The sequence below is a fragment of the Thiocystis violacea genome, from assembly GCF_016583575.1.
GTDB lineage: Bacteria > Pseudomonadota > Gammaproteobacteria > Chromatiales > Chromatiaceae > Thiocystis > Thiocystis violacea.
The window spans coordinates 1-96,593 of record NZ_NRRG01000012.1 but is presented as its reverse complement, the minus strand read 5'-3'; the positions used below and the strand labels follow the sequence as shown (position 1 = coordinate 96,593).

Annotated in this window: 83 protein-coding genes, 2 tRNA genes and 2 pseudogenes; 49 read left to right on the top strand and 38 right to left on the bottom strand. The window is 65.1% G+C overall.

Going from position 1 to position 96,593, the window contains the following annotated elements; translation table 11 throughout:
- From CKO27_RS08665 to CKO27_RS08655, 3 genes are all read left to right on the top strand, one after another.
- Positions 1-302 (top strand): EF-hand domain-containing protein (locus CKO27_RS08665; protein WP_200374480.1); only part of this gene is annotated, 302 nt, incomplete at its 5' end.
- 6 nt (positions 303-308) lie between these two features.
- The gene (locus CKO27_RS08660; protein WP_200374479.1) at positions 309-1,229 is read left to right on the top strand and encodes a cation diffusion facilitator family transporter; all 921 of its coding nucleotides are present in this window, start codon (positions 309-311) and stop codon (positions 1,227-1,229) included.
- A 244-nt stretch (positions 1,230-1,473) separates the two neighbouring features.
- Positions 1,474-1,788: a hypothetical protein gene (locus CKO27_RS08655; RefSeq protein ID WP_200374478.1), complete on the top strand. Its 315-nt coding sequence runs from the start codon at positions 1,474-1,476 to the stop codon at positions 1,786-1,788.
- An 84-nt stretch (positions 1,789-1,872) separates the two neighbouring features.
- Here the strand turns inward: CKO27_RS08655 and CKO27_RS08650 are convergent, their stop codons facing one another.
- The 8 genes from CKO27_RS08650 to CKO27_RS08615 all read right to left on the bottom strand — a co-directional run bounded on the left by CKO27_RS08650 (position 1,873) and on the right by CKO27_RS08615 (position 9,836).
- A complete protein-coding gene (locus CKO27_RS08650; RefSeq protein ID WP_200374477.1) occupies positions 1,873-3,960 on the bottom strand; it encodes a CHASE domain-containing protein in 2,088 nt (695 codons plus the stop codon).
- A gap of 192 nt (positions 3,961-4,152) precedes the next feature.
- Positions 4,153-4,764, bottom strand: coding sequence for a pseudouridine synthase (locus CKO27_RS08645; RefSeq protein WP_200374476.1), 612 nt, complete (start codon positions 4,762-4,764; stop codon positions 4,153-4,155).
- Between the two features lie 22 nt (positions 4,765-4,786).
- Complete coding sequence (locus tag CKO27_RS08640; RefSeq protein ID WP_200374475.1) at positions 4,787-5,692, bottom strand: hypothetical protein; 906 nt, start codon at positions 5,690-5,692, stop codon at positions 4,787-4,789.
- Entirely contained in the window at positions 5,689-6,831 is a 1,143-nt protein-coding gene (gene tgt, locus CKO27_RS08635) for a tRNA guanosine(34) transglycosylase Tgt (RefSeq protein WP_200374474.1), read from the bottom strand. The genes CKO27_RS08640 and tgt overlap by 4 nt, the downstream gene beginning before the upstream one ends.
- 13 nt (positions 6,832-6,844) lie before the next feature.
- On the bottom strand, positions 6,845-7,540 hold the full coding sequence (locus CKO27_RS08630) for an HAD family hydrolase (protein ID WP_200374473.1): 696 nt from the start codon (positions 7,538-7,540) through the stop codon (positions 6,845-6,847).
- A 231-nt stretch (positions 7,541-7,771) separates the two neighbouring features.
- Positions 7,772-8,473 carry a hypothetical protein gene (locus tag CKO27_RS08625; RefSeq protein WP_200374472.1) on the bottom strand — a complete coding sequence of 234 codons (702 nt, stop codon included), beginning with the start codon at positions 8,471-8,473 and terminating at the stop codon, positions 7,772-7,774.
- A 25-nt stretch (positions 8,474-8,498) separates the two neighbouring features.
- Positions 8,499-8,945 carry a hypothetical protein gene (locus CKO27_RS08620; RefSeq protein ID WP_200374471.1) on the bottom strand — a complete coding sequence of 149 codons (447 nt, stop codon included), beginning with the start codon at positions 8,943-8,945 and terminating at the stop codon, positions 8,499-8,501.
- Positions 8,946-9,047: 102 nt separating this feature from the next.
- Complete coding sequence (locus CKO27_RS08615; RefSeq protein WP_200374470.1) at positions 9,048-9,836, bottom strand: lytic transglycosylase domain-containing protein; 789 nt, start codon at positions 9,834-9,836, stop codon at positions 9,048-9,050.
- 142 nt (positions 9,837-9,978) lie between these two features.
- On the opposite strand from CKO27_RS08615, the gene nth reads away from it, so the two are divergent.
- The 9 genes from nth (at position 9,979) to siaD (ending at position 18,435) form a co-directional block, all read left to right on the top strand.
- Positions 9,979-10,623: an endonuclease III gene (nth, locus tag CKO27_RS08610; RefSeq protein ID WP_200374486.1), complete on the top strand. Its 645-nt coding sequence runs from the start codon at positions 9,979-9,981 to the stop codon at positions 10,621-10,623.
- Positions 10,620-11,111, top strand: coding sequence for a DUF1841 family protein (locus tag CKO27_RS08605; RefSeq protein WP_338115943.1), 492 nt, complete (start codon positions 10,620-10,622; stop codon positions 11,109-11,111). The genes nth and CKO27_RS08605 overlap by 4 nt, the downstream gene beginning before the upstream one ends.
- 174 nt (positions 11,112-11,285) lie before the next feature.
- Complete coding sequence (locus tag CKO27_RS08600; RefSeq protein ID WP_200374469.1) at positions 11,286-11,717, top strand: host attachment protein; 432 nt, start codon at positions 11,286-11,288, stop codon at positions 11,715-11,717.
- Between the two features lie 142 nt (positions 11,718-11,859).
- Positions 11,860-13,257, top strand: a complete 1,398-nt coding sequence (gene sthA, locus CKO27_RS08595; protein WP_200374468.1) for a Si-specific NAD(P)(+) transhydrogenase — start codon at positions 11,860-11,862, stop codon at positions 13,255-13,257.
- Positions 13,258-13,623: 366 nt separating this feature from the next.
- Positions 13,624-14,268: a hypothetical protein gene (locus CKO27_RS08590; RefSeq protein WP_200374467.1), complete on the top strand. Its 645-nt coding sequence runs from the start codon at positions 13,624-13,626 to the stop codon at positions 14,266-14,268.
- 353 nt (positions 14,269-14,621) lie between these two features.
- Positions 14,622-16,640, top strand: coding sequence for a biofilm regulation protein phosphatase SiaA (gene siaA / locus CKO27_RS08585; protein ID WP_200374466.1), 2,019 nt, complete (start codon positions 14,622-14,624; stop codon positions 16,638-16,640).
- A 27-nt stretch (positions 16,641-16,667) separates the two neighbouring features.
- On the top strand, positions 16,668-17,213 hold the full coding sequence (siaB, locus tag CKO27_RS08580; protein ID WP_200374465.1) for a biofilm regulation protein kinase SiaB: 546 nt from the start codon (positions 16,668-16,670) through the stop codon (positions 17,211-17,213).
- 30 nt (positions 17,214-17,243) lie between these two features.
- A complete protein-coding gene (siaC, locus tag CKO27_RS08575) occupies positions 17,244-17,639 on the top strand; it encodes a biofilm regulation phosphoprotein SiaC (protein ID WP_207280684.1) in 396 nt (131 codons plus the stop codon).
- Positions 17,632-18,435, top strand: a complete 804-nt coding sequence (gene siaD / locus CKO27_RS08570; protein ID WP_207280683.1) for a biofilm regulation diguanylate cyclase SiaD — start codon at positions 17,632-17,634, stop codon at positions 18,433-18,435. The genes siaC and siaD overlap by 8 nt, the downstream gene beginning before the upstream one ends.
- 83 nt (positions 18,436-18,518) lie before the next feature.
- Here the strand turns inward: siaD and CKO27_RS08565 are convergent, their stop codons facing one another.
- Positions 18,519-19,376 carry an NAD(+)--dinitrogen-reductase ADP-D-ribosyltransferase gene (locus CKO27_RS08565; RefSeq protein WP_200374464.1) on the bottom strand — a complete coding sequence of 286 codons (858 nt, stop codon included), beginning with the start codon at positions 19,374-19,376 and terminating at the stop codon, positions 18,519-18,521.
- Between the two features lie 180 nt (positions 19,377-19,556).
- Between CKO27_RS08565 and nifH the strand changes: the two genes are divergently transcribed.
- The 9 genes from nifH to CKO27_RS08520 all read left to right on the top strand — a co-directional run bounded on the left by nifH (position 19,557) and on the right by CKO27_RS08520 (position 27,341).
- Positions 19,557-20,438, top strand: a complete 882-nt coding sequence (gene nifH, locus CKO27_RS08560) for a nitrogenase iron protein (RefSeq protein WP_200374463.1) — start codon at positions 19,557-19,559, stop codon at positions 20,436-20,438.
- Between the two features lie 139 nt (positions 20,439-20,577).
- Positions 20,578-22,062, top strand: coding sequence for a nitrogenase molybdenum-iron protein alpha chain (gene nifD, locus CKO27_RS08555; protein WP_200374462.1), 1,485 nt, complete (start codon positions 20,578-20,580; stop codon positions 22,060-22,062).
- Between the two features lie 132 nt (positions 22,063-22,194).
- Positions 22,195-23,766: a nitrogenase molybdenum-iron protein subunit beta gene (gene nifK / locus CKO27_RS08550; protein ID WP_200374461.1), complete on the top strand. Its 1,572-nt coding sequence runs from the start codon at positions 22,195-22,197 to the stop codon at positions 23,764-23,766.
- A gap of 101 nt (positions 23,767-23,867) precedes the next feature.
- Complete coding sequence (nifT, locus tag CKO27_RS08545) at positions 23,868-24,086, top strand: putative nitrogen fixation protein NifT (protein ID WP_200374460.1); 219 nt, start codon at positions 23,868-23,870, stop codon at positions 24,084-24,086.
- A gap of 55 nt (positions 24,087-24,141) precedes the next feature.
- Entirely contained in the window at positions 24,142-24,342 is a 201-nt protein-coding gene (locus CKO27_RS08540) for a 4Fe-4S binding protein (protein WP_200374459.1), read from the top strand.
- A gap of 215 nt (positions 24,343-24,557) precedes the next feature.
- Positions 24,558-25,265: a dinitrogenase iron-molybdenum cofactor biosynthesis protein gene (locus CKO27_RS08535; protein ID WP_200374458.1), complete on the top strand. Its 708-nt coding sequence runs from the start codon at positions 24,558-24,560 to the stop codon at positions 25,263-25,265.
- Positions 25,262-25,531, top strand: coding sequence for a DUF6129 family protein (locus CKO27_RS08530; protein ID WP_200374457.1), 270 nt, complete (start codon positions 25,262-25,264; stop codon positions 25,529-25,531). The genes CKO27_RS08535 and CKO27_RS08530 overlap by 4 nt, the downstream gene beginning before the upstream one ends.
- A 20-nt stretch (positions 25,532-25,551) precedes the next feature.
- Entirely contained in the window at positions 25,552-26,316 is a 765-nt protein-coding gene (locus CKO27_RS08525; protein WP_200374456.1) for a 4Fe4S-binding leucine-rich repeat protein, read from the top strand.
- Between the two features lie 59 nt (positions 26,317-26,375).
- Positions 26,376-27,341: a hypothetical protein gene (locus CKO27_RS08520; protein ID WP_200374455.1), complete on the top strand. Its 966-nt coding sequence runs from the start codon at positions 26,376-26,378 to the stop codon at positions 27,339-27,341.
- Positions 27,342-27,519: 178 nt separating this feature from the next.
- On the opposite strand, the gene CKO27_RS08515 is transcribed toward CKO27_RS08520, so the two are convergent.
- The 15 genes from CKO27_RS08515 to cysG all read right to left on the bottom strand — a co-directional run bounded on the left by CKO27_RS08515 (position 27,520) and on the right by cysG (position 40,506).
- On the bottom strand, positions 27,520-28,389 hold the full coding sequence (locus tag CKO27_RS08515; RefSeq protein ID WP_200374454.1) for an HpcH/HpaI aldolase/citrate lyase family protein: 870 nt from the start codon (positions 28,387-28,389) through the stop codon (positions 27,520-27,522).
- Positions 28,382-29,500: a cysteine protease StiP family protein gene (locus CKO27_RS08510; RefSeq protein ID WP_200374453.1), complete on the bottom strand. Its 1,119-nt coding sequence runs from the start codon at positions 29,498-29,500 to the stop codon at positions 28,382-28,384. Before CKO27_RS08510 ends, CKO27_RS08515 begins: the two co-directional genes overlap by 8 nt.
- A 142-nt stretch (positions 29,501-29,642) precedes the next feature.
- The gene (locus CKO27_RS08505) at positions 29,643-30,401 is read right to left on the bottom strand and encodes an HAD family hydrolase (protein WP_200374452.1); all 759 of its coding nucleotides are present in this window, start codon (positions 30,399-30,401) and stop codon (positions 29,643-29,645) included.
- A gap of 2 nt (positions 30,402-30,403) precedes the next feature.
- Positions 30,404-30,859, bottom strand: coding sequence for a tellurite resistance TerB family protein (locus tag CKO27_RS08500; protein ID WP_200374451.1), 456 nt, complete (start codon positions 30,857-30,859; stop codon positions 30,404-30,406).
- 12 nt (positions 30,860-30,871) lie between these two features.
- Entirely contained in the window at positions 30,872-31,174 is a 303-nt protein-coding gene (locus CKO27_RS08495) for a VWA domain-containing protein (RefSeq protein WP_200374450.1), read from the bottom strand.
- Positions 31,175-31,251: 77 nt separating this feature from the next.
- Positions 31,252-32,445: a TerD family protein gene (locus tag CKO27_RS08490; protein WP_200374449.1), complete on the bottom strand. Its 1,194-nt coding sequence runs from the start codon at positions 32,443-32,445 to the stop codon at positions 31,252-31,254.
- Between the two features lie 35 nt (positions 32,446-32,480).
- A complete protein-coding gene (locus tag CKO27_RS08485; protein WP_200374448.1) occupies positions 32,481-33,167 on the bottom strand; it encodes a DUF3782 domain-containing protein in 687 nt (228 codons plus the stop codon).
- Positions 33,168-33,290: 123 nt separating this feature from the next.
- Entirely contained in the window at positions 33,291-33,869 is a 579-nt protein-coding gene (locus CKO27_RS08480) for a TerD family protein (protein WP_200374447.1), read from the bottom strand.
- A 67-nt stretch (positions 33,870-33,936) separates the two neighbouring features.
- Complete coding sequence (locus tag CKO27_RS08475; protein ID WP_200374446.1) at positions 33,937-35,103, bottom strand: phosphoribosyltransferase domain-containing protein; 1,167 nt, start codon at positions 35,101-35,103, stop codon at positions 33,937-33,939.
- Positions 35,100-36,131 (bottom strand): ATP-grasp domain-containing protein, encoded by a 1,032-nt coding sequence (locus tag CKO27_RS08470; protein WP_200374445.1) that lies wholly within the window; start codon positions 36,129-36,131, stop codon positions 35,100-35,102. Before CKO27_RS08470 ends, CKO27_RS08475 begins: the two co-directional genes overlap by 4 nt.
- 21 nt (positions 36,132-36,152) lie before the next feature.
- Positions 36,153-36,752: a TerD family protein gene (locus CKO27_RS08465; RefSeq protein WP_200374444.1), complete on the bottom strand. Its 600-nt coding sequence runs from the start codon at positions 36,750-36,752 to the stop codon at positions 36,153-36,155.
- A 63-nt stretch (positions 36,753-36,815) separates the two neighbouring features.
- Positions 36,816-37,499, bottom strand: a complete 684-nt coding sequence (locus CKO27_RS08460) for a TIGR00266 family protein (protein ID WP_200374443.1) — start codon at positions 37,497-37,499, stop codon at positions 36,816-36,818.
- Between the two features lie 74 nt (positions 37,500-37,573).
- Positions 37,574-38,152 carry a TerD family protein gene (locus CKO27_RS08455; RefSeq protein ID WP_200374442.1) on the bottom strand — a complete coding sequence of 193 codons (579 nt, stop codon included), beginning with the start codon at positions 38,150-38,152 and terminating at the stop codon, positions 37,574-37,576.
- Positions 38,153-38,441: 289 nt separating this feature from the next.
- Positions 38,442-39,017, bottom strand: coding sequence for a Uma2 family endonuclease (locus CKO27_RS08450; RefSeq protein WP_200374441.1), 576 nt, complete (start codon positions 39,015-39,017; stop codon positions 38,442-38,444).
- Between the two features lie 67 nt (positions 39,018-39,084).
- A complete protein-coding gene (gene cysG / locus CKO27_RS08445) occupies positions 39,085-40,506 on the bottom strand; it encodes a siroheme synthase CysG (protein ID WP_200374440.1) in 1,422 nt (473 codons plus the stop codon).
- A gap of 96 nt (positions 40,507-40,602) precedes the next feature.
- On the opposite strand from cysG, the gene CKO27_RS08440 reads away from it, so the two are divergent.
- From CKO27_RS08440 to CKO27_RS08390, 10 genes are all read left to right on the top strand, one after another.
- Positions 40,603-40,926: a rhd_2599 family sulfurtransferase gene (locus tag CKO27_RS08440; RefSeq protein ID WP_200374439.1), complete on the top strand. Its 324-nt coding sequence runs from the start codon at positions 40,603-40,605 to the stop codon at positions 40,924-40,926.
- Between the two features lie 126 nt (positions 40,927-41,052).
- Entirely contained in the window at positions 41,053-41,283 is a 231-nt protein-coding gene (locus CKO27_RS08435) for a sulfurtransferase TusA family protein (RefSeq protein ID WP_200374438.1), read from the top strand.
- A gap of 88 nt (positions 41,284-41,371) precedes the next feature.
- A complete protein-coding gene (gene dsrE2, locus CKO27_RS08430) occupies positions 41,372-41,851 on the top strand; it encodes a sulfur carrier protein DsrE2 (RefSeq protein WP_200374437.1) in 480 nt (159 codons plus the stop codon).
- Positions 41,852-42,037: 186 nt separating this feature from the next.
- Complete coding sequence (ilvB, locus tag CKO27_RS08425; protein WP_200374436.1) at positions 42,038-43,771, top strand: biosynthetic-type acetolactate synthase large subunit; 1,734 nt, start codon at positions 42,038-42,040, stop codon at positions 43,769-43,771.
- 193 nt (positions 43,772-43,964) lie between these two features.
- Complete coding sequence (locus CKO27_RS08420; protein WP_242470803.1) at positions 43,965-45,362, top strand: sensor histidine kinase; 1,398 nt, start codon at positions 43,965-43,967, stop codon at positions 45,360-45,362.
- 52 nt (positions 45,363-45,414) lie between these two features.
- On the top strand, positions 45,415-45,855 hold the full coding sequence (locus CKO27_RS08415; RefSeq protein WP_200374482.1) for a response regulator: 441 nt from the start codon (positions 45,415-45,417) through the stop codon (positions 45,853-45,855).
- A complete protein-coding gene (locus tag CKO27_RS08405) occupies positions 45,855-50,225 on the top strand; it encodes a PAS domain S-box protein (RefSeq protein ID WP_242470802.1) in 4,371 nt (1,456 codons plus the stop codon). The genes CKO27_RS08415 and CKO27_RS08405 overlap by 1 nt, the downstream gene beginning before the upstream one ends.
- Before the next feature lie 292 nt (positions 50,226-50,517).
- Complete coding sequence (locus CKO27_RS08400; protein WP_200374434.1) at positions 50,518-52,692, top strand: malate synthase G; 2,175 nt, start codon at positions 50,518-50,520, stop codon at positions 52,690-52,692.
- A 245-nt stretch (positions 52,693-52,937) separates the two neighbouring features.
- A complete protein-coding gene (locus CKO27_RS08395; protein WP_200374433.1) occupies positions 52,938-53,279 on the top strand; it encodes a TusE/DsrC/DsvC family sulfur relay protein in 342 nt (113 codons plus the stop codon).
- 155 nt (positions 53,280-53,434) lie between these two features.
- Positions 53,435-53,692, top strand: a complete 258-nt coding sequence (locus CKO27_RS08390; RefSeq protein WP_200374432.1) for an FmdB family zinc ribbon protein — start codon at positions 53,435-53,437, stop codon at positions 53,690-53,692.
- A gap of 91 nt (positions 53,693-53,783) precedes the next feature.
- On the opposite strand, the gene argH is transcribed toward CKO27_RS08390, so the two are convergent.
- On the bottom strand, positions 53,784-55,214 hold the full coding sequence (gene argH / locus CKO27_RS08385; RefSeq protein WP_200374431.1) for an argininosuccinate lyase: 1,431 nt from the start codon (positions 55,212-55,214) through the stop codon (positions 53,784-53,786).
- A gap of 422 nt (positions 55,215-55,636) precedes the next feature.
- On the opposite strand from argH, the gene CKO27_RS08380 reads away from it, so the two are divergent.
- Positions 55,637-56,437, top strand: a complete 801-nt coding sequence (locus CKO27_RS08380) for a LytR/AlgR family response regulator transcription factor (protein WP_200374430.1) — start codon at positions 55,637-55,639, stop codon at positions 56,435-56,437.
- A gap of 169 nt (positions 56,438-56,606) precedes the next feature.
- Positions 56,607-57,786 (top strand): annotated as a pseudogene (locus tag CKO27_RS08375) (IS3 family transposase).
- 290 nt (positions 57,787-58,076) lie between these two features.
- On the opposite strand, the gene CKO27_RS08370 reads toward CKO27_RS08375, so the two are convergent.
- Both CKO27_RS08370 and CKO27_RS08365 read right to left on the bottom strand, forming a co-directional pair.
- A tRNA-Met gene (locus CKO27_RS08370) sits at positions 58,077-58,153 on the bottom strand.
- A 94-nt stretch (positions 58,154-58,247) separates the two neighbouring features.
- A pseudogene (locus CKO27_RS08365) lies at positions 58,248-58,514 on the bottom strand (ISKra4-like element ISTvi1 family transposase); the annotation flags it as partial.
- 131 nt (positions 58,515-58,645) lie between these two features.
- Between CKO27_RS08365 and CKO27_RS08360 the strand changes: the two are divergent.
- Both CKO27_RS08360 and CKO27_RS08355 read left to right on the top strand, forming a co-directional pair.
- Complete coding sequence (locus CKO27_RS08360) at positions 58,646-58,963, top strand: YebG family protein (RefSeq protein ID WP_200374428.1); 318 nt, start codon at positions 58,646-58,648, stop codon at positions 58,961-58,963.
- 526 nt (positions 58,964-59,489) lie between these two features.
- Positions 59,490-61,487 carry a methyl-accepting chemotaxis protein gene (locus CKO27_RS08355; protein ID WP_200374427.1) on the top strand — a complete coding sequence of 666 codons (1,998 nt, stop codon included), beginning with the start codon at positions 59,490-59,492 and terminating at the stop codon, positions 61,485-61,487.
- A 198-nt stretch (positions 61,488-61,685) separates the two neighbouring features.
- Here the strand turns inward: CKO27_RS08355 and CKO27_RS08350 are convergent, their stop codons facing one another.
- Positions 61,686-61,871, bottom strand: a complete 186-nt coding sequence (locus CKO27_RS08350) for a putative motility protein (RefSeq protein ID WP_200374426.1) — start codon at positions 61,869-61,871, stop codon at positions 61,686-61,688.
- 201 nt (positions 61,872-62,072) lie between these two features.
- Between CKO27_RS08350 and CKO27_RS08345 the strand changes: the two genes are divergently transcribed.
- Both CKO27_RS08345 and CKO27_RS08340 read left to right on the top strand, forming a co-directional pair.
- Positions 62,073-62,345 (top strand): SGNH/GDSL hydrolase family protein, encoded by a 273-nt coding sequence (locus CKO27_RS08345; protein ID WP_200374425.1) that lies wholly within the window; start codon positions 62,073-62,075, stop codon positions 62,343-62,345.
- A 641-nt stretch (positions 62,346-62,986) separates the two neighbouring features.
- Positions 62,987-63,445: a bacteriohemerythrin gene (locus CKO27_RS08340; protein ID WP_200374424.1), complete on the top strand. Its 459-nt coding sequence runs from the start codon at positions 62,987-62,989 to the stop codon at positions 63,443-63,445.
- A 26-nt stretch (positions 63,446-63,471) separates the two neighbouring features.
- On the opposite strand, the gene CKO27_RS08335 is transcribed toward CKO27_RS08340, so the two are convergent.
- The 4 genes from CKO27_RS08335 to CKO27_RS08320 all read right to left on the bottom strand — a co-directional run bounded on the left by CKO27_RS08335 (position 63,472) and on the right by CKO27_RS08320 (position 67,118).
- A complete protein-coding gene (locus CKO27_RS08335) occupies positions 63,472-64,023 on the bottom strand; it encodes a MerR family transcriptional regulator (protein WP_200374423.1) in 552 nt (183 codons plus the stop codon).
- Between the two features lie 69 nt (positions 64,024-64,092).
- A complete protein-coding gene (locus CKO27_RS08330) occupies positions 64,093-64,275 on the bottom strand; it encodes a MerR family transcriptional regulator (protein ID WP_200374422.1) in 183 nt (60 codons plus the stop codon).
- A 175-nt stretch (positions 64,276-64,450) separates the two neighbouring features.
- Entirely contained in the window at positions 64,451-65,542 is a 1,092-nt protein-coding gene (ychF, locus tag CKO27_RS08325) for a redox-regulated ATPase YchF (protein WP_200374421.1), read from the bottom strand.
- Positions 65,543-65,615: 73 nt separating this feature from the next.
- Complete coding sequence (locus CKO27_RS08320) at positions 65,616-67,118, bottom strand: mannose-1-phosphate guanylyltransferase/mannose-6-phosphate isomerase (protein ID WP_200374420.1); 1,503 nt, start codon at positions 67,116-67,118, stop codon at positions 65,616-65,618.
- A 108-nt stretch (positions 67,119-67,226) separates the two neighbouring features.
- Here CKO27_RS08320 and CKO27_RS08315 point away from each other — a divergent pair, with 108 nt between their 5' ends.
- From CKO27_RS08315 to CKO27_RS08305, 3 genes are all read left to right on the top strand, one after another.
- On the top strand, positions 67,227-68,039 hold the full coding sequence (locus CKO27_RS08315; protein ID WP_200374419.1) for an inositol monophosphatase family protein: 813 nt from the start codon (positions 67,227-67,229) through the stop codon (positions 68,037-68,039).
- A 101-nt stretch (positions 68,040-68,140) separates the two neighbouring features.
- Positions 68,141-68,584: a tetratricopeptide repeat protein gene (locus CKO27_RS08310; RefSeq protein ID WP_200374418.1), complete on the top strand. Its 444-nt coding sequence runs from the start codon at positions 68,141-68,143 to the stop codon at positions 68,582-68,584.
- Positions 68,585-68,707: 123 nt separating this feature from the next.
- Positions 68,708-68,794: transfer RNA gene (locus tag CKO27_RS08305), tRNA-Leu, on the top strand.
- A gap of 163 nt (positions 68,795-68,957) precedes the next feature.
- On the opposite strand, the gene CKO27_RS08300 is transcribed toward CKO27_RS08305, so the two are convergent.
- The gene (locus CKO27_RS08300) at positions 68,958-70,388 is read right to left on the bottom strand and encodes a pyridoxal phosphate-dependent decarboxylase family protein (protein ID WP_200374417.1); all 1,431 of its coding nucleotides are present in this window, start codon (positions 70,386-70,388) and stop codon (positions 68,958-68,960) included.
- A 274-nt stretch (positions 70,389-70,662) separates the two neighbouring features.
- On the opposite strand from CKO27_RS08300, the gene CKO27_RS08295 reads away from it, so the two are divergent.
- From CKO27_RS08295 to CKO27_RS08275, 5 genes are all read left to right on the top strand, one after another.
- Positions 70,663-72,279 carry a c-type cytochrome gene (locus CKO27_RS08295; RefSeq protein WP_200374416.1) on the top strand — a complete coding sequence of 539 codons (1,617 nt, stop codon included), beginning with the start codon at positions 70,663-70,665 and terminating at the stop codon, positions 72,277-72,279.
- Positions 72,280-72,488: 209 nt separating this feature from the next.
- Entirely contained in the window at positions 72,489-73,988 is a 1,500-nt protein-coding gene (locus tag CKO27_RS08290; RefSeq protein ID WP_200374415.1) for a PAS domain-containing hybrid sensor histidine kinase/response regulator, read from the top strand.
- Entirely contained in the window at positions 73,973-74,794 is an 822-nt protein-coding gene (locus CKO27_RS08285) for a response regulator (RefSeq protein WP_200374414.1), read from the top strand. The genes CKO27_RS08290 and CKO27_RS08285 overlap by 16 nt, the downstream gene beginning before the upstream one ends.
- 4 nt (positions 74,795-74,798) lie before the next feature.
- Positions 74,799-78,140 carry an EAL domain-containing protein gene (locus CKO27_RS08280; RefSeq protein ID WP_200374413.1) on the top strand — a complete coding sequence of 1,114 codons (3,342 nt, stop codon included), beginning with the start codon at positions 74,799-74,801 and terminating at the stop codon, positions 78,138-78,140.
- Between the two features lie 190 nt (positions 78,141-78,330).
- Positions 78,331-79,122 carry a dienelactone hydrolase family protein gene (locus CKO27_RS08275; protein ID WP_200374412.1) on the top strand — a complete coding sequence of 264 codons (792 nt, stop codon included), beginning with the start codon at positions 78,331-78,333 and terminating at the stop codon, positions 79,120-79,122.
- 241 nt (positions 79,123-79,363) lie between these two features.
- Here the strand turns inward: CKO27_RS08275 and CKO27_RS08270 are convergent, their stop codons facing one another.
- Positions 79,364-82,996, bottom strand: coding sequence for a PAS domain-containing hybrid sensor histidine kinase/response regulator (locus CKO27_RS08270; protein ID WP_200374411.1), 3,633 nt, complete (start codon positions 82,994-82,996; stop codon positions 79,364-79,366).
- A gap of 612 nt (positions 82,997-83,608) precedes the next feature.
- Complete coding sequence (locus tag CKO27_RS08265; protein WP_200374410.1) at positions 83,609-84,883, bottom strand: CNNM domain-containing protein; 1,275 nt, start codon at positions 84,881-84,883, stop codon at positions 83,609-83,611.
- Between the two features lie 342 nt (positions 84,884-85,225).
- Here CKO27_RS08265 and CKO27_RS08260 point away from each other — a divergent pair, with 342 nt between their 5' ends.
- From CKO27_RS08260 to CKO27_RS08250, 3 genes are all read left to right on the top strand, one after another.
- Entirely contained in the window at positions 85,226-87,058 is a 1,833-nt protein-coding gene (locus CKO27_RS08260) for a PAS domain-containing protein (protein ID WP_200374409.1), read from the top strand.
- Between the two features lie 17 nt (positions 87,059-87,075).
- Positions 87,076-90,195, top strand: coding sequence for an ATP-binding protein (locus CKO27_RS08255; protein ID WP_200374408.1), 3,120 nt, complete (start codon positions 87,076-87,078; stop codon positions 90,193-90,195).
- A gap of 250 nt (positions 90,196-90,445) precedes the next feature.
- Positions 90,446-91,360: a recombination-associated protein RdgC gene (locus CKO27_RS08250; RefSeq protein ID WP_200374407.1), complete on the top strand. Its 915-nt coding sequence runs from the start codon at positions 90,446-90,448 to the stop codon at positions 91,358-91,360.
- 240 nt (positions 91,361-91,600) lie between these two features.
- On the opposite strand, the gene CKO27_RS08245 is transcribed toward CKO27_RS08250, so the two are convergent.
- Positions 91,601-92,041: a hypothetical protein gene (locus tag CKO27_RS08245; RefSeq protein WP_200374406.1), complete on the bottom strand. Its 441-nt coding sequence runs from the start codon at positions 92,039-92,041 to the stop codon at positions 91,601-91,603.
- A gap of 364 nt (positions 92,042-92,405) precedes the next feature.
- Between CKO27_RS08245 and CKO27_RS08240 the strand changes: the two genes are divergently transcribed.
- On the top strand, positions 92,406-93,428 hold the full coding sequence (locus tag CKO27_RS08240; RefSeq protein WP_200374405.1) for an HDOD domain-containing protein: 1,023 nt from the start codon (positions 92,406-92,408) through the stop codon (positions 93,426-93,428).
- A gap of 481 nt (positions 93,429-93,909) precedes the next feature.
- On the opposite strand, the gene CKO27_RS08235 is transcribed toward CKO27_RS08240, so the two are convergent.
- Together CKO27_RS08235 and tviB are read right to left on the bottom strand one after the other, a co-directional pair.
- On the bottom strand, positions 93,910-94,917 hold the full coding sequence (locus CKO27_RS08235) for an NAD-dependent epimerase (RefSeq protein WP_200374404.1): 1,008 nt from the start codon (positions 94,915-94,917) through the stop codon (positions 93,910-93,912).
- A 44-nt stretch (positions 94,918-94,961) separates the two neighbouring features.
- Complete coding sequence (gene tviB / locus CKO27_RS08230) at positions 94,962-96,254, bottom strand: Vi polysaccharide biosynthesis UDP-N-acetylglucosamine C-6 dehydrogenase TviB (RefSeq protein WP_200374403.1); 1,293 nt, start codon at positions 96,252-96,254, stop codon at positions 94,962-94,964.
- Between the last annotated feature and the right edge of the window lie 339 nt (positions 96,255-96,593).

Genomic DNA, 96,593 nt, shown 5'->3' with positions numbered 1-96,593 from the left:
GCGGGGGCATGGGACGCGGCATGGGCATGAACAGGCCCGCCTTCGGCGACTTCGATTTGGATGGGAGCGGCACCCTGACCGAACAGGAATTCTATGAGGCGCGGGCCAAACGCATCGCCGAGCGCTCACAACAGGGATATGCGATGCGGGGTCTGGCGAACGCCCCCGTCTTCGGCGCGATCGATCTGGATGGCAACGGCCTGGTCGACCCGAGAGAATTCACCGCGGCGCAGACCCAGCACCAGCAACAAGGCTTCCAGACCCAACCACCGGCGGGACAAACCGCCGCGCCTCGGCCCTAGGTCCTCATGTCCAAGCGCGAAACGGTCTCGAATGCCGGCGCGGCCGAGACCGCGCGTCTCCTGCGCCTGGCCACCCATGCGTCGGTCGCCACGGCCAGCCTCTTGATCCTGGTCAAGCTGGTGGCCTGGCTGCTGACGGGGTCGGTCAGCGTACTCGCCTCGCTGGTCGACTCGGCGATGGACGCGGGCGCCTCGCTGGTGAATCTGTTCGCGGTGCGCTGGTCGCTGCTGCCCCCGGACGAACATCACCGCTTCGGCCATGGCAAGGCTCAGGCGCTGGCCGCTCTGGCTCAGGCGACCTTTATCGCTGGCTCGGCGTTGTTCCTGGGAGTCCAGGCCGTCGACCGGATGATCCACCCTCGGCCGGTCGTCGAGATTGGTGTTGGGTTCGGTGTCATCGGCTTTGCGATCCTCGTTACCCTAGGACTGCTGGCGATCCAGCATCATGTGATCCGCCGCACCGGCTCGGCGGCGATTCGGGCCGATGCGCTCCACTACGCCACCGACCTGGCGACCAACACCGCCACTCTCGCGGCGCTTGGGCTAACCGCCATGGGTTGGCCTGGCTCCGATCCGCTATTCGGACTGGGCATCGGTCTCTATATCCTCTACGGCGCCTCGCGCATCGGGATCGAGGCCGTGCAACTGCTGATGGACCAGGAACTGCCCGAGGACCAGCGCCAACGGATCGCGACGCTCGCGCTCGCGGGACCCATGGTGCGCGGCATGCATGGACTGCGTACTCGCCAGTCCGGGCAATCACCGATCATCCAGCTCCATCTGGAGCTCGATGACGAACTGCCGCTGAAGACCGCCCACGGCCTCGCGCTGGAGGCCGAGGCGCGGATCAGGAAGCAGTATCCGGATTCGGACATCCTCATCCACCTGGATCCGGCGAGCCTCGGGAAGGAGGTGGCGGAGCCCTGAGGGCCACCACGAACCCTGGCCGTCCCCGAGACAGGCCGGGGCCATCCATGACCGCGCGCGCCGATCCTCGGCCAACCACTCGCACACCCTCGTCCGCATTCAGCGGCCGTTCATCTTCCCCGTCGTAACCTAGGCTCGTGAAACCGGATCCGGGCGCGTCTGAATTCCGGTGGTTCCGGAAACCGGGCGACGCGCCAGACCGGGACAAGAACTCCTTGGATTCTCGATGGGTAGGGTGATGGTCATGAAACAGACAATAGTCGCGCTAACAACGCTCGCGGTACTTTCGGCCGGTCTGACAACGACCGACGCACGCGCCGATGACTCGGGTGCCGCGGCCGCCGGCTTCCTCGGCGGTCTCTTCACTGGACTGGTGCTCGGCGGGCCGCCACCGCGTCATGGACCGCCGCCACGTCACGGACCGCCGTCGTATGTGGTGATCGAGCGGCATCCCGGTCCGCCGCGCCACGGCCACCACTACCGCCCGCGCTACAGGGACCACTACGACCGGCGTTGGCGTGACGACGATCGGCGCCCGCCACGCTATTGGCGTGACTGAACGGAGGGACGAGCACCTCCCTGCGCCTCCCGGCCAGGAGCCGCGGAGTCGAGCCCCGGCCGGGTTGAATCGTTTCACGACCTCTCAACCCGTCGCGCTCGCCTCGGGGCTTGGTCCCCCAAAGACCGGAGCCTGATCTTGGTCCGAGACGGCGGCGTTCGGGGCGGCGAAGCGCACGCGCGAAGGACCGTCACGCTTGGCTTGATACATGGCCGCGTCCGCGCTGTGCAGCAGTTCATCGACGGTCAGGCCATGGTCCGGATAAACCGCTAGGCCAATGCTGACGGTGAGCGAGAGCGACACGCCCATGATCTCATAGGGTCGATCGATCACGGTCGCGAGTGTTCGCGCCAGATGTTCGAGGTGGTCCGGGCTGGGCAGCTCCGGCACCAGAATCACGAATTCGTCGCCGCCCTGCCGGCACACCGTGTCCGAGGCGCGGATATGCCCGCGCAGACGCTTGGCCACTTCCCGCAGCACCTTGTCGCCGGCCTGATGGCCGTGGCGATCGTTGATCGGCTTGAAGCCATTCAGATCCAGAAAGAGTATCCCCAACTGCCGCTGATTGCGCTGGGCCAGAACCAGGGCTTGCCCCACCCGTTCGACGAAGAGGGCTCGATTGGGCAGCCCGGTCAGGTAATCGTGATGGGCCAGATATTGGATCTTCGCCTCGGCCTTCTTGCGCTGCGTGGTGTCGGCGATCACGCCTACCAGCCCCAATGGATGGCCGTCGGCGTCCTGGATCAAACGCCCGCCCAACTGGCCCCAGAATTCACTCTCATCGGCGCGCCAGTAGCGTCGCTCCAGCTTGACCTCCGTCGTCTGGCGGGCCAGCAGTTCCCGCATGCGCTGGCGGCCGATCTCGCGCTCGGCGGGATGGATGTGGTCCACATAGTCGCTGCCGATCAACGTCCCCAAGGGGCAGCGGAACATCTCGGCCATGCGCGCGTTCGCCTGGAGGATGCGCCCCTCCAGGTCGGTCAGGAAAATGGCCACATCGGAGGTGTCGAAGATGAGTTGAAGCCGCTGTTGGGCCTCCAGCAAGGCGCGGTGCGTCCGGGCCTGCTCATGCAGCGCCTCGGTGACGCGCCGGTGGGTGCGGATCAGGATCCAGGCCAGCAGCGCCAAACTGACACTCAGGCCACCGCCGGCCCCGAGGAGGATCCAGTCCGCGTCGGTCAGCCGCTGGGCTTGACGGTCGAAGGCCGGCAGGCTGTAGAGGCGCAGCGTCCAGGGATGACCGCCCTGTGTCAGTAGACCGGTTTGCTGAAAGCTCTGCGCGCGGGGTTCGGTGCCTGGCGCCGAGGTGAACATCCGGGTGGCGGGGGTGACCAGGCGGCCGTCGTGGATCTCGATCGCCAGGCGCTCGGTCAGTTCTGGAAAGTTGCGTTGCAGAAAGCTCTGCATCAGATCCGTCATGCGCAGCGGCGAGTAGGCCCATCCGAGGAGATTGGCGCGGCGTTGCGCCAGCGTCTCATTGGGCTGGCCGGCGCGATAGACGGGGGAATAGATCAGGAAACCCGCCTGGACATCCCGCGCGGTCTCCTGGCGCAGTTGGACCCGGCCCGAGAGCGCCGCCCGGTCCTCCTCCCAGGCGCGCGTCATGGCCTCGCGCCGCACGGGCTCGGAGAACATGTCATAGCCGAAGGCGCGCCGGTTGCGCCAGTCGAAGGGTTCGAGGTAGACGATGGCGGTATAGATCGCGCGTTCGCCGGCTGGGGAGACCGCGAAGTCTGAAAAGCCCTCGGCCTGGATCGCCGCCACCTGAGCCGCGAGGTCCGCCGGATCGATCCGGCGCGCGAAGCCGACGCCGCGAATGCCCGGATAGTGCTCGGCGAGTCGCAGGGACGTGACATAGGCGCGAAACTGGTCGCGGGTGACCTGGCCGTTGGCGGCGAAGAGCCCGGCCACGCCTCGCAGGATCTGCTCATTGGCCTGAAGGCGGGTCTCAAGGCCGGCGTGGACCTTGGCCACCTGCATGCGGAAGTCCGCGCGCAGCATTTCACGCTGTTGGTGGCGCCCGTTCACCCACAGCAACGCCGTGATGGCCAGCCCGAACCCGAGAATGATCCAGGGCAACCGCGAGAACCAGGGTGTCAGCGAACCGCGCCGTGAACGGGAGGCGGCCGTCGGGCGGCCAGGCGGCGAAGCGGTCTGATCGGAATTGGTCATCGCCTGATTCGGCACGGGAGCGTGCATGCGTTCAACCTGTTGGAGGTCGGTCGAGGAGACGTGGATCTTGTCCGCGACTCACGGGCCTGATCAGGATACGTATGGATTCTAGTTCTGAATCGATGGCGGATACAGCGGGCGCTTGGTCGAATGGGTCGCCAACCGCTGCGAGTGCTTAGCGGCGCCTCCCGGCTAGGATCCGCGGGGCGGCCTAGAGCCGCGCGGAACCGGAATCGCCCGGCGTGGGATCGACGGGGACTCCAGGCTCAGCACCCGATGCTCGCCAGGCCGCAGCCTCTCCAGCCGCCAATCGCCGATCGCGACCCGGACCAGCCGCAGGGTCGGCAGACCGACCTCGGCGGTCATGCGGCGCACCTGGCGGTTGCGGCCCTCGTGGATCGCGATCTCGATCCAGGCGGTCGGGATGCTCTGGCGAAAACGGATCGGTGGATCGCGCGGCCAGAGATCCGGTTCGGGCAAGGCCCGGACCCGCGCCGGTAGGGTTGGTCCGTCCTTCAGGAGCACACCCTGACTCAGGCGGGCAAGCTGGGACGCCTGCGGCTCGCCCTCGACCTGCACCCAGTAGGTCTTCCAGGCCTTGTGCCTGGGATGGCTGATGCGATGCTGGAGCTGGCCGTCGTCGGTCAGGAGCAGCAGACCCTCGCTGTCCTTGTCCAGGCGCCCGGCCGGATAGACGTCGGGCCAGGGGATGAAGTCACGCAGCGTCTCGCCCGAACCGGCCGGGGCGCCGCTGAACTGGCTCAGAACGCCATGGGGTTTGTTGAAGAGAATGAGACGGGGCATTCTTGAGAAGGGGCGGAGGGCTTCAGTCCGCGATGACCTGCTCCAGACGGGTGGCGGCCAGGACGCGGGTCGACCAGAGGAGCAGGGTATCGGCGTCCGCGTCCTCGATAGCCGACAGGGCCGAGGCGGGTAGATCGCCGAATTTGAGCCGCAAGAGCGCCAGCAGAACCTTCGCCTCGCCCTTGCGCAGGCCCTGGCTCTCGCCCTGCTGGATGCCCTGTTGGATGCCCTGTTGGATATATCGCTCGGAAAAGCTGCCCATGATCTCGGCCTCCTGGGGATAGTCGCGCTCGTATCGGACGCGTTCATTCTCGTCCAGATCCGCGTAGATGTCGATGAAGTCGATGTATTTCAATTGTTTTTCCGGATCCACCTCAAGCGTCACCAAGCCGCGCACGGCCTGGGCGTAGACGTCGACACGGTGCTCCTGGGCGTGCCGCATGTTGGGGAGGTTGAGCCGGGCGACGATGTTGTCGCTGTCGCGAAACCCTTCGTAGGCGATTCGGGCCAACTCGCAGGCGAGAAAACGGAAGTTCAGATAGGTGTAGTGCTCGCTCCCCTGGATCAGTTCGCGCCGGGGCGCCTCTCCGCGCAGAAAGATGACGACCGGCACGACGCGGTCGGTTCCCAACAGTTCGCCCAGATCCAGGCAATAATGCGCCAGACGGTGGATGGAGAAGCGCCGTGGGTCGCTCTCCTCCTCAAGCACGAACAGCAGGGCCTCGCGACGACCGTCCGGCCATTGCGCCAGCAGCGGAACATCGAGCTCGCGGAAGCGATCGCCGAGCCGTTCCTTGAGCTGCTCCTGGCGGACGGGAAGGATCTCGGCGCCGATCAGATGATCGGCGGCCTCCTCCGCCGCGAAGAAGGCCAGGGCTTGACGAGGATAATCCAGAATCAGGTTCTTGAAGTTCTGATCATGGCTCATGGGGCACTGTCGTCCATTCCATCGACGGGATGGCCAACCCGCCCCGCTCCACGCATGGCCTGGAACTCCGCCACGAAGGCCTCAAGCCGTCCAGCCGCGATCGCCTCGCGCAGTCCGCGCATGAGTATCTGGTAGTACCTGAGGTTGTGGATGGTCCCGAGACGCGCGCCCAGGATCTCCTTGCACTTGTCCAGATGGTGCAGGTAGGCACGGCTGTAATGGCGACAGGTATAGCAATCGCATAGCGGATCCACGGGGCCTTCATGGGTCCGATTAGCGGCGTTGCGAATCTTGACGATGCCCTGGTGGGTGAAGAGATAGCCGTTGCGGGCGTTGCGGGTCGGCATGACGCAGTCGAACATGTCGATGCCACGCAGGACGGCGGCGACGATGTCCTCGGGCGTGCCGACGCCCATCAGATAGCGCGGACGCTCGCTCGGGAGTTTGTCGGCGAGGAAATCCAGCACCCGCAGCCGATCCGCCTCCGGCTCGCCGACCGAGAGGCCGCCGATCGCGTAGCCGTCGAAGCCGATCCGGGTCAGACCTTCCAGCGATTCGGCGCGCGGGCGCTCATGCATCCCGCCCTGGACGATGCCGAACAGGGCCGATGGATTGTCGCCGTGGGCCTCGCGCGAGCGCGCGGCCCAGCGCAGCGACAGCTCCATGGAGGCGCGCGCCTGGTCCTCGTCCGCCGGATAGGGGGTGCATTCGTCGAAGATCATAACGATGTCCGAACCCAGTTCGCGCTGAACCCGCATCGAGACCTCGGGGTTGAGAAACACCGGGCTACCGTCGACCGGCGACTGGAAATGCACACCCTCCTCCGTGATCTTGCGCAGATCGCCCAGGCTGAAGACCTGGAAGCCGCCGGAATCCGTGAGGATGGGCTTTTCCCAGTGCATGAAGTCGTGCAGATCGCCGAGTCGGCGGATGATCTCGGTGCCGGGGCGCAGCATCAGATGGAAGGTGTTGCCGAGCACGATTTCCGCGCCGACCTCCAGCAACTCCTCCGGCGTCATCGCCTTGACCGTGCCGTAGGTGCCGACCGGCATGAAGGACGGCGTCTCGACCGCGCCGCGCGCGAAATTCAGGCGACCACGGCGCGCGAGGCCGTCCCGTTCAAGCAGTTCAAAATCCATGGGTGTTTCCAGTCTAGGCGCGATCCAGCCAGTCGGCGAATTCGCGCAGGTTGGCGACGGCCAGGACCGGCGGCGGCAGCGCGTCCGGCCAGTCGCGGGCATGGCGATTCACCCAGACGGCGGCGATGCCGAGGGCGCGCGCGGCCTCGACGTCCAGCCAGGGATCATCGCCCAGATGCAGGGTTTTGGCGGGCCGACAGCCCGTGAGTTCCAAGGCACGAATGAAGACGGCCGGATCCGGCTTGGCGGCGCCGGCCTCGGCGGCGGTGATGCTGTGCCGGAACAGCCCGCGCAGCGCCGTGACCTCGACGTTCGAGTTACCGTTGGTGACCGAGACCAGTTGATAGCGCTCCGACAGGGCGCGCAGGACCGGCAGGACATCGGCATAGGGCTCGACACGATTGCGATGATCGAGGAAGCACTCCATGGCCGCGTCGGCGAGTTGGACCGAATAGCCGAAGTCATCCAGCAGGGCGCTCAAGGAGCGGTGCCGAACCAGTCCCAGATCATGCGCGATCCGCGGCTCCTCCTCCATGAGCTGGCGACGCCGCCGGCGCAGGCTGGCGACATCGTGCGCCTCCGCCAGGCGTGGCGCGTGAATGCGCAGCCAGCGATGGAGCGCCTCTTCCGCCGCCTGGATGACCGGCGCGCAGGGCCAGAGGGTATCGTCCAGATCGAAGGTTAGGAGACGGATTGGCGGTTGGGGCATTGTCTAGGGGGACAGTTGTCAGTTGTCAGTTGTCAGTTGTCAGTTGTCAGTTGTCAGTTGTCAGTTGTCAGTTGTCGGAAATTGTGGGGGATTGGTGAAGGCACAGCACCAGAAAAATCCTGTTAATCCTGCAAAATCTTGTTAATCCTGTCTATTTCCCGACGGAACGCGCTGGACTCGGAGCGTGCGGACAAGGATCTCCTGGCATCCGACGGGGAGTCCCCGGCTTGGTCAGGCGGGATCCCGCGCGAGTGTCGATGGACGCCCCGAGGCATCCGTCGGACGTCGCCAGAGGAGGTAGGCGGCGAGGGCGAAACAGCCGGTGCCCAGACTGGTCAATGACTGCTCGAACCAGTGCATGGCGAGCGTGTCCGGCAGGCTCATGGCGATCGGCTGGAGCGCGAGGATCATCGCCAGGTTGACCATGAAGAGCATCGCGATCGAGCGGCGGCGAAGGTGGAAGGCGAGACCGATCAACTGGATGCTGGTCACCAGATTGCCGAGGCTGACCAGTACCAGGAGCGGGAGGAACCAGCCGCGCGGGATGTCGAGCAACCAGTGGCGGATCGCGGCGACCGCGAACGCCAGGGTCACCATCAGCAGGGCCAGCCGCCATCCGGCGAGCGGTCGGCGACCGCGAATCCGGCGGGCGCTGCCCCAGATGGCGACGGCGAGCAGGGCGAAGCCAGGGGCCATGAGCGGAAACAGGGCGGTGGCCAACCAGCCGATGTCGACGCCGGTCGCGGCGACGAGCAGCTTCCAGGTCGCCTTGGAAAGACCGCCGGCCACGATGAGCAGGCCGCCGAGCCAGGCCAGACGATGGAGTGGCGCCTCGATCGCCTGGACGAGGCGGGCCAGATACCAGAGGGCCACGCCCATGAGCAGGACGGGAAGGAAGTCGAAGAGCGCGAGCGAGACCGGGAAATCGAGCATCGGGATGGCGTTCGGGGCTCGCTGTTCAGAGCTCGACCAGGTCCGCGATGGACTTATAGAAAAATTCCAGCCAATCCTCGCCGTTGGCGAAATCCATCATCGAGGGCCGCTGACCGTGGGTGTCCCTGGTGCAACTGAACACGGCGGAGCCATCGGTCTTGAGCGCGACCTCGAACCGCAGCGAGCCATGCGGTACGGCCAACGCCAGGCCGTAGGGAGCGCCTTCCGGCCCGATCATCTGGATCAGCAGTCCAGCCACGCGATCGTCGCGACGGTCGTAGTCATGGGGCCAGATCTGTCTGAGGACGGAGATTCGCACGAACTCCCGCTCGACATCCTTGAACGCACGAATCAGCGGCTCGGCCAACTCGGAACAGGAAGCAATGATCTCCTGCTTCCGGCTGATATTGTCCTCCGCGACCAGGACACTCTCCTGCGCCAGCTCCCGCAGTTTCTGAAGCGTTTGATTCATAGTTCCTATACCGTAACCCGGACTGACCGCTTACTTTTGCCCGTTCATCTTCAATAGCCTAGCTTACCGCGCTGGAGTCCGCGTTGATTCAGGTCGCACCTTTCAGCGGATCGCCCTGGAATCGAGCTCGAACATCGGCTTGCTCTCGGGTCCGATGTCGTGCAGGGAGGGGTTCAGGTATCGAACATCCAGGGTGGGTTTGACCTTCAGCGACAGCAGGGATGGGTCGAGATATTTTTTCAACAGCCGCCGGGCCTGCCCCCTGTTCTTGACGCCCCGCAGGGAATGGACCTGCGACAGCGCCGACTGGGTGGGGGCCTTTCCACCATTGCGGCGGTAGTTTTGAATGACCGCCTCGGTGTAGTTCAGGGTCTCCAGATAGGTGACCTGGCTATTGGTGCGATCGACCACGCCCTCGCCCGCGTTGTAGGCCATGATCACACGGCCATAGTCGTTGCCGTATTTGCGCAGGAGCCGCTTGAGGTGCCGGGTGCCGGCGTTCAGATTCGTTTCCGGATCGAACAGGGCCTGCACCGAGGTCACACCATAGTCGGCGGCCGTCGGAGGCATGAGCTGCATGAGTCCGACGGCGCCGGCATGGGAGACGGCATGCGCATTGTAGTTCGACTCGGCCGCCACTACGGCACGCACCAGGGATTCCTCGACCCCATGGCGGGCCGCCACGGCCGGGATCATGGCCTGCACCTGGGCGCGACTGGGCCGGGGACGGCCTGGCGCCGCCGGCAACGCCGGACGCGACCGGGCGGGCGCGACCGCCTTGGCCCCGGCGCTGGGCGCGACATCGGGGGCGGGGGCCGCGGGCTCGCCCCGGGTGGTCAGCGGAATCAGGGCCAACAGCAGGCACAGCCGAAACAGGGGTCGCATGGTCATCCGTTCGGGAATCCGGGGGTGGTCCAGGCTGAATTCGGTGACGGGTCTTTCGATCAAAGCGGGTTCGGGGGCGAAGCTCCAGCCAGGAAAGACGGCGCAATCCAAGGCGCATCAGACGATAGTCTCAAATACAATGCAAGTGATGAATGCCGAAAAACGTCGCCAAATCTTCTCCCGACTGCGAGCCGCCAATCCGTCCCCAACGACGGAACTGGTCTACCACACGCCCTTCGAACTGCTGGTGGCGGTGATGCTCTCGGCGCAGGCCACCGACAAGAGCGTCAACCAGGCCACGGCGAAACTCTTCCCCGTCGCCAACACACCGCAAGGGATCCTGAATCTCGGCGAGGAAGGACTCAAGAGCCATATCCGTACCATCGGCCTGTTCAACGGCAAGGCCAGTAACATCATCAAGACCTGCGCCATCCTGCTCGCCGAGCACGCGGGCGAGGTGCCTCGCGATCGGTCATCGCTGGAGGCCCTGCCGGGGGTTGGCCGCAAGACGGCGAACGTGGTGCTGAACACCGCCTTCGGAGAACCGACCATCGCGGTCGACACCCACATCTTCCGCGTCGCCAATCGCACCCGCCTCGCGCGTGGAACGACGCCCCTGGCGGTCGAGCTGAAGCTCGCGCGCCTGGTGCCGGGTGAATTCCTGCTGGACGCCCATCACTGGCTGATCCTGCACGGACGCTATGTCTGCGTCGCGCGCAAGCCGCGCTGCCCGGCCTGCGCCATCGCCGACCTCTGCGAATCCCCCGACAAGACCACCGACCCCTCACCTTGAGTCCGCGCGCCTCCGGGCACCAGGCACGGCTCACCAGCCAGGAGACCAGCAACGTCATGTTTTCCGCCGATCGACAGACGCACCGCCGCATCTTTCTCGAAGCCTGGCGGAAGGCCACCAACCAGGAGCCACTGGAACCACTGGAGGCCCGGATCGTCGAGATCATGCGCCAGCATCCGGAGTACCAAGCCTTCATCGAGGGTGGAGAGGCCGCCCTGGAGCGGGATTTCCTTCCCGACCGGGGGCAGGCGAATCCCTTCCTGCATTTGGGACTGCATCTGGCCATCCTTGAGCAATTGAGCATCGATCAGCCGCGCGGCATTCGCCAGCTCTATCAGGATCTGATCGGGCGGATCGGCGACCCCCATCGGCTGGAGCACGCCATCATGGACTGCCTGATGGAAGCACTCTGGCGTGTTCAACAGCACCAGGAGGCGTTCGACGAACGCGCCTATCTCGATTGCGTCAAGCGTCTTGGCGAACGCTGAACGGCCGAGCCCACTTTCGCGAACCGCCTGTTACACTCACAGGAGTAGGGAACCGACCGGTCAACGACAATTCGGGGCGATGTCTGGATCCCTGTCGATCCGTGACGACGCCTCCGTTCGGGCCACGCCCCGACCTGCTCATGGCCGGGCTCAACGCAAGAGGAAGGTGAACCCATGCCGACTTGGATCCTGGTCGCGGACAACAGCCGCGCACGTATCTTCGCCGTGGAAAAGACGGCCGGCTCCATGACCGAAATCAGCACCCTGACCTTTCCCGAAGGCCGGCTCCACGAAGGCGACCTGACCACCGACAAGGCTGGTCGCGGCCAGGCCCCAGGCGCCGGCGCCCATGGCGTCAACGGCGAGGAAGGACACAAACAGGAGAATTCAGAGCGCTTCGCCAGCCTGATCTGCGAAGACCTGGAAGCGGCCCGCAACCAGGGCCGCTTCGGCAAACTCTACATCGTCGCCTCGCCAGCCATGCTCGGGTTATTGCGCAAGCATCAGTCCGCGCCGCTACGCCAACTGGTCACCGGGGAACTGGACAAGAATCTGACGACCCAGACACCGGAAATCATCCGTAAACACCTGCCGGATTTCCTCTGATCGCCGCCCCGGAACCGGGGCACACCAACCCATCGAGTCCCCCGCCCGCGCCGGCCAAGAGACCGGGACGCGCGGCGGGATGCGTGCCGAAAATTCATGCTACGCTAGCCAACCATTGAAATCGCAACGAGAGCCTGGATCGATGGCCACCCGTGAATTCGACAGTATCGTGATCGGAACCGGGCCTGGCGGCGAAGGGGCCGCCATGAAGCTCGCCAAGGCCGGTCAAAAGGTCGCGGTGATCGAGGCCCACGACGCCGTCGGCGGTGGCTGCACCCATTGGGGCACCATCCCCAGCAAGGCGCTGCGCCACTCCATCCAGATGCTCGCGGACTATCGCCGCAATCCGCTGTTTCAGCACACCCAGCATCAGATCGAGGTCGAGTTCCCGGATCTGCTACGCGCGGCCGATGGCGTGATCAACGACCAGGTACGCACCCGCTATCGCTACTATCAACGCAACCGGGTCGAGGTGATCTTCGGTCGCGCCCGCTTCGTGGCCTCCGATCGGATCGAGGTTCAGCGCCCGGGCGGCACGATCGCCAGGCTGCGCGCGACCAACATCGTGATCGCGACCGGCTCCAGTCCCTATCACCCGCCGGAAGTCGACTTCACCCACCCCCGCGTGCGCGACAGCGACTCGGTACTCGCCCTGAAGCACACCCCGCGTTCCATCACCATTTATGGCGCCGGCGTCATCGGCTGCGAGTACGCCTCCATCCTGGCCGCGCTCAATGTGAAGGTGAATCTGGTCAACACCCGCGACCGGCTCCTGTCCTATCTGGACGACGAGATCACGGACGCCCTGAGCTACCACCTGCGCCAGCAAGGCGTCGTGATCCGCAACAACGAGACCCATGATCGGGTCGTGACGGCGGACGACGGCGTCGTGCTGCACTGCCGATCGGGCAAGCAATTCAAGACCGACATCCTGCTCTGGGCCAACGGCCGGACCGGCAACACCCATGACCTGGGACTCGAAGACATCGGCCTCGCCCCCAACGCGCGCGGTCAGATCGATGTGAACGCCAGCTATCAGACCGCCCTCCCCCACATCTATGCCGTGGGCGACGTGGTGGGCGCGCCGGCGCTCGCCAGCGCCAGCTATGATCAGGGCCGCTTCGTCGGCGCCCATATCGCCGACGGCGCCTGCGACTGGTCGCTGATCGAGGAATTCCCGACCGGCATCTACACGGTTCCCGAGATCAGTTCCATCGGCCGCACCGAGCGCGAACTTACCGCCAGCCAGATCCCCTATGAAGTGGCCCAGGCCGACTTCAAGAGCATCGCCCGCGCCCAGATCACCGGCCACACGGTCGGCATGCTGAAGCTGCTGTTTCATCGCGAAACCCTGGAGATCCTCGGGATCCACTGCTTCGGCGAGCAGGCGGCCGAGATCGTACATATCGGGCAGGCGATCATGGCGCAGCCTGGCGAGGCCAACAGCCTGCGCTATTTCACCGAGACCACCTTCAACTACCCGACCATGGCGGAAGCCTACCGGGTCGCCGCGCTCAACGGACTCAACCGTCTGTTCTGATCCGCCACGCCCCACCGAGGGACTCCACGGCCTCCCCCGACCGATCCGGATCACGCGCCAGGCTTGGCGCCTGAACAGCGAACCTGGTCAGACCAGGGCCGCGAACCCCAGCCACGCGGCGAATCGATCCGGGCCAACCCCTTCTATTCGGACCTGTTGCTATTTCAGAATTTTCTTATATACTGATCCCCTAATTGGCGCCGAGAATCATGCGATAAGAAGGCAAGGAACCCACGCGACCGAGCCAATCGACCTTCGGGTCCGTGCGTCGCGGAGAATTCGGAAAACCGAAACGACACTGGAAGTCGCCTGGCTGCTTGCTCGTTTCCGACAATCCTTTCAAATAACATCACTAAGGTGTGTCCCATGCCAAAGCTCATCCAAGCCGCTTCCGCCATTGCCCTCGCCGCCGCCACCAGTGCGGCCCTCGCCTGGAATGCCGCGCCCTATCAGCCGCCCGTCCCGAACCAGGACCAGCATCAGGCGATGGTCGAGCAGCAACAAGCCATGATGGAGCAACACGACAAGGCGATGCGTGAAGAGATGGCCGAGCGCCAGAAGTTCGCCGATCAACAGATGGCCCAGATGCGTGAAATGCAGACGCGCCAGCCCGCCCCCTTCGCGGATCATCCGTTCGCCGCGGCGCCAGCCTTCCCCGAAATGCCGGCGGTACCGGAATTCGGTCAGTACCCCAACCCGCCCGAGAGGCCCAGCCTGCCCGAGTTTGGCCAGTACCCGGCCATGCCCGAAATGCCGGCCATGCCCAGCTTCGAGCGCCCCGCGATGCCGGAGTCCATGCAGGCCCGCATGAAGGAGATGGACGACCACCGCGCGCAGGCCCGCCAGCAATCCGAGGAGCGCCGCGCCGCCATGAAGCAGCGGAGCGAGCAGCGTCGTGCGATGAATGCCCAGCGTCATCCAGGATATCCGCTGGCCCCCGGCATGACGAGCATGCCGGCTCCTCAGCAGCAAGCCGCGGCCCCGGTCGAGAAGGCGGCCGTCACCCAATAACCCTAACCGACGGACGGGCGCGGGATCGACCCCGCCCGTCCTCGCAGGCAACGCGAACGTCCCCGTCGCCTCGGCGCCGGGGACGTTCGCGTTTGTGGCGGACGACGAATCCCATTCCCCATCATAGACAGGATTAACAGGATTTAAAGCTCTGTTTTTAATCAAGTTAATCTTGAAGAATCCGGTTAATCCTGTCCCGTTCCGGAGCTTTGGGTCGGGTACGGACTTCTCCGGAAATCACCTTGGTGTATTGTGCCCTCTAAACAACGGAGGCCGACGCGCCTGGCGACCAACCCCGCGATCCAGGTAGCATCCGGCGGTAGGCCGCCGATCCCGCGGATTCGGAGACAAAGATGCCGAGCAACACCCTCGGACTGCGCGCCAAGTCCGCCCTGGCCCTGGCGCTGGCCTGCCTGGTGGCCCTGGTGCCGGCCGGCCTCCTGGGCTGGAAGCTGCTGGAAACCGTCCGATACTCTTTCGGCGAGGCCTTCGCCGAGAATTACACCCGTCTGAACCGCGAGCGGATCCGCGCGCCCATCTCACGCGATCTGGCCCTCTCGATGCGTCTGGCCGGCTCGGAGTTCACGCGCCAATGGCTGCTGGACGAGGAGAATCCGGACAAGTGGGCGCTCTTCTTCCGGGAGGCGGAGGGCTATCGCCAGGATTTCAGGGATACCTCCTATTTCATGGCCAGCGCGCTCAGCGGCCATTACTATTTCAACGGCGCCGACCGGGATCCCGGCGACCAGCCCCGCTACACCCTGGATCCCGAGGCCCCCAAGGATGCCTGGTTCTTCAACACGCTCAAGCAGGCGGCCCCCTACAACATCAACGTGAATCCGGATGTGAAGCTGGGCACCACGCGGGTCTGGCTCAATGTCCTGGTCATGGCGGATGGTCGTCGCATCGGGCTGGCCGGCACGGGGCTCGATCTGAGCGACTTCCTGAAACGCTTCATCCAGACCCGCCCGGCCGGCGTCACACCCATGATCCTGGATCGCAACGGCGCCATCCAGGCCCATCCGGACCCCGACCTCATCAGTTTTGGGTCCACCACCCTCGGTGGGATCGCCGCGCATACACTGGCGGAACAACTGCCGGACAACCGGCAGCACGAGCGTCTGGCGCAAGCCATGGAGACGGCCAGCGGCGCGCCGGACAGCGTCCCCCGGCTCACGGCGAACCTGGATGGCCGGGAGCAACTCCTGGCCCTGGCCTACATCCCCGAGCTTCGGTGGTACCTGGTCACCGCCGTGGATCTGAGCGTCGCCTCGCTGATCCGGCCCGCCTGGCTGTGGGGCGGGCTGCTGGCCGTGGCGCTGGTGCTGCTCGTCATGCTGATGGGGTTCGCCCTGGCGGTCGAGCGGATCCTGCTGCGTCCGCTGCGCGATCTGCGACAATCGGCCACGGCCATGTCCGAGGGACGCTACGACCTACGGCTGCCCAGTCACGGCCGGGACGAGATCGGCGATCTGACCCGCGCCTTCGAGCGCATGGCCGAGCAGGTGAAAAGCCATACGGGTCAATTGGAGGCACGGGTCGAGGAACGCACAGCCAAGCTCCAGCGGGCCAATCGGGAGATGGCCCAGGCCCAGCGCCAGATCCAGGATTCGATCGACTACGCCAGTCTGATCCAGCGGGCTATCCTGCCGGATCAGCGCATGGCCGAGCGGCTCGGTCTCGACTATTTCGTGCTCTGGCGGCCCAGGGACGTGGTGGGCGGCGACTTCTACCTCTTTCGACAGGATGGCGAAGGCTGTCTGCTCGGCGTGGTGGACTGCGCCGGTCATGGTGTTCCCGGCGCGCTCATGACCATGCTGGCCCATGCCGCCCTGGACCAGGCCATCAACAGCCTGGGCATCGAAGCCCCCGCCGCCCTGCTATCGCGGGCGGACACCATCCTGCGCGAGCGCCTTCAGGGAACCGAGGCCGCCCAAGCCATCGCCACCCACATGGACGCGGGGCTGGTCTTCGTGGACCAACGGCGGGGCCTTCTGCGCTATGCGGGCGCCCGGATCAGCCTCTACCATAGCGACGGCCGCGACGTGAACGCGATCAAGGGCGGACGCCGTGCCCTGGGCGACCGGCGCCTGGGACGCTACGAAGACAGTGAGCGGCCCCTGGACAGTTCCAGCACCTACTATCTGGTGACCGACGGCTATCTGGACCAATCCGGCGGCGAGCTGGGTTTCGGGCTGGGCCAGAGCCGCTTCCAGGATCTGATCCGGACGCAGGCCCAGCGCCCCATGGCCGAACAGTCCGCCGCGCTGGAGCGGGCGCTGGATGATTACCGGGGAGACCACGACCAGCGCGACGACATCACCGTTCTCGCGTTTCGCCTTGACCGGACCGAGTCCGCCAACACCGACTGAAACCTGCGCCACGGGGTAAGCCTTGCCATGTCCGAGATCGACCTGTTTGGCCTGCGTCGCCAGTTCAACGAGGATCGGATCCTCCTCTGCTTCAACGGCCCCATCTCCCGTAGCCTGATCGAGGAGATCGGCAACGCCCTGAGAAACTATCTGCAAGCGGACGACGCCCTGCCTGGAGCGGCCATGGACGTCTTCGGGATCTATATCGAATTGACCCAGAACATTCGACACTACGTCGCCCGCATGGGCTATAACGAACGCGACGGCTCCGCCACCGTGGTGGTGGCCCGCGACACCCAGGGGCGTTATGTCATCATGGCCGGCAATCTGGTGGAACGCGACGACGGCGAACGCCTGCGACAACGGGTGGTGGAACTGGCCGCCATGGACAAGGCCGAACTCAAGGCCGCCTACAAGGCGCAACTGCGCCAACCCCGCGACGCGGACGCGCTCAGCGGGGCCGGGCTGGGTCTGGTGGACGTCGCCCGCAAGTCGGTGGAACCCCTGCGCGCGCGGATCTCCCCGACCGACGGGGAGGAGCGGGTCTTCTTCAGCCTGAGCGCCGTCATCTGAACCGAACCCTCACAACAAGATTCGCGAATCATGCCCTCAACCATCCCAGATCTCGCCATCCCCGCTACCCAGTCCACCCCCGCCATCGCCACCGATTGGGAAGCGGGCCGGCTGAGCCTGGAGGGCAATTCCTACCCGGAGAATTCCTTCGAGTTCTTCGGTCGGATCTTCGCCTGGATCCAGGGTTATCTGGCGCAGAGCGATGGGCCACTGCGCCTGGAGTTGAAGCTGATCTACATGAACACCAGCAGCGTCAAGGCCATGATGGATGTCTTCGACCTGCTGGAAGAGGCCCATGCCGGGTCCAGGGCCGTGGAGGTCAATTGGTACTACGATCCGCGCAACGAACGGGTCATGGAGATGGCCGAGGAGTTTCGCGAGGATTACGGTTTCCCGTTCAACATACTCCCCATCGCGAATGACTAAACGCACTGGATCGATCAACGACGGCCAAGCGCTCCTGGAAAGGATCGAATCCCTGCTTGAGGATACCGGTCACGCCGACAATCCACTGCGGCCCGTCCTGACCGAGGTGCTGGAGCACATCCACACCCAGAACCAGCGCATGGAACGCCTGCTTAAAATCTCCGACGGCTATCAGCTCCTGGAGCGCAACCAGACCCTCAGCCTGGCCGAACGCTGCGACAAGCAGATCAAGCGCATGGAAAAGCTGGCCCGGATCTCGGACCAGTACCAGCGCAACCTCCTGGAAGTCGCCGAAAGCCTGCGGCAGGCGGCCAATCAGGACGCCCTGACCGGGCTCGCCAACCGCCGCCATCTCATGGAACGACTCAAGGACGAGAGCCAGCGGGCGACGCGCAAGGGCAGCCAACTGGCCGTCGCCATGATGGACGTGGATTATTTCAAGCAGATCAACGACCGCTTCGGCCACGAAGTGGGAGACCAGGCCCTGCGCGAAATCGCCGATGCCGTCCGCCAGGGTGTGCGTCGCTACGACATCCACGGCCGCTGGGGCGGCGAGGAATTCCTGCTCATGCTCCCGGAGACCGACCAGCCGGAGGCCGTCGCCGTCCTGGAGCGTATCCGCGAACGGATCGGCGCCATCCATGTGGGCGAACAGGCACCCGTGCGGCTCTCCGCCAGCTTCGGCGTCACCCTGCTGCGTCACGGCGAAGACACGGACGACACCCTCAAGCGCGCCGACGACGCCCTGTTCGAGGCCAAGCGCAACGGCCGCGACCGCGTCGAGGTCGCCTGCTGAGTCCGCGACTGGAGACGCAAGGCACCACCTTCCATCGCATCCAGGACGCCTCCCTCCGCCCCGAACCCTTCCGCCAGCGCGCCTCAGATCGTACTGATGCCGACCTCGTAAACCCCGCCGATCACCACGTACTCGTCCTCGCCCTTGAGCATTCCGGGCAGCAGCCGGTTGTAGAAAAAGACCTTGGGCCAGGGGACGCTGGTTTCCAGGATGTAATCCCCGAACTCGTCCGCGCGCTCGCGGTTGCTGGTGAAACTGTTGAGGTTGTTGAGCAGGACCCGGTAGCGCGCGCCTTCGAGGGTCTCCAGAACCTCATGCTCGTCCATGCGATTGATGCCGCGATAGAGCCTGATGTGGCTCTGCGTCGGATGCTCGCGCGCCAGCTCGTACTGACAATAGGTGTAGAGCAGGTCGAGCTGCGCCTCCAGCGCGTTGGTGGCGTAGAGCCCCCGCGTACCCTGGGCGAGATACCAATGGTAGCTGTCGCTATCGCGATCGAGCAGGGAACCGGCGTGATGTCGGGCCAGCAGGCCGAAGCGACTCTCCGCCCAGCGTTTCAGCACCGCGCCCTCGCGTCCGTCCGAGTCGAACGACCAGCCCCGCACCATGCGTAGATAGTTGGCGTTGATCCGCGACTTGCGCTTGCGACCGGGCGTCAGTCCAGCCTCCTCAAGCTCTTCCAGCAGAAAGCGCACCGTCATGTAGTCCATGAAGCGTTGCGCCCGCTCGACTGGCTCCGCGAGTGTTTCGAGGGTTCGGAACAGACTGGCATGAAAGTCCCGGATGCCGTCGATCTCGAGGACGACCGGATGCTGCTGGAAGGTGAGGCTGCCGAGGATCACGGCCGGAAGGTTACAACGGTTGATCGACTGGCGGGCGCTCGCGGGCAGGCTTGGGGACGCCCGTGGGCGATCCTGTGAGTTTTGTCTGTCGTTCTCCATACAGCCCCTGCGGCTTTGTCGGGGATGCGACCACATCAAACGCCCTTGCAAGCTTGACGCAATCCCTTTCCGTACAATGCATTAAGACCAATATTCTAATTTGGCACGGGGGTTGCTCAATGGCTGACAAGTGAAGATTCGTTCAACGCTTGCAACAGCGAGCCCACAGGAGACCTACCCATGGCAATGCGTCAATGCGCCATCTACGGCAAAGGCGGTATCGGCAAGTCCACCACCACCCAGAACCTCGTGGCCGGTTTGGCCGAGCTGGGCAAGAAGGTCATGATCGTTGGCTGTGATCCGAAGGCCGACTCGACTCGCTTGATCCTGCATGCCAAGGCACAGAATACCATCATGGAGATGGCTGCCGAAGCGGGTTCCGTGGAAGACCTCGAACTCGAAGACGTGTTGAAGGTCGGTTACGGCAACATCAAGTGCGTCGAGTCCGGCGGCCCGGAGCCGGGTGTCGGCTGCGCCGGTCGCGGCGTTATCACCGCCATCAACTTCCTGGAAGAAGAAGGCGCCTACGAGGCCGATCTGGACTTCGTTTTCTATGACGTGCTCGGCGACGTGGTGTGCGGCGGGTTCGCCATGCCGATCCGCGAGAACAAGGCGCAGGAGATCTACATCGTCTGCTCCGGCGAGATGATGGCCATGTACGCGGCCAACAACATCTCCAAGGGCATCGTGAAGTACGCCAGCTCCGGCAGCGTGCGTCTCGCCGGTCTGATCTGCAACAGCCGCAACACCGCCCGCGAGGACGAGCTGATCATGGAGCTGGCCCGTCAGTTGGGCACCCAGATGATCCACTTCGTGCCGCGCGACAACGTGGTGCAGCGCGCCGAGATCCGCCGCATGACGGTCATCGAGTATGACCCCAAGGCCAAGCAGGCCGATGAGTACCGCACCCTGGCCAAGAAGATCGTCGACAACAAGAACTTCGTCATCCCGACGCCGATCACCATGGAAGCGCTCGAAGACCTGCTGATGGAATTCGGCCTCATGGACGAAGAAGACGAGAGCGTTATCGGCAAGACGGCGGCGGAAGAAGCGGTCGCCTAAGCGCGCAAAGAAGTGGGCAGTGAACAGTTAGCAGTGGACAGCCAAGACATCGCTGACCACTGACGACTGATCACTGACAACTGAATACTGACGTTCATGCCGGATGTCCGCGGATTGGCGGCACGGTAGGAGACAAGACATGACAGCATTGACTCGCGAAGAGACCCAGGCCCTCATCCAGGAGGTCCTTGAGGTCTACCCGGATAAGGCCAAGAAGGATCGCGCCAAGCATTTGGCCGTCAACGATCAGTCGATCGAGCAGTCCAAGAAGTGCATCACCTCCAACCGCAAGTCACTGCCCGGCGTCATGACCGTGCGCGGCTGCGCCTACGCCGGCTCCAAGGGCGTGGTTTGGGGTCCGATCAAGGATATGGTTCACATCTCCCACGGCCCGGTCGGCTGCGGTCAGTATTCGCGCGCCGGCCGCCGCAACTACTACGTCGGTCACACCGGCGTGAACACCTTCGGCACCATGAACTTCACCTCGGACTTCCAGGAGAAGGACATCGTGTTCGGCGGCGACAAGAAGCTGGCCAAGCTGATCGACGAGATCGAGCAGCTCTTCCCGCTGGTCAAGGGCATCAGCGTCCAGTCCGAGTGTCCGATCGGTCTGATCGGCGACGACATTGAGGCGGTCTCCAAGAAAAAGGCCAAGGAGCTGGAGAAGCCGATCGTGCCGGTGCGCTGCGAGGGTTTCCGTGGTGTGTCCCAGTCGCTGGGTCACCACATCGCCAACGATGCCATCCGTGACTGGGTCATCGGCAACCGCGATGGTGACGAGTCCTTCGCGACCACCCCCTATGACGTGGCGGTGATCGGCGACTACAACATCGGCGGCGACGCCTGGGCCTCGCGCATCCTGCTGGAAGAGATGGGTCTGCGCGTGGTGGCACAGTGGTCCGGCGACGGCACCCTGTCCGAGATGGAGCTGACCCCCAAGGTCAAGCTCAACCTCATCCACTGCTATCGCTCCATGAACTACATCAGCCGCTTCATGGAAGAGAAGTACGGGGTGCCATGGATGGAGTACAACTTCTTCGGCCCGACCAAGATCGCCGAGTCGTTGCGCAAGATCGCCGCCTTCTTCGACGAGACCATCCAGGCCAACGCCGAGAAGGTCATCGCCAAGTACGAGGCCGAGTATCAGGCGATCGTCGCCAAGTACCGTCCGCGTCTGGAAGGCAAGCGGGTCATGCTGTATGTCGGCGGTCTGCGTCCGCGTCACGTCATCGGCGCCTATGAAGACCTCGGCATGGAAGTGGTCGGCACCGGTTACGAGTTCGCGCACAACGACGACTACGACCGCACCATCAAGGAAATGGGCAACGCGACCCTGCTCTACGATGACGTCACCGGCTATGAATTCGAGGAATTCGTCAAGAAGGTCAAGCCCGACCTGATCGGCTCCGGCATCAAGGAAAAGTACATCTTCCAGAAGATGGGCGTGCCCTTCCGCCAGATGCACTCCTGGGATTACTCCGGTCCTTATCACGGCTACGACGGCTTCGCCATCTTCGCCCGCGACATGGACATGACTATCAACAATCCCTGCTGGAAGAGCATGCAGGCGCCCTGGCAGAAGCCCGCCGAGGGCGAGGCCGAGAAGATCGCCGCCAGCGCCTGATTTGTCCGCCGCCAGCTTCTAGCCGACAGCCGCCAGCACCTCGTGCTGACGGCCGGAGGCTGGCGGCTGGAAGCCCAGACTTCCCTTTTCATGTCTGCGTCCGCCAATTCGCGGCGCGGCAGGAGCACACGCATGAGCCAGACCGTCGACAAGATCAAACCCTGCTACCCGCTGTTCCGTGACGAGGACTACAAGGAAAACCTCGGCGCCAAGCGGGCGCTGGTGGAAGAAACCCCCTCGATCGACAAGATCGAAGAGGTCTTCAAGTGGACCACGACCCAGGAATACCAGGAGCTGAACTTCAAGCGCGAGGCCCTGACCATCAACCCGGCCAAGGCTTGCCAGCCGCTCGGCGCCGTGCTCTGCGCACTGGGCTTCGAGAAGACCCTACCCTATGTGCATGGTTCGCAGGGCTGCGTCGCCTACTTCCGTTCCTACTTCAACCGTCACTTCAAGGAGCCGATCGCCTGCGTGTCCGACTCCATGACCGAGGACGCGGCGGTCTTCGGCGGCCAGAAGAACATGTTCGACGGTCTGGAGAACGCCCGCGCGCTCTACAAGCCGGACATGATCGCGGTCAGCACCACCTGCATGGCCGAGGTCATCGGTGACGACCTCAACGCCTTCATCGGCAACTCCAGGAAGGAAGGCTATATCCCGGAGAATTTCCCGGTCCCCTTCGCCCACACCCCGAGCTTCGTCGGCAGCCACACCACCGGCTGGGACAACATGTTCGAGGGCATTCAGCGTCATCTGACGCTGAACTATATGGACGGCAAGAAGGTCGGCTCCAACGGCAAGATCAACATCGTGCCGGGCTTCGAGACCTATCTGGGTAACTACCGCGTCCTGCATCGCATGATGAAGGAGATGGGCGTCGGCTACAGCCTGCTGTGCGATCCGACCGAGGTGCTGGATACCCCGGCCGACGGCGAGTTCCGCATGTACGCGGGTGGCACCACGCTCGACGAGATGCGCGACGCCCCCAATGCCATCGACACCCTCTGTCTCCAGCACTGGCAGTTGCCCAAGACCAAGAAATTCGCCGAGATCACCTGGAACCACAAGACCCCGACCATCAACATCCCGATGGGTCTGGAGTGGACCGACGAGTTCCTGATGAAGGTCGCCGAGCTTTCCGGCAAGGAAATCCCGGAGTCGCTGGCGAAGGAGCGCGGCCGTCTGGTCGATATGATGACCGACAGCCACACCTGGCTGCACGGCAAGAAGTTCGCGCTCTACGGTGACGCCGACTACCTCCTGGGCATGGTCAAGTTCCTGCTGGAGCTGGGCGCCGAGCCGACCCACATCCTCTGCAACCACGCCAACAAGCGCTGGAAGAAGGAAGTGGAAAAGGTGCTGGCCTCCTCGCCCTTCGGCGCCAGCGGTCAGGTCCACATCGGCTGCGACCTCTGGCATCTGCGCTCGCTGTGCTTCACCGACAAGCCGGACTTCCTGATCGGCAACAGCTACGGCAAGTTCATCCAGCGCGACACCCTGCACAAGGGTAAGGAGTTCGAGGTGCCGTTGATCCGCATCGGCTTCCCGATCTTCGACCGTCATCACCTGCATCGCATGACCACCCTGGGCTACGAGGGTGCCATGTACATCCTCACCACCCTGGTGAACGCGGTGCTGGAGCGTCTGGACGAAGAGACCCGCGAGATGGGCGTGACCGACTACAACTACGACCTGGTTCGCTAGGCTTGGATCGCGGCGCCCCGGCGCCGCGTCCACTTCGCCGAATAACCCGTCTCTTTGTATTGATAGGCCCTCGGCCAGCCCAATCCGGAAGCGAGATCCCTATGCCCAACGTGATGATTCGCAAAAACGACGCCGGAGCCCTGCTCTTCTACGTCGCCAAGAAGGACATGGAGGAGACCATCGCCTCCGTGGAAATGGATACCGCCGAGACCTGGGGCGGGGAAGTGGAGCTGACCGACGGATCGCGCTGGTACATTGATCCCATCAGCCCACCGCCCGCGTTTCCGACCACCCTGCGCTTCAAGCGCGGGGATGAATGAATGATGGCTCGCGGCCACGCCGCCGCGAGACGCAAGCGAACACTGGAGAATCCCAATGGCACTGAAAATCGTTCGAGACCTTTGCACGGCCTGTGGCGACTGCGAGCCGGTCTGCCCGACCCAGTCCATCACACCCTTCAAGGGCGTCTACAAGATCGACGCCAACACCTGTAGCGAATGCGAGGGTGACGGCGAGCCCGGCAGCCCGCAATGCCTGGAAGCCTGCATGGAAGACGACTGCATCGTACCGGTCTGAGGCGACCGGGGGCGAGGGAACGCCCGACTTGTCAGTTGTCAGTTGTCAGTTGTCAGCTGAGTATCGTGATTTCCGGTTTCTCCTTTCGAGGATAGCGGTCCAAGCCGAGACTCGCGGGAAAGAGCGGCTGACGACCATGCCGATCCGCCATGACGGCGATCAAGCGTATCCGGCGCAGGGTCGCGCATTCACCAACACGCCTGGGGAAATCCAACATGGCCAACGGCTCTCTCTCCGAAGACATCGCCCTGCGCATCGGCCTGGCCGCGCGCACCCTACCGGATACCGAGCCCGCGCGTCTGATCCGGGTGCTGGCGGACGCCGTGGGGCTTCCGCCCACCGCCGAGAGCCTCGCCGGTCTCAAGGTCAAGGATCTGAAGCAGGCCGCCGATGGCGAATTCGCCCATCTCGACCCGTCCGAGCTGAAAGCGGCGCTCGCCATCCTCAAGGGCGAGGGACTGGACGCGCCGGACGTGCCTCCGGCGATCGAGCCTTACGCCGATGGCGACATGCCGGACTCCATCCGGGTCGCCTGCGCCTCCGATCATGGCGAGGATCTCGATGGACATTTCGGCGCCGCGCGCCGCTTTCTCGTCTATCAGGTCTCGGCCGCCGAGCATCGCCTGATCGACGTTCGCGAGGTGGACGAATCGCAGGCGGGAGACGACAAGAACGCCTACCGAGCCGGACTCATCGCCGATTGCCAGGTGCTCTATGTCGCCTCCATCGGCGGACCGGCCGCAGCCAAGGTGGTCAAGAAGGACATCCATCCCATCAAGGACGCCAACGGCGGCGGCGCGCGCGAGCGCATGACCGCGCTCCAGACGATCCTCGCCGGCAAGGCCCCGCCCTGGCTGGCCAAGGCGATGGGGCATGCGCCCGAGGAACGGATCCGCTTCGAACGCGACGAGACCGAGGCATGATCGAGGCCGTCCGCATCCAGCAGGTCGCGGAAATCGTGCGGCGCGCCGGTCTCAACGAGCAGACCCTCGCCGCCCTGCGCGAGCACTTCGCGGATCTGCATTTTACCCACTGTCTGGACGATGACGTCGGCGCGGCCGAGCCCTTCCAGGCCACCGACGGCTTCAACATCTATCTGGTGGATGGCCGCGACCATTGTCTCAAGCTCACGACCGACCCCGAGGCGGCGACCGGTCTGCTGCTCGCCCAGGTCGAGGACGCGGCCTGACCGCCCCCAATGACGCGGCCATGACTTCGTCCGAGGACATCAAGCCAGCCCGCGCCTCGCTCGGCGATTGCAACCTCTGTCCCCATCGGCGCGATCTGCTGACCGAGGGACGCTGCACGCCGGGCGATGTCTGCGTGCGCGCCATGAGCGGTCGGCAGATTGAACGCTTCTTCCGTGTCAATCCGTCGCTCGCCGACGATTACGCGGGGGATGCCTTTTGGGAGCGACGCGCCATCGCGGCCCGTTATCTCTCCCAGAAAAAGCTCCTGCCGCTGATCCAGGATCCAGACGAGGTGGTGCGGCGCGTACTCGCCTACCGCCTGCCGATCGAGGCCCTGGACGCCCTGATCGGCGATCCCGACCGCGAGGTGCGCGTCACCATCGCCGACCGGCTGCCGCCGGATCGGGTCGAGCGACTCGCGACCGATCCCGATTATCTGGTCCGTCAGTATGTCGCGCGACGGCTCGCCCCCGGCCGGCTGTTCCGCATGATTCGTGACCCGGACCGTCAGGTGCGGGTCACGGTCGCCGAGCGTCTGCCGGTCGAGAGTCTCGGCCTGATGCGCGACGACCCCGAGCCCGAGGTTCGCCTCAAGGTCGCCGAGCGCATCGGCCTCGGCGAGGTCGGGCTCTTGATCAGCGACCCGGACTGGCGGGTGCGTGCGCGTCTGGCTGAGCGCCTGCCGCCGGAGGCGCTCGCTCCACTGCTCGATGATCCCGACCCGGACGTGCGGGCGATCGCCGAGGAGCGGACCGCCCGAAATCCGGCCAAGGGGACACCTTGACCCGCGCGCGAGCCCCGAGCCGCGAGCCCCCGTACAACGAACTTGTCGAGTCGAAGCACATGGTGAAGACAGCGAGCACTCTGGCCCCTGGACCCACGGCCGATCTGGAAACGCGCATGGCGCGCACCTGCCAGACGATGGAAGCCGCCGACGGGATCGAGGCCCTGGTGGGGGCCATCCAATCCCTCATGCCCGACCTGGAGGTGGCGCACGCCATGACCCGATCGGGCTGGCATCGGCTGGGCGGGGTGGTGGATCTCGACGGCCGGCGCATAGCCCACAACATCACGGAGTGGGCCGAGGCGGAATCCGGCGGCGATATCGACGAACTCATGTTCAAGCTCTCGGACGCGCGCTATTTCGCCACCCGTCTCAACGGCCAGACGCACTATCTGGTGGCCCGGACCGGCCCACTGGCGCGCGATTTCATCCAGATCGAGATCGAGCAGCTGCAGGAGGTGCTGGACCGGACCATTTCGGATCCCGACTGGTTTCCGGACAGCATCGCCGATTTTGTCGATCCGCTCGACTTCCCCCGTCTGGAGCCCGAGCCGGTCGGTCAGCCACGCTGGCTGTTCCGACGTCTGCTGCGCGTCCCGGACCTGATCGCCTCGCGCGATGCCAGCCCCCGGCTGGCGCGCTTCCTCGACGACTGGGACCGCAGCTCCGCCGTCGAATCCGAGGGCTTCTGCCACCACTGGGTGCTGGCCATCCGCGAGTATCAGGATCGCGACGGCGACGGACATCTGAGCGCCAAGCCCGTGGCCGCGCTCCAGGAGCGTCGCCCCCCCGCCCTACCGGATGCCGAGGTCGCGCGGGGCGCCGGTCTGGCGAACCAGATCCACGGCTTCGACCGAGAACTCGGCTACCCCTTCGCCTGGTATTTCCACATGCTGACCAACCGCCAGGTCTCGCACAAACTGGCCGAGGCGGTACACGCGGACCTGATGGGCGCCTACGCCTATCTGCCCGCCCGCGACCTCAAGATCCTGCGGGATTGGTATCAGGATCCCTACGGGCTCTGACGCTGGCTTCAGCCCAGGCTGGAACACACGGCCATTAAGGTGATTTCCGGGAAACCTGGCACCCCTGATCCGCGGGCGCGACCATGACGGATGCCTGGTTGGGGCGAGCGGAAGCGAACCCCAGCGCACCGCTCGACCGAACCGCGAGATGGCCGCGATCCAACCTTCCGCGTCCCGCTCAGGAGTCGAGCGCTGTGCGCTCCAGGATGTGTCGCGCCCAACTGCTGTGCGTGGCCGGTTCGCACATGGAGCCCTCGAACTTGAAAACGGCCCGATCCTCGACCAGGATGCGGCGGGCCGCTTCAAGGTCGTTCGGCGAGATGCGAAAACCCGCCTCGATCGCGGGTAGCTGACTGGGGTGGATCGCGGTCTTGCCGCAGAGTCCGTGGGCGATGTCGTCGTTGAGTTCCTCGCGCAGAATTTCCGGACAGTCGATGTGCTCGAAGACCGGCGCGGTGAGCTGAAATCCATGCGGTTTGAAGACCGTCACCAGGTTGGCGATGGTTTGACCCAGCGGCGTGCGGTAAATGGTCCGGTCGCGCGGTCGGCGGATGCCGAGCAGGGCGAGCAGGTCGTTGCCGCCGATGCGCAGCGCGAGGATCCGGTTCTGATAGCCGCGCTCGATGAGATGATCACGCAGCGCGATCATGCGCGCGGGTTCGAATACGTCGTGGGTTTCGAGCGTCGGCATGCAGAGATGCCGGGAGCCCTCGAGCCGTTCCATGTACTGGTCGGCGTTCTGGCGGTCGAATTTCGGGAAGACGAAACCATCCAGCTTCTCGATGCCGGGCAATTCCAGCAACCAGGCCAGGATATCGGGATTGCGCACACGCACGAACCGCAGAAGCGAATGACGGGGCTCCATGCCTTCGAGGCAGCGCCGCAGATTGTCGAGCCCGAATTCGAGCGCGCTCGGCGCGACCGAGTCCTCGGTACAGAAAATGACCGAACGCAACTCGGGCCATTTGGCCCCGTTGGCGATGCGCGAGACGTCCCGATGGGTGACGGGCACGTAGAGTGAGCCGCCAAGACGGTAGGCGCTAAGCATCTGAAATACCCTTGATGAGCGAAACGGCATGGTAGGGCAAGGAGGGATCGACTTGCCACCGGACCCCTTTCTCGCGCGCCAACTGCAAGAGATGAGCGACCTCCGGGGCCTCTGGGTCGCGGATGATGACCCGCTCCGGCAGCCGGCGCAATAGGACGCGGGTGGCCTCGCCAATGCCTGGCTTGATGAGGTTCTCATCCAGGATTGCGAAGTTCGCGCGGATGGCGGCAAGCAGACGCGCGGAGCGCGCCCGCCCCTCGGACGGGTCCACCGGGTTCGGATTGGGCGCGTAGCCGGCGTCGAGGCGCGCGCGGATCTCACCGAGCAGTTCCTCGACGAACCAGACCGAGAGATCGGCCGGGGCGAATTCACTGAAATGGACGCAGCCATGGAAATCGTCCGGGCCGATCCGCTCGTTCAGGATCGAGCGGCTGACGAGGCCCGACAGGGTGGCATTGAGGATGCTGGATGGAATCAGATAGTCCTCGTCCGAGGGGGCACGACCAACCCCCGCCAGATCGGTCAGGGCGAAGAGTCCGGGATCCAGACGCACGCCCTGGTTCTGGTTGAATGCGCGGATCCCACGCGACAACTCGCGGGCGATCACGCCCTTGCCGGTCCAACCATCCACGAACGCCAGTCCCGTGGGATTGCGCGCCGCCTGGTCGAGGATAAAACACAGGGCGTTCCTGTCGATACCCCGGTCGCGGATGATCGAGATGGAATAGTGAACCGCGTCACGGCCGAAGACCTCGTCCAGCACATGCTTGAGCACCACGCCGACCGGTGTGCCGGCACGCGCGAGGGAGACGAGCGTGATCTCGCCGGCGCGACGTGCCGCGATGATGGCCGCCAGGTCGAGAAGTCCTTGCGCCATGCGCCGCCGGCCCATGACGAAGGCTTGGTGAAAGACCTCCAGATAGCGGGGCGATGGCAGGGTTTCGCGGCTCAGCATCTCGCTGTAATGGCGTTGTCCGCTCTGAATCAGACGCTCCTTCTCGGTCAGGTCGATCGGTTCGAGCTCGATCGGCTTGAGCAGGAAATGAACGTCCTGGGGTCGGTAACTGCCTGAAAAGTGATCGCCGGCGGGGGGGTCGCGGATGATGCTCATGAATGCTGGCGCCTCGTCCGTTCCTGAACTGGAAGATGGCGACCGCGCGGGCGATCTCCAACGTCCATTGCCGCGACGGGTCGATCGTCTTCGCGGGATCGCGAAAGGCCGGAAGGGCGCCGGGGAAGCACCGCTCGACGCCTCAGAGGCGCACCCGTCGCAGGGTTTCCTCGAACAATTGGGAGCCGCGCGGGGTGATGGAGTAGTCGCACTCGGCCATGAAGGCGCCGTCGATCAGGCTGTCTCCGATCCCGATGGTCAGAAGATCGCCCCAATCGCGGCCGAGCCGTTCGATCAGATAGCGAACCGCCTGCTCCTTGCCGATTCGACGGGGAATCGCCGCCAGATTGTTGCCGTTACGGTGCAGGCGATGGGTGTCCGGGCGCGCCTCCACCCAGGGCCGCATGAGTTCCCGCTGCAAGCGGTCGAGATCCGCTTCCCGGCCGTCGCGGTATTTGGCGACCAGGTAAAAAGGCAGACCGAAGTCCTCGATGATCCGAACATGGGCCGCGAGTCCCTGGTGAACGATGAAGGTCTCCGCCAGGTCCAGCAACTCGGTCAGCCCGCCGATGGATTCCCGTGACGCCTCCGTCATGCGCTCCATCCAGACCCCATCGATCTTCCCGTCGGGATCCAGAATGATTCCGCCATAGTCGATGATCCGCCAGCTCCGAAACGGCAGATCCACCCGGCGCAGTGAGTCATGATCGCGCGCCGTGGTGGGAATCAGGGTGGCCTGGTCGTCCAGGAGCCGCCAGAAGGTCCGTTGTTTCGCCGTCATGAAGGAATGGGCGCGGCCATCCCCCAGGTAAGCGGTGGGATGCAGGTCCGAATCGCTTGGGCACTTGCGGCGGCTCTGGAAGAGGGTGTCATCCAGATCGAGGAAGACCAGTTGCCGCACGCTCAGACCAGTTCGAAGTCGGCCGGATTCAGACTCAGCTCCATCGCGATCTTGCGGGCGACCCGCTTCTCGCTGTCGTCGAAATTGCCGTCGGCGCCGGCGATGGCGATGATCAGACGCAGGATGAGGCGCGCGGCGTCGTCCTTGCCCTTCATCTTACGGATGGCGTCATAGGCCTTGGCCTCGCCCAGATCCTTGTCGAACTCGATCTGGGTCATGGCGTTCTGGAAGGACTCGATCAGCTCCTTGCTGGAGAAGACGGACAGCGCCTCGTAGTTCTCGATGAAGCGCATCATCTTCTGCTTCTCCTCGGAGGAGACGTTGCCGTCGGCCATGGAGACCAACACCGAGCCGCTCACGGCGGCGTTCAGGAAGTCCTTGTTCTTGAACTTCATCGCCTCATTCTTCAGCTCGGCTGCCTTGGTCTTGAGATTATTCAGAAAGTCTTGAAAAGCCATGGTGTCACCTGTTCAGTGGGTTGCGAGTGGATGAAGAAACAGCCGGGTCGGTCCTCGGGCGAGGAGGCCCTTGCGCCTGGCCTCGTTCAGCCAGGATGGGAATTCGTTCAGCGGATGATCGTAGAGTTCGCCCTCGGAGACCCCGTGCCGATCGTCCAAGGCGAAGAAGATGCAATTATCGACGATTCGGCCCGAGAGGTGGTCCAGTTTTTCCAGAACGCCGTGATTACGGCCGCCGATGCCGACGAAGGGCCAGAAGATCGGCCGGCTGGCGGACCCGAGGATGCGCGCCTCGATCTCGCGATTGCGAGGCACGCCGCCGCGAGGCGTCGCCTGGCGGTTACCGAGGCGGTCGAGGTCATCGATAGAAACCCCTGGGCCGCGCGCCGGGATCAACCCTTGCTGCCACGCACCCATTCGAGCCCCCAGTGATAAGCCTGGTCCATATCCATGTGTCCCCGATGGTAGTCGACCAGCTTGGTGATCTTGACCGCGCCACCCTGGTTTTCAAGCAGGGCGATGGCGCACATGGGCCGATCGTTGCGGTGGGAGTCGAGCCGGACCTCGATCTCGGGCTGTCCAGGGGTCTTGATGGTAATCAGCGCCTCGGCCTCGGCCCAGTTGGGCGCGCCCTCGTAGATGAAGGCATAGACCAGCACCCGCCGGATCTTGTCCCAATGCTGGCCGTTGATCCGCAGATTCTCGCCACCCGCGCTGGCGCCAGTGCGATCGTCCGCGTCCAGCCCGATGTAGGGCGAACGATGATAGTCGCCGAAGGTATCGCCCAAGGCCTGGACCGCGCTCTTCTCACCGTTGGCGAGATCGTAGAGACAGCCGACATCGAGATCGGTTCGATTGCTCCCCATGAGACCGCCGAGAAAGCCTTTCTTGGGCGACTGGACCGTTTTCCAGTTGAGGTTGATCAGGATCTCGCCATGCGCGGCGTTGGCCTGCTTCTCCAGGGAGACCGAATTGCCGCGTTTTTCGAGCGTGATCTTGCTCAGATTGACCGGCGGCGACTGGGGCTTGGGCGGCTGGGTCGGCGGCGGGGCGGGCGCTTCGTCCGCCACGGCGCCGCCGAAATGCGCGACCAGGGCGGCCATGCCGCCGTTGAAGCCCTGTCCGAGCGCGCTGGTCCGCCAGATTCCGTCCTTGCGGTAGATCTCCAGCAGCATGAGGGCGCGCTCCTGGGCGAAGTCGCTCCCGGTGAAGGCGAAACGCCCAACCTCGTTGCCGCCATCCATGAAGCGGATATGACCGCTGGCGATCCGGGACATGGTCCCGGCCCCGTCGATGGCGGCGGTGATGGTCAACCGCTCGATGCTGGCCGGCAGCCGGCCCAGGTCGAATGAAAAACCGGCCATGTCGCCCGCCGGGGTGGCGAGCGCCACGCCACCGCAGGGGGTGGACGGCTGGTTGAAGAAGGTCATGTAACGCTCATCGGAGAGCTTGCCACCGGCATCCAGGCCGAAGCAGGCGAAATCGATGATCAGTCCGGGCGCGTTGATCGCGATGCCCAGCGAGAAGCGCTGGCCGTTCGGCGCCAGGTCCGTGATCTTGGCCCGCTGTCCGCGTGAAAAATTCATCTGTTGACTCCCAAATCCGTCCTGCTCGACATGCGTCAAAAGACCCTGGGCTGGAAATCGTCCGGGACATCCAGCTCGAAGACTTGATCGTGGATCCGCGCGACATAGAAACCCTCGCGCAAGGCGCGCTCGCGCATGGCCGCCGAGAGATCCACCGCCGCCAGGATCCCGAACAGCCGCTTGTCGCGGTGCTCCGGAAAGAAGACGCGAAACTGCTCCAACAGGGTCTTCATCTGGGCGATCGCCTCCTCGCGCAGATGGCTCTTGACCTCGACCAGATAGACGGCCTTGAGGTCGCCGTTGGCGTAGGACAGCACGTCGATCTCCAGATGCCGACCGGCCTTGCTGACGCGCACGCTCGGACTCACCACCTCCATGCCGAAACGCTCGCGCAGCAGTTTCTCCATGGAAGGCAGGGCCAGCCCCTCGGTGAAGCTGCCGAATTTTTCGCCCAGACCGCCGATCTGCTTGCCCAGCTCCTTCAGTTGCCGGTCGGTCTTGCGCTGCTCGCGTTCGGTCAGTTGCCGCTCCTCCCGAAACAGACGCTCGGTTTTCTGGCGCTCTTCGCTCCAGCGTCGCGCGGATTCCTCGCTCTCTTCGCGCCACAGGCGCGCGGATTCCTGAAATTTCCGATCCGTTTCCTGAAATTTCCGATCCGTTTCCTTCTGCGCGGCAATCAGTTCACGCAACAGATCCCAAACCTCATCGGCCGTTGCAGCCATGGCGTCATCCTCCCGGATTCAATCGTCGATCTGGCCAGACCGCGCCCCAGGCCAGACAAAAAGGATGGTCTCGAAGGCGATCCCGCGACGCCGATCCGCCGCAGGGACGCGGTCGCGGGCGCCTCAACCCACGTTGACGCCATGCTGGAGCGCCAGCGCGTGCAGTCCACCCGTGTAGCCCTGGCCGACGGCCTTGAACTTCCAATCCCCGCTGTGGCGGTAGATCTCGCCGAAAATCATGGCGGTCTCGGTGGAATAGTCCTCGGAGAGGTCGAAGCGGACCACTTCCTGGTTGTTGTCGCGGTTGACGACGCGCACGAAGGCATTGCTGACCTGTCCGAAATTCTGTTTGCGCGCCTCGGCGTCGTGGATGGTGACCACGATCACCAACCGCTGGATCTCGGGCGGAACCTTGGAGAGGATCACCCTGACCGATTCATCGTCGCCCTCGCCCTCGCCGGTCAGGTTGTCGCCGGTGTGCTCGACCGAGCCTTCCTGCGAGGTTTTCTGATTGTAGAAGATGAAATAGGCGTCGCTCGGCACCTTGCCGTCGTCCTTGACCAGAAAGAGGCTGGCGTCCAGGTCGAACGCCTGCCCATCGGTCGCGCGCGCGTCCCAGCCCAGCCCGACGAGCGCGTTCTCCAGGTTGGGGGCTTCCTTGCTCAGGTTGATGTTGCCGCCTTTGTTCAAGCTGATGGCCATGCTTGCCTCCGGTAACCGTGGTTATCCGCCAGGGGTCGGCGATCGAATCGCGCGCGGACCCCGTGGCTTAGGGATGATGGGGATCGTCAGTCGGCGCCGATTTCGGGTAGCGAAAGGTGAGACAACCGGCCCCCAATGCCTGCGTCAGGTCGTCCAGCCCATCGCGCGGCGTTTCGTGACAGACGATGATCAGGGCATGATCGCCGGGGTCGACGTTGTACAGATAGTTGCGAATGCCCTCGCCGTAATTATCCCCGAAGACGAGTCGGCGTTCGACATCCGCGCCCGTCAGGATGGGCGAGCGGCTGGTCGCCTGCACGGCGACGATGAACCCCAGCGCCTCCAGTCCGAGGCCGACGCGGAAGGCCACATGCATGAACTCGCCGGTGCCCAACACCAGGATCCGCGCGCCGGGAACAAGCCCGGCGACGAGCCGAGTCAGCTCCTCGGACGCGATCTCGATGGGATGTTCGATGCCGAAACGCCCAGCGTTCTCGGCGAGTTGCCATGGCTCGCGCCGGTTGTCTCCGACCGCCGCCGGCGCTTCCCCTGTAAGCGGGCTGTCCGTCGGCTGGAATTCGAAGTCCCCATGAAGCGCCGCCACGCATTCGACCGGCAGGCCCAGTCGCGCGGAAAAACGCTCGGCGCTATCCGTACCGCTGAAGTTGGTGATGGAGACGAAGTGGATCCGCTCGATCCGGGGATTGAGTCGCCGATAGGCCGATACCAGGTTACACAGCGTCACGCCGGTACTGATTTCGTCATCGATCAGGATGAGTTCGCGGGCCGCGTGGAAGCGCGCCAACCGTTCGGGTTGGATCGGTGCGTACAGCAACTGGTCGGGGGCGTGACAATGGGGCTCCTGGAATTCCAGGGGCGAGTGCCCGGCGACACGATATCGGGTCGAGTGGATGAACAGCGCCTCGGCGTCGGGTTGCCGCTCCAGCATCGCCTCGAAGACGCCCTGCCCCAATCCGGTCGCGGTCTCCGCCATGGCGACGAAGAGCCAGGGGCCGGCCCCCAGGTCGAGTCGAGACGCCAGATGCTGGTGGATCGCCCGCATCCGTCCGGGTGTGGCCGGCCAGTGCTTGCCGAGCACCTTGCTGAGAAAGAGGAAACCGCGCTTGCGGTTGTCGCGCGCGGCGAAACCGCAAAGATCGTCGAGCGGGAAGACCGATTCGCGCACCCGGACGTTGAGAACCCCCGTGTCCAGTCGCACCTGGCGCAGGCTCAAACCACCACCTCGATTCGCGCGTAATCGGGAACCTCCAGGATCCGCGATTCCTCCGCGACCAGCGGTGGGCCGTCGTCGGCGAATCCGCGGATGAGGCCATGAAGCGCGAGATAAGGGAGATTGACGCTGGTCGCGCCCGTATAGCCGATGCCGCCCGCGAAGCGGGGATTGATCTCCAGCAGACGCAGGCCGTTTCGGCCCTCGCGAAACTGGGCGTTGAAGAGTCCGGTCAGCCCGAAGATCTCGGTCAGCTCGGCCACGGCTTGGGTCAGGGCGGGCAGAGCGGTTATTCGCTGACCATAGCCAGCCCCGGTTTCCTTGCGGCGCTGCGTCAGCGCGACCAGTCGACGGCCGTCGCCCAGGCTGTCGACGCTATACTCGGCGCCGTCCAGATGCTCCATCAACAACAGGGGCTCGAAGGCTCCGGCCTCTCTCAAGAGCTGACGCAGTCCATCGAGATGGATCGCGTAGAGCACCCCTTGCACCAGGATATCCAGACCCCGGCGTCCCTCCTCGATGACGCGGAAACCAGCGCCGTTCACCCCCTTGGCCGGCTTGATGCACAAGACCGGGTGGAGCGCGCGCAGCCGCTCATAGGCCGCCTCGAATTCCTCAAGGGTGCGACATTCCAGCGTGTCGGGCGTGGGTATGAAGAAGTGACGAGCCTGGGCGGAAAAACGGGCCTTGTCGTGCAGCAAATCCAGGTTTTCGGGCGAGGCGACCGACAGAACCCGGACCCCCTCGGCGGCGAAGCGGTCGCGATGCTCCGCCAGCAGACGAGCCTCCTTGCCCGGCCAGAGCGCGTCGATGCGCCGCTCGCGACAGAAGTCGAGGCAGTAATCGATATACCCCGGACCGGTCAGGCCGGCTGGTTCCAACGCCCATTCATGCGCCGCCGCGAAGCCGGGAAAGCTCGCCTGGGTATGGGTGCAGACCAGATGGAATTCCCCGCCCTCGTCACCCCGCCGGACAAGGTCGAGGAGGGCGCGGACATTGGAGAAGGTTCGGTTGAACCAGACGCGGGTCATTAGGAATTCCGCCACCCGGCTCTAGAGGTGCGGCTGGATCTGCGGCAGCAGTTGCTCGAAGGTGCGACCCTGCCCGACCTCGCCGATGGCATGCATCTTCCACTCGCCACCGTGCCGATAGATCTTGGCCATGATCATGGCCGAGTGGGTGCCCTGACAGCTCAGGTCGTAGCGCGCGATCTCGGCATTGTTGGCGCCGTTGATGATGCGGCAATAGGCGTTCGCGACCTGGGAGAAATCCTGGCCGGTGTAGTTGTTGACGGTGAAGACCAGGCTCTTGATGGTTGGCGGAATCGCCGAGAGATTGACCTGGATCTGCTCGTCGTCGCCCTCGCCCTCGCCGGTGCGGTTATCGCCGGTGTGGTGAACGCTGCCGTCCGAGCTGGTGAGCTGGCGGAACCAGACCGTATCCAGCAGGTTGCCCTGCTCGTCGAACATCAGGCAGGAGGCGTCGAGATCGACGCTCTCGCCACCACCGCCACCCCCGAACAGACCGCCCAGGAATCCGCCGCTCTTGCCCTGCGCGGCATCCCATCCCAAACCCATGACGATGCGGCTCAAGCCGCCACCGGCTTCCTTTTCCAGTGAAATTTTCTGGCCTTTCTGAAGACTGATGCCCATCGTTCCTATCCTCGTGTCGTGGTGTTCGCCGCCAAGCCGAAGCGGCTTGTGGTCCGAAGTGGGTTATTGCGCCTGGGTGCGGAACACGGCCCGATTGCGCGAGCAGATCACGACCTTGCCCTGGCCGCTGAAGCGGATCACCAGTCCCTCTCCCGAGGTCGCCGAATTGACGATGTTGCCGAAGAACCCGCCGCCGGTGCGCGGCGTCCCGACCTCGTAGCGCAGGCCGGAGGTCCAGGCCACCGCGTGACTGTTGTCGATCACGGTGTCATGGCCGGGCGTGATGTCGAGCGTGAAGATCGACCCGAAGCCGGACACGGCCAGCTTGCCTCGGCCGACCGCCTCCATGATGACAAATCCGCCGGTCCCGCCGAACAGCCCGCCGCCCAGCGTATTGAGGCGCGGACGCACCTCCACGCCCGATTCGGCCGCCAGAAAGCTGCCGTCGGACAGGGTGTAGGAGGCGTCCGGCCCCACGTCCAGCAGTTCGATGGCACCGGGCAGGGTCGGCGACAGCAGACAGTCGCCATCGCCGCCAACCGCCTCGATCTCCTGCTGGAACAGGGATTCGTCGTTGGCCAGGCGGCGCATCAGGGCGCGCCCCAATCCGCCGCGCAGTTGGCCCTTCACCTGCAAGGGCTCCTCCATCATGACCATGGCGCCGGACTCGCAGAAGATCTTCTCGCCCTTGCGCAGACTCACATGCAGGAAGGGATCGATCTCCCCGGTGATGGTGAAGCTTGGCATTGGTTGAACCCTCTCGGCGGAGCGCTCGAAAGCCGCCAGCCCCCTGCTCTTGCGCTCGGAACTGGCGGCCGATATCAGCCGACGTTCACGCCATGGTCGGACGCCAGCGCCTGCAGGCCACCGGCGAAGCCCTGGCCCACGGCCTTGAACTTCCACTCCGCGCCGTTGCGGTAGACCTCGCCGAACACCATGGCGGTCTCGGTGGAGTAATCCTCCGAGAGATCGAAACGGGCCAGTTCGGTGTTGCTGTCCTTGTTCAGCACGCGCATGAAGGCGTTGCGCACCATGCCGAAATTCTGCTTACGGGTCTCGGCCTCGTGGATGGTGACGGCGAAGACGATGCGCTGAACCCCGGCCTCGACCCCCGGAAGATTGATGCTCACGGTCTCGTCGTCGCCCTCGCCGGCGCCGGTGGTGTTGTCGCCGGCATGGATCACGGCGCCGTCGGGGGAGGTCTTCTGGTTATAGAAGACGAAGTGTCCATCGGACAGCACCTTGCCGTTCTCACCGACCAGGAAGACGCTGGCGTCCAGGTCGAAAGCCGCGCCATCGGTGGAACGGGCATCCCAGCCCAACCCGATCAGCGCGTTGGTCATGCCGGGATCGGTCTTGGTCAGGCTGACGTTGCCGCCTTTCTGCAAGCTGATGGCCATGTGGTTCTCCTCAAGTCGTGTTGGAAGGATCGAGAGCGAAGTCTGGACGCCGGCGCGGGGCCGGTCTGTCGCGCGGATCGACGCTGGATCGCCTGACTGGCTGGCCAGTCCTCTCGGCGTCGCGTCGGCGATGGTGTGAATCTTGATCGAGGCGCGCTTAGTGTAGTCGAGTCCCTGGCCGCGCGGTACAAGCTTACGGATTCTTCATCTTGCCGAAACCTTCGCCGGGCTTGGTCACACGTCCGGCCTCCCGCGCGGAGCCAAAACGGCCAGCGTCGGGATCAACCGATCAGACCTCCAGTCTCGGCAAATCCTCGAAGATCTCATCGAAGCTCAGCGTCAGATCCAGGGAGGCGAAGCGGCAGCCCCCTTCCTCCGGACGGCAGTCATGCAGTAACCAATCCCCTTCCTCGGCACGCCGGTAGATCTCAAGACGTCGCGTATCGATGTCGACGAGGACATATTCGCGCAAGGCCGGCAGCCGGCGATAAGCGGCGGACTTGGCGCCGCGATCGAACCCTTCGGTTCCGGCCGAAAGTACCTCGACGATCAGCGTCGGGTGTTCGAGAAAGAGCGCGGCGGCATGATCGCGCGGGTCGCAGGAGACCATGACGTCGGGATAGAAGAATGCCTCCGCCTCGGCTACGCGCAGCTTCATGTCGGAGACATAGGCGCGGCAGGGCTGACCGCGCAGACGCTGCTTGAGCGCGGAAGCAAGATTCAGGGTCACGAGCACATGCTCCTGGCGCGCGCCCACCATGGCGAAGACCTCGCCCCCGAGGTACTCGTGCTTGTCGGTCTGCTCGCGCTCCCACGCCAGGTAAGCGTCCGCATCGAAGGTCAGTTGCTCCGCTAGGGCTATCATGGTCCGACTCCGAATCGAGTTGGGCTTTAGCGAGTTGCCTTCCGGCCTGGGCCAGGGGCGGTTCCGCTCAGAGGATCGAGGTCGTCGCCCCCTGCACCGGCTGGTCCGGCGGACTATACCAGTTCAGCTTGTCGCGCAACCGGACCACCTCGCCGACGATCAGCAGCGTGGGCGGAACCGGCGGATCGGCCTCGACGATAGCGCGAATGGTGGCGAGCGTGCCGGTATAGACCCGTTGCAGATGGGTCGTGCCCTGTTGAATCAGGGCGATCGGCATCTCGGGCGAGACGCCGTGGGCGATCAAGCGCTCGACGATGATCGGCAATCCCACCAATCCCATGTAGAACACCACCGTCTGGCGCGGTTGGGCGAGCGCCGTCCAGTTGAGGTCGATGGTCCCGTCCTTGAGATGGCCGGTGACGAAGGTGACGGACTGGGCGTAGTCGCGATGGGTCAGCGGAATGCCGGCATAGGCGGCGCAGCCAGAGGCGGCGGTGATGCCGGGGATGACCTGAAAGGGCACGCCCTCGGCCGCCAGGGTGTCGATCTCCTCGCCGCCGCGCCCGAAGATGAAGGGGTCGCCGCCCTTGAGGCGCAGCACCCGATGCCCGTCCTTGGCGAGATCGGCCAGCAGGCGGTTGATCTCCTCCTGGCGCATGGCGTGGTGGTTGCGCTCCTTGCCGACGTAGATGCGTCGGGCGTCGCGGCGGGTCATGCTCAGAATCGGCTCGGCGACCAGCCGGTCATAGACCACGACATCCGCCTGTTGCATGAGCCGCAGGGCGCGGAAGCTGATGAGGTCCGGATCGCCCGGTCCGGCGCCGACCAGATAGACCTCGCCCATGTCGCGCTCCAGGGCGTCCGGGGCCAGTTCCTGCTCGATCACCGCCTCGGCCTCCTCGAACTGACCGGCGAGGATGCGCTCGGCGACGCCGCCCTGCAGGACGCGATCCCAGAAACGGCGGCGGTCGCGCTGCTCGCTGAAGCGCGCCTTGACCCGCTCGCGGTAGCGGCCGCTCAACTCGGCGAGTCGGCCGTAGCCGGCGGGAATGATGGCCTCCAGGCGGGTACGCAGCATACGCGCGAGCACCGGGGAGGTCTTGCCGGTGGACACCGCGATGGTGACCGGGGAGCGGTCGACGATCGAGGGCAGGACGAAGGTGCAGGCGTCCGGGTCGTCCACCACGTTGACCGGGATGTCGGCGGCGTTGGCGAGACTGGCGATGCGCCGGTTGACCTCGCGGTCATCGGTGGCGGCGATGATCAGCCGATGACCGGGGATATCGGCCGGCTCGAAGGCGCGCGCGAGATGGCGCAATTCGCCGGCCTCGGCCTGGCGGGCGAGCGACTCGCACAGCGCGGGCGAGACCAGGGTCACGGCGGCCCCGGCGCGCAAGAGGTTGCCGACCTTGCGCGCCGCCGTGGCGCCGCCGCCGACCACCAGACAGGACTTGCCTTTCATGTCGAGAAAGATGGGAAGCAGTTCCATGGTTCTCCGAGGGTGAATGGCCGCGAGGCTCATTGAGTTGGTCTACAAAACTCCTTAATATACTTAAATACTTTGTTTTAGTGTAGGACATAGAACGTGGTCAACGAGATCGATTCCGAGTCCCTGAGCCAACGGCTCGCGGATGCCGAAGACCTCTTGCTGGTGGATATCCGAACACCGGCCGAGATCGAGCAGGGCATGATTCCGGACGCCCTGCGCCTGCCGATGCACCTGATTCCGGTGCGGATGAGCGAACTGCCCAAGGATCGGGATGTGGTGCTCTACTGCCGCAGTGGCGCGCGCTCCTACCAGGCGTGCGCCTATATGATGCAGCAGGGTTACGGGCGGGTGCTCAATCTGCGTGGTGGGATCATCGCCTGGGCGCGGCACGGCTACCCGATCGCAGCCCCCGATGCCTGATTTTCCGGCCTTTTCGGGGGCCTGGATGGGCTGGCCGCTGGCTTGCCTTTTTATCTGGATTCGCCTATAACCGCGAATTCTTGTGTCTACTGATATACTAAAACTCACTCTAACCGGAGGTTATCAATGGCTGATTTCGATCAAGAACTGGATGCGAGTGGCCTGAACTGTCCGCTCCCGATTCTGCGCGCCAAGAAGACGCTGAACGCCATGACCAGCGGCCAGGTGCTGCATGTGGTCGCGACCGATCCCGGCTCGGTCAAGGACTTCGACGCCTTCGCCAAGCAGACCGGCAACGAGCTGATGGAATCCAAGGAAGAAGGCGGCAAGTTCCATTTCCTCATCAAGAAATCCTGATCGCACCGAGTCCCGGCCGTTCCCCCTACCCACCAGACCAAAAACCGAATAACCCGCGAGCCTGATCCAGACCCGCGAGGAGGACTCGATGGAACCAAAAAAACTGGCGATCATCGCCACCAAGGGCTCGCTGGACTGGGCCTACCCCCCCTTCATCCTGGCGTCGACCGCGTCCGCGCTGGGTTATGAGACACAGATTTTCTTCACCTTCTACGGACTGCAACTGCTGAAGAAGAAGTTGTCGCTAGAGGTCACGCCGCTGGGAAATCCCGGCATGCCCATGCCCATGGGGATGGACAAGTGGTTCCCGGTCCTGGGTCTCACCCTGCCCGGTATGCAGGGCATGATGACCGCCATGATGAAGAAGAAGATGCAAAGCAAGGGCGTCGCGAGCGTCGAGGAATTGCGTGACCTGTGCCAGGAGGCCGAGGTCAAGCTGATCGCCTGTCAGATGACGGTGGATCTGTTCGACATGAATACCGCCGATTTCATCGACGGCGTCGAATACGCCGGTGCGGCGGCCTTCTTCCAGTTCGCCGGCGAGAGCGACATCTGTCTCTATATCTGAGACCCCGTGCCCATCGCGAGAACGAGACGCCGCCGCAAGGCGGCGTTTTTGCTTGCCTTCACCCGCTTCGCGCTATGATGGCCAACTAGACCCGAAAGCCAGGCCGCGGGCGCTCTCCCTCTCCGAGGCGGCGCCTCGCCAGGGAGGGCGCCGGTCATTCCGTTACTCAGTTTATCGGCATCCGCTATGACCAACCCGACTCGCACCGGGGCCGCCCTCTTGCTCGATGTGCTCCACGACCTTGGTGTCGACTATCTCTTTGGGCACACGGGCGGGGCCATCATCCCCATCCATGTGGAAATCAACAAACGGCTGCGCCGGGGCGAGCCAACGCCCAGTTTCGTGCTCTGCCGCCAGGAAGGCGGCGCCGGACATGCCGCCGAGGGCTACGCGCGGGTCAGCGGCCGGGTTGGCGTCGCGCTCGCGACCTCGGGGCCTGGGGCCACCAACCTGACCACGCCCATCGCCGACGCCCACAAGGATTCGATCCCGACCCTCTTCATCACCGGCCAGGTGCCGAGTCGCGCGATCGGCTCGGATGCCTTTCAGGAAGTAGACACGGTCGGTATCACCCGCCCCATCTCCAAGCACAACTATCTGGTCAAGGACGTGGCCGATCTCGAATGGGTGCTGCGCGAGGCCCACGCGCTGGCCACGCGCGGCCGGCCCGGTCCCGTCGTGGTGGACATCTGCAAGGACGCGCAACTTGCCCTGGTGGGCGAGCAGACCACTCCCCGCGTGCGTCACCGCGAACCCATGCGCTTCGACACCGAGCGGGCCGACGCCATCCTGGAGGCCCTGGCGAGCGCCGAGCGGCCGGTGATCAAGGCCGGCGGAGGCGTCATCCACGCCAGCGCCTCGCTCGCCTTGCAACGCTTCGCGGAACGCTTCGAGACGCCGGTCACGACCACCTTCAACGCGCTCGGAACCCTGCCGTTCGAGCTGCCCCACAATCTCGGCATGCCCGGCATGCATGGGACCATCCCGGCCAACTACGCCCTGCGCGACGCGGATTTGATCCTCACCCTCGGCGGTCGCTTCGATGATCGGGTCGCGGTGCGCGGATTCGCCGACGGCAAGCGGATCGCCCATGTCGACATCGACCCGTCCGAGATCGACAAGACGATCGCGACCGATCTCCATCTGGTCGCGGGGCTCGACGAATTCCTGGCCAATGCCCTGGCCTCCGGGCGCTCGGCGCGGCATCCGGACTGGCTGGCCCAAATCGCGCAATGGCGCCAGCAGATGCCCAAGCCCTATGGCCAATCGGACTTCATCAAGCCCCAGGCCGTGATCGAGATCCTGTCCGAACTCACCCAGGGCGACGCGACCCTGGTCACCGGCGTCGGTCAGCACCAGATGTGGGCCACCCAGTACTACCGTTTCCAGCGCCCGCGTCAGTGGGTCAGCTCCGGCGGGCTCGGCACCATGGGTTTCGGTCTGCCGGCGGCCATCGGCGCCTGGTACGCCGATCCGGTCCGGCCCGTGGTCCTGATCGACGGCGACGGCAGCTTCCAGATGAACATCCAGGAGCTAGGAACCGTCGTCGCCAACCGCGTCCCGCTCAAGATGTTCGTGCTCAACAACAGCTTTCTCGGGATGGTGCGTCAGTGGGAGGACATGATGGACGACGGCCATCACTACGAGACCTGCCTGGCGCGCAACGCCGACTGCGACCCCGACTGTAGCGACCTGGATCAGAGCTGCCGGCGTCAGATCCCCAACCTCACCGGACTGCGATACGTCTATCCGCGTCTCACGACCATGCGCATCAAGGATCCGGAGCGCTTACGGGAAGGTCTCGCGGAGGCGCTGGCGACGCCGGGTCCGGTGCTGGTGGATGTCTGGATCGACCGGGCCGAGAACGTCATTCCGATGGTGCGCCCAGGGCACACCCTGGAGCAGATGATCGAGTCCTGAGCAAGGGCTCCATCAGGGGATTCGGCCGGAATCGGCCGGATCCCTCCGTCATCCCGAGATCGGCGCGGAGAGCCGGCCCGTGCTCCGCGAGCCCGCCGTCCATGCGAGTGATTTCGTCACATCCTTCAGGCAGGCATGAAGCGTCATGGGGATCAAGGCCAAGCTGAGGATGATCGGATGGCTGCCATTGATCATGGCGGTCGTCTTCGGCTTGACCTTTTATCGCGGACAGGACCACTTGAACGACTTGCGCGATCGCTCGATGCTGGCCGACGAGATGCACGGCGAACTGGAGCAACTCCGGGCGGTGAGCCAGCGCATCCGCGCGACCCGCGCGAACCGCATCCGCAAGGAAGGCTACGCGCGCCTGGAGGCCCTGGACGCCGGAAGGCTCGCGCTCGATTCCGGGCTCGCCGATCCCGCCCTGTCCGAGACCCTGGACGACATCGGCCGGCGCCTGGTCCAGACGCGGGTTCACTACATGACCCTAGATGGCCTGTCCGTGCCCTCGCTACGTCGCGTGGATCTGCCGCAAGTCGATGAGGTCGAGCTTCGCCTGCGCCACGAGATCGACGCGCTGGCCCGGCTTCTGCGCGATTTGCATCTGAGCAGCCACGCGACGGCGGTCGCCTACGGGGACGCCCTCTTGAGAATGGAATTCTGGCTGATCGCCGGAACCGCGCTGCTGGTGCTGCTCCTGACCTACCCCACGCTCAACCGGATCGGAACCGCCCTGCACGCGCTCGGCCAGGGCACGCGCGAGGCGGGGCCCGAGGGGCTGCCGCCCGAGCTGTCGCTGTCGGGTCGCGACGAGTTCGGACAACTGGCGCACGACTTCAACCAGATGGCGCGACGCCTCGCCGCCGCCGAGGAGGCGCGCGAGCAACGCGCCCAGGAGTTGGAGACGGCCGTCAAGGATCTGGAGAATTTCAGCTACTCCGTCTCGCACGATCTGCGCGCGCCCCTGCGCGCCATCGATGGCTTCATCGGCATCCTGCGAGAGGATTACGCGCCCCGGCTGGACGCCGAGGGCCTTCGTCTGTTCGGCGTGGTGAGCGCCAACGCCAAGAAGATGGAACGGCTCATCGACGACATCCTCGCCCTCTCGCGCGCCGGTCGCCTGGAGATGGAGTGGGTCGGAGTCGACATGAACCGACTGGTGGACGAGGTCTGGGACAACCTGTCCGAACACCGCCAGGGACGAGCGATCCAGTTCGAACACGCGGACCTGCCGACCTCCATCTGTGACCCCAGGGCGATCCGACAGGTCTGGCAGAACCTGCTGGACAACGCCATCAAGTTCACCCGAGGGCGCGACCCAGCCCTGATCGAGGTCAAGGCGGAACGGAACGCCACCATGATTCGCTACACTGTCAGGGATAACGGCGCCGGCTTCGACCCGGCCTATTCCAACAAACTTTTCGGTCTCTTCCTGCGCCTGCACGGCATGGACGAGTTCGAGGGCACGGGGGTCGGATTGGCCATCGCCCAGCGTTTCGTCCAGAAGCATCATGGAGAGGTGTGGGGGACGGGCGCCGTGAACGCCGGCGCCACCTTCGGTTTCAGCCTGCCCATCCAGCCAGCCACCTAAAGACGAGAGAACCCGCATGGTCACGAGAGACCCCGTGGTCACAACAACCTCCATGGTCGACATCCTGCTCGTGGAGGACAACCCGAACGACGCCGAACTGGCGATCCGCGCGCTGCGCAAGCACAACCTCGCCAATCGTCTGGAATGGGTCAAGGATGGCGCCGCCGCGCTGGATTTCCTGTTCCACCGCGGCGATTACGCCGAGCGCTCCGACACCCTGCCGCGCGTCATGCTGCTGGATCTGCGCCTGCCCAAGCTGGACGGGATCGAGGTGCTCAGGGCGGTGCGCGACCATCCCGAGACCCGCGAACTGCCCGTGGTGGTCCTGACCTCCTCGCGCGAGGAACAGGATCTGATCGCCACCTATCAGCTCGGCGTCAACAGCTTCGTCGCCAAGCCCGTCGCCTTCGACGAGTTCGCCCGCACCGTAGCCGACCTGGGCATGTATTGGGTACTGGTCAACCGGGTTCCACCGGAGATCCGTCCCGCCTGATGAGCGACCCGCTGCGCCTTCTGCTGCTGGAAGACAATCCCGCCGACGCGGAACTGAACGCCCGCATCCTGCGACGCGCCGGTATGGCGTTCGAGTCGCGGCGGGTCGAGGATCGGGACGCCTTCCTCGCGGCACTCGCGGGCTTTCGTCCGCACGCCATCCTGGCGGACTTCGGTCTGCCGCATTTCGACGGACGCATGGCCCTGCGCCTGACGCGCGAGCGCGATCCCGATCTGCCCTTCATCTTCGTGACCGGCGCCCTCGGCGAGGAGGGGGCGGTCGAGCTGCTGCGCAACGGGGCGAGCGATTACATCCTGAAGGATCGCCTCGCGCGCCTGCCCGATGTCCTCGACCGCGTCCTGGAGACCGCCCGACAGCGGGCGGCACTGCGCGAGGCCGAACAGGCGCTCAAGGCCAGCGAGGAACGTTTCCGCACCCTGGTGGAGACCACGCTGGACTGGATCTGGGAGATCGACGCCCAGGGACGCTACACCTATGTCAGTCCGATCTCGCTCCCGCTACTGGGTTATGCCCCGGATGAGCTGCGGGGTCGCCGCCCATTCGCGCTGATGCCGCCGGAGGAGGCGCGGCGGGTCGGTGCCCTGTTCGAGGAAATCGCGTGTATGCGCCGACCCTTCGCGATGCTTGAGAACATCTGTCGGCACAAGGACGGGCGCCTGATCGTACTGGAGTCCAGCGGCACGCCCATCTTCGGCGCCGATGGCGAGTTCCTCGGTTATCGCGGGGTCGACCGCGACATCACCAGCCGCAAGAACAACGAGGCGGTGCTGCTGTTGCAGGCCCGTCGCGCCACGGGTCTGCTGGAGCTGCCGCGGGCCGCCGAGCGGATGGAAGAAGTGGAGTTCATGCAGTTCGGTCAGGAACTGGCCGAGGAGCTGACCCAAAGCCAGATCGCCTTCATCCACTTCGTCAACGAGGATCAGGAGACCATCGAGCTGGCCACCTGGTCACGCCGCACGGTCTCCGATCACTGCCAGGCCGCCGACGAGGCTCATTGCCCGGTCAGCCAGGCCGGTATCTGGGCCGAGGCCCTGCGCCGGTGCGAACCGGTCATGTTCAACGACTACGCGACCACGACCGGCAGGCAGGGTCTGCCCGATGGTCACGCGGACCTTAAGCGTCTGATCACCCTGCCGGTGATGGAAGGCGAGCGGGTGCGCATGATGGCCGGCGTCGGCAACAAACCGACGCCCTACACCGAGCTGGATGTCGAAACCGTCCAGCTCATCGCCAACGAGACCTGGCGCATCGTGCGCCAGCGACGCTCGGATCAGGCGCTGCGCGAGAGCGAGGAACGCCTGGATCTCGCCCTGGCGGCCTCCGAACTGGGGCTCTGGGACTGGCGCGTCCAGACCGGCGTGACAGGCTTCAACGATCGCTGGGCTGGGATACTCGGCTTCACCCTGGAGTCGCTTCAGCCGACCACCATCGAGACCTGGCACGCCTTCTGTCACCCGGACGATCTGCGTCAGGCGCGGGTGCGCATGGAGCGACATTTCCGCCGGGAGACCCCCGACTACGAGGCCGAGGTGCGCATGCGCCACAAGGATGGCCATTGGGTCTGGACCCTGGAACGGGGCAAGGTGGTGGAATGGGATGCCGATGGCCGGCCGATCCGGATGGCCGGCACCCAGCTCGACATCACCACCCGCAAGCAGACCGAGGAGTCGCTGCGCAAGCTCTCGCTGGCCGTGGAGCAGAGCCCGGCCAGTATCGTCATCACCGACCTGGACGCCCGCATCGAATACGCCAACCCGGCCTTCACGCGCGTCTCCGGCTATGAGCTCGACGAGGCGGCCGGCCAGAACCCGCGCATCCTTCAATCCGGACACACCCCCAAGGAGGTCTTCAACGACCTCTGGGACACCCTCGGCCGCGGCGAGGTGTGGCGCGGCGAATTCCACAACCGACGCAAGGACGGCACGGAATACGTCGAGCTGGCCACCATCTCGCCGGTGCGCGAACCCGATGGGCGCGTGACCCACTATCTGGCGGTCAAGGAGGACATCTCGGAGCGCAAACGGGTCGAGCAGGAGTTGGACCATTATCGGCTGCACCTGGAGGAACTGGTCGAGGTCCGCACGAGCGAGCGGCGCCTGGCCGAGGAGCACAGCCGACTCATCCTGGAGTCGAGCGCCGATGGTCTCTTCGGAGTCGACATCGAAGGCCAGGTCACCTTCATCAATCCGGCCGCCTGCGCCATGCTCGGATACACGGCCGAGCAGCTGCTGGGACGCTCCACGCACGGGCTCATCCATAACCGCGATTCCGACGGAACCCCCGATCCGCGAGAGGACGGCCCGGTCCAGGAGACCCTGCGCCAGGGGCGGGTGATGCGCCAGGACGAGGACGTCTTCTGGCGCTCCGACGGCCAGCCCCTGCCGGTGACCTATTCGTCACACCCCATCTACCGGGATGGTGGGATCGTCGGCGCCGTGGTCAGCTTCTTCGATATCTCCGCCCAGAAGCAGACCGAGGCGGCGCGCGAGGTGGCCCTGGCGGAGGCCGAGCGTCTGGCCCGTCTGAAGAGCGAGTTCCTGGCGAACATGAGCCACGAGATCCGCACGCCACTGAACGCGGTGCTCGGCTTCGCCCAGGTCGGCGCGCGCGAACACGACGCGCGCCGGTCGCGGGAGTTCTTCGAGCACATCCTGGACTCCGGACGCATGCTGCTCGGCATCGTCGACGACATCCTGGATTTCTCCAAGATCGAGGCCGGCAAACTCGTCATCACCAACGGCCGGGTCGATCTGCGCGAGGCCATCGAGCGCTCGGCCGACCTCTTGAGGATCCGCGCCAAGGACAAGGGATTGAGCTTCCGGGTCGAGGAATCCGAGGACTTGCCGGCCTCTTTCGTGGGCGACGATCTTCGCCTGGCCCAGATACTCGGCAATCTGCTCTCGAACGCCATCAAATTCACCGAGCATGGCGAGGTCGACTTCGCGATCGAGCGCCACGCCGACTGGCTGCTGTTGCGTGTCACGGACACCGGGATCGGCATGCGCGAGGATCAACTCGCGAACCTCTTCCACCACTTCGAACAAGCCGATGGCTCCATCACCCGTCGCTTCGGCGGCAGCGGCCTGGGGCTGGCCATCAGCAAACGGCTGGTCGAGATGATGGGTGGCGAGATCCAGGCCCGCAGTCGCTTCGGCGAGGGCAGCCTATTCGAGGTGCGTCTGCCCCTAGTCGCGCCCCAGGGCCGGATCGGCGAGCGACGGCCGGCGGCCGACGGAGCCGCCCCATCACGCAAGGAGCCGCGTCTGCTGGGGCTCAGGATCCTGGTCGCCGAGGACAATCCGGCGAACCGCCTGGTACTCGAGGAACTGCTGAAGGCCGAGGGATGCCGGTTGGTGCAAGTCGAGAATGGTCTGCAAGCGGTCGAACGGATCGGCGAGGCTCCGACGGCCTTCGATCTGGTGCTCATGGATATCCAGATGCCGGTGATGGACGGTTTCGAGGCCACCCTCCGGATCCATGAGCGGACACCCGAGCTGCCGATCATCGGTCTGACGGCACATGCCATGCCGTCCGAGCGCGGCCGCTGCCTGAGCGCCGGGATGGTCGATCATATCGCCAAGCCGGTCGACCTCGACCAACTCGTCGAGACGATCAGGCACCATTCCCAGGTCAGGGGTGCGACGGGTTCGCCCATGGACGCGAAGTCGCCGGGGGCCGCGCCGGTGTCGGCCAACGAGGAGAGCCCGCCACCCGACAGCGCGCCGCGCTCCGGCTCCTGGGTCGACTGGTCCGCGCTCGAGGCCCGCTACGCGCACAACCCGCGCTTCTTGCCCAACCTGATCAGCACGACCCTGGAGTCCAACGCGGATCAGTCCGCGCGGCTGCGCGAGGCCGCCAGCCAGGGCGATTCGGCGCTCATGGCCTTCATCGCGCATCGTTTGAAAGGCACCGCCGGCAATCTCTTCGCGAAGCGCCTCCATGACCTGGCGGCCAACCTGGAGGAAAGCGCGCGCGCGCGATACGCCGAGGCGCCGCGCCTGGCCTATCGGCTCGCCGAGGCCATGGAGTCCTTCCTGGAGGAAATCGGGCCGAACCGATGGCCGCGGGACCAGTCGCCACCGGAGCGGACGCCGCCGATGACGGACGAGGACGACGCGGCGGTCCTGCCCAGGGTATTGGAACAACTGGAATCCCTGCTGGCCGACGACGACACCTCGGCCAACCAGACCTACGACCGTCACCAAGCCCTGCTGAGACGGGCCTTCGGCGAGCCGGCCGAACGCCTGGGGGCGGAAATCAAGCGTTTCGACTATCAAGCGGCGAGCGACACCCTGACCAGCCTGAGAGTCGACCCGGCGTCGCGCGACGCGACCGGACCTCGATCCTGAATCCGAGCGACCGGGACGCCCCAACCTCGGTGCTTAAGACACCAGCGGCGTAGGATGGGCAGAGCGAGAGCGATGCCCATCCTTTACGCTCCGAGGCCCAAGAAGCATCCCCATCCGGCGGGCGTCCTTTTTCAATATCCGAGGCTCCAATCATCAGCCTTAAGTTAATCAATCGATGGCCTGTTGCGCCCGCGAACGCACGGCCTGACTCTATCGAGTCACCGCTAGACCAACTCCCGCCCCACCCTACTGGACAGGCCCTCGGTATCCGGAGGCCACGGAGGTCGAAAACATGACTGAGTACCTGGACATCGGCGACCTGAAGGTCGCCAAGCCCCTTCACGATCTGGTCAAGGACGAGATCACACCAGGGATCGGGATCGACCCGGCGGCCTTCTGGCGGTCCCTTGGCGAGATCATCCAAGAGTTCGGCCCGCGCCATCGCGCCCTGCTCGCCAGGCGCGACGATCTCCAGCGCCAGATCGATGACTGGCACCGCGAGCATCGCGGCCAACCACTGGACCTGGCGGCCTACCGCGCCTTTCTCGTCGAGATCGGTTATCTGCTCCCCGAGGGTCCGGATTTCTCGGTCGGCACGGCCAACGTCGATCCCGAGATCGCCGAGATCGCCGGACCGCAACTGGTGGTCCCGGTCAGCAATGCGCGCTACGCCCTCAACGCGGCCAATGCCCGCTGGGGCAGTTTCTACGACGCCCTCTATGGCACGGACGCGATCCCCGACGAGGAGGGCCTGGAACGGGGTGCCGAATTCAATCCCAGGCGGGCGGCGGCGGTGGTCGCCCGCGCGGCGGCCTTCCTCGACGAGGTGGCTCCCTTGAACCGGGGCTCGCACGGCGACGCCCTCGGCTACAAGCTGGAGAACGGCAAGCTGGTCGTGCTGCTCCCCGACAACAGCGAAACCATGCTCACGCAGGCCGCGCAGTTCGACGGTTTCCGCGGCAATCCGGATCAGCTCGAAGCGGTCCTACTGGTCAACCATGGGCTGCACATCGAGCTGCGGATCGACCGCGAGCATCCCATCGGCAAGCAGAGCGCGGCCGGCATCGCCGACATCCTGCTGGAATCCGCCGTGACCAGCATCCAGGACTGCGAGGACTCGGTCGCCGCCGTGGACACCGAGGACAAGGTGGGCGTCTACCGCAACTGGTTGGGCCTCATGAAAGGCGATCTCACCGCCCATTTCAATAAGGGCGGGCGGGTCAAGGAGCGCGCGCTGGCGCCCGATCGCACCTACAGCCGCCTCGGTGTCGGCTCGCTGACCCTGCCGGGCCGCTCGCTGATGCTGGTGCGCAACGTCGGCCATCTGATGACCATCGACGCGGTGCTGGACGCCGAGGGACAGGAGATCCCGGAGGGTCTGCTGGACGGAATGATCACGGTGCTCTGCGCCCTGCACGACATCCACCCCGAGCATGGCGCGCGGCGCAACTCGCGCTCGGGCAGCGTCTACATCGTCAAACCCAAGATGCATGGTCCCGAGGAGGTCCTGCTCGCGGTCGATCTCTTCGCCCGCATCGAGCAGGCGCTCGGTCTGCCCGCGAACACCATCAAGATCGGCATCATGGACGAGGAGCGCCGCACCACGCTGAATCTGAAGGAATGCATCCGGGCCGCCCGCGAGCGCGTCATCTTCATCAACACCGGCTTCCTCGACCGCACCGGCGACGAGATCCACACCGACATGGAAGCCGGTCCGGTGCTGCGCAAGGGCGCCATGAAGGCGGCGACCTGGCTGCTGGCCTACGAGGACTGGAACCTGGACCTGGGGCTCGCCTGCGGTCTGCGCGGACACGCCCAGATCGGCAAGGGCATGTGGACCATGCCCGACGAGATGGCCGCCATGCTCGCCGCCAAGTCCGCCCATCCCAAGGCCGGAGCCAATTGCGCCTGGGTGCCCTCCCCGACCGCCGCGACCCTGCACGCCACGCACTACCACCAGATCGACGTGACCGAGGTCCAGGCCGAGCTGGCGAAAGGCGGTCGCCGCGCCACGCTGGACGACCTGCTCCAGATCCCGCTCGATCCCGAAGGCGCCTGGACGCCCGAGGAGATCCAGGAGGAACTGGACAACAACTGTCAGGGTATCCTCGGCTACGTGGTGCGCTGGATCGACCAGGGCGTCGGCTGCTCCAAGGTGCCGGACATCGCCAACGTCGGACTCATGGAGGACCGCGCCACACTGCGCATCGCCAGCCAGCACGTCGCCAACTGGCTGCATCACGGTGTCGTGAGCGAGACCCAGGTCATGGAGACCCTGCGCCGCATGGCCGCCGTGGTGGACCGGCAGAACGCCGAGGATCCGCTCTACCGACCCATGGCACCGGACTTCGACGGCCTCGCCTTCCAGGCCGCGCGCGACCTCATCCTCAAGGGCCGCGAGGCCCCCAACGGCTACACCGAGCCAACCCTTCACGCCATGCGCCGACGCGCCAAGGCGCTTCGCTAATCGGCCGCCAGCCACCGGCGACAGAACGATGACTGGCGGCTGGCGACTTTTTTACACGCTAATTGATCTGGATCCTCTTACATCCGCTGGATTTGGGTTCATGCTTGGGCTTGCGGGATTGACAATTATCAACCCGCTCGACTTCGCCATCGTCGAAGTCTCCGTAACAGGGAGTCCCGGCCAACGGAAAGGCGCTACAACCACCCAAGCCGTAAGTCCAACCCAGTCGTGATGGAGGATTCGCAATGCCCACAGCCCAAGTCGCTGGCCGCAGTCTGGAATTCAACAAACAGGGGCATCTCATGTCCTTCGGGGAGTGGGATACCGAGATCGCCTCGGCCCTGGCCGAGGAAGAGGGCCTCGACCTCTCCGAGTGCCACTGGAAGGTCATCCACTTCCTGCGTCAGTACTACGACACCCATGAAATGCCGCCATCGCCCAAGGTGATCATCAAGGCCATCGGCAACGATGTGTCCGCGCATGTCCCCTGCACCCGCAAGCATCTGGAGTCGCTGTTCCCGAACGGGGGCTGCAAGCAGGCGTGCCGGGTCGCCGGACTGCCCAGACATTATTGCCACTCCTGCTGATCCCCGGCCCCGAGCGCGAGGCCGGCGCACCCGCGTCGACCCCGCGCTCCTCCCCAGCGTAAAAACCTTGCGCCAAGCTGGGCGTTGCGCGACACGGCGGCTTGCCTATAATCACGCCCATTCGTGATGAACGCTGTACAACGGAGAAACCAAGCATGCCGACCTACGATTACCGCTGCGACACCAACGACCGCGTGATCGAGGTGTCCCATCGCATGAGCGAAAACCTGAGCAACTGGGGCGAGCTGTGCGAACGCGCCGGCGTCGAGCCTGGCGACACCCCAGCCGACGCCCCCATCCATCGACTCGCCACCGGCGGAAACATCATCTCCAGCACCCGCATGGGCAGCGGCAACGCACCTGCCTGCTCCACCGGCGCCTGCTGTTCCGGCGGCATGTGCGGCCTGAATTAACCGACACGCCTCGGTCGGGTCGAACCGACCGAGGATGACCACGTCAGAGTCCGAACCCAGCGCCCACTGAATGTGGCTCAAATCGCCGGATTCAGGATGTGGCGCTCCCGGCCGAATCCGAACCCTCCGGCGCCATCAGCCGCCGCCGTCCACGCTCGATCGCGGCTCGCACCTGGGCCGGCGCGGTGCCGCCGATATGATCCCGCGCGGCGACCGAGCCCTCCAGCGTGAGTACGCCAAAGACATCCTCGCCGATCGCCGGCGAGAACCCGCGCAGTTCATCAAGCGTCAACTCCGCCAGATCGCGCCCCTCGCGCACCCCAAGCCCAACCGCCTTGCCGACGATCTCGTGGGCGTCGCGGAAGGGGATGCCCCGGCGCACCAGATAATCGGCGAGATCGGTGGCGGTGCTGAAGCCCTGTTTGGCGGCGGCGCGCATGCGTTCGCGGTTGCAGGTGACATTGCCCATCATGTCCGCGTAGACCTTGAGCGAGCCCTTGAGGTTGTCGACGGTGTCGAACAGCGGCTCCTTGTCCTCCTGGTTGTCCTTGTTGTAGGCCAGCGGCTGGGATTTCATCAGGGTCAGCAAGCCCATCAGATGACCGAAGATGCGCCCGCTCTTGCCGCGCACCAGTTCGGGCACGTCGGGGTTTTTCTTCTGCGGCATGATGGACGAGCCGGTGCAGAAGCTGTCGGACAGATCGACGAAACCGAACTGGGCCGAAGACCAGAGGATCAGCTCCTCGGAAAAGCGCGACAGATGCATCATGAGGATGGCCGCGTCGGCGGTGAATTCGATCGCGAAATCACGATCGGAGACGGCGTCGAGCGAGTTCTCGGCCGGGCGGTCGAAGCCGAGCAATTCGGCGGTGTAGTGCCGGTCGATGGGATAGGTGGTCCCGGCCAGCGCCGCCGCGCCGAGCGGCATGACATTCATCCGCCGACGACAGTCCGCCAGCCGATCACGGTCGCGTTCGAGCATCTCGAACCAGGCCAGCATGTGATGCCCGAAGGTGATCGGCTGGGCGACCTGTAAATGGGTGAAGCCGGGCAGAATGGTGTCGGCCTCACGCTCGGCCAGATCCAGCAGGGCCGTTTGCAGACGCAGGATCGCCGCGCGGATGAGATCGATCTCGTCGCGCAGCCAGAGCCGCACGTCGGTCGCCACCTGATCGTTGCGCGAGCGGCCGGTGTGCAGCTTCTTCCCCGCCTCGCCGATGTCCGCCGTGAGCGCGGACTCGATATTCATGTGGACATCCTCCAGCGGGATCGACCAGACGAACGCGCCCGCGTCGATGCGCGCGCGCACCGCTTCAAGCCCCTGGACGATGGCGTCGCGCTCCCCGGCGCTCAGGATGCCCTGGCGGGCGAGCATGCTGGCATGGGCGATCGAGCCCTGGATGTCGTAGCGATAGAGCCGCTGGTCGAAATCGACCGATGCGGTGAAGGCCTCGACGAAGGCATCGGTGGGCGCGTTGAAGCGCCCGGCCCAGGGCTTGGCGGAGGGATTCGGATCTGGCATGAGGGCGTCCAACAGGTGGCAAAGCGACGATTTTACACGCTGCCCGCGTGGATCAGGCGAAGGCGCTCACCCCCTTCATTCAAGAAACGGCCGCGCTTCACAGTTCGAGGACGAGGAAGATCCTAGAATCCAATCGAAACGAGCACGAAGTGACCGGCGGGCGCGGAACAGGGCCTGGGGTTCGGAAGATGGATTCCAGTATTTGTAATGGCTTATCGACCTCGCCTCGCACCCGGACCCGCTGGAAGACAGAACTCGACAGCCACCCGATAGGGAGAAACGTGCCCGAACCCGGCGTCATTCATCGACCGCGAAGGACCACGCCCGAACGACACGCCGCCAGACTCCCAGGCCAGAGCGAGGCTCGTCATCCCGGTCCATTTCGACATCGACTCATCGCTCCATGGATACGAGGATTAGAGATGAAAATTCTGGTTGTTGACGACGAGCCGCCAACACGGGAGTGCCTGCGGCGCCTGCTCGCCGAAACCGATGGTGACCACGAGTTCGCCGGCGAGGCGGCGAATGGTTGGGAAGCCATCGACCACTGTCGCGCCGAGCCGATCGATCTGGTTCTGATGGATACCCAGATGCCGGGGATGACCGGCCTGGAGGCCGCGCGACGGCTGGCCCTATTGGAACGGCCGCCGACCATCATCCTGATGTCTCCGGCGAACACCCCCGCCCCGCTCGGCTGCGAACGTCAGGTGGCCGGGCGCCTGCTCAAGCCCGTGGGGCTCGACCGTCTGCGCGAAGCCCTGCGTCTGGCGCGGACGCTCTCCGGATTCGAGAAGGATCGGGGACGAACCACGGCCATCGGCCCGGAGCGTCGGCGGACCGTCGATGCCTGGTATCGGGGCGGGATCCAGAGCGTCGCCGTCGAGGACATCATCTATCTGCGGGCCGATCAGAAGTACGTGAGCATCCGGCACGCGAACGGCGAATTGCTCGTCGATGAGTCGCTGCGCTCGTTCGAGCGGGAATTTCCGGATCTCTTCCTGCGCATCCACCGCAATGCCCTGGTCGCGCGCGCGCGATTGGGCGGGCTCGAAAGACAGCCGGATGGTTCGACCCAGGTTCAGGTTCGCGATTGCGGCGACAGGCTGTTGGTGAGCCGTCGGCATCTGAGCGAGGTCCGCCGCTGGTTGCGCGAGACCGATCGGGTCGCGAGACCCGTCCGGGATCAGCCCGAGCCCCGCCGCCTGCCGGACCAGATCCAATAGACCCCGGTCAGGGCCGCGATCCAAATCGCGGCCAGCCAGCCGATGGTGCCGTCATAGGCGCCCGCCAGAAACGCCAGGCTGGCCTCATCGTTCCCATCCGTCACTGAGGTTCCCCCGAAATTTAGTCTTCCAAGGGTGACGTAGACTGTCAGTCACACTGGAGACGAAAATGCAGAAGATTCCGAAGCAGGAGTACACCGTCGAGTTCAAGGAACAGGCGGTTAAGCGGGTGAAGGATGGCAAACTGGTGAGCGTGGTGGCCAAGGAGATGGGCTTGGTCGAGCAGACCCTGCGCCACTGGGTCAAGCGATACGATGCCGGCAAGCTGGACGGTCCTGGTGTGCCCAAGGTGGCGCCCGAAGCCATGGAACTCTCGCGCTTGCGCGCCGAGAATGGGCGACTCAAGCGGGAGCTTGAAATCGTAAAAAAAGCGGCGGCGTACTTGGCGCGGGATGTTCTGTGAAGTACGCCTGGATGGCCGAACAAGGGACGGGCTTCGCGCTCGCTGAACTGTGCGCGGCGCTGGCGGTCAGCGTCAGCGGCTATCGCGCCTGGAAACATGGGGGCCTGGCGGATCGCCAGGGGTTCACGGATGTCCAGTGGCTCGCGTTGATCCAGTCCATCCATGTCGAGCTCAAGGGCGCCTATGGGAGCCCGCGAATGGTGCGGGAGTGGCGTGCACGGGGCTTTCCCGCCAGCAAGGAGCGGGGCGAGCGCCTGAGGCGCGAAACGGCCTCCATGGGCGCCATAAGCGCCGTTACAAGGCCACGACCGACTCCAAGCACAGCCTGCCCGTGGCGGATAACGTGTTCGCGCGTGACTTCAGCCCCAACGGTCCGAATCAGGCCTGGACCTCCGACATCACGTACCTGTGGACCGAGGAAGGCTGGCTGTACCTGGCCATCGTGCTGGATCTGTTCAACCGCGAGGTGGTGGGCTGGTCCTTGAAGCCGCGCCTGACAGCCGATCTCGTCACCGAGGCCCTCACCATGGCCTGGTTCCGCCGCCAGCCCGCCCCAGGTCTGCTCCACCATTCCGATCGCGGGAGCCAATACGCCAGCCACGCCTTCCAAGACGAACTCCGGGAATACGGCATGACCCCCTCCATGAGCCGCAAGGGGAACTGCTGGGATAATGCACCCACCGAGAGCTGGTTCAACAGCTTCAAGAACGAGCGGGTCTTCGGGGAGCGCTTCGTCACTCGAAAAGCGATGAAGGCCACGGCCTTTGAGTCCAGTGAGGTGTTCTACAACCGTCGGCGCCTGCACTCCACCCTCGGTTACACCGCCCCGGTGCCGTATCTGAAAAACTGGAGGGAGGCCCAGCAAGCGGAGAATCAGGTAGCATGAGACCGCTTCCTTGGAAGACAAAAAACCGAGGTAACCTCACCCTGCTCGGTCACGCGCACAACGACATCACCGCGCACTAACTCCACGCCGGGTCTGTCGAGGCTGCTGGAAGAGGCCGAACGGGAGCAACGCCCGAGCGCGAGGCTGGCGCTGGTTAAAGTCGGGTGACCGGGTGATGCTGAAGGCCGCTCAGTCGATGGCTGCGCGCGGATTGAAACAAACCCAAAAAAGAAGGCGCTTTTGGCCAAGAAAAAGCTGCTTTGGTAAGCGGCTGAATTTCCATCGAAATATGGTGGCTACGCCCTGACTCGAACAGGGGACCCTCGCATTATGAGTGCGATGCTCTAACCAACTGAGCTACGTAGCCAGGAAAGAAGCGGAATGGTATCGCCCGACACCAATTTCGTCAAATGCCGCTGAGCCGCTGGGTGTGATCAGAACTGATGTGGTGGCGGAAGCTGTCATGCGGCTTGCTTGAGATCACCGCTCCAGTACCGCGACCATTGGCCGTTCGCCCGCACGAGAAGCCGTGCGAGCATCGCTTCGGCGTTGTCTGGAGTCCACCAGGCCCCCGGCCGTTTGAGCCGCGGCTGGACGACGTAGCGGTGGGCGCTTTCGATCTCGCCCGAGCCGATCGGCAGGCCCGCGGCAATCGCACTGGCATCGTCCAGGCGGGCACGGTGGTTGGCGAGGTAGCGGTGACGGGCGCGCACCGGAGCCTCCTCCTCGGGCGCCGGGCTCAATGGCGGCGAGGAACCCCGGCTGTCGCGTAACGTGCCGGGAACGGTGATGGCCGGGAGGCCGGGCTATACTCCCCGCTCAAGACCATGACAATGGGGCGCCGGAGCCCAGCAACCAAATGATCGAGATTGAATATATCGTGAAAGACAGCCGTGGAGTCGAGCGTTTGCGCACGGCCGACAAGAAGGCCGCCGATGCCTATGACCGGATTCTGGAGAATGCCGAGCGTCTGGCGCAGTGGTTGCGTGCCGATCAGGTGTTGCCCAACCTGCCCGAGTCGGAGTTGGAGGAACTGACCATCTATCTGGCCCGCAACGCCCGTGAGATCGAGCAGATCCTCAAGGGCAAGCCCGTGGAACGCGACTCGGACGTGGCGGCGGTTGAGTCGGCGGAGCGGGTGACACCGATCAGGAAGGCCCAACAGGAGCGAAACTGATACCAACCGCCAGAAAGCCATCGCGCAGGCACGACCGGTCGTGCTCCAGTCCAATGAGATGACCAGGGTCGTTCTGAAACAGCGGGTTGCGGATACCATGAGGCCGGGATACGCCTCGTCGCTCAAGCACCCAGATTACGTGAGCCATCGGTAACAATGGTTTGCCGATCACCGGCATTCGCCGCTGGGAGGCCGCCCGTAAGGGGTTTCTTAGGAAACAGAGGGGTACAACTTCCGGTAGTGCCTTGATTCGTAGGATGACGACAAACGAGCACACCCGTGGAGCGGCTTGCCGCCGCGAAAAACCTCGCGTTGGCGCTCATCGCGGCTAAAAGCCGCTCCCACGAAATTCTATCGACTGGGGCGCTACCAGATCAGCGATCAACAATATAGCGGGCTGTGACAGCTTCGCTCCTGTCTGGCACCCATTCCAACGCAGAACACGCCTTCGGGAGGCGGCGCCTGTCAACGACCGTTTCGCGGCCTATGCCAAGGGAAGAAAACCCTTTATCAAATAGGGAATAAGATGTTCATCAAAACTTTACGTGCTCGGCTGTTTCTCTGGATGCTGGGTGGCAGCGGACTGATGTTTCTGCTGGCGTTCGGGGCGATGGCCACATTCACTCAGAACCAAGCCCGCGATCAGGCTTTGGCGATGGTCCGCGACATGGGGGACACCTACGCCAATCGGATCGAAGCCGAGTTCGCGCATTCCTATGCCGTGGCCGAATCGCTGGCCCTGGCGGTGTCGGCCATTCACCAGCGGCAACCCGAGCGGGCCGTCGCCTCGGCGATCAATGCCGCCATCCTCGAAGCCAATCCGCAACTCATCGGCCTGGGCTCCTACTGGGAGCCTAACGCCTTTGATGGGCGCGACGCCGACTTCGTCAGCGTCGCGCCGGAAAACGATCAGACCGGACGCTACCTGCCTTACTGGAACCGGGCCAGTGGGAAGGTCGTCGTGGAACCGGTGACGGATTACGAAACGTCGGATTGGTACAACGTCCCGAAGAAAACCGGTCGACCCTGGGCCAGCGAACCCTATGCCTTTCCCATCGGTGGACGCCCGGTCATGATGGTTTCGCTCATGGTGCCGATCCTGAGCGAGGGGCGTTTCCAGGGATCGGTGGGCGCGGATTATCCCCTTCGAGGGCTTCAGGAGATTCTATCCGAGGTGCGCCCCTTTGGTTCTGGCCAGGCCAGTTTGCTCTCCAACGCGGGCTTGTATGCCAGCCATCCCGACAACGCCCGCCTGGGAAAACCAGCGAAAGACCTGCCCGCCGCGGCCCTCACGGCGATCCAGCAGGGACAACCCTATGAATTTGTCGATGAGGCTGGCTTGATGTCGCTCGTGCGGCCGATCAAACCGGGCAAGGCGCAGAATACCTGGGCGTTACTGCTCACCTTCCCCTTAACGGCGGCCCTGTCCGAAGCCCGCCAGATAACTTGGCTGACAGCCGTGATTGGCGTCGTCGGTCTGCTGATTCTGGCGGCCTTGATTTGGCCGCTCCTGACCCGCCTGATCCGCCCCTTGAAAACACTGGCACAAACCCTGTCCGATTGGGATGGGGATATCGCCCAGCAGGTGACAGTCGAACGCCAGGACGAAATCGGCGTCATCGGTTCCGCCTTCAATACCTTCATGACCCGCCTGCGCGAACTGGTGATGGCGATCGCGCAGGAAAGCCGTCATCTGGACAGGACGACACAGGAGCTCATCGCCGCGACCGAGGCGGTCGTCCAGCACTCGCATCAACAGCTTGAGGCGGCGGGTTCCATGCAGGATGAGATGGACCAGATCGCCCGTTCCATCGCCGAGGTGGCCCAACAGTCGGACCAGTTGCAGGCCCTGGCGCGCAAGACCGGTCATTTAACGGCCAGCGCCTCCGAGACGGTGAATCACACCGCCGAGGACATCGGCCAGATCGACCAGACCATGCAAGCGGTGGCGGAGGGGGTGCGACGACTCGACGAACGCTCCCGCGAGATCAGCACCATCATCAATGTCATTCGCGAGATCGCCGATCAGACAAATCTGCTGGCCTTGAATGCCGCCATTGAAGCCGCGCGCGCCGGGGAGCAGGGGCGCGGCTTTGCCGTGGTCGCCGACGAGGTGCGTAAGCTGGCCAATCGGACCGCTCAGGCGACCAGTGAAGTCGCCCAGACCATCAATACGATCCAACAGGAAAGCGCCCAGGCCGTCAAAACGGTCGGCCTGACCTCGGAACAGGTCAATCGAGGCGTGGCTCTGTCACGGGAAGCCTCCCAGTCCATCGAAACCATTCGCCGGCACGCCGACGATATTCTCACCCGAGTCTCCGATGTCAGCCGACAAGCCAACCAGCAGTCGAGCACCAGTCAGGCACTGTCCAACAACGTCGACAGCGTGGGACATTTAGCCAGGGATAACGACCAGAGCATTCTCTTGGCGCGGGAGCACGTTCAGGGGCTGGCGGTCCTGGCGAAGACACTGCGCGGCTTGGTCTCCCGGTTTCATGGTGTCCAAAACGGGCCAGGGGTGTGAGTCGCCTCCGGCTGACCGTTAACGGGAGACCGAGCCCGTGGGCTTTGGTTCTCATCCTGAGCGATTTGACGGAGGCGCCTCCGGTTCGCGGTCAATCAACGCCAGGTCCGGAATTAACATGGCGTTCACGCCATGCGGCCCCCTTGATTTCCGGGTGTAACCGAAAGGGCCTGTATGGATATCATCCTTGATGGCTAGTCAGGCGGTAGTGTTGATCTGGGTGCCGACGCCATCGGGCAGGCTCTGGAGCAGATGCGTCGCTGTCTGCTCCTGAAGCTCGATGGACTTTTTCAGCACGGCGACGTCGACCGCGCTCTCGACCTTGCCCTGGGCGAGCGAGGTGGCGAGCATGGCGAGTCCGGTCGTCGAGGTGGGAATTTCCACGGTCTGGATCTCCTGGGTTCGCGAGACCAGGCACGGTGCCTGATGCCTGGTCTCCTTAACGGCCCCAGGCTCCAGAACTGAAGCCGGGTCGTCCCGACCCTGTCGCGCGCACGGGCGCGGCATCCTGGTGTCAGGCCAACCCAACCCGCCGATCCCAGACCCCAAAGGGACGCCGCAGGCCTTTGCGATGCCTGACGGCGGGTGATCCATGCCGGGATTTCCGGCGAGGTCACGGCCGAGGGGCTGGCACGGCTTCCGCGTGGGCTGGAGGACACCGCACCCGATCTCCTGCCTCGGCTCGAAGGGGGCCATGACATCCTGCGCCACCTCGATCCCGCGATCACGCACGCCAACCTGGCCGCCATGCTCGAACTGGCCCAGGCGCGCGGCATTCCGGTGGCGCGGATCGGGGTGCCCGAGAAGCGGCTATTCTCCAAGGTGGCGCCCCTCTATCGAGCCCTGGCCGAGACCTAGGATCTCTGCTGGCCGAGGATCCGATCGCCGATCGGCTACGCCAGCGTGCCTACAAGTCCGATACGATCCATTTCAACCGCGAGGGCTATCGCGTCATGGCCGAAGCCCTCGATGACCGACTCGACCGGGAGGGCGCCTGGTGAAGGAGCCGGCGGTCCGACCGAGGCCCCCACCCGATCGCCCATGGCACAGGGCGGCCAAGGTATACACGAGTGCGCCCCTGGAGGCCGCCGAATCGGGCCGGAGGCGGGTGCCGGCACGCCTTCGCGTCGCTTGATAACGATGGGCTAAATCCGTTTACGCCGAGTGCTTCGCTGGGGTATACCTCGGCGAGACGACCGGCCGCGAATCGCCGGAAACCACGGGGTCGGCCCCTGGCCTCGGTTTTTCTGTTCCGTTGCGCCTCAGACCCGAATGGCACTAAGATAAGCAGGCTATTATAAATATCAGCAACTTAGGTGACAACCCGGATTTCGGCTGCCGCAACATCAGCGAATGCCTGCCAGGATCCCCTGGATTCTGCTGGATTCCGTAGCGCTTCGGACTCTCGGGCTGGCCATGTAAGCATCTGTTTTGTATAGATTACGCGCTTATCTTAGCGCCATTCGCCTCAAATCCCGTTTACAGCTTGAGTAGTTACTATGCCGATTATCTGGCGACCACAATTAACGACGGGCGACGAGCGGCTCGATCAAGACCATAAGTATCTCTTCGCCATCTTTAATTGTGTCGAACTGGCCTTGAGCGCACCCGATCAGATGAAACATTTACCGCTTTTTTTCGGGCAACTCTTTGAATATACCGAAGAGCACTTCCTGCGCGAAGAGAAGCTCCAAGTCTCGATCGGTTATCCCGGATATTTAGCGCACAAGATGGCCCATCAGGAAATTCTGGAGCGGTTGAAAGAGGTCAACGACCATCTTCAGAAGATCGCGACCACTCATGGAGGGCTGAATGATCCTGAATTGGTCCGGGGTGGTCTGGATCAGGAGGTACTCAACTTGGCACGCGGCTGGATTGTTGGACACATCGCCAAAATGGATACGGCCATGCTTTCCTATCTGAAGCCCCAGCATACGGGGCCTAAACTCAAGTCCTAAGTCGATGCAAGGTGCCTCGACTTCCGTCACGCGATATCCACCTGGTCCGTCGCGTTCGACCAGGCCCGGATCCCGGCGATCTCCTCGGGGTCGATATCCAGCGAGACCAGGAACGCCTGATGGGCCTCGGGTGCGTGACGCTCGAACGCTTGGTGCCAGCGCCGCATGCCCGCCTCATCCAGGCCGGCGGCGTTCAGCATGGCGATCCACAGCGCCTTGGTCATCGGGCTGGCCAAGGTGGCGCTGTCCGACTTGAGCAGCCGCAGGATCAGCGACTGCTGCTCGCGCAGCTGCTGGATCTCCTGGTCGATGGCGGACAGACGCTGCTCCAGGAGGCCGCGCGGCCCCTCCCCTTCCTGGCGCAGGAGCTGCTGGATCGCCTCCAGGGACAGACCCGCCGCCCGGTAGCGCCGGATCTTCGCCAGCCGTTCCACGTCCGCCGCGCCGTAGAGCCGATAGTTGCCGCCGGTGCGACCGCTGGGCATCAGGAGGCCGATGCTGTCGTAGTAAAGGAGCGTGCCGCGCGCGAGCGCGAAGCGCCGGGCGAGCTGTCCGATGGTCCAGGTGGTGGCCGTCATGGGCTTGGGTCGCTGTCGTCGTGAACGGCGGCCGGGCAAGGGCGCGGCCGCCGGGTGGATCAGGCTGGATCAGCCGGCGCGAATCCGCTGGATCTCCTCGGCCGGGATCCCGAGCCACTCCAGGAAGGACTGATGCTGGTCGGGATGGCGCGCCTCGAAGCACTGATGCCAGCGCCACATCGTCTCGGCGTCAAGTCCGATCGCCTGAAACAGCGCGATCCATTGGTCTTTGGTCAGGGTTGTCTGGGGCATGCGTCGCTCCGTCGTTGGGTTAGTCGGACGTCCGCCGATTGGCGGACACCGGAGCGGAGCTTCAAGTATCCAGTGGTCGTCAGGTCAAGCGGGACGCTTCAGCCTCGTGCGCGGAGTGAGCGGTCAGGAGCGGAGAGCCACCGCATGGCGCCGTGATGGTCCTGACGCCGAGCCGCTAGACGTTGAAGCGGAAATGGATGATGTCGCCGTCCTTGACGACGTATTCCTTGCCCTCCGAGCGCAACTTGCCGGCCTCCTTGGCGCCCTGCTCGCCCTTGCAGGCGACGAAATCCTCGTAGGCGATGACCTCGGCGCGGATGAAACCGCGCTCGAAGTCGGTGTGGATCACAGCCGCCGCCTGGGGGGCCTTGGCCTGCTTGGGGATGGTCCAGGCGCGCACCTCCTTGGGTCCGGCCGTGAAATAGGTCTCCAGGCCCAGCAGGCGATAGCCGACTCGCACGACCCGGTTCAGGCCCGGCTCGTCGAGCCCGAGATCGGTGAGAAATTCCTGTCGCGCGTCCTCGTCGAGTTCGACGATCTCGGCCTCGATCGCCGCGCAGACGGGCACCACCGCGGCCCCCTCCTCCGCCGCCAGCGCCACGACCTGATCGAGCAGCGGGTTGTCGACGAACCCGTCCTCGGCCACGTTGGCGATGTACATGGTCGGCTTGGCGGTCAGCAGGAACAGATCGCGCAGCTCCGACAGCGCCTCCTGGTCCCATCCGAGGGAGCGAACGGGGCGACCGGCATCCAGTTGCGCATAGGCCTGTTCAAGCAGCTCCTTGCGTTTGAGGATCTGCTTGTCGCCCGTCTTGGCCACGCGCTGCGCGCGATCCAGGGCCTTGGCGACCGAGTCCAGGTCGGCCAGGGCCAGTTCCGTGTTGATGACCTCGATGTCGCCCAGCGGATCGATCTTGCCGGCGACATGCACGACATCGTCGTCGACGAAACAGCGCACGACATGGGCGATCGCATCGGTTTCGCGGATATTGGCGAGGAATTTATTGCCGAGACCCTCGCCCTTGGAGGCCCCGGCGACCAGGCCGGCGATGTCGACGAACTGCATCGAGGTGGGCAACACCCGCTGCGGTTTGGTGATGGAGGCGATGACGTCGAGCCGGGCATCCGGCAGCGGCACCACGCCGACGTTCGGGTCGATGGTGCAGAAGGGGTAGTTCTCGGCCGCGATGGCGGCCTGAGTGAGGGCATTGAAGAGGGTCGACTTGCCCACGTTGGGCAGGCCGACGATGCCGCATTTGAATCCCATGGCTTAAATCCGCTCGAAAAAATCCTGTGAGTCTACAGGACTTGCGACGAGCGGCGCTAGATCATCAGGCCGCTCAACCCGACGGGCTCTGGTCGCGATTGTAGCGGTCCTCGAAGCGCACGATGTCGTCCTCTCCGAGATAGCTCCCGGATTGAACCTCGATCAGCTCCAGCGGGATGCTGCCGGGATTCTCCAGCCGATGGGTGGCGCCCACCGGAATATAGGTCGATTGATTCTCGGTGAGCAGGAAGGTCTTGTCGTCGCAGGCCACCCGCGCGGTCCCGGAGACGACGACCCAGTGTTCCGCGCGATGATGATGCATCTGCAAGGAGAGTGACTCACCCGGCTTCACCACCAGTCGCTTGACCTGATAGCGCGAGCCCTGCCCGATCGATTCGTAGGAACCCCAGGGCCGGTGGACACGCTGATGATGCCTGTGCTCATCGCGCTGCTGACTCTGGAGGAATTGGGTGACCGCCTTGACGTCCTGCGCCGCTTCCTTGCTCGTGACCAGAACCGCGTCCGGCGTCTCCACCACGATCAGGTTGTTCACGCCGATCACCGCCAGCATCCGGTGCTTGGCCACCAGCAGATTGTCGTTGGCATTGTGAACGAAGGCATCGCCATCGAGCACGTTGCCGGTCGCGTCCTGCTCGCGCACCTCCCAGAGGGCCGACCAGGCGCCAACGTCCGACCAGCCGACATCCAGGGGCACCACCACGGCGCGCGGAAAATCGGCCGCGTCCCCGGATTGAGCCGCCGCCGAGAGCCGTTCCATCACCGCGTAGTCGATCGAGTCGCTGGGGCAGGCGCCGAACAGATCGGGGTCGAGCCGGAGAAAGTCGCCGTCCAATTGGGCGCTGTCGAACGCCTTGGCCACCGCCTGGGCGATATCCGGCCGGAAGCGTTCGAGCAGATCCAGCCACACCGAGGCCCGGAGCACGAAGATGCCGCTATTCCACAGATACTCGCCCGTCGACAGATAGCGCCGCGCGGTCTCGACGTCGGGTTTCTCGACGAATCCATCCAGCGCGTAAGCCGACCCCGAGAGGCCCTCCATGCGCAGCGCCTGACCCTGGCGAATGTAGCCATAACCGGTTTCGGGCTTGCCGGGAACGATCCCGAAGGTGACGACGGAACCCTCGCTGGCGATCGCGTAGGCATCGGCCACGGCCGCGCGAAAGCCGGGCTCGTTGCGGATGACGTGGTCCGCCGGCATGACCAGCAGCACCGGATCCTCGCCCGGCCCAGACGCGGCGAGCGCGGCCAGCGTCAGGGCCGGGGCGGTGTTGCGGCCCTTGGGCTCCAGGACGATGCGGGCGGGCCGCCGACCGATAAGCCGCAGCTGCTCGGCGACCAGGAAGCGATGGCTGTCATTGCAGACCACCAGCGGGTCGAGCTGGCCGATCGCCAGGCGCGGGTGCTCGGCGCTCAGGCCGTCGATCCGCCGGACCGTCTCCTGGAGCATGGTATGCTCGCTGGTCAGCGGCAGGAATTGCTTGGGATAGGCCTCGCGCGAGAGCGGCCAGAGTCGCGTGCCGGATCCACCGGAAAGAATGACGGGTTGCAATAGCATCGCTGGTGACGGGTTCCGTATGAATGGGATGTCCAAGCGGCGAATTAGAGCAATCCAGCCCCATCTTGGTCAAACCAAGAGTCTGATCAACCAGATCGAACCGACCTCATGACCCCCGAACCGATCCAAATGGCGCGCCTGCTGCGCGAGACCGCCGCGAAGTTCGTGATGCCAGGCTGGCACCAGGTGCGCGCCCGACACAAGGCCGATGGAAGCTTCGTCACTGAAACCGACATCGCCTCGCAACGCCATATCGCCGAATCGCTCGGCCGCGCCTTCCCCGACATCCCGCTGCTCGGCGAGGAGATGACCCCCGATGAACAGGCGCGTCTCATCAATGAATCGGAGCGCGGTCTCTGGGTGCTCGACCCGCTGGACGGAACCAGCAACTATGCCGGGGGCTTTCCGGCCTTCTCGATCTCGCTGGCCTTGATCGAAAAGGGCCAGCCGGTGCTGGGCGCCATCCTCGATCCCGTGCGCGACGAATGTTTCACCGCGGCGAGGGGCCGGGGGGCCTGCCTGAACGAGGCGCCCATCCGCCCCTTCGCGCCCAATCCGGCCCTCCGGGATTGTCTGGCCGTGATCGACTTCAAGCGTCTGCCGCCGGACACCCTGGCCAAACTGCTCGGCAAGCCATGCTTCGCCTCGCAGCGGAACCTGGGCTCGGTCGCGCTCGAATGGTGCTGGCTGGCGGCCGGTCGTTTCCAGCTCTATCTGCATGGCGGCCAAAAGCTCTGGGACTACGCCGCCGGACGTCTGATCGCGGAGGAAGCCGGAGCCGCAGCCAGGCACCTGACCCCGGATCGCCTGACACCCAGCCCCGGCCTGAGCCTGGACTCACGCCTCGCCATCGCGGCGGCGAACGAGGAGCTGCTGCACGCCTGGCTCGCCTGCCTGGGCATCGAACCGCCGGCGCCTTGAGAAGCGAAGCCTTTGATTCACTGGCGAATGCCCTCAATTCACGCCGACCAAATACAGGAGGAGGCCAGCCCCCTCCTCCGCTTCCATTGAGGTGTATTCAAATGACCGACGACCCGACCCCGATCGACATGGAGTTGGCCAGCGGCATCGCGGCCTTCGAATCCAAGCAGTTTTCCCGCGCCGTGGGTCTGCTGTCCCCGCTGGCCGAACGGGGCGACATCGACGCCCAGTACCGGATGGCGATCATGGCCCAGAACGGACTCGGCATGCTCCCGAATCCGCTCATGGCCTTCAGCTACATGAAGAACGCGGCGAAAGCGGGGTTCAACCTCGCCCAGCACGGACTCGCCTTCATGTACATGCAGGGAGAATGCACCGACAAAAACCCCGCCAAGGCGATCGAGTGGTTCAAGAAGGCCGCCGACCAGGGGCTCGTCGGCTCGCTGACCACCCTGGCCATGATGTACGAGGAAGGACAGGGCGTGGAGAAAGATCTTGAGGAAGCCAAGCGACTCTACCGACTCGCGGGCTTCGAGGAGCGTTGACGCCCATCCGACGGCCGCGCCCGCGTTGGCGACCAAAGGCCATCCAGCCGCGCGATCGGCCGTTTTCTTCCAGAGGGAGCTACCGCTTCGCCCATCGAGTCGGATATACTCGCCCGCTGCGTTGCCGGGGTGGCGAAATTGGTAGACGCATCAGACTCAAAATCTGACGGGGGCGACCCCATGCCGGTTCGAGTCCGGCCCTCGGTACCAATTTAAAACAAAGGGTTAGGCGGAAACGCCTAGCCCTTTTTGTTTTTAGCGCCTGACCGATGCCAAGCGATGGGGAACCCAGACCAAGGCCGCGATTCGGGAGCGGCGCCACTTCAAAACCGTCGAGAGTCCCCGTCAACCCCTGATCGCCGGATGGGGCATTTCACTCGACCCCGCCTGTTTCGCGCTCGAAACGGCGGAGGCGCGCGATCAACCGCTCGACATCCTCCATCGTCGTCTCCGGATTCATGAAGACGAGGCGCAGATAGCGCCGGCCCTGGAACTGGGTCGAGGTGAGATAGAAGTCGCCCTCGACGAGCAACTGACGGCGCAGTTCCAGTTGGCGCGCATCGGAGCCAGGGAGCCGGAAGCAGAGGATGTTCGATTCGGGAGCCACGGGGACATCCAGACCCTCGATTCCGCGCAGCCACACATAGGCGTCGGCGGTCAACCGATACTGCCGCTCGACATAGTCGGCGAGCCCCTGTTCACCCAGCGCGGCGAGCACCAGGTAGAACTTGAGTCCCAACCCGCTCTTGGTGCATTCGACCGCGCGCGGGAGGAAGTCGAAGCCGGGCTGTTCCTTGTCGTGGAAGAGATAGCTCGCCTCCTGGCTGAAGGCGCTGTCGAGGGTGCGGTGATCGCGTACCAGCAGGGCGGCGCAGACGGCGGAGGTGCGCAGCATCTTGTGGGCATCCCAGGTCAGTGAGTCGGCCAGCTCGACACCATCCAGCAGGTGGCGGTACTCGGTTGAGAGAAGGGCCGAGGCCCCATGGGCGCCGTCGACATGGAACCAGATTCCTTCGGCCCGGCAGAACTCGCCGAGCGGTCGCAGCCGGTCATGGACGCCGACGGCGGTACTACAGGCATTGGCGACCAGCGCCAGGGGTGTGCGGCCATCCGCGCGAACTTGGGCGAGTGTCGAGGGGAGCGCGTCGGGGTCCATGACGCCGCGCGCATCGGTGGGGACCGGGTAGATGTTCCGCGTCCCCAGTCCCAGGATGCCGACCGCGCGCTCGATGCTGTAATGGTTGTTGCCCGGCGCCAGCAGGGCGAGATCATCGCGGTGGCCCTCGCGCCAGGCATCGGGCCGCACGCTCGATCGGGCCGCGATCATGGCCGTCAGATTCGCCAGCGACCCGCCATGGGTCAGCACGCCGCCGCCGAAGCCCGCCGCGCCCAGCCGCTCCAGATCCAGCGGCGCCGGGGTCCAGCCGACCTTTTCGAGCATCCAGTTGATGACGAAATATTCGATGGCGGCGGCGCCCGGACCCATCTCGTAGATCGCCATGGGGTTATTGGTCAGGGCGTCGATCAGCGCCCCGAGCGCGGCGCCGGGATGCGGGGCGGCCACCTGATGTCCCAGGTAGCCGGGCTGGTGCAGATTGATGATGGTCTTGAGATAACGCCCCATGAAGTCCTGCAGCGCCTCGCCCTCCAGTCCGCCCTGGCGGGCGAAGTGGTCGAGTCGCAGTTCATCGATCAGGGTCGCCAGGGGTCGCTGTGCCAGCACGGGCACGGCGCGGGCGCGCGCCTGGGCGACCTGGCGATCCAGTGCGGTGGCGACGATGTCCAGGTCCGAGCGGAAGGTCATGGGCGGTGACGAGGGTGTAGTGGTGTAATGGGAAGGTGATGATGGTAAACCCCATTCCGCTCATCTGGAATGGATAGCCCCGCGGGGAAGCGACCGACTGGCCTCTGTCGGGCGCCATCGCCCTGGCCGGATTCCTCGCTATCTCGGTCGAGCCGTGGTTTTGGCGACTGAAGCAGGCCAACCGGACGATCGAGCCTAATGGAAGGAAGGCCCCGTGACAGGATGACGCCTCGCGACGGGGCATCGAAAACCGCTATCCAGGAAGCCGAACACCATGCCATTCAATACAAAAGCCCTGCGGATGATCCTGCTGATCGGCCTCGCCACGGCGGCCCAGGCCGACGACAGCACCCAGCCCCCGGTCGGCTCGGGCAACCCCGTGCCTGACCTCGCCATTTGCGCCGGCTGTCACCAGGCGAATGGCGGGGGCGTCGAGGCGCTCGGCGCGCCGCGCCTGGCGGCGATGGGGGCAAGCTACCTGGCCCAACAGATCGCCAACTTCAAGGACGGTCACCGCCAGCACAGCCTCATGACGCCTTGGGCGAAGCTCCTCACCGAGGCCGAGATCCGGGCCATGAGCGAGCATTTCGCGGCCCTGCCGCCCGCCAGCAATGCCGAGCCGCCCGCCGACGTCGATCCCGAAATCGGCCGGCGTCTGGCGCTTTACGGCGACTGGCCGGGGCGCCGGCTGCCGGCCTGCGGGCAATGCCACGGACCCTTGGGGATCGGTGTTGGCGAGCACTTCCCCGCCCTGGCCGGTCAGCCCTACAGCTATCTGGTCGGACAGTTGACGGCCTGGACCAGCGGCGAGCGCGGCGGCGATCCGCTCGGCATGATGGGCGCGATCAACGCCAGGCTGTCGGTGGCGGAGACCCGGTCGGTGGCGGCCTTCTATGCCTCGCTGCCGGCCGCCAGGTCGGTGGATCTCGCCGGCCGGATCAACCGGGGCGAGATCCAGCCCGAAGCGGCGACGACGCCGACACCAGGGCCAAACGCCGCGCCGGCGCCGCATCCGGGCCAGGTAACCAGTGGCCGCGCGCCTGGGCCGAGCGGACATTTCACGCCGCCGGCCAGGGACGACAAGCCCAGCGACGCCTTCGGCGAGATGGTCGCGCTCGGCGAGGCCATCTTCACCCATACCGACAGTCACGCGATCTCCGGCCAGTACGTCGGCAATCGACAGGTCTGCGAGGACTGTCACCTGGACGCCGGCCGGCTCGCCGACGCCGCGCCCATGTGGGCCGCCTGGGTGGCCTATCCGGCCTATCGCGCCAAGGACAACCGGGTCAGCACCATCATCGAGCGCATCCAGGGCTGCTTCACCTACTCGATGAACGCCCAAGCCTCCGAGGTCGGCCATCCGCCGACCGCCGAGAGTCAAACCATCCATGCGCTGGCGAGCTACCTCTATTGGCTTGCCACCGGCGCGCCGACCGGCGACAGGACAATGCCGGGGCGCGGCTATCCGAAACTGGCCGAGACCGAGCTGGGGTTCGATCCGGACCGCGGCGCGGCGGTCTACGAGAGAGCCTGCGCGATTTGCCATGGCGCCGACGGCGAAGGGGGCCAAGCCGGCGACCAGAGGGTGTTCCCGCCGCTGTGGGGGGCGAGCAGTTACAACTGGGGCGCGGGGATGCACAACATCGACACGGCGGCCGCGTTCATCAAGACCAATATGCCGCTCGGCAACTTCCTGGAGCTGAGCGATCAGGAGGCTTGGGACGTCGCGGCCTTCATCAACGCCCAGGAACGCCCGCGCGATCCGCGATTCACCGGCGATCTGGCCGAGACCACCGCGCGCTTCCATGACAGCCGATTCGACTACCACGGCAAGCGCGCGGGACCGGACGGCCAGCCACTCGGCGCATCCGAGCCGAAGCCGGCTCGCTAGCCTGGCGGTCGGCGGTCCGGGCGGCCGACCCATGCGGCCGTTTCGACTAACCCCAGGGCTCGACGCATGCCCCGCCAGTCGCTGGGGTTTTGGTCCGATTCCGGAACCGATGCGACCAGGCCGTAGCCCAATTATCAGATAGTCATCACTCTTGACGTCGAGCCGGTCTGGAGGCCCTCTCGCCGCCATCGCCAACAGGCCGTACGCCCATGAACGCCGATTTCGCCGCGCTTTTGTTCAGGGAATCGCCCGACGCACTGATCGCGACCGACACGGAGGGACGGGTGCTCTACTGGAGTCCGGGCGCGGAGACCCTGTTTGGCTACGCCAGCGAGGAAACGGCGGGACGCCGACTGAGCGATCTGGTCGGAGTCACCGACAGCGCCGGGAAGGACCAGTTCGTCCGGCGCGAACTGCTGGAACAAGGGTCCATCAGCTACGAATCCCTGCGTCACCACAAGGACGGTTCGCTGATCTATGTCGCCGCGACCGGCAAGGCGATCCGCGCCGGGGACGGCCGCCTCGAATGTCTGCTGTTCGCCAAGAAAGACGTGACCCGGATGAAGGTCATCCGCGATGCCAAGCTGGTGGACGCGCGTTTCCGCGAGCTGCTGGAGTCCATGCCCGACGGCATCGTCATGGTCAATCTCACCGGCCGCATCGTGTTTTCGAACGCCCAGGCCGACGCCCTCTTTGGCTACGACCGGGGCGAACTGCGCGGCCAGCCGATCGAGACCCTGCTCCCGGAGCGCTTCCGGGCCGCGCATGTGGGACATCGGGTCAATTACTTCAACCAATTGCGCACCCGCGCCATGGGCATGGGGCTGGATCTCCATGGCCGACGCAAGGACGGCAGTGAATTTCCGGTGGAGATCAGCCTCAGCCCGCTGGAGACCGAGGAGGGCACGCTGGTCTCCAGCGCCATCCGCGACATGACCGAGCGCAAGCGTTTCGAGCGGACCCTGCGCGAGCAGAACATCGCCCTGGAACAGGCCAGCCTGGCCAAGGACACCTTCCTGGCCAGCATGTCGCACGAGCTGCGCACCCCGCTCAACGCCATCATCGGCTTCACCGGCACCCTGCTGATGCGCCTGCCCGGCGCGCTCAACCCGGAGCAGGACAAGCAGCTCACCACCATCGAGTCCAGCGCCAGGCATCTGCTGTCGCTCATCAACGATCTGCTCGATCTCGCCAAGATCGAATCCGGCAAGGTCGAGATCAATCCGCGACCCACCTTCTGCGGCGCGGTCATCGAGGAGGTGGCCAGCGCCCTGCGCCCGCTGGCGGAGGGCAAGGGATTACGCTTCGAGATCGCGATCTGTCGCGAGGATCTCCAGGTGTGCGTCGACCAGCGGGCCTTCAGTCAGATCCTCATCAATCTCTGCAACAACGCCATCAAGTTCACCGGCGAGGGCCGGGTGGGCATCGCCTGTGTCGAGCACCACGGCCACGACCAGGACGAGGTGGAGATCCAGGTGTCCGACAGCGGCGCCGGCATCCAGCCGGAGGATCAGGCGCGGCTGTTCCAGGCCTTTACCCAGCTTGACGCCTCCACCACCCGCCGCCACGAGGGCACCGGGTTGGGGTTGTACCTCTCGCGCAAGCTGGCCGATCTGATCGGCGCGCGCATCGGTTTTCACACGGAACCGGGCCAGGGCAGTACCTTCACCCTGACCCTGAGGGAGTACCAGCCATGGCAAGGATCCTGATCATCGAGGACCATCCGGACAACCTGAGACTCATGGGCTATCTGCTCCAGTCCTTCGGACACGAGACCCTCGACGCTCATGACGGCGAGGAGGGGCTGGCGCTGGCCGAGAGCACCGTCGGGCTGGATCTCATCGTCTGCGACGTGCATCTGCCGAAGCTCGACGGCTACGAGGTGGCCCGTCGGCTCAAGGCTCACCCGAGACTGAGCGGCACGCCGCTGGTGGCGGTCACGGCCCTGGCCATGGTGGGCGATCGCGACAGGGTGCTCGCCGCCGGCTTCGACGGCTATATCGCCAAACCCATCGCGCCGCGTGAATTCGTCGGCCAAGTGGAGGGATTCCTGCCGGCCGTGCTGGCGGGGCGTCGCGCCAGTCCCGCCGAGACGTCGGAGCATCCACCCGAGCCGGTCGCAAAGACGAGCACGGAAGGCGCTCGCGTTCTGGTGGTGGATGACATCTCCACCAACCGTAACCTGGCCCAAGCCACCCTGGCGCCCTGCGGCTATCGGGTCACCCTGACCGCGGATGTCGCGGAAGCCCTCGACCTCCTGGCACGACAGCCGTTCGATCTGATCCTCTCGGACCTGCGGATGCCGGTCGACGACGGCTTTCACCTGCTCGCCGCGGTCAAGGCCGACGCCCGGCTGCGGCATCTGCCCTTCCTGATGATCAGCTCCTCCGTCTGGGGCAAGCCGGATCAGGAACGCGCCCTCGCGCTCGGGGCCTCGGCCTTCATGCGGCGGCCGGTCGAGCCGAGACGGCTGCTATCGGAAATCGAATCCTGTCTGAAGAAGCCTGGGGACTGAGCCCGTGGACAGCGCGCGCACCATCCTCGTGGTCGACGATCGAGCCATCAACCGGGAGTTCCTGGCCTCCCTGCTCGGCTACGCGCACTACGAGGTCATGCTGGCCGCCGACGGCGCCGAGGCCCTGAGGCTCGCGACCCGGTCACGTCCGGACCTGGTCATCACCGACGTCCTGATGCCCAACATGGACGGCGTCGAGCTGGCCCAGCGGCTGCGTGCCGATCCGCTCACCGCCCCGATTCCGATCGTCTTCTACACCGCCACCTATCGTCTGGAGGAGGCGCGCGAACTGGCCAACGCCAGCGGCGTGGAACGGGTGATCGCCAAGCCGGCCTCGCCCGCCGCCATCCTTGAGGCAGTGGCGGAACTGGTGGGGCGTCCGGCGCCCGACGCGCGCGACGACGCCATGGCCGCGCCGCCCGGCGTCCCGCCCGGCCTGCTCGGGGGGCTGGCATCGAACCTGAGCGGGCTGGGCGAACTCCAGGGTCTGCTGCAACGGATGCTCCAGCAGGGACAGTCGCTGTTGCAGGAAGGCGGGCGGGCGCGGGAACTGTCCGCGCACCTGGAGCAGTCGCTGGGCGCCGCTCAATCGCTTGGGCTGCGACTGACGGCGCTCATCGAACTGGGGCTGGAGCTGGCGTCCGAGCGCGAGCCCGGCCGACTGCTGGAGCTCTTCTCCCGCGCGGTCCAGGACATCATGAACGCTCGCTATGCCGCCGCCGCCCTGCTCGACCGCGGCGGCCGGGTCACCCATCTGGCGACCCGCGGCCTGCCCGACCCGGTGCGCGCGGCCCTGACCAGCCAACCCCCGAGCGGCCTGATCGCCCAGGCACTGCGCGGCGGGACGCCTCAATGCGTGCGCGACTGGTCCGGCCAGACTCCGCCGCCCGGTCTGCCGCCGGGCCATCCGCCCCTGCGGACCCTGCTGGTGCTGCCGATTCGCTCGGCGTTGCGCACCTATGGCTGGCTCTATCTCGCCGACAAACTGGGCGCCGGCGACTTCGTGGACGAGGATGAACAGATCGCCGCCACCTTCGCCGCGCAGCTCGCCCTGGCCTGCGAGAACCTCGCGCTCTTCGAGGACGCCCAGACCTATGCCCGCCAGTTGGAACAGGAGGTCATCGAGCGGCGCGCGAGCGAGCGGCGCTTCCGGCAACTGGCGGAGAACATCCGCGAGGTCTTCTGGCTGACCGATCCGGAAGTATCGGAATTCTTCTATGTCAGTCCGGCCTACGAGGAGGTCTGGGGAAGATCGCGCGCCAGCCTCTACGCCGCGCCCACGTCCTGGCAGGAGCCGGTGCACCCGGATGACCGGGAGGCGGTGCGCACCGCCATGTCGCGCATGCGCGAGACCGGGCGGGTCGATATCCTCTTCCGGCTGATCCACCCCGATACCGGCATCCGCTGGGTCAATGCCCGCGGCTTCCCCATCCGCGACGATCGCGGCGCGCTGATCCGGGTCGCCGGACTGGCCGAGGACGTGACCGAGAAGAAGCAACAGCAGGACCGGATCGCCCGACTCAACCGTGTCCACAGCCTGCTGTCCGGGATCAATGCCGCCATCGTGCGGATTCACGAACGCCAGGCGCTGTTCGACGAAACCTGTCGCCTGGCGGTGGAGGAAGGCGCCTTCACCCTGGCCTGGATCGGTCTGCTCGACGGCGAGACACTGCGCCCCCTGGCCTGGCGGGCGCGCGATCCACCCATGCGCGCCCAGGGGCTGCGTCTGATCGAACGCGAGGCCGACGCCTCCGAGGCGCGAGCGGTGCTCGACAGCGGCCTCGGGACCGTCCGCGACGATCCCCGCCGGGGCGATCCCGACCCGGATCACTGGATCGAGACGCTGGATTTCCATTCGCGGATCATCCTGCCCCTGAGCCTGGACGGAGCGACCATCGGAACCCTGATGTTCTACGCGCGCGAGGCCGATTTCTTCGACGCGGAGGAGCGACGTCTGCTCGATGAACTGGCGGGGGACATCTCCTTTGCCCTGCGCTACATCGCCAGGGAAGAACGCCTCGACTACCTGGCCTACTACGATGTCCTCACCGGCCTGCCCAACCGCCGTCTGTTCGTGGACCGGCTCGATCGCTTCCTGCAAGGTTCCCAGTACCCGGACCAGCGGGTGGCGGCGATCCTGGTGGACCTGGATCATTTCAAACAGATCAACGACACCCATGGCCGCCATGTCGGCGACGCGCTGCTCAAGGCGGTGGCCGACCGTCTCACCAGCGCCATCGAACAACCTTCCAGCCTGGCGCGCGTGGGGCCGGACACCTTCGCCATCGCGCTCGCCGCGCTGCCCGAATCGACCGATGCCCTGGGGATCATGAAGCATCGCATCCTCGATCCACTGGAACCCGCCTTCGTCATCGCCGGCACCACCCTGCATCTGGGCGTCCACGCCGGCATCGCGCTCTATCCAGGCGACGGCGACGATGGCGAAACACTCTTCGTCCATGCCGAGGATGCCCTCCGGCAGGCCCAGTCATCCGGCGAGCCCTATCTCTACTTCGCCGCGGACGCCAACGCCCGCATCGCCGAGAAGCTGGAGCTGGAGGAGGACTTGCGTCAGGCCGTCGAGCAACGGCGGTTCGTGATCCACATCCAGCCCAAGGTGAGTCTGCGCGATGGCGCGATCGTCGGGGGCGAGGCGCTGCTGCGCTGGAATCACCCGGTCCGGGGGCTGGTCCCTCCCGCGAGCTTCATTGCGCTGGCGGAAGAAACTGGGCTCATCGTCCCGATCGGCGAATGGGTGCTGCGCACCGTCTGCGCCCAACAGGCCCTGTGGCTGAAACAGCATCGCACGGTGCCGGTGGGGGTGAACCTCTCGGCGGTGCAGTTTCGCGCCAGCCGGGTGCTGGATCTGGTGCGCGACGCGCTCGGGGTCTGCGGCCTGGCGCCCGGCTATCTGGATCTGGAACTGACCGAATCCCTGGTCATGCAGAATCCCGAGGAGGCGGCCCGAATCCTGGGTGCCTTGCGCGAACTGGGCGTGAGTCTATCGATGGACGATTTCGGCACCGGCTATTCGTCGCTGGCTCAACTGAAGCGCTTCCCCTTCAACACACTCAAAATCGACCGCGCCTTCATCATCGATATCGTCCATAACCCCGAGGACGCCGCCATCGCCACCGCGATCATCACCCTCGCCCGGCGCCTGGGCATGAACGTGGTGGCGGAGGGCGTGGAGACGATCGAGCAGCTCGAATATCTGCGCGAAGCGGGGTGCGACGAGATGCAGGGCTACCTGTTCAGCCAACCGGTACCGCTGGACGACTTCGAGGCCATGCTCATGGCGGAGCGACGGCTGGATTTACCGGCCACCAGCGCTTGCGCCGAATGACGCCAGAACCAGGCGCGCAAGGAATTCGCGCCGATCGTTTTTCGATCAAAGCCACCTAATATTAGGGTCGGGACGCGGGGCCGCCCTCGACCCGATCCGGTCCGGGGTCATCTCGCCGCACTCTGGCGAGCGTCTTGCTTCGCCCCGATCGACGAACCATCACCCCACCCAGTTCCACCCGGAGGAATCCATGCGAACGCCGATCAGCCTCTTCCTGTTGCTCGCCCTTGGAACGCCCGTCCAGGCCGAGATCCAGACCAAGTCGATTGTCTATGACGACGAGGGGACGACCCTGACCGGCCATCTGTTCTGGGACGATGCCGGCACGACCCAGCGACCCGGTGTCCTGGTGGTCCATGAGTGGTGGGGGCTCAACGATTACGCCAAGCGGCGCGCCCGTATGCTGGCCGAGTTGGGCTATGTCGCCTTTGCCGCGGATATGTACGGCGGCGAGCGCGTCACCACGGATCCCAAGCAGGCCAGCGAATGGATGCAGGAGGTCACCGCCGATCCCGAGTCCTGGCACCAACGGGCCGAGAAGGGGCTGGACCAGCTCCGTTCAAGCCCGCTGGTGGCGAGCGGCAAGCTGGCGGCGGTCGGCTACTGTTTCGGTGGCGGGACCGTGCTGCGGATGGCCTATGGCGGCTCCGATGTCGCCGGCGTGGTGAGTTTCCATGGCTCGCTGCCGGCCGCGCCGGAGGAGGCCAAGGGCCGAATCGGGCCGAAAATCCTGGTACTGCACGGCCAGGCGGACAGCTTCGTCGCCCCGGAAGTGGTGGCCAACTTCCAGACCAAACTGGAAGCGACCGAGGCCAACTGGGAGATGGATATCTATGGCGGCGCGCGCCATGGCTTCACGAACCCCAAGGTTGGCGACTATGGCCTCGGGAACCTGAAATACGACGCTCAGGCCGACGCCCGCTCCTGGAAACGGATGCAGTCCTTCCTGGATGAGTTGTTCGCGGACCGAGATCGGAGGTAGCGCTCAATTCGTAGGATGGACAGAGCGGAAGCGATGCCCATCTTTCAAACCACGGAGCCTTCAGGATTGTGCCGGATGACATCGGCGGGGTTCGTGGGCTTCGCGGCGCTCGGCTCATCTTTATATCTTGAGCCTCGGAGCGTACAGGATGGGTTTCGCTTCGCTCTACCCATCCTACGGGCGATGGTTGATCGCGCCTGGACACGCCATTTCCGGAGGGAGGCCGTAACGGGGACTCGACTCAGGAACCGGCCCCCGCCCGAGGCGACTCCGGCTCCGATGCCGGCGTGAAATGTTCAAGCGCCGGCATCAGCCGCCCCAGACAGCGCTCCAGGATCAGCCGCGACCGCTCGATTTCAGCCGGGTCGGCGGCGTCGCGGATCGCGGCTTCCAATTCGGCCGCCAGGGTTCGCGTCTCGAGCGCGCCGAGCGTCGCCGCCGTGCCTTTGAGGGTATGGGAGAGGCGTCGTGCCTGCTCCTGGTCGCCCAGCGCCAGGGCCTCGCGCACGCGCGTCATGTCATCGGCGTGATTTTGCGCGAATTTCCGCAATAAGCGCAGATAGAGCGGTCGATTCCCGCCGACACTGCGCAACCCGCTCTCGACGTCCAGTCCCTCCAGATCCTCCAGCGCCCCGACCCTGACGGCTTCCGGCGCCTCGGCCTGGGGCGCGCCGCTCACCTCCAGCCAATGCGCCAGCGCGCCGTAGAGTTGACCTGGCTCGACCGGCTTGGCGATATGGTCGTTCATGCCCTCGGCCAGGCAGCGCTCGCGATCGTCCTGGAAGGCGTTCGCGGTTACCGCGAGAATCGGCACCCTCGCCCGATCGGGCAGAGCGCGGATCCGGCGCGCGGCCTCCAGGCCGTCCATTTCAGGCATCTGCATGTCCATCAGGATCGCCGCGTAGGCGAAATCCGAGGCCATCCGCACGGCGACCGCGCCGTTCTCGGCGATGTCCACGCGCAGCCCGGCCTCCTCCAGCAGGATCTTCACGACCTCGCTGTTGATGTCGTTGTCCTCCGCCACCAGGATCCGCGCGCCATGATAGCGGCTCAATCCCTGGTGGGCGTCATCGGGCGCCGCGCGTGGCGATGCTTCGACGACGGCGGCGTCGGCGGTCTTGTCGAAGCGCGCGGTGAACCAGAAGGTACTGCCGACACCCGAGGTACTCTCGACCCCGATCTCTCCGTTCATGAGTTCGACCAGCCGCTTGCTGATCGCCAACCCCAGGCCGGAGCCGCCGAACTTGCGCGTGGACGAGCTGTCGGCCTGCTCGAAGGCGAGGAAGAGTTGCTCCTGTCGATCGTCCTGGATGCCCACGCCCTGATCGCGGACCTCGAAGCGGATCCAGAGATCGCGCGGCGATTGCGCGGCCAGCGTCGCCTCGACGCTCACCGTGCCCTCGTCGCTGAACTTGACCGCGTTGCTGACCAGATTCAGCAGGATCTGACCGAGCCGCAGGGGATCCCCATGCAGCTTCGCGGGCAAGGCCGAATCGATCGAGAGGCGCAGGCGCAGATCCTTCACCTCCACCTCGTGGGCGATCAGCATGTTCAGCTTCGCGAAACTGTGCTGAAGCTCGAAGTCGACCGGGTCGAGATTCAGCCGGCCGGCCTCGATCTTGGAGAGATCGAGGATATCGTTGACCACCCGCAGCAGATGGTAGGCCGCGTCCGAGACCCGCCCCAGCCGGTGCGACTGCTCGGCGTCCCTGGCCCCCGCCTTGAGCAGATGGGTCATGCCGATGATGGCATTGAGCGGGGTACGGATCTCGTGACTCATGTTCGCGAGAAAGGTGTTCTTGGCCAGGTTGGCGGCCTCCGCCGCCACCTTGGCGCGCTCCAGTTCCGCCGTGCGGGTCAGCACCAGATCCTCCAGGTGCTCGCGCGAATGGGCCAGCTCGTCCTCGGTCCGTTTCTTCTCGCTGATATCGATGAAGGTGACGCGGACCTGTTCCAGGGCGTCGTTCTTGAAGACGGGATCGGCGTTCACGAGCAGCCAGCGCGGATTCCCATCGGGCCTCGGCGTGATGCCCAGCGTTTGATTGCGAATCGCCCGATGCGTCGCCATGACCTGGCGAACCGGATATTGCTCCGGCGCCAACGGCCGCAGGGTTTCGTCGACGGCCGCGCGATGCCCGATATCGGGATCGGCGGCGAGCGACGGCTCGGCGCCCGCGAGAATGGTCAGGGCGGCCGGGTTGCCGTCGATCACACGTCCATCGGCGCCATGCACCACAACGCCGACCGGGATACCGTGCAGCAGGTCGCGATAGCGTGCCTCGCTCTCGCGCAGGGCCAGCTCGGCGGCCTTGGCCTCGGTGATATCACGCCAGATCGCGGCCCAGTAACGCCCATCGCGGATATTGAGCAGACGATTGCTGACCATCACCTCGCGCAAGTGGCCGTCCTTATGCCGGTGGCTGGTCTCGAACTCGCCCTGGCCGTTGGGATTGATCATCTCCTTCCAGCCGACGACTCCGCGCGGCGGCGGCACGGCCTGGATATCGACGATCGTGAGCCGGGCGAATTCAGCGCGGCTGTAACCGAGCGACTGACAGGCGGCGTCGTTGAACTCCACGAAGCGCAGCGTATCGGCGTCGATCAACACGATCCCATCGGCCGCCTGATTGACGATGGCGCTGTAAAGCTCCTGACTCTCGCGCAGGGCGTTCTGGGTGCGCCGGTTCTCGGTGACGTCGCGCGCCACGCCCAACACGCCGATGAGTCGACCATCCTGGTCGCGCACGGGGGTCTTGATGGTCTCCAGCAACTCCTGATGGCCATCGTCGCCGAAGGTGATGATTTCCTCGTTGATCGTCGGTCGCCCGGCGCGCAGCGCGTTGAGATCGTTGCGGCGGAAACCGTCGGCTTGCTCGGGGGTCGTGAAATCATGGTCGGTGCGCCCGACGATCCGCTCTTCGCGCGCGCCAAAAAAACTCTCGAAGCGCGAATTGCAGGCCAGGTAGACGCCATCCGGATCCTTCAGCCAGATCAGGTCGGGGATGGCGCGGATCAGGGTGTGCATGAGCCCCAATTCCGCCTTCAGCCGGGTCTCGCTCACCTGCCGCTCGGTATCGTCGCGCCCGATGCCCAGGTAACGCCCATCGTCGAGATGCTGGAGCATGAGATCGACCAGCACCTCGGTGCGATCCGGCCGGCGCATCCAGAGTTCCATGCGCACGGCGGCGCGCGCCTCCAACTGGGCCAGCAGTCCTGGAACGCGCGCCTGATCGCGGGGCGCGATCAGGTCCGGCAGACGCATGGCGCGAAGGGTTGGCAGGTCATGCCCGGTCAGGCCCAACGCCACCGGATTGGCGTATTGCAGGCAAGTATCCGCGTCGCTGATCCAGACCGCGTCCCCGATCGCCGCGCTGACCGCCTGGAGATCGCGCTCGCGATCCATCAGGGCCGTCTCGTCCATGACATAGGCGCGCAGCAACCGGGAATCGCCGGAGTCATCGCGATCCACGACGGTAAAGTCATACAGCCAGCGAACCCGTCCGTCCGGGCGCACGATCCGATAGCGGTGCTCCCAGGTATCGCGCGACTCCCCGAGGTAGCGTGCCACATCGCGGCCGACCCGCTCGCGATCCTCGGGATGGATCGTCGCCGCGTAGCGGAACTCGGGGGCCATCATCTGTTCGGCCGTGTAGCCCAGGATGCGGCCGATATTCGGCGAGGCATAGCGCACCGGCCAGGGCGACTCGGGCTGCCAGACCAGCACGGCCACCGGACCGCCGACGAACAGATCCCGCTCCCATTCGCTTGGTTGCTTGCCGACGCGCCGCGCGCTGTGTCGCACCCAGTTCTGGGACGCCTGGTCGGCGGACGGTCGCTCGCCGTCCAGGGGTCCGACCGCTTGTTGGTGGTTCATGGATGTCACGGTTGCCTAAAGTTTTTCCTGCGTTCCGACACGCACGAGCGCGCTCCCGTCGGCTGGATCCAACCCACGGGAAACGGACCTGTGTGGAGCGGCGCGGGAGCGATCACGATGAAGCCCCTGGCCACGTGTGTTCGACGGCCAAAATTATCGATGAGCGGCGCACATTAGAACAAATCCATACGGTAATGAAGTGGTCGGGATCAAGTGACGCCCGGACGCGATCCCGGTCGGCCAGGCCGCGCGCACGGGACACACTGTCCCTATGTCCGTTGATCGGGGTCCACAAGGCAGCCGTCGACCTAAACGCGCATCCAAGCGCCAGAGGCCACTTAAAGATTTGTTCTGATGTCGATTTTTATCTTCGAACGATCACTCGGAATGAATGACCGGTGGGTCGCCGAGACTGGCGACCCTTTGTGTTCCTGGCGGAGCAGGAGCGCGACAGCCGCGCGCGAACCGGGCATCCTTGGCGATCTCGCGCAACGGCGCAACGACAATTGTCGTCCGACCTAATCTTTAGCCTCGGAGCGTACAGGATGGGTTTCGCTTCGCTCTACCCATCCTACGGGTGGCCGATACACGTCACTTGTGGTCGCCCCCGCCTCAACGTCGCCCCTTGCGCACTGGATGCGGAACGATCTTGACGGTCCTGACCGCGTTATCCGCGGTCTGGATGATTTCCATCGGATGCTCCTGAAGCTTGAGGCTGGTGCCTGGCTCGGGGATGGTCTCCATGTATTCCAGGATCAGGCCATTGAGCGTCTTGGGGCCATCGGTCGGGAGATCCCAACGCAGGGCGCGGTTGAGGTCGCGCACGCTGATGGAGCCGTCGATCAGCAGGCAGCCGTCCTCGGCGCGATGAATCTCCGAGAGACTGTCGGCCGGGTCGGTGGTGAACTCGCCGACGATCTCCTCAAGCAGATCGGTCATGGTGATCAGGCCCAGGAAATCCCCGTATTCGTCGACCACCAGTCCCACCTGTTGCTTGGCGCGCTGAAAGTTGAGCATCTGCTGGTACAGGGGCGTGCCCTCGGGCACGAAATAGGGCTCGCGCGCGATCCCCCGGAGATGCTCCTTGGTCAGTCGATTCTCCAGCAGCGCATGCACGGCATTGCGGGAATGCAGCACGCCGACGACATTGTCGATGCTGCCGTCGTAGAGCGGCAGACGGGTGTAGCTGGTGTTGCGGATGGTCTGGAGGATCTCGTCCTCGCTGTCCTGGATGTCGATGCCGTCGACGTCGTTGCGGGGGATCATGATGTCCTCCACGGTCGCGTGCTCCAGGTCCAGGATCGCCAGCAGCATGGAGCGGCTGCGCTCCGGGATCATGGCGCCGGCCTCGCTGACCACGGTGCGCAACTCCTCGCGACTCAGGTCCGTCGGCGGCCCGCCTTCCGGGACGATGCCGACCATCCTCAGCAGGCCGTTGGTGAAGAGATTGACGAGCCAGACGATCGGATAGAGCACCTTGAGGAGGGGGGCATAGATATAGGCCGCGGGAAAGGCCAGGCGCTCCGGATGGAGCGTCGCGTAGGTCTTGGGCGTGACCTCGCCAAAGATCAGGATCACCAGGGTCAGCAATCCGGCGGCAACGCCGATCGCCGCCTCTCCACCAAGTCGCAACGCGATGACGGTCCCAAGTGACGAGGCCATGATGTTGACGAAGTTGTTGCCGAGCAGGATGAGCCCGATCAGCCGATCCGGCCGATCGAGCAGCCGGCGGGCGATGCGCGCCCCGCGATGCCCCTGGTCGGCCAGATGCTTGAGGCGGTAGCGGTTCATGGTGAGGAGCGCGGTCTCGGAGCCGGAGAAGAAGGCCGAGAGACCGATGAGTACGAACAGGGCGAAAAAGAGTCCGGGCAGGGAGAGATCGTTCACTGAAAACCGTTCGATGGCGGGCGGTCGACTCATTCTAGCCAAACGCTAAACCCGCGGCGAATGCCTGGATGTCGCGGTCGGCTCGCCCCGGGCCATGAATCACGGATTCCTGGCTTGGGTTTGCGGTACATTCGGCCCGATTCGCCCCTTCGACGCGCACGGGTTTCCGCGCGGGTCCGAGGGCCAAGCCTCGGAAAGACTCTCACGATTGGTAAGGACAAGATGCGCCGCGATACCGATGGCGAAACGCCGGAAGATCCCTCGGTACAGGAGGGCTCGAATGCACGTCGATCCGCGCCACCCGACCCGCCCCGAACCAGGCCGGAGCGGGCCGCGGGCGCGATGACGCACCACGGCGAGCGCCACCAACTCCCCTCGGGGACAGGCTCCCAGGGCTGGAGGCTCCGGGTGGTGCTCCTCTATGCCGTCGGGGCGAGCCTCTGGATTCTGCTTTCCGACCGGGCGCTGGAATGGCTCGTCCAGGATCCCGCCCAGGTCGCGCTGACCAACACACTCAAGGGCTGGGCCTTCGTCGCCCTGACCTCCCTGCTGCTCCATGCCCTGCTCCACAGGTTTACTCCGGGGGCTCGGTCCGGCGGACCACCCGCGCCAGGACGCTGGGGTCTGATGTTCGTGCTGCTGACCATGTGGCTCGGCGCCGGCGCGATCGGATTCGACATCGCCCGGAAACTGGCCTCCGGCGAAGGCTGGGAGATCGCGCGCTCGGGAGCCGGGCCGGGGCCCTCGGCCTGGCTCGTCCTGCTGGCCGTCCTGACCCTCCTGGCGACCAGCGCGGGTTTCGTCATCTGGCGCCAGCGCCAGGCGCTGGAGGTGGCGCGCGGGGTTCAGCGGGCTCAGGCCGAACGTCTGCGCACCAACGAACTGCTCGCGGCCATCGCCGACAGTTCCGACGACGCCATCTTCGCCAAGGATCTGGAGGGCCGTTACACCCTGTTCAACCGAGCCGCCAGCCGCTTCGTCGGCCAGCCGGCCGAGGCGGTGCTGGGCCAGGACGATCGGGCCATCTTCCCGGTCGACCAGGCGGAACAGTTGATCGCCATCGGCCGCGCGGTGATCGCGAACCGCCACGCCCAAACCCAGGAGGAGGAGCTCGATACGCCGGAGGGAACCAGGGTTTTCCTGGCCACCAAGGCACCGCTCCATGACGCGCAAGGCCGGATCATCGGTCTCTATGGCATCTCGCGAGACATCACCCGCGACAAACTGGCGGAGGAGGCGCTGCGCCTCAGCGAGCGGCGTTTCCAGGATATCGTCGCGGCCTCCGCCGACTGGATCTGGGAGCTGGACGCGCGAGGGCGCTTCACCTATGCCTCGGAGAGCCTGCATGAGCTGCTCGGCTACGCACCCGAGGAGATCCTCGGCAAGACCCCGTTCGATCTGATGCCGCCCGAGGAGGCCAAGCGGATCGGTGCCCGGCTCCTCGCCCTCGACGCCCGCCATGTCGCCTTCCGCGACCTTCAACACATCAGCCTGCATCGCGACGGGAGCCAGCGTCATGTGTCGACCAGCGGCATGCCGATCCGTGACGGCGCCGACCGGCTGCTCGGCTATCGCGGGCTGGACCGCGACATCACCGAGCGCGCCCAGGCCGAGGCGGAGCTGCGCGCGAGCGAGGCGCTCTTTCGCTCCCTGTTCGACAAGGCGCCGGTGTCCATCCTGGTCCACGACCGCGAGAGCGGCGAGGTCATCGACGCCAATCGTCAGGCCATCGCCGCCTATGGCTACGCCAGCCTGGAGGAACTGCGCTCCTGCGATTTCATGGATGAACCGCCCTACGGCTTCGAGGACGCCGTCCGCTTGATCCGCCAGGCCGCCGCCGGGGGACAGCAGCACTTCGAGTGGAAAAACCGCGATCGTTTCGGGACGATTTTCTGGGAGGAGGTCTGGCTCAACCGCCTCGTCCTCAACGGCATCGAGCGGGTGATGGCGATCGGCGTCGACATCACCGAGCGCAAGGCCGCCGAGGAGGGGCAGCGACACCAGGCCGAGGAGCTGACCCGCCGCTTCGCCGAGCTCAAACGCTTCAACCGGGCCACGGTCGATCGGGAACTGGCGATGATCGAACTCAAGCGACGGATCAACGCCCTCTCGCTCGAACTCGGACGCGAGGCGCCCTACCCCTTGAGCTTTCTGAACGATCCCGACGGCGCATGACCAGGAACCGCGCACCCATGATTGAAACTCCGCGCCTCAAGCCCGAACCGCTCGGCCTGGAGCGCTCGGTGGTAATCGCCGTCCTCCTGGCCCTCGGCGTCTGCGCCCTGCTGTTCTGGCAGCATTCCGATCAGCGCGAGGCGCTCCAGGTCACGGCGCGCAACCTGGAAGACATCCGGCGGTCGCGCATCGATCTCGCCAAGGGATTCCTGCACCTGAGCCTGGCGGAACACCCCGGATCCCCCTTCGGCGAGGACAGCGGCGCGGCGCTGCTGCGACAGTCGATCGCCTCGTTCCAGCGCTCGCTGGAGCCCGCCGCATCGGTCGGCGCCCCGGAGCTGGAGCGCTTCCGTCGCAGCGCCGGGGAGTTCGAGCGCCTGCTGGGTATCTGGACCAGGGATCGAGACCAGGGATCGCAAACCGACCTATCGCAAACGCTCCTCGCGCTCCACATCGCCTATGGCGATCTCGAACGCCAGGCCGAGCAGGCGGATGAGGCGGCGCGCCTTCTGCTGGAGCGCATCGCCGCGCGCACCGATCGCAATTTCGCCCTGACCCTGGGCGGGTGCGCCGGGGCGCTGCTTCTGACCATCGGCATCCTGATCCTGGCCGCGCGCCGGCAGCGCCTTTCGCTCGCCCTGCGCGAGCGGACGACCCGGGCCTTGAGCGAGAGCGAGGCCAGACGGCTGGAACAGGCCGCCCAGTACCGGACCGTCATCGAGACCGCGATGGACGGCTTCTGCACGCTGGATATGAAGGGCCGCATCCTGGCGGTCAACGAGACCTACGTGCGCCGTTCCGGATACAGCCGCGAGGAGCTGGCGGGCCTGCGGATCGCGGACATCGAGGCGCGGGAGTCGCCGTCCGAGGTGGCCGCGCGGATGCGGCGCATCGCGCACGACGGCGGCGCCCTGTTCGAGGCCCTGCATCGACGCAAGGACGGCACGCTCTGGCCCGTCGAGGTCAGCGCCTCCATGAGCACCATCGCCGGTGGACGGGTGTATTCCTTCATCCGCGACATCAGCGAGCGCAAGCGCGCGGAGCAGACGTCGCGCGAGCGCCAGGCCGAGGAACTGGAAGAGCAGCATCAGGCACGACTCGCCGCGCTCAACCTGATGGAGGATGCCCTGGCCGCGCGCGCCCGCGCCGAGACCGCCATCGCCTCGCTGCGCGAGAGCGAGCAACGTCTGCGAATGGCGCAGGAGGGCGCGCACGTCGGCATCTGGGAGTGGGAGCTCGCGAGCAACCGGATCTACTGGTCGCCGGAGTGCTACCGGCTTCATGGTATCCCGCCGGGGAGCGCGCGGATGAACGAGGACTGGCGCGCGCGCGTCCTCCCGGAGCATCCGAGCCGACTCGACGCCGAACACCGTCCCGACCTGACGCCAGGCGTCACCTTCGAGGTGGAGTATCAGGTCCAACTGGATTCCGGCGAGATCCGCTGGCTGGTCAGCAAGGGCGGCATTCAGTGCGACGCCTCGGGCCAGCCGGCGCGGTTGTCGGGCATCAACATGGATGTCACCGAGCGCAAACGTCTGGTCGAGGAACTGGCGCGCTATCGGCTGCACCTGGAGGATCTGGTCGCCGTGCGCACCGCCGAGCTGGCGGCGTCGCGCAACGAGGCCGAGCGCCTGGCGCGGGCGAAGAGCGAGTTCCTGGCGAACATGAGCCACGAGATCCGCACCCCGCTCAATGCCGTCCTGGGCCTGGCGCGCATCGGCGCGCGCGATAGCGGCGGACGCGGCGTCCAGGGAACCTTCGCGCGCATCCTGGAGGCCGGCGAGCATCTGCTGGGGGTGATCAACGACATCCTGGATTACTCCAAGATCGAGGCCGGCCGCTTCAGCCTGGAGTCACGGCCCTTCCAGACGCTTGAGGTCATCGAGATGGCCTGCGACATTGAGCGCCTGGCGGCGTGCGAGAAGGGATTGGACTTCAGGATCGAGGATACCCAGGAACGGCCCGACTGGGTTCTGGGCGACGCCCATCGGCTACGACAGATCCTGGTCAACCTGCTGTCCAATGCCGTCAAGTTCACCGAGCGCGGAGAGGTCGTACTCCAGGTCGGGCAAGCCGGATCTCATACCCTGTTCCAGGTGACGGATACCGGCATCGGGATGACGGCCGAGCAGATCTCCCGGCTCTTTCGGCCCTTCGAGCAGGCCGACGGCTCCACCACCCGACGCTTCGGCGGCACCGGCCTGGGGTTGGCCATCAGTCACGACCTGGCCCGGCTCATGGGTGGCGGCATCCAGGTGGAGAGCGTTCCCGGCCAGGGCAGCCGCTTCACCCTGAGCCTTCCGTTGGCGGAAACCACGGCGCCGCTGGACGAGCCCGCGTCGGCGCCCGAGTCCTCCTGTGGGCGCCTGTCGGGCTTGCGGCTGCTGGCAGCCGAGGACGTGGAGGTCAACCGGCTGATCCTGGAGGATCTGCTGGAGCACGAGGGCGCGCGGGTCGTGCTGACCGACAATGGCCGCCTGGCCCTGGAACGTCTCCAGGCGGATGGCCCATCCGGCTTCGATCTGGTGCTGATGGATGTCCAGATGCCCGAAATGGACGGCTACGAGGCGACCCGACGCATCCGCGCCCTGGCGCCGACGCTTCCGGTGCTCGGCCTGACCGCGCATGCCCTGCCCGAGGAGCGCGCCAAGTGCCGCGCCGCCGGCATGCTCGATCTCGTCACCAAGCCCATCGATCCGGAAACCCTGGTGGCGGCCATCCGGCGTCATGCGCGCGGGGATCGGACCGCCGCGGATTCGCCCAACCCGGCGCCAAGTGAGGACGACCCCGACCCGATTCCGCACGCGCCTCCTGGACTCATCGACTGGGAGGGGCTGGGACAACGCTACGCGGGACGGGAAGCCTTCCTCGACAAGCTGATCCGGATCGCGCTGGAGGCCAACGCGGGGATTCCGGGCCAACTGAGAGCGGCGATCCGGGAGCGGGATCTCGCCCGGCTGGCCTTCGTCGCGCACTCGATCAAGGGCGCCGCCGGTAACCTCCTGGCCCAGCCGCTCGCCGAACTGGCGCGCGAGACCGAGGTGGCGGCCAAATCGAAGCAGGCCAGGGCGCTCGAACTGGCCGAGGATCTGGCCGCGATGGTCCAGAACCTATCGACCGAGTTGGCCGATCATTGAAGCGGCGGCCGGCTCGCGCGCCGGGATGGCGTCGCTCGGCCGCGAGAACTCCTGAACACAACGGATCGAGGGGGAAGGATGATCCGAACGCTTGATCCCCGGCATGCACGGCTGCGCAGATCGCCAGAGCGCGAGGCCAGGTCGTCCGCCTTCGGCCGGGGTCGCGCCGGACCTGGCCGCGAAGTCGAATCGAGGCTTGCAGTTCGCCCGGAGTCGGTCATACTCCGGCCCTTTTTGACAGGGGCTCGCCATGTTCAAGAATGCACGATTCTTCCGGTTGGATACGCCGTTCGGCCTGGAGGCCGCCGAGCTGGAGGAGCGTCTCGCCACCCGCCGTTTCCGCCCCTGCGGTCCGATCGAGACCGCCACCATGGGCTGGTCATCCCCACTGGGCGAGGAGACCTCGGCCCTGGTCCAGGCCGTCAGCGGCTGCTATCTGATCTGTGCGCGCAAGCAGGAACGCCTGCTGCCATCGGCCGCCGTGGCCGAGGCGCTGGATGAGCGGATTGGCGAACTGGAGGCCGGCGAGGCGCGCGATGTCGGTCGCGCCGAACGTCGGCGTCTGCGCGAGCAGATCATCCATGAGATGCTGCCCCGCGCCTTCACCCGCTCGCGCCGGACCATGCTGTACGTCGACACCGAGGCCGGCTGGATGGTGGTGGACGCCTCCAGCGAGAAGCAGGCCGAGGATGTCGTCTCGCTGCTGCGCGAGACGCTGGAGTCACTGCCGGCGAAGCTGCCCGATCCGAGCAAGGCCCCGGCCACCATCCTCACGAGCTGGCTGCTGGATGGCACGGCCCCGGACGACTTCGTCCCCGGCGACGCCTGCGAACTGCGCGACGCCGACGACAACGCCAGCGTGGTGCGGTGCAGCGGTCAGGATCTCGGCAGCGACGAGATCCTCAACCACATTCGCGCCGGCAAGCGCGCGACCAAGCTGGCCCTGGAATGGGACGAGCGTCTGACCTTCACCCTGGCGGACGATCTCTCGCTCAAGCGTCTGCGCGTCGGCGACGCCCTGCTCGAAGAGATGAACGACACCGACCTGGAGCCGGCGGCGCGGCTGGATGCCGAGTTCGCCATCCTGGCGCTGCAACTGCGGCAGTTGATCGTCCGCTTCGACGAGCTGTTCGGGCTGACGGGAGGCGGGGAAGGCGGGGCCTGAAGAGGTTGCGAAACGCTCGACCCGGCCTGGGTTCGACCCGTGGATGGCTAGAGCGAAGCGAAACCCATCATTCCCCAAGCCGACAGGTTGGATTCGCGCACGGGACAAAACGCCCCGATTTCCGTTCCCGAGGGCGTTTCAATGTGACATCCAGGTCAGGGGCGTGGTGGGTTTCGTGGCCAGTCGGCCTCCGTGCCAAGGATCGGCGTCATACCCTGGTCACCCTACCCATGATCCTCGCTATAAATACCGCAGGGCCGCGACGACCAGCGCCGCCGTGGTGGCAATGAAACCGATCAGCCAGAGAAAGTGTTGGTCATGACGCTTGAGTATCTCGTCGAAGCGTTTGTCCATGTCCGCCCGCAGTGAGGCGAGGCGTTGGTCGGACTGCTCGAAGCGTTTGTCCACCTGCTCGAAGCGTTTGTCCATCTGCTCGAAGCGTTTATCCACCTGCTCGAAGCGTTTGTCCATGTCCGCTCGCTGCGCGGCGAAACGCTCGTCCATCCGCTCGAAGCCTTCGCGCATCAGTTCGCGCTGGTGCTTGAGTTCTTCTTCCACCCGCACCATGCGCTCGCGCAGTTCGATTTCGTAGACCACCGGCGGGCGACCAAGGCTCTGCTCGGCCAGCCATTCAGCAAGGTGCTGTTTGATAAAGGCGATGTCTTCTTGGGCTAGGGCCATGCATGTGTCTCCTCTATCACACCATTGGCTACGCGAACTGTAGCGCATGTGGTGGGTCACCAAAAGCGGCAATCCAACCAAGGCCGCTCCCTCGCCAGGCGCTCGGATCGACCAGCGGCACCCGCGCAGCCATCGGATGCCCCCGTTGATACATGCGGACGAAGCCGCCGAGCGCCGGGGGAAATCCAGGGTCACGCGCCCGTCGCGCACGGGCGCAACGACCGCCGGTCGCATCACCCAATCCCGCGCGAGTCCCAGGCGTTCCTGGACCTGGCTCCCGGACGCGGTTTATCCACCGGCACGGATCGATTATGGTAGGCCGCGTCATTGGCAAGGCTCCCGAGCGAGCCGGCGAGAAGACCCCATGAACCTCATCCGACGACTGATACGACGGCTGTTCGGCGGCCAGCGACATCGGCTGCTCGACCGCACCCTCGACCGCCCCAAGGTCAACCGGACCGAGATAGCTTCGCTGGAGGCCGGCGAGATCCCAGCGGAGTTCCTCTGGCTCTCGGCCGATGTCGATCGCCACTTCCATCAGTGGCTGGTCGGTGTGGACGCCTTCGTCGAACAGCCCTTGACGGCCTCCGAAACGGGCCTCCTGGAGGCCTTCGAACAACTGATCCAGGGCGAGCACGGAAGCACGAACCTGGTGCCGCGGCTGCCGACCGTGGTGCCGCAACTGATGCGCAGCCTCAAGGACGAGACGATCACGGGCGCTCGGCTCTCGCGGCAGATCGAGAAGGATCCGGTGCTGGTGGGCGAGGCGATCCGACTGGCGAACAGCCCCTTCTATCGCAGACGCCGCAAGATCGAGAGCATCGAACAAGCGGTCGTCCTCCTGGGACACAACGGATTGCGCCAACTGATCGCGCGGGTGGCCTTCTACCCCATTCTCAACCTCCAGACCGGGCATGTGACCAAGCTGGTCGGTCCCCGTCTCTGGAGTCAGTCAGAGAAATGCGCGCTGGTCTGCCGCTGTCTCGCCCGCAAGGAGCGAAGCGATCCGTTCGTCGCCTACCTCGCGGGTCTGGTCAACAACCTTGGACTGCTGGTCGGGTTTCGACTGATGGACCGGTTGTTGGTCGCGCGCCCGGATGCGCTACCAGGCTCGTGTGAGTTCTATCGTCGCTTCATCGCCCAGGCGGGACGCCTTTCGCACCGCATCGTCGAGGAGTGGGGCTTTCCGGAGGCCGTGGCGGTGGCCCTCGACGAGAAGGCGGCTAATCGCTTCGACGACTCGCTGTCGCTGCTTGGCCGCATCCTTTATGTGGGCGACGAGTACAGCAAGATCCAGATTCTGCTGGACGTGGACAGGATGCCGAGCGAGGTCGATCTGGCCGAGATGGTCGGCGACCCCTGTTACCACGAGCTTACCGCCGCCTGAGCCGTCCCCGCCGCCTCGTCCCGCCCGTTCCCGGACGCACTCGGAGCTTGTGAAAAAACCCTCGTAGGATGGGCAGAGCGAGAGCGATGTCCATCCCGTACGCTCCGAGGCTCAAGATACAAGGATGGGCCGAGCGAGAGCGGTGTCCATGTTTCAAGGGTCGGGGCTCCGGAGGCTTGATGAGGCTCCTAAGGTGATTTCCGGGAAAGTCCGTACCCGACCGAAAACTCCCGGACTGGACAGGATTAACAGGATTCTTCGGGATTTAAAACAAAGCTTTATAAGTCCTGTCAATCCTGAGAAATCCTGTTAATCCTGTCTATGACGGGGCAAAACGTGGGTACAGGGTTTCTCGGAATCACCTTAACCCCTCCCTCGGGGGATAGGGGGCTTGAGCTTCGGAGCTTAGAGGATGGGCATCGCTACGCTCTGCCCATCCTACGAATAGAGCCCAGGCCGGGTTGAATCCTTTCACAATCTCTCAGACCCGATAGAACTCCCGATACCAGTCGACGAAGCGGGCGACGCCCTCGGCGACCGGGGTGGCGGGCTGGTAACCGGCGTCGCGCACCAGATCGGCGACGTCCGCGAAGGTGTCGGGCACGTCGCCGGGTTGCAGGGGCAGCATCTCCATCTCGGCCTTCCGGCCCAGACACTGCTCAAGCACAGCGATGTATTCCATCAGCTCCACCGGCTTGTTGTTGCCGATGTTGTAGAGCCGGTAGGGTGCCTGGCTGGTCGCCGGATCCGGCGTCGCGCCGTACCAGTCCGGGTTGCCCTCGGGCACCCGATCCAGCACCCGGATGACGCCCTCGACGATGTCGTCGATATAGGTGAAGTCGCGCCGGTGCTGGCCGTGGTTGAACACCTGGATGGGCTCGCCGGCGAGGATGGCGCGGGTGAATTTGAAGAGCGCCATGTCCGGCCGGCCCCAGGGTCCGTAGACGGTGAAGAAGCGCAGACCCGTGGTGGGCAGTCGGTAGAGATGGCTGTAGGTGTGGGCCATCAGCTCGTTGGCCTTCTTGCTGGCGGCGTAGAGACTCAGCGGGTGGTCGACATTGTCATGCACCGAGAAGGGCATCGCGGTGTTGGCCCCGTAGACCGAGCTGCTGGAGGCATAGACTAGATGCTCGACGCCCCCGTGCCGGCAGGCTTCCAGGATGTTGGCGAAGCCGACCAGATTGGTCCGCACGTAGGCCATGGGGTTGTCGATCGAGTAACGCACCCCGGCCTGGGCCGCGAGGTTGACGACGCGCTCGGGGCGATGGGTCGCGAAAACCTCGGCGAGTCGCTCGCCGTCCTCGATGTCGACCCGCAGATCCCGATAGCCCGGATCGACGAGATTGCGCGCCAGACGGGCCTCCTTGAGAGCGACGTCATAGTAGTCGTTGAGGTTGTCGACCCCGATGACCTCGTCGCCCCGTTCGAGCAGACGCCGCGACAGGGCCGAGCCGATGAATCCGGCGCTGCCGGTGACCAGAACTTTCATGGAGACTCCTTGGAAACGCTGAGTGGCGAAGCCTGGGGCGGCGATCAGAGCCGGCCATCCACGGCGTCGCGCGGGAGCAGTTGCTTGACGTCGTAGAGGATCACGTCCGGCTTGCCGAGGGCGCGAATCCCCTCGACCCCCAGCGCGGCGAACTGGCGATGCGCCACGGCCAGGATGATGGCGTCGTAGGCCGCCGCGGACGGCTCGGCGATCAGCTCGATACCGTATTCGTGGCGGGCCTCGGCCGGATCCGCCCAGGGGTCGTGGACATCGCAGCCCAAGCCGTGGTCCTTCAGCTCGGCGAGGATATCGACCACGCGGGTGTTGCGCAGATCCGGACAGTTCTCCTTGAAGGTCAGCCCCAGGATGAGCACGCGGCTGTCCCTGTTCAGACAGCATCGCCGGATCATCAGCTTGATGACCTGGCTGGCGACATAGGCCCCCATGCCGTCGTTGAGCCGGCGGCCGGCGAGGATGATCTCCGGGTTGTAGCCGATCTGCTGCGCCTTGTGGGTCAGATAATAGGGGTCGACCCCGATGCAGTGTCCACCCACCAGACCGGGGCGGAAGGGCAGGAAGTTCCACTTGCTGCCGGCCGCCTCCAGCACCTCCTGGGTGTCCAGTCCGAGACGGTTGAAGATGAGCGCCAGCTCGTTGATGAGCGCGATGTTGAGATCGCGCTGAGTGTTCTCGATCACCTTGGCGGCCTCGGCCACCCGGATGCTGCTGGCCAGATGGGTGCCGGCGGTGATGATGGATCCATAGAGGGTGTCGACGAAGGCGGCCACCTCGGGCGTGGAGCCGGAGGTGACCTTTTTGATGGTCGTGAGCCGATGCTCCTTGTCGCCCGGATTGATGCGTTCCGGGCTGTAACCGGCGTAGAAATCGCGGTTGTAGGTCAGCCCGGAGATGGCTTCCATGATGGGGATGCAGACCTCCTCGGTCGCGCCTGGATAGACGGTCGATTCGAAGATGACGATCATGCCCGGCTTGAGGATACCGCCCAGGGCGCGGCTGGCGGATTCCAGCGGACCGAGATCGGGCTGTTTGTGCTGGTTGATGGGCGTGGGGACGGTCACGATCTGCACATGACAGTCAGCCAGATCCTCGATCGTCCGGGCGTAGCCGAGTTGGACGGCCTGACTCAGTTCCTCGGGTTCGACCTCCAGCGAGGCGTCCCGACCCGCGCGCAGCTCGGCGACGCGCGCCCGGTTGATGTCGAAACCCATGGTCGGGTAGCGCTTGCCGAACTCGACCGCGAGCGGCAATCCGACATAGCCAAGACCCACGACGCCGATTCGCGTGCTTGTCAGGTCGGAATGAAAGGGTGCGTCCACGCTGGTCTCTCCCGAATGGCTGAATGTGCGGCGATTCTAGGGGCGACGCGCGTCCCTGACCAGTTTGGCGGACGCGGATCCGGACCTTATCACCTGTCAGTTTCCCGAAACCCACCGGAACAGCGGCTAAGGCCATCAGCTACAAATTAAGGGATTAATCATCATGTCAAGCAGAATCCACTGGGGTCTGAGCCGAATGGCACTAAGATAAGCCCAACCTGCTGAAACGCATGAGAAAGGCTGGCGGTGGTGGTAGGCTGAGAGTGGCCAAACCCAACTGCCCACCCGTGGAGCCAGCCCCCATGCATCCTCGTCAGCGCGCCGCGCAGCGGCAACGAC

Coding starts and splice junctions, on each gene's coding strand:
- CKO27_RS08660 (WP_200374479.1), top strand. CDS start 309: ATGTCCAAGCGCGAAACGGTCTCGAATGCCGGCGCGGCCGAGACCGCG.
- CKO27_RS08655 (WP_200374478.1), top strand. CDS start 1,474: ATGAAACAGACAATAGTCGCGCTAACAACGCTCGCGGTACTTTCGGCC.
- CKO27_RS08650 (WP_200374477.1), bottom strand. CDS start 3,960: ATGACCAATTCCGATCAGACCGCTTCGCCGCCTGGCCGCCCGACGGCC.
- CKO27_RS08645 (WP_200374476.1), bottom strand. CDS start 4,764: ATGCCCCGTCTCATTCTCTTCAACAAACCCCATGGCGTTCTGAGCCAG.
- CKO27_RS08640 (WP_200374475.1), bottom strand. CDS start 5,692: ATGAGCCATGATCAGAACTTCAAGAACCTGATTCTGGATTATCCTCGT.
- tgt (WP_200374474.1), bottom strand. CDS start 6,831: ATGGATTTTGAACTGCTTGAACGGGACGGCCTCGCGCGCCGTGGTCGC.
- CKO27_RS08630 (WP_200374473.1), bottom strand. CDS start 7,540: ATGCCCCAACCGCCAATCCGTCTCCTAACCTTCGATCTGGACGATACC.
- CKO27_RS08625 (WP_200374472.1), bottom strand. CDS start 8,473: ATGCTCGATTTCCCGGTCTCGCTCGCGCTCTTCGACTTCCTTCCCGTC.
- CKO27_RS08620 (WP_200374471.1), bottom strand. CDS start 8,945: ATGAATCAAACGCTTCAGAAACTGCGGGAGCTGGCGCAGGAGAGTGTC.
- CKO27_RS08615 (WP_200374470.1), bottom strand. CDS start 9,836: ATGACCATGCGACCCCTGTTTCGGCTGTGCCTGCTGTTGGCCCTGATT.
- nth (WP_200374486.1), top strand. CDS start 9,979: ATGAATGCCGAAAAACGTCGCCAAATCTTCTCCCGACTGCGAGCCGCC.
- CKO27_RS08600 (WP_200374469.1), top strand. CDS start 11,286: ATGCCGACTTGGATCCTGGTCGCGGACAACAGCCGCGCACGTATCTTC.
- sthA (WP_200374468.1), top strand. CDS start 11,860: ATGGCCACCCGTGAATTCGACAGTATCGTGATCGGAACCGGGCCTGGC.
- CKO27_RS08590 (WP_200374467.1), top strand. CDS start 13,624: ATGCCAAAGCTCATCCAAGCCGCTTCCGCCATTGCCCTCGCCGCCGCC.
- siaA (WP_200374466.1), top strand. CDS start 14,622: ATGCCGAGCAACACCCTCGGACTGCGCGCCAAGTCCGCCCTGGCCCTG.
- siaB (WP_200374465.1), top strand. CDS start 16,668: ATGTCCGAGATCGACCTGTTTGGCCTGCGTCGCCAGTTCAACGAGGAT.
- siaC (WP_207280684.1), top strand. CDS start 17,244: ATGCCCTCAACCATCCCAGATCTCGCCATCCCCGCTACCCAGTCCACC.
- siaD (WP_207280683.1), top strand. CDS start 17,632: ATGACTAAACGCACTGGATCGATCAACGACGGCCAAGCGCTCCTGGAA.
- CKO27_RS08565 (WP_200374464.1), bottom strand. CDS start 19,376: ATGGAGAACGACAGACAAAACTCACAGGATCGCCCACGGGCGTCCCCA.
- nifH (WP_200374463.1), top strand. CDS start 19,557: ATGGCAATGCGTCAATGCGCCATCTACGGCAAAGGCGGTATCGGCAAG.
- nifD (WP_200374462.1), top strand. CDS start 20,578: ATGACAGCATTGACTCGCGAAGAGACCCAGGCCCTCATCCAGGAGGTC.
- nifK (WP_200374461.1), top strand. CDS start 22,195: ATGAGCCAGACCGTCGACAAGATCAAACCCTGCTACCCGCTGTTCCGT.
- nifT (WP_200374460.1), top strand. CDS start 23,868: ATGCCCAACGTGATGATTCGCAAAAACGACGCCGGAGCCCTGCTCTTC.
- CKO27_RS08540 (WP_200374459.1), top strand. CDS start 24,142: ATGGCACTGAAAATCGTTCGAGACCTTTGCACGGCCTGTGGCGACTGC.
- CKO27_RS08535 (WP_200374458.1), top strand. CDS start 24,558: ATGGCCAACGGCTCTCTCTCCGAAGACATCGCCCTGCGCATCGGCCTG.
- CKO27_RS08530 (WP_200374457.1), top strand. CDS start 25,262: ATGATCGAGGCCGTCCGCATCCAGCAGGTCGCGGAAATCGTGCGGCGC.
- CKO27_RS08525 (WP_200374456.1), top strand. CDS start 25,552: ATGACTTCGTCCGAGGACATCAAGCCAGCCCGCGCCTCGCTCGGCGAT.
- CKO27_RS08520 (WP_200374455.1), top strand. CDS start 26,376: ATGGTGAAGACAGCGAGCACTCTGGCCCCTGGACCCACGGCCGATCTG.
- CKO27_RS08515 (WP_200374454.1), bottom strand. CDS start 28,389: ATGCTTAGCGCCTACCGTCTTGGCGGCTCACTCTACGTGCCCGTCACC.
- CKO27_RS08510 (WP_200374453.1), bottom strand. CDS start 29,500: ATGAGCATCATCCGCGACCCCCCCGCCGGCGATCACTTTTCAGGCAGT.
- CKO27_RS08500 (WP_200374451.1), bottom strand. CDS start 30,859: ATGGCTTTTCAAGACTTTCTGAATAATCTCAAGACCAAGGCAGCCGAG.
- CKO27_RS08490 (WP_200374449.1), bottom strand. CDS start 32,445: ATGAATTTTTCACGCGGACAGCGGGCCAAGATCACGGACCTGGCGCCG.
- CKO27_RS08485 (WP_200374448.1), bottom strand. CDS start 33,167: ATGGCTGCAACGGCCGATGAGGTTTGGGATCTGTTGCGTGAACTGATT.
- CKO27_RS08480 (WP_200374447.1), bottom strand. CDS start 33,869: ATGGCCATCAGCTTGAACAAAGGCGGCAACATCAACCTGAGCAAGGAA.
- CKO27_RS08470 (WP_200374445.1), bottom strand. CDS start 36,131: ATGACCCGCGTCTGGTTCAACCGAACCTTCTCCAATGTCCGCGCCCTC.
- CKO27_RS08465 (WP_200374444.1), bottom strand. CDS start 36,752: ATGGGCATCAGTCTTCAGAAAGGCCAGAAAATTTCACTGGAAAAGGAA.
- CKO27_RS08460 (WP_200374443.1), bottom strand. CDS start 37,499: ATGCCAAGCTTCACCATCACCGGGGAGATCGATCCCTTCCTGCATGTG.
- CKO27_RS08455 (WP_200374442.1), bottom strand. CDS start 38,152: ATGGCCATCAGCTTGCAGAAAGGCGGCAACGTCAGCCTGACCAAGACC.
- CKO27_RS08450 (WP_200374441.1), bottom strand. CDS start 39,017: ATGATAGCCCTAGCGGAGCAACTGACCTTCGATGCGGACGCTTACCTG.
- cysG (WP_200374440.1), bottom strand. CDS start 40,506: ATGGAACTGCTTCCCATCTTTCTCGACATGAAAGGCAAGTCCTGTCTG.
- CKO27_RS08435 (WP_200374438.1), top strand. CDS start 41,053: ATGGCTGATTTCGATCAAGAACTGGATGCGAGTGGCCTGAACTGTCCG.
- dsrE2 (WP_200374437.1), top strand. CDS start 41,372: ATGGAACCAAAAAAACTGGCGATCATCGCCACCAAGGGCTCGCTGGAC.
- ilvB (WP_200374436.1), top strand. CDS start 42,038: ATGACCAACCCGACTCGCACCGGGGCCGCCCTCTTGCTCGATGTGCTC.
- CKO27_RS08420 (WP_242470803.1), top strand. CDS start 43,965: ATGGCGGTCGTCTTCGGCTTGACCTTTTATCGCGGACAGGACCACTTG.
- CKO27_RS08415 (WP_200374482.1), top strand. CDS start 45,415: ATGGTCGACATCCTGCTCGTGGAGGACAACCCGAACGACGCCGAACTG.
- CKO27_RS08405 (WP_242470802.1), top strand. CDS start 45,855: ATGAGCGACCCGCTGCGCCTTCTGCTGCTGGAAGACAATCCCGCCGAC.
- CKO27_RS08400 (WP_200374434.1), top strand. CDS start 50,518: ATGACTGAGTACCTGGACATCGGCGACCTGAAGGTCGCCAAGCCCCTT.
- CKO27_RS08395 (WP_200374433.1), top strand. CDS start 52,938: ATGCCCACAGCCCAAGTCGCTGGCCGCAGTCTGGAATTCAACAAACAG.
- CKO27_RS08390 (WP_200374432.1), top strand. CDS start 53,435: ATGCCGACCTACGATTACCGCTGCGACACCAACGACCGCGTGATCGAG.
- argH (WP_200374431.1), bottom strand. CDS start 55,214: ATGCCAGATCCGAATCCCTCCGCCAAGCCCTGGGCCGGGCGCTTCAAC.
- CKO27_RS08380 (WP_200374430.1), top strand. CDS start 55,637: ATGAAAATTCTGGTTGTTGACGACGAGCCGCCAACACGGGAGTGCCTG.
- CKO27_RS08360 (WP_200374428.1), top strand. CDS start 58,646: ATGATCGAGATTGAATATATCGTGAAAGACAGCCGTGGAGTCGAGCGT.
- CKO27_RS08355 (WP_200374427.1), top strand. CDS start 59,490: ATGTTCATCAAAACTTTACGTGCTCGGCTGTTTCTCTGGATGCTGGGT.
- CKO27_RS08340 (WP_200374424.1), top strand. CDS start 62,987: ATGCCGATTATCTGGCGACCACAATTAACGACGGGCGACGAGCGGCTC.
- CKO27_RS08335 (WP_200374423.1), bottom strand. CDS start 64,023: ATGACGGCCACCACCTGGACCATCGGACAGCTCGCCCGGCGCTTCGCG.
- CKO27_RS08330 (WP_200374422.1), bottom strand. CDS start 64,275: ATGCCCCAGACAACCCTGACCAAAGACCAATGGATCGCGCTGTTTCAG.
- ychF (WP_200374421.1), bottom strand. CDS start 65,542: ATGGGATTCAAATGCGGCATCGTCGGCCTGCCCAACGTGGGCAAGTCG.
- CKO27_RS08320 (WP_200374420.1), bottom strand. CDS start 67,118: ATGCTATTGCAACCCGTCATTCTTTCCGGTGGATCCGGCACGCGACTC.
- CKO27_RS08315 (WP_200374419.1), top strand. CDS start 67,227: ATGACCCCCGAACCGATCCAAATGGCGCGCCTGCTGCGCGAGACCGCC.
- CKO27_RS08310 (WP_200374418.1), top strand. CDS start 68,141: ATGACCGACGACCCGACCCCGATCGACATGGAGTTGGCCAGCGGCATC.
- CKO27_RS08300 (WP_200374417.1), bottom strand. CDS start 70,388: ATGACCTTCCGCTCGGACCTGGACATCGTCGCCACCGCACTGGATCGC.
- CKO27_RS08295 (WP_200374416.1), top strand. CDS start 70,663: ATGCCATTCAATACAAAAGCCCTGCGGATGATCCTGCTGATCGGCCTC.
- CKO27_RS08290 (WP_200374415.1), top strand. CDS start 72,489: ATGAACGCCGATTTCGCCGCGCTTTTGTTCAGGGAATCGCCCGACGCA.
- CKO27_RS08285 (WP_200374414.1), top strand. CDS start 73,973: ATGGCAAGGATCCTGATCATCGAGGACCATCCGGACAACCTGAGACTC.
- CKO27_RS08275 (WP_200374412.1), top strand. CDS start 78,331: ATGCGAACGCCGATCAGCCTCTTCCTGTTGCTCGCCCTTGGAACGCCC.
- CKO27_RS08270 (WP_200374411.1), bottom strand. CDS start 82,996: ATGAACCACCAACAAGCGGTCGGACCCCTGGACGGCGAGCGACCGTCC.
- CKO27_RS08260 (WP_200374409.1), top strand. CDS start 85,226: ATGACGCACCACGGCGAGCGCCACCAACTCCCCTCGGGGACAGGCTCC.
- CKO27_RS08255 (WP_200374408.1), top strand. CDS start 87,076: ATGATTGAAACTCCGCGCCTCAAGCCCGAACCGCTCGGCCTGGAGCGC.
- CKO27_RS08250 (WP_200374407.1), top strand. CDS start 90,446: ATGTTCAAGAATGCACGATTCTTCCGGTTGGATACGCCGTTCGGCCTG.
- CKO27_RS08245 (WP_200374406.1), bottom strand. CDS start 92,041: ATGGCCCTAGCCCAAGAAGACATCGCCTTTATCAAACAGCACCTTGCT.
- CKO27_RS08240 (WP_200374405.1), top strand. CDS start 92,406: ATGAACCTCATCCGACGACTGATACGACGGCTGTTCGGCGGCCAGCGA.
- CKO27_RS08235 (WP_200374404.1), bottom strand. CDS start 94,917: ATGAAAGTTCTGGTCACCGGCAGCGCCGGATTCATCGGCTCGGCCCTG.